Origin of the sequence: Streptomyces sp. NPDC046977 (assembly GCF_040644455.1) — a bacterium.
GTDB lineage: Bacteria > Actinomycetota > Actinomycetes > Streptomycetales > Streptomycetaceae > Actinacidiphila.
This window is the reverse complement of sequence record NZ_JBEYWO010000005.1, coordinates 124,455-238,213: the sequence shown is the minus strand read 5'-3', so window position 1 is coordinate 238,213 and position 113,759 is coordinate 124,455. Positions and strand designations below refer to the sequence as shown.

The window sequence follows — 113,759 nt, the reverse complement described above, 5'->3', positions numbered from 1 at the left end:
CGACCTGCGGTGGAACGAGGAGCGCGGCTGCCACGACTACGGAGCCATCGACTGGACCGAGTTCCAGGAAGTCCTGCGCGGCAACGGGCCGTGCAACGAACAGCGCCTGAGCCAGCGGCGCACCGCCCACGAGGAGGGCGCGTGGGTCCGCGAGGCGGCCGCCGCCCACGCGGCCAAGCAGCAAGCGGCCCGTCGCACGGCCGGGACCGAAGGGGGAGAGCGATGACGACCAGCGCCCAGGAGTGGCCGCTGTGGGAGGTCTTCGTCCGCAGCCGACGCGGACTGAGCCACACCCACGCCGGCAGCCTGCACGCCCCGGACGCCACCATGGCGCTGCGGCAGGCCCGCGACCTGTACACCCGGCGCAGCGAGGGCGTCTCCATCTGGGTGGTCCCGTCCACCCAGATCACCGCGTCCTCGCCCGACGAGAAGGACCCCTTCTTCGCCCCGTCCGCGGACAAGCCCTACCGCCACCCGACCTTCTACGAGATCCCCGAGGGAGTGGAGCACCTGTGAACGCCGCACTCGTACTGGGGGACGACGCGCTGGTGCTCGCGCAGCGCCTGGGGGAGTGGGCGGGGCACGCCCCGGTCCTGGAGGAGGAGGTCGCCCTCGCCAACATCGCCCTCGACCTGCTCGGCCAGGCCCGCGTGCTGCTCTCCCTCGCCGGTGACGAGGACGCACTCGCCTACCTGCGCGAGGAGCGGGAGTTCCGCAACCTCCAGCTCGTCGAGCAGCCCAACGGCGACTTCGCCCACACCATCGCCCGCCAGCTCTACTTCTCCCTCCACCAGGAGCTGATGTACGGCGAACTGGCCCGCGCCAAGGGCGGCCCCGAGGTGACCGGTCTCGCCGCCCTCGCCGGCAAGGCCGTCAAGGAGGTCGCCTACCACCGCGACCACGCCGTCCAGTGGACCCTGCGCCTCGGCGACGGCACGGAGGAGAGCCGGACCCGGATGCAGCGCGCCCTGGACACCCTGTGGCGCTACACCGGCGAGATGTTCCAGCCGGTCGAAGGCCTGCCGGTGGCCCTCCCGCAGCTGCGCGAGCCCTGGTTCGCCGCGCTCTCCGACGTCCTCGGGCGGGCCACGCTGGCCGTCCCCGAGGGTCCCAGCACAACGCCCTGGTCCGCAGGGGCCGGGCGGCAGGGCATCCACACCGAGCCCTTCGGGCGGATGCTCGCGGAGATGCAGCACCTCCACCGCGCACACCCGGGGGCGACATGGTGACCGCGGGCCTCAGCGCGCTCGAGGCGGAGCTCCGCGCGGCCGTCGGCGCCGTCCCCGACCCCGAGCTGCCCGTCCTCACCCTCCAGGACCTCGGCATCCTCCGGGACGTCCACCTCACCGGCCCGGGCAGCGTCGAGGTCGAGCTCACCCCGACCTACACCGCCTGTCCCGCCCTGGACACCATGGCCGCGGACGTGACGCAGGTGCTGCGTGAGCGCGGTATGACCGAGGTGTCGGTCCGCACCGTGCTCTCACCGCCCTGGTCCACCGACGCGATCACCGACGAGGGCCGCCGCAAGCTCAGCGCGTACGGCATCGCTCCCCCGCGGACCGCCGCGCCCGGCAGCGGGCCGATACCGCTGGAGCTCGCGGTGCGGTGCCCGCACTGCGGCTCCCTCGACACCGTCCTGCTCAACCGCTTCTCGTCCACCTCGTGCAAGGCGCTGCGCCGCTGCGAGAGCTGCCGCGAGCCGTTCGACCACTTCAAGGAGCTGTAGATGGCACCCGTCCCCGGGGCGCATGGCGCCTTCCACCCGCTGCGGGTGGCGGAGGTCGACCGGCTCACGGACGACGCGGTGGCCGTCACCCTCGAAGTGCCCGAGGAACTGGGCGAGATCTACCGCTACACCCCCGGCCAGCACATCGCCCTGCGCCGCACGGCCGACGGCCGCGAGATCCGGCGGACGTACTCCCTGTGCGACCCGGCGCCGCTCGGGACCGCGCCGCGCACCCTGCGGGTGGGCGTGCGGCTCGTGGAGGAGGGCGAGTTCTCGACCTTCGCCCACAAGGAACTCGCGGTGGGCGACGTCCTGGAGGCGATGAGCCCGGCCGGGCGCTTCGTCCTGCACCCGCGGCCGGGGCACTTCGCGGCGGTCGTCGGCGGCAGCGGGATCACCCCCGTGCTGTCGATCGCCTCGACCCTGCTGGCCCGTCAGCGCGACGCCCGGTTCTGCCTGATCCGCAGCGACCGCACCGCGGCGTCAACGATGTTCCTCGAAGAGGTCGCCGACCTGAAGGACCGCTACCCGGACCGCTTCCAGCTGGTCACCGTGCTCTCCCGGGAGGAGCAGCAGGCGGGGCTGCCGTCCGGCCGGCTCGACGAGGAGCGGCTGACCGGCCTGCTGCCGTCTTTGCTGCCGGTCGAGCGGATCGACGGCTGGTTCCTGTGCGGCCCCTACGGGCTCGTGCAGGGTGCCGAGCGGGCGCTGCGCGGCCTCGGGGTGACCCGCGGCCGCATCCATGAGGAGATCTTCCACGTGGACGCCGCACCGGTGACCGCCGCGGCCGCCGGTGCCCACGAGGGCGCCACCGTACGCGCGACCCTCGACGGGCGGGCCGGAAGCTGGCCCTCGCAGGGCGGCGAGTCGGTGCTGGAGACGGTCCTCCGCAACCGGGCGGACGCGCCCTATGCCTGCAAGGGCGGGGTGTGCGGGACCTGCCGCTCCCGGCTGGTCTCCGGCGAGGTGCGGATGGCCCGGAACTTCGCCCTGGAGCCCGAGGAGATCGAGGCGGGATACGTGCTGGCCTGCCAGTCGCACCCGGTCACCGCCTCCGTGGAGGTGGACTTCGACGCCTGACCGGCCCCCTCGGGACACCTGACCCCGCGGCCGGGGCAGCCCGGCCGCAGGGCTCAGAGCACGTACGCCTGGTCGCCGCCGTCCGCCACCAGCGGGCGGCCCGCGGCCTCCCAGCCGAGCATGCCGCCGTCGACGTTCACCGCGTCGATCCCCTGCGCGATCAGGTACTGCGCGACCTGCGCCGACCGGCCGCCGACCCGGCAGACCACGTGCACCCGGCGGTCCTCCGGCAGCTCCGCGAGACGGGCCACGACCTCGCCCATCGGGATGTGCACCGCGTGCTCGGCGTGCCCCGCGTTCCACTCGTCGTGCTCGCGGACGTCCAGCAGATAGCCGTCGGCCGGCACCTGCACGGGCTCCACCGCGGGCAGCTGGGCGTTGAACATGAAAAGGACTCCTTCGATAGGGCGTGCGGTCCGACGGTACCCCGGACGCTACTCGGGGCCCTTCTGGGAGCGGACGAGCTCCGCGAGCCGCGCCTCGCGGTTGGCGACCTGGTTGAGCAGGCTCTCGGCGATCTCGTTCAGCAGACCGTCCGGATCGTCCGGGGAGAGCTTCATCATCTGCGCGATCGCGCTCTCCTCCAGCTCCGCCGCCACGGCGGCGAGCTGCTCCTTGCGCTGCGCCAGCCACTCCAGCCGGGCGTAGAGGACCTCGCCCTCGCTGGGCTGCTGCTCCTCCGGCACCGGGCCGGCCTCCCACTCGGCCGCCAGTTCGCGCAGCCGCTCCTCGTCGGCGTAGGCGTACGCCTCGTTGACCCGGGCGATGAACTCGCTGCGGCGCTCCTGCTCCGCCTCGTCCTGCGCCAGGTCCGGGTGCGCCTTGCGGGCCAGCTCGCGGTAGAGGCGCTGCGCCTCCTTGCCGGGCCGGACGCGGCGCGGCGGGTGGGGGTCCTCGACGGGACGGACGCCGTCGGAGCCGAGCAGACCTCCGAACAGTTCTTCGACCCCCGGCATGGGCATCACAAGAGCCCGGGCCTCCCAGGCACGGCGGATGTCGTCCCGGTCTCCGCTGTTGGCGGCGACCGCCTCGGCGATCAGTGCGTCGAGCTCGTCGAGCCGGGCATACATGGGCCCGAGCTTCTGATGGTGCAGCCGGGAGAAGTTCTCGACCTCCACCCGGAAGGTCTCCACCGCGATCTCGAACTCGATCAGTGCGTGCTCGGCGGCCCGCACGGCCTGCGCCAGCCGGTCCTGCGGATCGGAGGAGGCGGCGGTCGTCTCAGTGCCGGAGGTTTTCTTCACCGGTCCAGCCTACGAGGCCGAACGGGTGCCGGTCACAAGGTCCGTGAGCCCGCTCACGCCCCACGCGCTCCGTCGGCGCGCTCCTGTGCGCTCCGGCGCGCGCCCCGCGCACATGAGCGCACCCGGACACCCCACCATCGTCCCGCGGAACACATGCCCCCGATGCGCTCCGGGACCGCCCCCGCAGGCCCCCCGCGCCCCGCTCGCCGACCCGGCCTCGGATCCCCGCCGGGAACCGCCTCAGACGCCCGTCTCCGCCGCGATCCGCCCCGCCCGCACCGCCGCCAGCAGCTCCGCGTGGTCCGCCTCCGTACGGTCCGCGTACGCGACCGCGAACGACGCCACCGCCTCGTCCAACTGCTCGCCCTTGCCGCAGTAGGCCGCGATCAGCCGCGGGTCCGCGTTGTGCGCGTGCGCCCGGGCCAGCAGCGCCCCGGTCATCCGCGCGTAGTCGTCGATCAGCCCGGCGCGCAGCGACGCGGGGTCGACGCTGCCCTTGCGGTTGCGGAACTGCCGCACCTGGTACGGGCGCCCCTCCACGTCCGCCCACCCCAGCAGGCTGTCGCTGACGACCTGCATCCGCTTCTGCCCCATCACCACGCGCCGCCCCTCGTGCCCGGCCGCGGGCGTGCCGAAGCCGGCCCGCGCCAGGTGCGGCAAGAGGGCCGACGGCCGTGCCTCCTTCACCTGGAGCACCAGCGGCTCCCCGTGGTGGTCCAGAAGCAGCACCACGTACGAGCGCGTGCCCACGCTGCCGGTCCCGACCACCCGGAACGCCACGTCGTGCACCGCGTACCGGGACAGCAGCGGCCACCGGTCCTCGCCGACCGTGGCCAGGTAGCCCTCCAGGGACAGCGCGCCCGCGACGGCCACCGCCTCCGCGTCGGGCACCCGGCGCAGCACGGGTGGCGCGTCGACGAAGCGCCGGCCGCCGCCCCCGTCCGGCTCGGTGGCACGGGCGGCGAACTTGGCGCTGGTGTTGCGCCGTGCCTTCTCGCCGACCCGGCGCAGCGTGCCGGCCAGGTCACGGGCGTCGGCGTGGGTGACCAGTGCCTCGTCGGCGATGGCGTGCCAGCCCTCCATCACCGGCAGCTTGGCCAGCAGCCGCATGGTGCGCCGGTACGCGCCGACCGCGTCGAAGGCGGCGCCGCGGCAGATGTCCTCGTCCGCGCCGGCCTCGCGTCCGGCGAGCACCAGGGAGACGGCGAGCCGCTTGACGTCCCATTCCCAGGGGCCGTGCACGGTCTCGTCGAAGTCGTTGATGTCGATGACCAGGCGGCCGCCGTGGTCGCCGTACAGGCCGAAGTTGGCGGCGTGGGCGTCGCCGCAGATCTGGGTGCCGACGCCGGTGACCGGGGTGCCGGCGAGGTCGCCCGCCATGAGTCCGGCCGAGCCGCGCAGGAACGCGAAGGGGCTCGCGGCCATCCGCCCCACCCGCAGCGGCACCAGCCCGGGGATGCGCCCCTCGCTGGAGGCGAGCACCGATTCCACGGCCCCCTGCCGGCCGTCCTCGGGCGCGAGTTCGGCGTGCGTCTCGCGCGGCACCCGCCGGCGCAGGGCCCGGCCCTGCTCCTTGGGGGCGCCGTCGTGCGGCCACCGCGCGAACCCGGGGATGTGCGGAATTCTGTGCTCCGCCTGCTGCACCTGCTCCACGCGCCTCTCCACCGATTCGGGCCATGCCCGGTTGGTCACTCCTGGGGGCAATCTAGCCATTTACCGGACCGCGTCCGTTGTTTCATGCTTGCCTGAACACGAACGAACCGACCCTGATTGCTCCTTCAGCCTTCCGCGCCGAACCGCAGCCGAACCGCAGGTACCCGACGTTGGATGAGATGACCAGGCTCCCTGCCACCGCCACCACCACCGCGCTCGCGGCCACGGGTGTGTCCGCCCTGCTGCGCCTCGCCGTCGTGTGCGTCGACCCCGACGGGGACATCTCGTACTGGAACCGCGGCGCCGAGGAGCTGTTCGGGCACCGCTGGGAAGGCGTGTTCGGCCGCCCGTCGACCGGTCTGCTGCCGCACGCCCCGGGCGCGGCCGGGCCGTCCGGAGCCCCGGGACCGGCAGTCCCGCCGGGGCCGCCCGGCCGGTCCACCGCCACCGGGCAGGACGTCCTGGAGCTGCTGGACGACCTCACGGAGCCCGCGTGGGCGGGCAGCCTGCCGGCCACCGACCGCGACGGCGCGGTCAAGGACGTGATGTGGTGGTCGTACCGGATCATGGAGCCGGCCGGCCGCAGCCTGCTGCTGATCGCCGCCAACGCCCGTCCACTGCGCGACACCGGGCCCCGGCTGGCGCTCGGCGACCGCCTCCTGCCGTACGCCGCCGACAGTTCGGTGCTGCGCGGGGGCGTCCGTGTCGCCGCACGCCTCGCGCCGGTCCCCGATCCCGGGCACGCCGGGCACCTGGCGGCCCGGCTCGGCTCGGTGCTGCCCCGGGTCAGCGCGGGCCGGCTGGAGCGGATCATGCAGCAGATCGTCCCGCTGGGGTACCCGGCCGTCGAGGTGGACGGCACGCTGCCGCTGCCGGTCCTGCCCGAGGAGTACGAGGCCGGCGCGGTGCGGGCCGCGCCCGCCAACCCCGGCACCGGCCGCACCGCCCGGGCGACCCGCCCCGCGTACCGCGAGCTGCTCCCGGGCCCGCGCACCGACGGCGCCCCGCCGGCGCTCGCCCCCGCCCTCGCTCCGGCGCTCGCCCCCGGGCATGTGCTGGACGAGCAGCTGGCGCTGCTCCGCGAGACGGGCGCCAAGGTCGGTTCCACCCTGGACCTGGAGACGACGGCGCGGGAGCTGTGCGCGGTCACGGTGCCGCGGTTCGCCGACTTCGCGGCGGTGCTCGTCGTGGACCAGCTGTTCTCCGACACCGAGCTGCCCAAGGACGACCGCGCGGGGGACACGATCATCGCCCGCCGGGTGGCGGTCGCGCACACCGCGGCGACCCCCGGTTCGTGGGCGGCCGCCCTGCCGGAGGGCGAGTTGATCCCGTTGCCCGCCGACAGCACCCCGCGCATCGGGGAGCCCCTGGTCGTGCCGGTGATAGACCCCGCGATCGCCCGCGACATCGCCGTGGACCTGGGAGTACCGGGACTCGGGCCGCTGCTGCCGGACCGCTCGATGATCGTGGTGCCGCTGACGGCACGCGGCACGGTGCTGGGCCGGATGTGCTTCCTGCGGCACCCGGGCCGTCGCCCCTTCGACGCCAAGGACGCCGCGACGGCCTCCGAGGTGGCCGCGCGCGGCGCCGTCCACCTGGACAACGCGCGGCTGCACCGGATGGAGTCGCGGGCCGCGGCCACCCTTCAGCGCAGCATGATGCCGACCCGGCCGCCGCGCCTGCCCGGGGTGCGGATCGCCCACCGCTACATGCCCGGTGACCGCCAGGCGCAAGTGGGCGGCGACTGGTTCGACGCCATCCAGCTGCCGGGCGGCCGGGTCGCGCTGATCGTCGGCGACGTGATGGGGCACGGTCTGCTGTCGGCCGCGGTGATGGGCCAGTTCCGGACCTCGGTGATCACCATGGCCGCGCTCGACCTGCCGCCCGCCCAGCTGCTGCGCCACCTGGACAACCTCGCCCACCGGCTCGGCGCCGAGCACCTGGCGACCTGCGTGTACGCGGTCTACGACCCGATCCACCGCACTCTGACCCTGGCCAACGCCGGTCACATCCCGCCGGTGCTGGCCCGGCACGACGGCCGCAGCGAGCTGCTGCAGATCCCCAAGGGCGCCCCGATCGGGGTGGGCGGTGTGCCCTTCGAGACGGTGGAGATCCCGGTCCCGGACGGCAGTTGGCTGGTGCTGTGCACCGACGGGCTGGTGGAGGTGCGCGGGCAGGGCATAGACGCCGGTCTGGCGGCCCTCTGCGCCAACGTCATCGAGCCGCAGCAGACCCCGGAGGACGTCTGCGAGCAGATCCTCAGCCGCGTCCACTCCGACGACCGGCGTGACGACGTGGCACTGCTCGTCGCCAACTTCCAAGGCATTCCGTCGCAGGACGTCGCCGAGTGGCAGCTGGCGCTGGACCCGTCCGACGTCGGCAGGGCGCGGGCGCTCACCCGCGCGCAGCTGGCGGAATGGGGGCTGGAAACGCTCGCCGATCTGACCGAGCTGCTGGTCAGCGAGTTGGTGACGAATGCGCTGCGGGCCGCCTCGCACGAGGTCTCGCTGCGGTTGATGCGGGTCGGCAAGCTGCTGGTCGAGGTGAGCGACGACGACCACAACCTGCCGCATCTGCGGCGTGCGGACGCCGACGACGAGGAGGGCCGCGGGCTGGCGCTGGTGAGCAACCTCTCACGGCGCTGGGGCACCAGCCGCAAGGCCGTCGGCAAGGTCGTCTGGTTCGAACTGCCACTGCCCTCCTGAGCACCGGCGCCCCGGGCGACGACGCCCGGCAGACGTCGGTCACCTGGAGGCCGACGTCCGTGCCGCCGGCGGCACGTATGGGGAGGCGGCCGGTCTCCGGCTCCCGCGAACCCGCCGAGGCGGGGCAGCTGGTGGGGATGCTCGCCGGGGAGCCCGCCGCCGCCATCGGGCCGGAGCTCGGTGCAGGGGTTCTCACCCGGCACGTGATTCTCCGCCCAGGGCCGGCCCGAGGGCCTCGCCCGCCTCGGTCAGCCGGTAGCCGACCCGCAACGACGGCCCCGCATCCACCTCGCGGACGACCACAGGCCGCCCAGTTCGAGCTGCCACTGCCCTCCTGAACGGCAGCACCCCGGGCGACAACGCCCGACACACGTCGGTCAGCAGGCATCGGGCGAAAGGGCCTCGCCCGCTTCCGTCAGCCGGTAGCCGACCCGCAACGACGGCCCCGCATCCACCTCGCAAACGGCCGCAGGCCGCCCGGTTCGAACTACCGCCGCTCTGCCCGGAACCCGGGCAACGACGACCGGCACGCGCAGCTCATCAGGCGTCGGGCCGGAGCTCGGTGCAGGGGTTCTCGCCGGGCAGATGGTTCTCGGCCCAGCGGCCGAGTTCGCCCAGGGCCGGGCCGAGGGCCTCGCCCGCCTCGGTCAGCCGGTAGCTGACCCGCAGCGGCGGCCCGGCATCCACCTCACGGACGACCAGTCCGGCCTCGGCCAGCTCCGTGAGCCGGTCGGAGAGCATGCGCTCGCTGATCCCGGGGATGGCCCGCCGCAGCTCGGCGAAGTAGGCCGGCCGCTGTGTGAGAACCGCCACGACCAGGCCGGTCCAGCGCTTGCCGAGAAGCCCGAACACGCGCGTCAGCCCGCTGTCCACGCGTGCGCACTGCTCGGGCGGATGGTCCGCCTGCTCGATCCCCTGTGCCATGCCCCCACGATACCGCCCTTGTCACTAGCGGCTGCAGAAAAGTAAGCTCCTGTGATAGCAATAGCTCCGCACGAAGACATAGCTGCGAAGTTTTCTTTCAGAGCAAAGCAAAAGGAAGTGAGCACCCCCATGCCCACGCTGCTGCACATCGACTCGTCCATCTGGCCCGCCGAGGGCTCCGCCTCACGGGACGTCGCCGCCACCTTCCGCAAGGAGTGGGAGGCCCAGCACCCGGGCGGCGAGGTGATCTACCGGGACCTCTCCGCCGAACCGGTGCCGCACATCGACGCCGCCGCCTACACCGCGGGCGCCGAGCACCCGGTCCGGAACGAGCTCGCCGACGAGCTGGAGCGCGCGGACGCCGTGCTGATCAGCGCGCCGATGTACAACTACACAATCCCGTCGACCCTGAAGGCCTGGCTGGACCAGGTGATCATCCTGGGCCGCACCGCGGGTGAGCACCCCTCGGCGGCCGACACCCCGGTGGTCGTCGTCGCCAGCCGCGGCGGCGGTTACGGCCCGGGGACACCGCGCGCCGACTTCGAGTTCGTCACCAACTACCTGGAGAAGGTGCTCACCGGGGGCCTCGGCATCAAGGAACTGCACTTCATCGTTCCGGAGCTGACCCTGGCCCGGGTCGTGCCCGCGATGGCCGACCTGGTCGAGCTCTCCGACGCCTCCAAGGCCTCCGCCCACGAGCAGGCCGGCGCCAAGGCCAAGGAGCTCGCCTCGCGCATCGCCGCCTGACCGCGGCGGCGGCCGAGCCGCTCCACCCAGAACGGCCGCGGCACCCCCGAGCCGCGGACCCCCGACACGCGAAGGGCCGCGTGGCAGTTGCCACGCGGCCCTTCGCCGTCGTCATCGCGGGCCCTGGACCCGCGTGCCGTACGTGCGCCCACCGGGGCGCGGGACGTCAGAGGTTGACGCCAAAGTCCTGTGCGATGCCGCGCAGGCCGGAGGCGTACCCCTGGCCGACGGCGCGGAACTTCCACTCGGCGCCGTTGCGGTAGAGCTCGCCGAAGACCATGGCGGTCTCGGTGGAGGCGTCCTCGGTGAGGTCGTAGCGGGCGAGCTCGTTGTTGTCGGCCTGGTTCACCACGCGGATGAACGCGTTGCGGACCTGACCGAAGGACTGCTGGCGGCTCTCGGCGTCGTAGATCGACACCGGGAAGACGATCTTGGAGACCTCGGCCGGGACCGTCACCAGGTTCACCTTGACCTGCTCGTCGTCGCCCTCGCCCTCACCCGTGAGGTTGTCGCCGGTGTGCTCCACCGAACCCTCGGGGCTCTTGAGGTTGTTGAAGAAGATGAAGTGCTTGTCCGAGACGACCTTGCTGTCGGCGTCGACCAGCAGCGCGCTCGCGTCGAGGTCGAAGTCCGTGCCGGTGGTCGTGCGCACGTCCCAGCCGAGACCGACGGTGACCGCGGTCAGTCCCGGGGCCTCCTTGGTCAGCGAGACATTGCCGCCCTTGGAAAGGCTGACACCCATGGGATCTCCCTGCTCAATCCGGCGCGGGCCGCGCCCCTTGACGATTCCTTTGCCCATCGCGTACAACGGGCCGCCCCACGCGCGGGTTCCCGCCGCCGCGCCGCTTCACCTGAGTGCCGCAGCGCCGCTCGTCACAGTGTCCGTACGCTCTCCAGCTCCGCCGCGAACAGCAGCGCGGGATCGAAGCCCATCCCGGTGAAGTGGCCGGCGAGCTCCAGCGAGAGCACGCCGTGCAGTCGCGTCCACACCGCCAGGGCCCGGCGCAGCCCCGCCTCCGGGGCGGGGTGGCCGCCGGTCCACTCCCGGTGCGCGGCGAGGTGTTCGTCCAGGGCCGGGCCGGCCGGGCCGGAGCAGGCCCCGGGCGCCGCGGCGGCGGGTTCCGCGCAGGCGTCGAGCAGCGTCGCCATGATCTCCCGGGCGATGCCGGTGATGTCGTCGGGCGCCCGGTAGCCCGGCACGGGCGTGCCGTACACGAGGAAGTAGCGCTGCGGGTCCTCCAGGGCCCAGTGGCGCAGGGCGTGCGCCAGGCCGGGGAGCCCCGGCTCCGCCCGGGCGGCCGCGGCGAAGGCGTCGGCGAGGCTGCGGTAGGCGTCGCGGACGAGTTCGGTGATCAGGTCGTCGCGGCCGGCGAAGTAGCGGTAGAGCGCGGGGCCGCTCATGCCCATCTGCTTGGCGATCCCGTTGAGGGAGAGCGCCGAGGCCCCCGCCGCGGCGATCTGCTCCCAGGCGCGTTCCTTGATCTCCGCGCGGACCTGGCTGCGGTACCGCTCCCGCGGGGTCGTCGTCCTCGGGTCCGCCATGCTCCGCCGCCTTCCGTCCGCCGCACTGCCCGGGCCATCTGAGCTATACCCGCACAGCGAAGTGAGAACCTATCACCCACTCGGGGCGGCTCAGGCGGCGTCCGTACGGAGCGCGTCCAGGGCCAGCGTCAGGTCCACCAGGTCCCGGGGGTGGGTGAGCCGCCGCCCCGTGAGCAGTTCGAGGCGGTGCAGCCGGTTGAGGACGGTGTTGCGGTGGCAGTCCATGCGCTCCGCGGCGGCGCGCGGCGATCCGCCGCAGTCCATCCAGGCGGCGAACGTGCCCAGCAGGCAGTCCCGTTCGTCCTCGGGCAGGTCCCGCAGCGGACCGAGCACCCGGCCGGCCAGCTCGCCGGCGAACGGCCGGTCCGAGGCGATCAGAGCGTCCGGGATGCGCTCCTCCCAGAGCACCACCTCCCCGTCGGCCGTGCAGGCGGGCAGGGCCAGTTCGGCCAGCGCCCGGGAGCGGTGCAGCTGCGACAGGCCCGTCACGACCGGCCCGACCCCCGCGCGCAGGCCCGGCACGGTCCGCAGGAACGCGGTGAACGCGGTGGACGCGGTGGACGCGGTCTGCGGCTCCCCCAGCAGCACGACGAGGTACTCGCCCGCCCCCTCCCGCGGCACCCGCAGCAGCCGCCCGCCGGTACCGGACGCGGCGGCGGGGACAGCCGTACGGACCGCGGTCCGTGCCGTGGTCGCGGCGACCGCGAAGCGCCCGTCCACGGGGACGCCCAGGGCCTGCGCCACGGCGCACACGCCCATCCCGTCCGAGCGGCCCTCCAGGAGCGCGGCCAGCAGGGTCGCGGCCGGCGGGCCGCCCGCAACCGTGCCGTCGTCGGACGTCTCGCGGTAGGCCTCGGCCAGGATCGCGGCGTTGCGTTCCCTGAACCCCCACATCCGCGGGGCGACGCGGACCATGAGGCACAGCCGGTCCGGGTCGTGGGCGGCGACGGTGTCCACGAGTTCCTGCCACAGGACCGCGCCGCCCACGGACAGCACGTGCAGCAGCAGTTCCGGCGGCATCCCCAGGGCGGCCTGCCTTCGCCCCACCGTGCCCATGTGCAGGGCGGCGGCGACGTCGCAGCCCGGGTCCACGAGCCGGTCCAGGTGCATCCTGATGATCGTCGCGAAGCCCTCGGGCGAGCAGTCGGGGTTGCCCGCGTGGTCCATGAAGCCGGGGACCTCGGTGCGCAGCCGCGCCGTGACCCGCGCCGCCAGCTCGTCCACCCGTCCCCGCATACGCAGCGCGGCCGCGCGCAGCAGCGCGCTGGCCTCGGCCTCGTCCCGCGCGGCGGCCGCCCCCTCGGTGCGGACGCTCACCGCGGGTGCCCCCCGGCGGCGGGGGCGATGCGCTCGGCGTCGAGGGCGAGCGCCAGGTGCACGACGTCGTGCGGCCGGGACGGCGAGCGGCCGGTGAGCTCCTCCAGCCGCCGCAACCGCCGCCGCAGGGTGTTGGCGTGGCAGAAGAGGGCGGCCGCGGCCCGCTCGACGGAGCCGTCGGAGTCCAGCCAGGTCCCCAGGGTCTCCAGCAGGACGGTCCGCTCGGCCGGGTCGACCGCGTGCAGTCCGCCCAGCACGCCGGAGGCGACCTCGGCCGCCACCTCGGGACGGCGGGCGAGCAGGGCGGCCGGCCAGCGCCGGTCGAGGAGCGCCACCTCCCCGTCGCGTGTGCAGGTGCGCAGGGCGAGTTCCGCGAGGTCCCGGGCGTGCCCGGCGTCGGCGAGCCGCGTCACTTGGGGGCTCAGCCCGGCCCGCGCCCCGTCGGGCACGCCGAGCGCCGACGCGAACGCGTCGACCGGCAGCTCGCCCAGTTCGGCCAGGAGCACCTCGCCGGCCGGCGGGAAGGCGCGGCGCACCCGCACCCCGGCGGGTGTGCCGCTGCGCGCCGGGCCCGGCCGCGGGCGGCGCGAGGTGTTGCGTACGACGGCGACCGCGAAACGGCCGGTCTCCGGGAGGTCCAGTGCCCGGGCGGTCTCCGCGACGTCCCGCGGGCCCACCTGCCCGGCCAGCAGCGCCTCCAGCGCGCGGCGCCCGCGCTGCCGGTGGTGGGTCGCCTCGGCGCGGGCCCGGCCGTGGGCGTCCGCCATCAGCCGGCTGTCCCGTTCGAACAGGTCCCAGACCTCCGCCGCAGCGCGGGCCATCAGCCGGGTGCCCCGCGGTGTGCGGTCCTCACCGGCGCGCACCAGGGACAGCCACAGCTCGTCGCCGCCGGTGCGGTAGGCGCCGATCATCGAGCGGAGCGGGAAGTCCTGCCAGGCCCTGCGCTCGCCCACCCAGGACTGGTACTCGGCGGACACCATGGTGTGCGCCGGGTCGGCGAGCGAGTCCAGCACGGCGGCGACAGCGCCTCCCGCCTCCTCCCGGAACCCGGGCGGCACGAGTCCCGGCTCCCGGTAGGCCGGGTGCCGTTCGCGTATCCGGTCGACGATCCGGTCCGCGAGCGGCACGACCCGCCTGCGGACCTCGCGCGCCGCCGACCGCAGCAGTTCGGCGTGCTCGAGATCGTCCGCGTCGGATGCGGGGCGTGTCGGCGCAGGGGCGGTCATCCGGTCTCCTCCCGGTGCCCGGGGAGCGGCGGTCCGGGGGCGTCACGCGTTTCTACCCGCCGTACGACCGGGGCCGGTAGGCAACCGACGCAACCCTTACCCATTCCGACGGGGATCTCCGCAGGTCACCAGGGATCTCCGCAGGTCACCGAACACGCGGTCGACCGCGCGGCACCCGCTGGCCGCCGGCCCCCGGCGATGGCGGCGCACAGCGCGGCACCGCCGTCGTTGGGAAGCGCCACCAGAAACGGTCCCGCCCCTCGCCCGGCGGCCACGGGATCTCTTCCCATGGAGGCTCCGGTCGAGCGGCTCGTCCCGAGCTCTCCCGGCGGCGTCGGCGCCGACGCCCGTCCCTCTCAAGGAGCACCCCCCGTGACCCGGAAACCCCTCGGTTCCGCCGTTGCCCTCGCGGCCGCCCTCGTCACCCTGCTGTCCGGCTGCGGCACCCTGGGGGCCGCGCCGGGACCCGACGACCGTCCGGTCGACAAGGCGGGGACGACCATCGGTCCCGGCATCACCCCGAGCACCATCCAGCTCGGCGTCCTCACCGACCTGTCCGGCCCGTACGCCCCGCTGGGCCGTTCGGTGCTGCAGGCCGAGCAGCTGTACGTGGACAGGGTGAACGCCTCGGGCGGCGTGTGCGGCCGCAAGCTGAAGCTGATCGTCCGCGACCACGGCTACGACGTGGAGAAGGCCGTCATCCAGTACAGGCAGCTGGAGCCGTCGATCGCGGCGATGCCCGGGCTGCTCGGCTCGTCCATCATCAACGCCCTGATGGCCGACGTCGGGACCGACCAGGTCATGACGATGGCGCTGGGCTACTCCTCGACGCTCCTGGGCCAGTCCACCCTGCAGACCATCAGCGCCACCTACGACATCGACATGATCAACGGCCTGGACTGGGCGGCCGGCGCGTACGGCCTGAAGCGCGGGGACAAGGTCGGCTACCTCTACCTGAAGGGCGACTACGGGCACAACGCCCTGCGCGGAGCGAAGTTCGTGGCCCACGAGAAGCGGCTGAACCTGGTCACCCGGGAGCTCTCGGAGGACCAGAAGGACCTGAGCGCGCAGGTGCACGACCTGGCCGGCGCCGGCGTCAAGGCGGTCCTGATCACCGCGAGTCCGCTGCAGACCGCGTCGGCGGTCGGGAGCGCGGCCGCGCAGGGCCTGCTGGTGCCGTTCCTGTCCAGCGCGGCCGGCTTCCACCCGCAGATGCTCCAGAGCCCCGCGGCCCCGGCGGTGCTGAGCATGCTGCGCCTGGTCGCCCCGACCCCCGCGCTGACCGACCACGCGCCCCAGATCAAGAAACTGGTGGCGGACTACCAGAGGGAGTACCCCGGCCAGCCGCTGGACCAGGGCGTGGAGAACGGCCACAACACCATGGCGGTCGCCGTCCAGGACCTGAAGGAGGCCTGCGCCGACAAGGACCTCAGCCGGGAGGGCATCATCGCCGCTCACCACAAGCTGACCGGCTTCGACCCCGGCATGGGCCCGGCCCTGGACTTCTCCGACCCGTGGCGGCCCAGCGCCACCGCGAGCTACATCCTGAAGCCGGAGAAGGGCGTTCCCGGCGGCCTCGTCGATGTGAAGGGGCCCTTCAAGGTGCCGTCGGTGGAGCAGTACCTCGCCAGGTTCTGACACACCGTCCGCCGGCCGGTCCGCGTCCCGCCCTTGTCCCGTCCCCCGTTCGCGGGGACGTGGGCAAGGGCGGCCGTCGTAGGGCGGCCGCCGGGGCCGGTGGTCAGGCGGGCTCCGCCGGCCGGACGCCGGCGTTGTGCCGGTTGACGTTGACGGTGATGCGGCGGACGAGCTCCTGCGTGGTGGCGATCTCCTCGGGGGTCAGCCCCATGGCCTCGCCGATGGCGGGCGGGACGCTCGCGATGTGCTGGTGCACCGTGACGCCCTGCGGGGTGAGCGCGACCTCGACCACCCGTTCGTCGTCGGCCCGGCGTTCCCTCTTGAGCAGGCCGTTCGCTTCGAGGCGCTTGATCAGCGGGGTGACGGTGCCGTAGTCCAGTTGCAGGGCGGCGACCAGTTCCTTGACGGTCGCGGTGCCGTGCTCGCCGAGGGCGACCAGGACGAGGTACTGGGGGTAGGTCAGTCCCAGCGGGTCGAGCAACGGCCGGTAGGCACCGGTGACGGCCCGCGAGGCCGCGTACAGGGTGAAGCAGAGGTGCTCGTCCAGCAGCGGCGCTGGCCGGCCGGGCCCGGGCACGTGGCGGTCGTCGCTCATGACGGCGTCCCCTTTCTCGAGTTTCCTCGGGCTTTCTTGAGCTTCCTGGAGTTCGTCGGTCCGCTTCCTTCCGTCCACCATCATACCGGGCACGACAAACTCGCACCCATTTAACTTGTGCACGATAGAAACGCCCGCTAGATTTCTCGTCGTCGCCCCGGACGGCAACGCCCGTGACGATCACCCCTGCCACCGAAGGAGATCCCCATGAACCCGAAGTCCGTCGTCCGCCGCACCCGTACGTCCGCCGCCGTGGTGGCCGCCGCCGCGGGAGTGGCGGCCGCCTCCCTCGCCGTCACGGCACAGGCGCACGCCGCGCCCGAGCACCACGCGGAGGGCAAGAAGCCGACGGTGGTGCTCGTGCACGGCGCGTTCGCGGACTCGTCGAGCTGGAACGACGTGATCACGCGGCTGAAGCGCGACGGCTATCCGGTGGTGGCACCCGCCAACCCGCTGCGCGGCCTGGACAGCGACGCGCAGTACCTGGCCGGCTTCCTCAAGAGCGTGAAGGGCCCGGTCGTGCTGGCCGGCCACTCGTACGGCGGCGCCGTGATCAGCGAGGCCGCCGCGGGCGACCCGAACGTCAAGGCGCTGGTCTACATCGCCGCCTTCGCCCCCGACAAGGGCGAGAGCGCGCTCGAACTGTCCAACAAGTTCCCGGGCAGCACCCTCGGCGACGCCCTGAACCCCGTGTCGTTCCCGCTCCCCGACGGCACCACCGGCACCGACCTCTACATCAAGGCCGACAGGTTCCACGACCAGTTCGCCGCCGACGTCCCCACCCGGGTCACCGACCTGATGGCCGCCACCCAGCGCCCCGTCGCCGCCTCGGCCCTGGAGGAGAAGGCCACCCAGGCCGCGTGGAAGAAGATCCCCTCCTGGAACCTGATCACCACCGAGGACAAGAACATCCCGCCGGCCGCCCAGCGCTTCATGGCCGAGCGCGCCCACTCGCACACCACCGAGATCAAGGCCTCCCACGCCGTCTCGGTCTCCCGGCCCGGCGCCGTCACCCGCGTCATCGAGCAGGCCGCACGGACCACCCAGCGCTGAACCGCCGCGGCGCGGCCCGCACCGGGAACCGACCCCCGGTGCGGGCCGCGCCGCGATCCCCCTGCGCCTCAGAGCGCGAGCGCCTCCGTCGGGGGCAGCCGGGAGGCCCGGACCGAGGGGTAGACGCCCGCCAGCACGCCCACGACCACGGCGCCCGCCACGCCGCTGGTGACGACGGTCAGCGGCACCACGGGCGGCCAGCCCTGATGGAGGCTGTAGCCGATCGCGGCCAGCGCGCCGAGCACGGTGCCGGCGACGCCGCCCAGGGCCGACAGCATCACCGCCTCCATGAGGAACTGGCCGCGGATCTGGCCCTTGCTGGCACCGAGCGCCCGGCGCAGGCCGATCTCCTTGCGGCGTTCCAGGACCGAGATGAACATCGTGTTGGCCACGCCGATGCCGCCGACCAGCAGGGCCACCCCCGCCAGCCCCAGGAAGAGCGAGGAGAAGGTGTTCTGGGTCGCCTTCTTGGCGGCCAGGACGTCCGAGGGCCGGCTGACCTGCACCAGTTCCGGCGTCTGCGGATCGAGGGTGGCGGGCAGCACGGCGCGTACGGCCTCCACCGCGTCGTCCCTCGCCTCCACGTAGACCACGGTCGGGTGGTTGTCGAAGCCCAGATAGGTGCGGGCCGCTCCCCAGCCGACCAGGACGGACTGGTCGAGCTCCGGGGTGAGCGGCATCGGGGCGAGGATGCCGGTCACCGCGAACGACTGCCCGCCGACGAAGACCAGCGGGACGGGCCCGCCGGGTTCCAGCCGGGTGATGCCGAGCCACGCCGCGGCCTGGTCGCCCAGGACGGCGGTGGGGAAGCGGTCGGAGTCCCGGCTGAGGAACCGCCCCGAGCGGACCGTGGCGTGGATCGTCCTCAACAGGTCCTCGTGGCTCGCCAGTACCGTGATGCCGATGCCCGCGTCCGAGGGGGCCCGGTCCGAACGCCGCACCTGCGCATGGGTGTTGGCCACCTCGCTGACCGACGTCACGGGGCCGACCCGGCGGGCCATCGCCACGGCCTCCTCGGGCAGCGGCGCCGACTCCTCCCCCGGCTGGGGAACGGCCTGCGCCTGAAGGAGGTTGGGACCGAGTGCGTTGAGCTCGTCGAGCAGGTGCCGCTGGCTCGACGCCGGGATGCCCGTCACGACGATCACGGTGGCGATGCCGATGGAGATGCCCAGCGCGGACAGCGCGGCCCGCATGACCCGGATGCGGATGCCCAGGAATCCCAGGCGCAGGAAGTCGCCGGGCGGCAGCCGCACCGCGCGGATGTACCGGTCCTCCGGTGGGCTGGTCATGGGGTTCCTTCCGCACGGGTGTCGCGGACGATGCGGCCGTCGCGGATCTCCACCCGCCGCGGCAGCCGGGCGGCGATGTCGCGGTCGTGGGTGATGACGGTGATGGTGGTGCCTTCGTCGTTGAGCCGGACCAGCAGGTCCAGGACCGCCTGCCCGTTGGCGGTGTCGAGCGCGCCGGTGGGTTCGTCGGCCAGCACCAGCGCCGGTGTGTTGACCAGGGCGCGGGCGATCGCCACCCGCTGCTTCTCGCCCCCGCTGAGCTGGTGCGGCAGATGGTCCACCCGGTGCGACAGCCCGACCCGGCCGAGGGCTTCGACGGCGAGCGGCCTGCGCCGGCGCCGGGTCACGCCGGCGTAGAGCAGACCGGTGGCGACGTTCTCGGCCGCCGAGAGCCCGTCGGTGAGGTGGAACTGCTGGAAGACGAAGCCCAGCCATCGCCCCCGCAGCACCGACAGCTGCCGGTCGCGGAGTTCGGCCGCGTTCCGGCCCGCGATCTCCACCGTGCCGCTGCTGGGCAGGTCGAGTGTGCCCATGAGATTGAGCAGGGTGGACTTCCCCGAGCCCGACGGGCCGACGATGGCGAGCAGTTCACCGCGGTCGATGGTCAACGAGACGTCGTCCAGGGCGCGGACCCCGCCGGCGTAGACCTTGCTCGCGCCGTCGACCCTCAGCACGGTGCGGTCCGAAGGAGGGCGCGCCGCGGCCGGCCGCGCGAGGTCGGTACCGGTGCCGGGGACCGTGTGCCCGGCCCGGCGGCGGCCCCGGCTCATGAGGCCGTCACCACCCGCAGCCCCTCGGTCAGGCCGGTCCCGCTGACCTCCACCATGCCGCTCGCGTACAGCCCCGTGGTCACCGCGAGGTAGCCGCCGTCGGTCCGCTGCACGGCGTAGCCGCCCCCGCTGAGGGCGACCAACGCGCCGACGGGCACGGCCAGGACGTGCTTGCGGGCCACGGAGGTGAACCGGACCTCCACGTTCGCGGTGTCGTACTTCGGCAGGACCGAGGGAGCGACGGTGACATCCAGGGTGGGCGGGGTGTTCTCGCCCACGGGCGAGTCGCCGCCTCCCTGCACGGACTGGCTGATCGCGGTGACGGTCCCCGGGATCTCGCGGGAGTCGGGGAGCGTGATGGTCACGTGCGCGCCCTTGGTGATGCCGTCGGTGTCGGTGGCCGGGACCGGCACGCTGACGGCCTTGGTGGTGCGGGTGACCGTCATCAGCGGGCCGGCGACGGGATCCCCGAGCTGGGCCGTCACCGCGCCCACCCGGACCGGCCCGGGCAGCACCACGATCTGCCCGACCTCCAGCCGCCCGGTCGGGGTCATCCCGACCCGCTTCTGCCACCGCTTGACCGCGGCCGCCAGCGTGCGCGTATAGACGTCCCCGGTGCGGTCCACGAGGCTGCCGCCCGTGTAGGGCCCCGACGCGCCGGAGTTGGTCCGGGGACCGATGTCGTAGCCGAGGGCCTCCATGTTGTCGGCGACGACGGTCACGTCCCGGCCCCGCAGCGTCGGCTTGTCCAGGGTGCGGAACAGCGGCGTGCTGCCGTAGAAGACCATCACCGGCCGGTCGTCGACCGCGTACAACTGACGGCCGCGCTTGACCGTGGACCCCGTGGACGGGAGCTCGGTGACCGTGCCGGTGCCGGCGCCCTTGACGGTGATGCCGGGTCCGAAGCCGAGGACACCGCGGTGCGTCCTGCTGTCGGACAGGTCGGTCCTGACCACCGTGGTGGTGGCGGCGGAGGCCGTCCGCGCCGGGGAGTCGCCGCGGGCGTGCGTCCCGGAGGTGACGGCGTATCCGGCGGCGGCCAGCCCGGCCGCGGCGACCAGGGCCGAGACCACGGCCACCGCCCTGCGGCGGCCGGGCCGCCTTCGCGCACCGCGCGCGACGTCACTTCTTGCCACTGAAGGCTTCCAGTTCACACGCGTGCTCGATCGCGGACTCGCCCACGGGGTCGTTCTCGACGTAGTCGTCGTCGTACGTGTAACCCAGGCCGTTCGGGTAGACGCTGGTGTCCTTCACGAGGTGCACCATGACCCCCTTGGCGCGCAGGCACTGCACGCGTGCCTGGGCGTTCTCCCGGTAGTGGGGGTTGAGCGCGGGGTTCTCCTCCTTGGGGCCGAGCGGCAGTTTGCCGGCGCAGGGTCTTTTCGCGCTGTCCGGAATCGGCTCGACGAGGTTCAGGGGCTGGCCTTCCCGTACGGGGCCGGCGGGTCCCGGGCCGCCGGTCTGGGCGCCGTGGGCGACGAGGCAGTCGTCCCAGGCCCGGATGAGACGGTTGCGGCGCTCGTCGGTGTCGTCCAGCCGCATCTGCGGAGGCCCGGCGTCGTCGGTGCCGGCCTGGGTCTCCTTACCGGTGCCGTCGGCGTCACCGGCGGGGGGCGCGGGGGCGTCGGACGCGGGCAGGGAGGCCACCTGGCGTTCTGCGGACGGATCCGCCGTGCCGCCGCAGGCGGTGAGGCCGGTCAGCGCGGCCAGGGTGACGGCGGCCAGTACGGCGACATGGCCGCAGGCCCTGCCGGCGGGGCGGGATCGGGTGAGGGGCATCGCGTTCCTCGGTCGTCGGTGCGGGAGGCTCTGCTGTCGCTCCCGACTTCCCAGACGTCCGGCCCTCGACGGGGTTGCCGCTCGCCCGCGCTTCCCGCGCCACCACCCGCGTGGCGTGCGTCACGTGACCGCCGCCCGGGCGGCCCGGATGCAACGGTCTGAAAACGATCTCCCGGCCGCAGGGAGCAACACGGGAGGAGGGAGCCCGGCACGGGCGGCCCCTGATGGCGGGACACCCGGCAGCCCCACGCGGGGAACGACCCGTCAGACGCGCGAACCGCCGTCGCACCACGGCCTCCTGTGGCAGGCATCACATCATGATCGCCCTCGCGGGGGAGCCCTCCGATGTGAGGGACGCAACGATGCCGGCCCGGCCCGCGGACCTCCGGCAACGCGAGAAGCGGGCCCCCTCGGTGACTTTCGCCACCGGGGAGACCCGCTTCATCTGTCTGTGCGCGAGGGGGGAGTTGAACCCCCACGCCCTTTCGGGCACTGGAACCTGAATCCAGCGCGTCTGCCTATTCCGCCACCCGCGCATGGGTGCTGCCGTTAGATTCTGTCACACTCTGCGGGGCTTCCCGTTCGGTGCGTCAGCGCCTTCCGACACCCAGAACACTAGCACGCTGTTCAGGGTGGATTCACATCCGTTTCCGGGCACCCCCACGGGGCGGGAACCGTCCTCTGTTGCGGGACACTGGCTTGAGGCGCCTCTACCATCCCTGTGGGGAAGCGGCGGCGGCGCCTGTGAGCGTTGACACCGGTCCCGCGGGACCGATCGGGGAACCACCGGTTTTCCCGGTGCGTGGATACGATCAGTAAGCAGTACCGGAAGGATCGAAGGGGAAGGATCGCGGCGTGAGCCCGCGACAACCGCAGGACCTTGAGGAAGGAGGTGCACCGTGGGAGTACTCAAGAAGTTCGAGCAGCGTCTCGAGGGCTTCGTGAACGGCACCTTCGCCAAGGTGTTCAAGTCCGAGGTCCAGCCCGTGGAGATCGCGGGCGCGCTGCAGCGCGAGTGCGACAACAACGCCACCATCTGGAACCGGGACCGCACGGTGGTCCCCAATGACTTCATCGTCGAGCTCAGCACCTCGGACTACGAGCGGCTGAGCCCGTACGCCGCCCAGCTCGGCGACGAGCTGGCCGGCATGGTGCGCGACTACGCCAAGCAGCAGCGCTACACGTTCATGGGCCTGATCAAGGTCCATCTGGAGAAGGCCGACGACCTCGACACCGGTCTGTACCGGGTGCGGAGTCGCACGCTGGCCTCCAGCGAGTCGCAGCAGCAGCTCCAGCAGTCCCCGCCACAGGACCGGAACGCGCCCCAGGGCCGCGGCGGCTACGGCTACCCGCCGCAGTCCGCCCAGCGCCCCGCCGGGCCGCCCCCGATGCCCGCCGCACCCCCGCCCGCCGCGGCCGCCCCCGTGACCCGGCTCCCGGGCACCGGTACGGGCCCCGGCGCGGGTGCCGGCATGAACGTACGCCGCTGGATCGAGATCAACGGCAGTCGCCACCAGATCTCCCGGCCCACCCTCGTCCTCGGGCGCAGCACCGAGGCCGACGTGCGGGTCGACGATCCCGGTGTGTCCCGCCGGCACTGCGAGATCAGGGTCGGCACGCCCTCGACGGTCGTGGACCTCGGGTCCACGAACGGCATCGTGGTGGACGGGCAGCACACCCAGCGCGCTACGCTCCGCGACGGTTCACGGATCGTCGTGGGCAGTACCACCATCGTGTACCGGCAAGCCGAAGGGTGAAGCGGGGGCAATGTCAGAGCTGACCCTGACGGTCATGCGGTTGGGTTTCCTCGCCGTACTGTGGCTGTTCGTCATCGTGGCCGTACAGGTCATCCGGAGCGACCTGTTCGGGACCCGGGTGACGCAGCGCGCCGCCGGTCGCCGCGGCGACCAGACGCGGCCGCCGCAGCAGCGGCAGCAGACACAGGCGGCGGCCCAGCGGCAGCAGCCGCAGAACAACCGGGCCCGTCGCGGGGCCCCGACCAAGCTCGTGGTGGCCGAGGGATCGCTGGCGGGGACCACCGTCGCGCTCCAGGGCCAGACCATCACGCTCGGCCGGGCCCACGACTCCACGATCGTGCTCGACGACGACTACGCGTCCAGCCGCCATGCCAGGATCTACCCGGACCGGGACGGCAACTGGATCGTCGAGGACCTGGGATCCACCAACGGGACCTTCATGGAACGGAACCGGCTGACCACGCCGACGCCGATCCCGCTCGGTGCCCCGATCCGCATCGGCAAGACCGTCATCGAGCTGCGGAAGTAGTCGCACCATGGGCGAGCACAGCCAGCGAGCGCGAGCGAGAGGGTGGGCAGCGTGCGGATGTACCCGGAGCCGACGGGCGAGGTGCGCATGACTCTGTCGCTGCGCTTCGCCGCCGGTTCGCACAAGGGAATGATCCGGGAGGGCAACGAGGACTCCGGCTACGCCGGCCCGCGGCTGCTCGCCATTGCCGACGGCATGGGCGGCCAGGCCGCCGGTGAGGTCGCCTCGTCGGAGGTGATCTCCACCCTCGTCACGCTCGACGACGACGTCCCCGGCTCGGACCTCCTCACCTCGCTCGCCACCGCCGTGCAGCGGGCCAACGACCAGCTGCGCGTCATGGTCGAGGAGGACCCCCAGCTGGAGGGCATGGGCACCACGCTCACCGCCCTGCTCTGGACCGGTCAGCGGCTCGGCCTCGTGCACGTCGGCGACTCGCGCGCGTATCTGCTGCGCGACGGCGTGCTCACCCAGATCACCCAGGACCACACCTGGGTGCAGCGGCTGGTCGACGAGGGCCGGATCACCGAGGAGGAGGCCGGCACGCACCCGCAGCGCTCGCTGCTGATGCGCGCGCTCGACGGCCGCGGCCAGGTCGAGCCCGACCTGTCCGTCCGCGAGGTCCGCGCCGGCGACCGGTACCTGATCTGCTCGGACGGCCTGTCCGGCGTCGTCAGCCACCAGACGCTGGAGGACACCCTCGCCGGGTACCAGGCGCCCGCCGAGACCGTGCAGGAGCTGATCCAGCTCGCCCTGCGCGGCGGCGGCCCCGACAACATCACCTGCATCGTCGCCGACGTCCTGGACATCGACGACGGGGACACCCTGGCCGTGCAGCTGCACGACACGCCCGTCGTCGTGGGCGCCGTCGCCGACAGCCGTCACCACCTGCCGATGTCCGACCCGCGGCACCTGCAGACCCCGGCCGGCCGCGCCTCCGAGCTCGGCCGCCCGCCGGCCCCCGAGGGCTCCTTCGGCCCGCCCGGCAGCGCCGACCCCGCGGGCGGCTCGCCCATGGGCAGCTTCGGCGACTTCGAGGACGAGGAACTCGACAAGCCGGTGAAGTCGCACCGGTGGCTCAAGCGGTCCCTCGTGCTGCTGGTCGCCCTCGGTGTCGTCGGCGGCGGTCTGTACGGCGCGTACCGTTGGACCCAGACGCAGTACTACGTCGGGGTCAAGGGCGATCACGCGGCGATCTACCAGGGCATCGAGCAGAAGCTGGCCTGGGTCAACCTGTCGAAGGTCCATGAGGACCGCCCCGGCATCGAACTCAAGTACCTACCGCAGAACCAGCGGAAGTACGTGACGGCCACCATCGCCGCGGGCAACCTGGCCGACGCCCGCAAGACCGCGGACGAGCTGGAGCACCAGGCCAAGGTCTGCCAGACCAAGGAATCCCTGGACAAGGCCCGGGCGGACGCCGCCGACAAGGCCAAGAAGGACCAGCAGAAGGGCGCGGGCACCGCCTCCGGCAAGGCCACGGGCAAGCCCTCGGGCTCCCCGACCGCCGGCGGCACCGCGAGCACGCCCCCCAGCAGCCCGTCCGCGGGCGCGACCACCAGTCCGTCGACCAGCCCCAGCCTCACCGCCGAGGACCAGGCGCTGGCCGAGCAGTGCCCCACGGGCAGCTAGCAGTCTGCAGGAGGGCCGTCAGTCCAGCATGAGCGTTGTCACGAACACCACGACCATCACATCCGTCGGCGCGCCGAGCCGTCGCAACACGGAGCTCGCGCTTCTCGCCTTCGCGGTGCTGATCCCGGTCTTCGCGTACGCGAACGTGGGCCTGGCGAAGAACGACGCGCTGCCCGCGGGCATGCTCGCGTACGGCCTCGGGCTGGGAGCGATCGCCGGTGTCGCGCACCTGGTGGTGCGCCGGTTCGCGCCGTACGCCGACCCCCTGATGCTGCCGATCGCCACGCTGCTCAACGGCCTCGGCCTGGTCTTCATCTGGCGCCTGGACCAGGAGCCGACGCTGCCGGGCGGGTCGTCCGCGCCGACGCAGCTGATGTGGTCGACGCTGGGCGTCGCGTTCTTCCTGGGCGTGCTGATCTTCCTCAAGGACCACCGCATCCTGCAGCGCTACACCTACATCTCGATGGTGGTCGCGCTGGTCCTGCTGATCCTCCCGGTGTTCTTCCCGGCCGTCTACGGCGCCCGGATCTGGATCACCATCGCCGGCATGTCCATTCAGCCCGGTGAGTTCGTCAAGATCATCATCGCGGTCTTCTTCGCCGGCTACCTGATGGTCAAGAGGGACGCCCTCGCGCTCGCCAGCCGCCGCTTCATGGGCATGTACCTGCCCCGCGGCCGCGACCTGGGCCCGATCCTGGTGATCTGGGGCCTCAGCATCCTAATCCTGGTCTTCGAGACCGACCTGGGCACCTCGCTGCTCTTCTTCGGCCTCTTCGTGATCATGCTCTACGTCGCCACGGAGCGGACCAGCTGGATCGTCTTCGGTCTGCTGCTGTCCGTGGGCGGCGCGGTGGTCGTCGGCAGCTTCGAGCCGCACGTCCACAGCCGCGTGGAGGACTGGCTCAACCCGTTCCGCACCATCGAGGCCGGCCAGGGCGCCAGCCAGCCCGCCCAGGCCATGTGGGCCTTCGGCTCCGGCGGCCTCTTCGGCTCCGGCCTCGGCCAGGGCTACTCCCGGCTCATCGGCTTCGCCGCCAAGAGCGACTACATCTTCGCCACCGTCGGCGAGGAGCTGGGCCTGGCGGGCCTGATGGCCATACTGCTGCTCTACGCACTCCTGGTGGAGCGCGGCGCCCGCACCGCCCTCGCCGCCCGCGACCCCTTCGGCAAGCTGCTGGCGATCGGTCTGTCCGGCGCGTTCGCGCTCCAGGTGTTCGTCGTGGCCGGCGGCGTCACCGGTCTGATCCCGCTGACCGGTATGACGATGCCCTTCCTCGCCCAGGGTGGTTCCTCCGTGATCGCCAACTGGGCGCTGGTGGCCATCCTGCTGAGAATCAGCGACACCGCGCGCCGACCGGCGCCGACCCCCGCCTCGTCCCCCGATGCCGAGCCGACCCAGGTGGTGCGCGTCCAGTGAACAAGCCCCTGCGACGAGTCGCTGTCTTCTGCGGGCTGCTCGTGCTCGCCCTGCTGATCAGGGTGAACTACATCCAGTTCGTGCAGGCCGACGCACTCAAGAACGACACCAACAACCGCCGGGTCGCGATCAACCAGTACGCCAGCCCGCGCGGCGACATACTCGTCGACGGCAAGGCCGTGACCGGCCACACCGAGACCAACGGCAGCGACTTCCGGTACAAGGCCACCTTCAAGGACGGCCCCCTGTGGGCACCGGTCACCGGCTACGCGTCCCAAGCCTTCGGTTCCACCCAGCTGGAGTCGATCTACGACTCGATCCTCACCGGCGACGACGACCGGCTGTTCTTCAAGCGCACCGTCGACATCCTGTCCGGCAAGCAGAAGCAGGGCGGCGACGTCGTCACGACGCTGAACGCCAAGGCACAGCGGGCCGCCTTCGAGGGCCTCGGCAAGAAGAAGGGCGCGGTCGCCGCCATCGACCCGACGACCGGCGCCATCCTCGCGCTGGCCAGCACGCCGTCGTACGACCCGTCCTCCATCGCCGGCAACTCGAAGAAGGACGAGAAGGCCTGGGTCTCGCTGCTGAAGGAGAACAACCCGGACGAGCCGACGCTCAACCGGGCGCTGCGTCAGACGTACCCGCCGGGTTCGACCTTCAAGGTGGTCACGGCGGCCGCCGCCCTGGAGAACGGGCTGTACAGCAACATCGACGACCCGACGGACTCCCCGGTGCCGTACATGCTGCCGACCACCCAGACGGAGCTGAAGAACGAGGGGCCCATCCCCTGCAAGAACGCCACGCTCCGGGTGGCCCTCCAGTACTCGTGCAACACGGTCTTCGGCAAGATCGGCGCCGACCTCGGCCGCGACAAGATGGTCGACGAGGCCCAGAAGTTCGGCTTCAACCAGCAGCTCTACATCCCGGTCCGCACCGCGGCGAGCAACATCTCAAAGACCATGGACAAGCCGCAGACCGCGCTGTCCTCCATCGGCCAGTTCGAGACCGCCGCCACCCCGCTGCAGATGGCGATGGTGGCCTCCGCGATCGCGAACAACGGCACGCTGATGCAGCCCTACATGGTGAGCGAGCTGCGGGCACCGAACAACACGGTGGTCGAGCAGACCAAGCCCAAGGAGTTCTCGCACCCGCTGAGCCCGGAGAACGCCCAGAAGCTCCAGCAGATGATGGAGACCGTCGTCACCGACGGTACGGGCAAGAACGCGCGGATCTCCGGCGTCACCGTGGGCGGCAAGACCGGTACCGCCCAGCACGGTATCGACAACAGCGAGTCTCCCTACGCGTGGTTCATCTCGTACGCCAAGACGGACTCCGGTTCCCCGGTGGCGGTCGCGGTGGTCGTCGAGGACGCGAGCGCCAACCGCGGGGACATCTCCGGCGGCGGCTTCGCGGCCCCGATCGCCAAGGCCGTCATGGAGGCCGTGCTGAACAAGTGATGCCGGTCACGCCGTATCTCTGTACGTGCGCCAAAACGCACGTTGCGATACCGGTCGTATATCGGCTACCGGCCAGGGCCGGGATCGGTACGCGGCGGCGGGTACGGTATGCCCGAGCAGCCACACGGACGGTTTAGGAAGGGCAAGCGCTATGGAAGAGCCGCGTCGCCTCGGCGGCCGGTACGAGCTGGGCTCGGTGCTCGGCCGCGGTGGTATGGCCGAGGTGTACATCGCCCATGACACCCGGCTCGGCCGCACCGTCGCCGTGAAGACGCTCCGGGTGGATCTCGCCCGCGACCCGTCCTTCCAAGCCCGGTTCCGCCGTGAGGCCCAATCGGCCGCCTCGCTGAACCACCCGTCGATCGTCGCGGTGTACGACACCGGCGAGGACTACGTCGACGGGGTCTCCATCCCGTACATCGTCATGGAGTACGTGGACGGTTCCACCCTGCGTGAGCTGCTGCACTCCGGCCGCAAGCTGCTGCCGGAGCGTTCGCTCGAGATGACGGTGGGCATCCTCCAGGCACTGGAGTACAGCCACCGCTCCGGCATCGTGCACCGCGACATCAAGCCCGCGAACGTCATGCTGACGCGCCAGGGCCAGGTCAAGGTCATGGACTTCGGCATCGCCCGCGCCATGGGCGACTCCGGCATGACGATGACGCAGACCGCGGCCGTCATCGGCACCGCGCAGTACCTCTCGCCTGAGCAGGCCAAGGGCGAGACCGTCGACGCCCGTTCCGACCTGTACTCCGCCGGCTGCCTCCTGTACGAGCTGCTGACCGTGCGGCCGCCCTTCGTGGGCGACTCCCCGGTCGCGGTGGCGTACCAGCACGTCCGGGAGGAGCCGCAGCCCCCGAGCGTGTACGACCCCGAGGTCACCCCCGAGATGGACGCCATCGTCCTCAAGGCGCTGACCAAGGACCCGGACTACCGCTACCAGTCCGCCGACGAGATGCGCGCCGACATCGAGGCCTGCCTCGACGGCCAGCCCGTCGGCGCCACGGTCGCCCTCGGCTCCGTCGGCTACGGCGGCGGGTACGGCGGCTACGGCAACGACTCCGCCACCACGGCCATGCCGCCGCAGCACGACGCCGGCACCTCGATGCTGCCGCCCATGCGCGACGACGACGGCGGCTTTGGCTACGACCAGCAGTCGCCCGGCGGCGGTGGCCGGCGCAAGCCCAAGAAGAGCAACACCTCGACCATCCTGCTCGTCGTCGCGGCCGTCCTGGTCCTCATCGGCGCGATCTTCATGGGCAAGGCGCTCTTCTCCGGCAACGACGATGCGGGCGGGACGGTCTCCGTTCCGGCGTTCGTCGGCGTGACCAAGACCGAGGCGGAGACCAAGGCCAAGAACGCCGATGTGACGATCTCCTTCGGCGAGGAGGTCTTCTGCGCCGACCAGCCCAAGGGCAAGGTCTGCAAGCAGTCGGCCGAGCCCAGCACGAACATCCCCAAGGACCAGTCGGTCACCCTGAACCTCTCCAAGGGCGCCGAGAAGATCGACGTGCCCGACGTCACCGGGGACAAGTTCGACGACGCCGAGCAGGAGCTCAAGCAGGCCGGCTTCGAGGTCGACAGGCAGTCCCAGACCTCCGACAAGGAGGAGGGCACGGTCCTCAAGCAGGACCCGGACGGCGGCGAGAAGCGCGCCAAGGGCGCGACGATCACGCTGACCGTGGCAGTGGCCCCCGAAGAGGTCACGATCAAGAACGTCGAGAACAGGTCGAAGGACGAGGCCACGCAGATCCTCAAGGCGGACGGTCTCCAGGTGAACCCCGTCGAGGAGGAGTCCGCCGACCACGCCGCGGGCACGGTCATCAGGACGGATCCAGGGGCCGGTAACACGGTCAAGGCGGGCGACACGGTCACCCTGGTGATCGCGAAGCCCCCGTCCACCTCGAACATGCCGCCCCTGAAGGGGATGACGGTCGCCGACGCGAGGGCCACGGCCGCGGAGCTGCAGATGCAGTTCGGCTTCCTGCCCAACAGCCCCTCACAGGCCGACACCGCCATCGTGCAGTTCCAGAACCCGCCGGAGGGCACACCGGTGAAGCCCGGTGACACCGTGAGCGTCTTCGCCACGGACAACCCGAACGGCGGCGGCGGGAACAACGGAGGCGGCGGCTTCTTCAACGGAGGCGGCAACGGGGGCTGACGCGCCGACGCCGCCTGCCAGGTGAGGACAAAGGGGAGGGGCCCCGGACACGATGTCCGGGGCCCCTCCCCTTTGCTGCCTGTGCGAGCCGCAGCGGCCGCCCCTCAGCCGCCCAGCTCCGCCGGAGGCGTCCGCTTCGCGTCGACCTTCTGGGTGCGGACGAGTTCGGCCCAGACGATGTAGCGGTAGCGCGACGTGTAGACCGGGGTGCAGGTCGTCAGGGTGATGTAGCGGCCGGCCTTGGTCCTGCCGCTCTCGGCGGGGGTCTGGGCGAGGACCTTGACGTTGTACTTCGAGGTCTGCGGCAGGACGGAGAAGACCTTGTAGACGAACCAGGTGTCGCGGTTCTCGAAGACGACCGCGTCGCCCTTCTTGATCTTGTCGATGTTGTGGAACTTGGCGCCGTGGCCGTCGCGGTGGGCCGCGAGCGAGAAGTTGCCCTGCTTGTCCCAGGGCAGAGCCGACTTCACGGGGTCGGTGTAGTAGCCGGCGACGCCCTCGTTGAGGACATCGGTGCCGGTGCCCTTGCGGACCAGGACCTCGAAGTTCTTGCCCATCGCGGGGACGTGGAGGAAGCCGATGCCGTTCTTGGTGTCGAGCTTGCCCGGCTGCTCGGCGGCCCACTGCCGGCGGACGTCGTCGCCGTCGCGCTGGGCCTGGCGGTCGGCCAGGACGTTGGTCCACCACAGGGAGTAGACGACGAAGAGCCCGAGCACCAGGCCCGCGGTGATGAGGAGTTCACCGATCAGGCTGACGACGGCGGCGACGCCGTCGCGGGTGCGCCGCGGGTACGGCGCCGTCTCCCACTGGTGGTCCTGCTGGGTGGTCGTCACCACTGCCCCGATCTGTGCGTACGTACCCGGCCTACTCGACCAGCGCGTCCGGCTTGCCCTTCGCACGCGGCCGTTCCTCGACCATCTTGCCCCAGACGATCAGCCGGAACTCGCTCGTGAACTCCGGTGTGCAGGTGGTCAGCGTGATGTAGCGGCCCGGCTTGGTGAATCCGGATCCGTTGGGGACCGGCTTGATCACGGAGGTGTTGGACGGAGGGGTCGAGGCCAGCATGCTCGTGACCTCGTACGTGTAGTACGTCGACTCCGTCTCGACGACGACCTTGTCGCCGTCGACCAGCTTGTTGATGTAGCGGAAGGGTTCGCCATGGGTGTTGCGGTGGGCGGCGAGCGCGAAGTTGCCCTGCTTGTCCCAGGGCATCGCCGTCTCCAACTGGCCGTCGTAGTGGCCGATCATGCCCTTGTCGAGCACCTTGTGCTTGTCGGTGCCCTCGGCGATGGGGGCCTTCACGTCCAGCTTGGGGATGTACATGATCGCGAAGCCCTGGCCGGGCGAGAACGCGCCGGGGTCGCGGGGTGTCGTCTTCTCGCCCTCCCACTGCTTCTGGAGGTTGTTGGCGGCACCGCCGGCCTGCTGGTGGGCCAGGACGTTGGTCCACCACAGCTGGTAGGTGACGAACAGCAGCATCAGCACACCGAAGGTGATGAACACCTCACCGACGACGCGGCTGGCGATCACACCGGGACTGTCCTTGGCCGCGCGTGCCGCGCGACGCGCCTCCAGCCGGGAGCGGGGGGCCGGGGCCATCGCCGGGGTGGACGCGTCCGGGGCCGTGAGCGCCCCTGTGGGCTCCTGGGCGCCGGGGACGGCACCGGAACGCCTGCGTCCTCTGCCACCGCGCCGTGCGGCCTCCTGAGCGGCCTTGCGGCGGGCGGCACGGCCGCCGACCGCGGGCGTGCCGTCGTCCTCGCGCTCCGGGCGCGGCGGCCCGGCACTCTCCTCCGGTCCGTCCCCGGGCCCGGTGTCCGTGCCCTTGTCGCGGCGGGGGGCGCTGGGGACGGGCGCGGGGGCGTCCACGACAGGCAGCGCCATCGTGTCGCCGGGGGCACCGGCCGCCCTGCGACGGGCGGTGGCCCGCTCCTCCTCGGTGGGCCGGCGGCGTACGACCCGGGCGGCCTCGGGCGGTTGCGGCGCCTGCTCCTCCCACGGCGGCACGGGGGCCTGGGCGGACGGGGCCTGGACCGACGGGGCCTGGGCGGACGGGGCCTGGGCCGCGGGCTCGTACGCGGCCGGCTGCGCGTGCCGCGGCGCCGCCGGCGGCGGGTACTGCTCCTGCGCGGTCGTCCGGCCCTCCTGCGGTGTCCGGCGCGGCTCCTGGACAGGCGGCTCCTGCTCCTGGGCCGGGGGCTCCCCGGACCCTTCCGCGCGCCGCGAGGTGCTCGGCAGCGGGTCGTTGAGCGGGTCGGCCAACTGCTCCACCGCGGCGGCGAATTCGGCGGTGTCACCGAAGTGCCGATGCGCGGTCACGCAGTCACGCCCTGGTTCCGACCACAGGCGCGAGGCCCGCGGAACGCTCGACGGCGCCCTGGTCGCCGCACTCGGCCAACCAGTTGGCGAGCATCCGGTGTCCCCATTCGGTGAGTACCGACTCCGGGTGGAACTGGACGCCCTCCACCCGGGCGGTGCGGTGCCGCAGGCCCATCACGATGCCGTTCTCCGTCCAGGAGGTGACGTCCAACTCCTCGGGCAGGGTGTCACGTTCGACCGCCAGGGAGTGGTACCGGGTGGCGGTGAAGGGCGTCGGCAGCCCGGCGAAGACCCCGCGCCCCTCGTGGAACACCGGGGAGGTCTTGCCGTGCAGCAGCTCGGGCGCCCGGTCCACGACAGCGCCGTAGGCGACCGCCATGGACTGCAGGCCGAGGCAGACACCGAAGACCGGGACGTCGGTGGCCGCGCAGTGCCGCACCATGTCGACGCAGATCCCGGCCTCTTCGGGCGTGCCGGGCCCCGGCGACAGCAGGACCCCGTCGAAGCCGTCCTGCGCGTGGGCGAGGGCGACCTGGTCGTTGCGGAGCACCTCGCACTCGGCGCCCAGCTGGTAGAGGTACTGGACCAGGTTGAAGACAAAGCTGTCGTAGTTGTCCACGACGAGGATGCGGGCGCTCACCGTACGGCCGCCATCCCCTGGTCCACGGTCACGTCGTTGAAGGGGAGCAGTGGCTCCGCCCACGGGAAGACGTACTGGAAGAGGACGTACACGACGGCGAGGACGAGGACGAGCGAGATCGCCGCCCTCACCCACGCGTTGCCCGGCAGGTGCCTCCAGATGAAGCCGTACATGCGCTGCCTTCCTGCTCCCTGCTCCCCGTGCCACGCCAAGATTAGCCCGACAGTCCCTCCGGCATGCCGTCCTCCACGGGCTGTGTGGATTCCAGGTGCCCCCAGGTGACGAGCCGGTGGCTGTGGCCCCACTCGGGATCGCACGTGGTCAGGGTCAGATAGCGCCCGGGAACGGTGTAGCCGGACTTCTCCGGCACGGGATCGACGACCGCGACGTCACTGGGCACCGTGCGGTAGGGTGCGCGGTCGATCTCGTACGTGTACCAGGTGCGGCCGTCGGTGAGGACGACCTCGTCGCCCTTGCGCAGCAGCGGGAAGTCCTTGAACGGGTCGCCGTAGGTGCGCCGGTGGCCGGCGACGGCGAAGTTGCCCAGCCCGCCGAGACGGGCGGTGTCCGCGTAGTGGCCCAGGCCCCGCTTGAGGGTGCCGGTCTCCGTGCCCTGCAGCACGGGCTTGTGCCAGTCCCGCCCGAGGCGGGGGACGTACATGACGGCGAACGCCTTGCCCTGCGGGTACGGCGTCACCTTGGGGGCGGGTTTCGCGGAATCCGGCACCTTGTGCGCGGTGGACGGCCGCGCCGTGCCCGCCGGTTGCGTCGCCCAGGTGTCCTGGAGCCGGTGGATCTCGCCGTCCATGGCACTGTCGGCCCGTAAGCCGGTCCAGAAGAGCACGTACACCACGAAGAGGACCATCAGCGCGCCCGCGGTGACGCACAACTCGCTCAGCGTCCGCACCACCAGGCGCACGGCGATCACCCCACAGGCTTGGCGTAGTGCAGATCCACTGTGCCGGAGTAGCCGGGCAGAGTCACCCGCTTGTCGTCCTCGACCTTCCATCCGAGTCCGTAGGCCTCGACGTACTGCAGGTAGTTCTGGATCGCCGGGCTGCGGTCGATCGCCTTGTGCAGCTTGCCGGGGTCGCCCACCGCCGTGATCTTGTAGGGCGGGGAGTAGACGCGTCCTTGCAGGATGAGGGTGTTGCCGACGCAGCGCACCGCGCTGGTGGAGATCAGCCGCTGGTCCATGACCTTGATGCCCGCGGCGCCGCCCGCCCACAGGGCGTTGACAACGGCCTGGAGGTCCTGCTGGTGGATCACGAGGTCGTTGGGCTGCGGGTCGGGCACGCCGGCGATGAGCGGCGCGGCGTCCGGCGGCGCGTCGTTGAGGGTGACGGAGACGGCGGGGCCGCTCAGCTTGCTCGTGCCCGCCTCGGCGGAGAGCCGGTCGAGCCGGTCACGGGTCGCGTCGCTGACCCCGCTGTCGGCGTGGGCGAGGGAGTCGACGTCCTTGCGCACGCCGGAGAGCTCGTTGTCGAGCTTCTCGTTCTGCCGGCTCTTCTCCTGGACCCGGTCCGACAGCCGCAGCAGGGGCTCGTCGGTACGGATGTCCACACCCTTGGCCGTGTCGAAACTCACCCAGAACAGCAGGCCGGCGAGGGCGAAAACAGCCGCGCTGAGCAGGCGAAGCACCACAGACCGGGCAGAACGGCGGGTGGGGGAGGCATGGACCGGATTGCTCACCGTAGCCTTATCTCCTTCCAACCCGTGGAAGCACTACGCTAACGGACGCCTGGCGGCCTGGTTCGCCTCGCCGCCCGCCAGTTCACACCACACGTCACACGCGCGGTCACGCAGCGCATCGACAGGAGAGTCCCTCGTGCCGAAGTCACGGATCCGCAAGAAGGCAGACTTCACCCCGCCGCCGGCGAAGACCGCCGCCATAAAGCTGAGCACCGGCAGGGGCTGGGTCGCGCCGCTGATGCTGGCGCTCTTCCTCGTCGGCCTGGCGTGGATCGTCATCTTCTATGTGACGCAGGGCAGCTGGCCGGTGGAGCAGCTGGGCAACTGGAACATCGCCGTGGGCTTCGGCTTCATCGCGGGCGGCTTCGTCGTCTCCACGCAGTGGAAGTAGTCGATCGCACAGTTATCCACAAGCGTCATCCACAGTGTTGAAAAGGTCGCATGATCTGTGGATAACCACTACCGGGTTGACGCCGGTGTGACCGGTGGTCCGATGTACGGGCCACCGGTCTTTCATTGATCTTGCAGGTCAGACACGGTGTGTGCGGGTCCGTGCACGACTTGCCCACAGGATGCACAGGGGAACGGTCCATCGCTGTGGATAACGTCAGATCAACAGAGCGGGTTACGGCCTAGCCGGTGATTCCTGCGACGCCCACCCAGGCGACGCCCACCACCGCGGCGAGCACGGCCGCGGCCGTCCCCCACTGCACGAGCGCGCGGCGCTCGCGCGGTGCGTAGGCCATCCCGACCGCCACGAGAGCACCCGCGACCAGGCCTCCGATGTGGGCCTGCCAGCTGATGCCCGCCCAGAAGAATGTGAAGACCAGGTTCAGCCCGAGCAGGATCAGGACCGGGCGCATGTCGTAGCGCAGGCGCCGCATGAAGACCGCCGTGGCGCCGAACAGTCCGAAGATCGCTCCCGATGCGCCGAGCGTCGCAGTGTTGGGCGCCGCCAGCAGCAGCACCAGCGCACCGCCGCCCAGCCCGGAGATCAGGTAGAGCGCGATGTAGCGGGCCCGGCCGAGCAGCCCCTCCAGCGGGGCGCCGATCCACCACAGCGAGAGCATGTTGAAGCCGATGTGCCACAGCTCCTGGTGCAGGAACATCGAGCTGATCAGCCGGTACCACTGGTCCGCACCGAGGGCCACGCCGAAGCAGCCAGACTGGTCGCAGGCCGCCCCGAGCAGCGCCAAGTCGGTCACCACCCGGTCGCCGACCGCCTGGACGAGCAGGAAGACCGCCAGGTTCAGCCCGATCAGGACCTTGGTCACCAGGCGCGGGTCGCCCGCCACGCTGCCGCCCGCCACCGTGCGCGGACCGGTGGTCTGCGCCTCCCGGCGCGCGTCGCGCACGCACTCGGGGCAGTGGAAGCCGACCGAGGCGTTGACCATGCACTCGGGGCAGATGGGCCGCTCGCAGCGCGAGCACCGGATGCCGGTCTCCCGGTCCGGGTGCCGGTAGCAGCGGACCGCCTGGTCGGTCATCTCTCAGCCCTTCACCGCGAAATCGCCCCGCACGTCAGACGGACGGGCGGGGCGGTTGAGTTCCCGGGGCGCCCTACAGGCGCTCGACGACCACGCTCTCGATGACGACGTCCTCCACCGGACGGTCGGTGCGCGGGTTGGTCGGGGTGGTGGCGATGGCGTCCACGACCTTCTGGCTGGCCGGGTCCACGACCTCGCCGAAGATCGTGTGCTTGTGGGTCAGCCAGGTCGTGGGGGAGACGGTGATGAAGAACTGCGAGCCGTTGGTCGCGGGCCCGGCGTTCGCCATGGCCAGCAGGTACGGCCGGGTGAAGGCCAGCTCGGGGTGGAACTCGTCGCCGAACTGGTAGCCCGGGTCGCCGGTGCCGTTGCCCAGCGGGTCGCCGCCCTGGATCATGAAACCGGAGATGACGCGGTGGAAGACGGTGCCGTTGTAGAGCGGCTCCGTGGAGGCAAGACCGGTCCGCGGGTCGGTCCACTCGCGGGTGCCCTCGGCGAGCTCGACGAAGTTCTGGACGGTCTTCGGCGCGTGGTCCGGCAGGAGCCGGATGGTGATGTCCCCCTGGGTGGTCCTCAGGGTGGCGTGGAGCTGCTCGGCCACGGTCTACCTTCCATCAGTCCTCGACGACAGGGACAAATCCTCGCACGTCGGGGCTTCTCCCGCGCCCTGTCGCGAACCGGTCCCGCGGCGACGGCCCGGGCGGACGCCCGCTTGACCCGGATGCCCGTACGCACATGCCGTTCCCCGTCGCCACGGGCATGATTTCAAACCGGGTGGAAAGGCGAAAACGTAACGCCACCGAGGAGGAGGTTCTCGTGACCCGCATCGACAGCGTGCGCGACGCAGCCGGAAGGACGAAGGACAGCGTGCGGCACGCCGCGGACGCGGTGGCGCCGTACGCCGGCACAGCGAAGGGCAGCGCCGCGCACTACGCGGACGAGGCGCGGCTGTACCTGGCACCCAGGGTGTCGTCGGCCGCCCTGCAGGCCCGCGACGCGGCCCGCATGCAGTACGACGCCTACCTGGCGTCGCGCGTCGACCAGGCCCTGGCAGCGGTGCCACCGGGAGTGCAGCAGGCCGTCGGCACCGCCGCCCAGCGGACCCGGCGGACGGCAAGGCAGGCGGCGGACTACACGGCCCCGCGTGTGGAGCAGGCCGTCAGCACCGTCCGCTCGGTCGCCCAGCCGGCCGCGGAGGAGGCGGCGGTCCGGGCGGCCGCCGCGGTCGCCGTCCTGCGCAGCCATGTCACGGCCGCCGACATCCGCAAACTGGAGCGCCGCCGCGTGCGGCGTGCCCGCACCGGGCGCTTCGCCAGGAGCTTCCTGCTGGTGGGCCTGGTCGCGGGCGGTGGATTCGCGGCCTGGAAGTGGTGGAGCAGGCAGACCAACCCGGACTGGCTGGTGGAGCCCGCGCCGGCCACCGAGGTCGCCGACCGCGCCTCGCTCAACGGCGGGGTCGGCTCCGACGCCGCCTTCGGGAAGGTCGACGGCTCCCCCGTCGACGCCCTCGACCCCGAGGTGCAGGCCAAGCAGGCCGAGGCCGATTCGAAGGACCGCCCCGGCAACGGCGAGACGTACCCCTGAGACGGGGCCCCGAGCAGCGGCGGTGGTGCGGTGCCGGCACCACCGCCGCGTGACGTCGTCATGACGCGGGAGGGCGGCGGACCCGGTGGTCCGCCGCCCTCCCGCTGTGCGTACGGGGCTCACCTCACCGCTGCGCGGGCACGGGCAGGTCCTCCCCCTTCTCCGGCTCGGCCTCGGGGTCGGCGATCTCCGCGGGCACCCCGCGCAGGGCCCAGCGGGCCGCGACCGCGCCGCAGGCGATGAGCACCGCGCCGGCCAGCGTCGTGACCTGGATGCTGTGGCAGAACGCGTCCCGGGCGGTCTCCGTCAGCGCGGTTCCCGCCGCGCCGGGGATCCGGGCACCCGCCTCGACCGCCCCGCCCACCGATTCGCGGGCGGCCCGTGCCACGCCGTCGGGCAGCCCGGCGGGCAGGACCAGGGCGTCGCGGTAGACCGAGCCGAGGACGGAGCCGAGGACGGCGATGCCCAGCGAGCCGCCCATCTCCATCGCCGTCTCCGAGACGGCCGCGGCCGCGCCGGTGCGGTCCTTGGGGGCGCTCGCCAGGATCGTGTCGTTGGTGACCGAGACGATCAGGATGATCCCCATGCCGTTGACAACCAGCGGCGCCAGCAGCGCACCGTAGGACGTGCCCGGGTCGGACAGCTGCCCGAGGACCGCGGTGCTCACGGCCACCAGGCCGAGGCCCAGCGCGACGACCGTGGCCCGGCCGAGACGCGGGATCAGGGCGGTGGCGAGCGGTGCGGCGAACGCCGCGGCGAGCGGGCCGGGCAGCAGGGCGAGGCCCGCGGTGAACGGCGACCAGCCGCGGACGGTCTGGAAGTACATCGCGAAGGCCAGCGACAGCGTGGACGAGGCGAAGATCATCACCAGGTTGGCACCGACCGCGCCGCTGAAGGCGGGGTTGCGGAACAGCCGCAGGTCGATCAGCGGCTCCTCCACGCGGACCTGGCGGCGGACGAAGAGCAGCAGGGCCGCGACCCCCACCGCCGCCGCGACCCACACCGGCGCGTGGCCGGCGCCGTCCCGGAAGCCGGTCTTGATCGCGTAGATGGCACCCAGCACACCGACGACCGACAGGGGGACACCCGGCCAGTCCAGCCGCCCGGGACGCGGGTTGCGCGACTCGGGCAGCACCAGCACCCCGGCGACCAGGACGACAGCCATCAGCGGTACGTTGACCAGGAACACCGAGCCCCACCAGAAGTGGTCCAGCAGGAGCCCGCCGACGACCGGGCCGAGGGCGAAGCTCGCCGCGCCGATGCCGCTGCTGATGCCGATCGCGGTGGTGCGCTCCTTGGGGTCGGTGAAGGCGTGGCGCAGCAGGGACAGGGTGGACGGCACCATCATCGCGCCGGCCACGCCCAGCAGGGCCCGCCCGGCGATGAGCAGCTGCGGGTCGGGGGCGTACGCGGTGAGCAGTGAGGCACCGCCGAAGGCGACGGCGCCCAGCAGCATCATGCGCTTGCGGCCGAGGCGGTCACCGAGGTTGCCCATGACGACCAGGAGGCTGCCCATGGCGAAGCCGTAGACGTCGGAGATCCACAGGATCTGCGTGCCGCTCGGGTGCATGTCCCTGAGCAGGGACGGGATCGCGTAGTTGAGGACGCTGTTGTCGATGCCGAGGAGCATGGCGGCCAGGCAGCAGACGGCCAGTGCGGCCCACCGGTGGCGGGCGGGGCCCGGGGCCCGCGGGGTCGGGGTGGTGTGTGTCGTCGTCATGGGGGCAACGGTGGCCGGGCGCGCTGACCGGCCGCGTACCGCGCGCTGACCGGCGGTCAGACGCCGGCGGCCGGTCCGGTCAGCGCCATCAGGGCCCGGTCCACGGGGAGCCGCGCACCGCGTGCGTAGGCGGCCTCGTACGCGGGGGAGTCCAGGGCGGCCCGCACGGCGGCGTCGGTGCGGTCGGCCTCGGGGAGCGCGGGCACCGACGGGCCGCGCAGGGCGCGGGCGATGCCGAGGCGTTCGGCGGCCGCGGCGGGGTCGCCCTCGGCGAGCGAGAGCTCGGCCTGGGCCGCGGCGAGGGCCGCCGCCAGAGGCAGGTTCCGGGCGCCGTGCGCGGGGTCGGCGGCCTCCAGGAAACGGGTGCGGGCCTGCTCGGGACGGCCTTCCGCAAGGGCGATCCGGCCCAGTGCGATGAGCGCCTCGGTGCGGGCCCCCTCACCGGTGTACCAGCCGGTCAGGCACTCGGCCAGGGCCAGCTCGCACAGCCGGCGCGCCTCGGCGAGGTCGCCCTCCAGCCGTGCGCACTCGCCCAGGCCGAGGTGGGCGCCGGCCAGCAACTCCCGGGCACCGGACCTGCGGGCGAGCTCCAGGCACGCGGTGAAGTCGGCCCGTGCCCGGTCGGTACGGCCCGCGATGACGGCGCTCTTGCCGCGCTCGCCGAGCAGTTCGGCGACGTTCTCCGTGGCGCCGAGCTCCCGCGCGACGGCCAGTGCCTCGTCCACGAGCCGCAGGGCGCGCGGCTGGTCACCGCGGGCCCCGGAGAGCCAGGCCAGCTGGGTCAGGGCCATGGTGCTGCCCCACCGGTCGCCGAGCGTGCGGAAGGCCGCGAGCGCGGCGGTGAACTCCGCCTCTCCCGCGTCGATGTCGCCCTCCACCATCCACAGCTGGAATCCCGAGCCGATGTGCATCAGCGCGGTCTGCCAGGGGTCCTCGGCCTGTCCCGCCAGCTCCTGCCGGTACACCGCGTACGTCTCGGTGTCGGGGACGCCGGAGAAGGGCGCCCACAGCAGGTTGAGCACGGGGAACCGGCGCGGCAGGCCGCCGAGCCGGCGGACGACCTCGGCCACGGAGGCGAAGTGCGCGGCCAGTTCGCCCTGGTCCGCGGTGCCGGCCGCGGCCGTCATGACGCACAGGGCGTACTCCTCGTCCAGCCCCTCCGGCGGGCCCGTCCCGGCCGCCCGGAGCAGTTCGGCCGCGGGCTGGGCACCTTCGTACCGCATGCCGCGGAGCATCCAGTAGGTGCACAGGGAGGCGAGCAGCCGCAGGGCGGCGGCGGTGTCGCCCGCGGCGACCGCGCCGCGCAGGGCGGAGTGCAGGTTGTCGTGGTCGGCGGCGAGGCGGCCCAGCCAGTCCAGCTGTTCCGCGCGCCGCAGATGGGGGTCGGCGGTCAGTGCCAGGCGGAGGAAGTACGCGGCGTGCGCGCGGCGCAGCGGCTCGCTCTCCCCGGCCTCCGCGGCGCGGTCGGCTGCGTAGGCGCGAATGGTCTGGAGCAGCCGGTAGCGCGTCCCGTGGGCGCCGCCGCCCTCGGGCCGGTGGACGACGACCAGTGACTTGTCGGCGAGCGAGGCCAGCAGATCGAGTACGTCGTCGGCGTCGATCACGGGGGTGCCCGGCGCCGGGTCCGCCGGTCCGGCGCAGACCGCCTCGGCGGCGGCGAGGGTCCAACCGCCGGCGAAGGCGGACGTCCGGCGCAGGACGGTCCGTTCCTCCTCGGACAGCAGCTCCCAGCTCCAGTCGACGACGCCGCGCAGGGTGCGCTGGCGCGGGGTCGCGGTACGGCTGCCGCGGGACAGCAGCCGGAAGCGGTCCCCCGCGCCGGTGGCACCGGGGAGGGTGTCGAGCCGGTCGGCGATCTCGGCGGCCGACAACGAGCGCAGCCGGGCGGCGGCCAGCTCGATGGCGAGCGGAATGCCGTCCAGGGCCCGGCAGATGCGCGCGGCGGCCCCGGGGTCCGGCAGGCTCTCGGCGGAGCCGGCGGCCGCGGCCCGGTCGGCGAGCAGCCGGACCGCGGGGGAGGCGAGCACGGCGGCGTCGTCCGCCCCCTCCTCCGGCAGCGGGAGCGGCGCGAGCGGCGACAGCGCCTCGCCGGTGATCCCCAGCGCCTCGCGGCTGGTCGCCAGGACCCGCAGGCCGGCGCAGCCGGACAGCAGACCGTGGGTGAGGCGCGCCACGTCCTCGACGAGGTGCTCGCAGTTGTCCAGCACCAGCAGCAGCTCGCGATCGGTGAGCGCCGCCGTGAGCCGTGCGAGGGGACCGGGGGCCGCCGCCTCCCGGCCGGCGGAGGACAACGGGCCCGCCTCGCGCAGCCCCAGCGCACCGGCGACCGCCTGCGGCACGGCCGAGCCGTGGGTCAGTCCGGACAGGTCGACGAAGCACGCCTCCCCGGCGTACCGGCCCGCCGCCTCGACGGCGAGCCGGGTCTTGCCCGCGCCGCCCGGCCCGACCAGGGTGACCAGCCGCGCATCGGCCAGCAGCGACCCGATCCGCCGCAGCTCCTCCTCGCGTCCGACAAAGCTGGTGAGCTGGGCCGGCAGCGTGTGCCGCGGGGGCGGGGCGGACGGCGCAGACGATGTTTCACGTGAAACACCCGAAGCGCGGGAAACGGGCATCGCGACAACGGCCGGTCCCGCGTCGCCGCGCAGTACGGCCAGATGCGCCTCGGCGAGTTCCGGCCCGGGGTCGGCACCCAGGGAGTCGGCGAGCTCACGCCGGGCGTCCTCGTACACCGCCAGTGCCTCCGACTGGCGTCCGCAGCTGTACAGCGCCCGCATCAGCTGGGCCTGAAGTCGCTCGCGGAGCGGATACGCCGCCACCAGCTCCCGCAGTTCGGCCGCCAGCTCGCCGTGCCGGTGCGGGTCGTGCAGGAGGTCCGCTGCGATCCGGTCCTCCAGGGCCGCGACACGCAGCTCTTCCAGACGCGTGATCTGCGGCCCGGCGAAGGGTGCGTCGCCCACGTCCGACAGCGCGGACCCCCGCCACAGCCCGAGCGCCTCACGGAGCAGCCCGGCTGCCCGGGCGGCCTCGCCGTCGGCCAGCGCCCCGCGGCCCTCGGCGGCCAGCAGCTCAAAACGGTGGACGTCGACCTCGTCCCGGGACACGGCGAGCCGGTATCCACCGGGGTGGCTCTCGACGGGCGCCCCGATCGCGGAACGCAGCCGCGAGACCTGCGACTGGAGGGCGTTGCCCACGCCGGCCGGCGGCTCCTCGCCGTACAGGCCGTCGATCAGGCGCTCGGTGCTGACGATCCGCCCGGCGTCCAGCAGCAGCATCGCGAGCAGCGCACGACGCCCGGGCCCGCCCGCCGCAGCGGTCACCCCGTCGGGCCGCAGCGCCCGCGTCTCCCCCAGAATCCCGAACCGCACGCCGCCGATTCTGCCGCACCGTGCCCCCGAACGGGCTAGTCCTCCTGGAGCACGGCGAGGACATTGCCCGCCGGATCGGTGAACCAGGCGATCGGCGGACCGCCGGTGCCGCGGGCGATGCCCTTCTCGTCGTGCTCGATGCCGGGGTAGCGCTGAAAGGCGACGCCGCGCCGGACCAGCCCGTCCACCGCCCGGTCGATGTCGTCGACGGGGAAGTTCAGGACGGTGAACGACGCCGGGGTGTGGTCCGGCTTCGGGTAGACCAGCACCCGGGTGCCGCCCTCGATCCGCAGGGTCAGCAGTCCGTGCTCCTCGCAGACGTCCAGCCCCAGCGTCCTCCCGTAGAACTCCGCGGCCCTGTCGATGTCGTCCACGGCGAAGCCGCTGAACGCCCTCGTTTTTCCGAACATGGCTCCAGCATGCCGAAGCGCCGGACGGCCCGCCCTCCGAACGGCGGCGGAAACACGACGGGCCGGGACCTCGATGAGGTTCCGGCCCGGTCGGGAAGTGTGGAGCCTAGGGGAGTCGAACCCCTGACATCCGCCATGCAAAGACGGCGCTCTACCAACTGAGCTAAGGCCCCGTGCCGCAGACCAGCGTACCGGCTGCCGCGACGATCACCGACCGAGTATCCGTGTCCGTAGGATGACGGGCAAGTTCGCGGCCGCAAAGGTCACCCGTCAGGAGCCCGCATGGACATCTCGCAGCAGGATGCCACCGCACGCGCGCGGGAGATGCAACGCACCTGGTACGGCGAACCGCTCGGGGCGCTCTTCCGTGAGCTGATGGCCGATCTGGGGCTCAACCAGGCCCGGCTGGCCGGGGTCCTGGGCCTGTCGGCGCCGATGCTGTCGCAGCTGATGAGCGGGCAGCGGGCCAGGATCGGCAATCCGTCGGTCGTCCAGCGGCTCCAGGCGCTGCGCGAACTCGGCGCGGAGGCCGCCGACGGGACCCTCACCGCCGACGAGGCGGCCGGCCGGATGGAGGAGATCCGGCGGTTGGAGGGCTCCCCGGTCCTGGGCACGACGCAGAGTTCGACCGGCGGGCAGCACCGGCCGCCCGCGCGCCGTGTGGTCCACGAGTTGCGCACGCTGCTGCGCACCGTGGCGATGCCCGCCGAGATCGCCGAGGCCGCCGACACCCTCGCCCCGGCCCACCCCCAACTGGCAGAGTTCCTCCGTGTGTACGGCGCCGGGGCCGCCGAGGACGCGGTCCTGCACTACGAGGCGCACCAGCAGCGCGACCGGGGGGCGGACGCCGGGCATGGGTGAGGTCTTCGCGGGCCGGTACGAACTGGTCGACCCGGTCGGACGCGGCGGTTCGGGTGCGGTGTGGCGGGCCTGGGACCGGCGGCGCGGCCGCTATGTCGCGGCCAAGGTCCTCCAGCAGAGCGACGCCCACGCCCTGCTGCGCTTCGTCCGCGAGCAGGCCCTGCGCATCGACCACCCGCACGTCCTCGCCCCCACGAGCTGGGCGGCCGACGACGACAAAGTGCTGTTCACCATGGACCTGGTGCGCGGCGGTTCGCTGGCGCACCTCATCGGCGACTACGGCCCGCTGCCCCCGCGCTATGTGTGCGCCCTGCTCGACCAGTTGCTGTCCGGACTGACCGCGGTGCACGCCGAGGGCGTGGTGCACCGTGACATCAAACCGGCGAACCTCCTCATGGAAGCGACCGGCACCGGCCGCCCGCATCTGCGGCTGTCGGACTTCGGCATCGCGATGCGCAAGGGCGAACCCCGCCTGACCGCCGCCGACTACGTGGTCGGCACGCCCGGCTACTTCGCGCCCGAGCAGATGATGGGCGCCGACCCGGACTTTCCCGCCGACCTGTACGCCGCCGGGCTGGTCGGGTTGTACCTGCTGTGCGGCGCCAAGCCCGACGCCGAGGCGATCGTCACCCAGTACACGCACGGGATGCCGCGGGCGCCGCTCGGAGTCCCGGGCCCGTTGTGGGACGTCGTCGGGACGCTGCTGCAACCCGACCCCGAGGCCCGTTTCCGCACCGCGTCCGGCGCCCGCAAGGCACTGGCCGCCGCCGTGGACCTGCTGCCCGAGGCGGACCCCGGCGAGGAGCCGGTGGAGGTCTTCGACCAGATCGGCCCGCTGCCCGGGGGCTTCACCCCGGACGGCCCGGAGCACCCGGCGCCGGCCGCCGAGGACACCGGCAGTTTCCGGCTGCCGCCGCCGCTGCCGCCTGCCGCGGCGGTGCCGGCCGTCCCCACCCCGCCAACCCCGTCGACCCGGCCCCCGGTCACCCCGGCGCCCACCCGCCCGTACACGACGTCCCCCGCCGTACCGGCCGTCGCAGGCGGCCGTCCCGGCCCCACCGCCCGGGTGGTCGTGCCCGTACTGCTGGTGGCGGCGCTGTGCTTCGCCTTCGGCATCTGGGCGGTGGCGGCCTCCTCCTGAGGGCGCGCCAGGTCACGCGGTGGCGCGCCGCCGCGCGGAGGCCGCCCACACCGCCAGGAACAGCAGCAGTACGGTCCCGGTCCCCAGGGAGGCGAACCCGGCCAGCCGCAGGGCGGATTCGCCCCCGGAACCGTCCTCCCCCGGCAGGCCGAGGTCGGCGGTGGGGTCGCCGTCGTACCGCGGAGCGGCCAGCGTCTCGCCCTCCAGGCCGATCCGCAGCGTGACGGGAAGGGCGCCCCGCACCAACCCCGCGACGTCCCGGTGGACGGTGACCGCCACGTAGTACGGACCGGCGAAGCGCGCCGCGGAGACCTTGTCCAGGGACTCCCAGCGGTTGGCGTAGGCGACTTTCCCGGTGGTCGCCGTGACGGAGGTCTGCCGCCCGGAGTACGAGCCGGTGGCGCCCGTGACGAATCCCCAGCGCGGGTTGTAGACCTCCACGCGCACCCCCGAGGCCGCGAAACCGCCGGTACCGGTGACCGGCGCGTTGGCGAACTCGGCGTCGATCCAGGCCTGCCGCCCCCACTCCACGGGCACCTCGTAGAAGCGGGTCTGCCCCGGCGGCACCCGGTCCTTCCACACGCCCGCGCCGAGCCGCGCCGCCCCCGCGAAGTCGGTGCCGCCCGCGGTCGCGCGAGCGGTGCCGGCCGCGGGCACGGGGGTCTGCGTACCCGCGCTCGCGGCGGGCCCGGGCGTGGCGCCGGGGAGGAGCCCCGGCTCGGTCGTGAGGCGGATCTGCAGCGGCCACGGCGCCGGGTCCGAGGTGCCCGCAGCCCTGCGGGTCACGGTCAGGATGTAGGCGTGCGCCTGCTGGCACGGCTCGTCCGCGCCGATCGTGCGCTTGACCCAGGTGCCCAGCGGCCGGGCGGCGCCGTCGCCGGAGAAGGTGCGGTAGGCGCTGTCGCAGCGGGTGCCGTCGGTGCTCTCCAGGCTCAGGTCGACTCCGTCCCCGAACGCCACCGCGCTGCCCGGCCGGGGGAGCGCGAAGACGGCGAGGTAGGCCGAGGTCGCGGCGTCGAGCTGGACGGCGTAGCGCCGCGCGTCCTCGCCCGGGGGCAGCGTGTCCCGGTAGAGCACGCCGGCCGTGAGCCCGGGGGCGTCGGCCGTGCTCGGCTCGCCCTGTACGGCCTCGCCCCGCGGCTGCCAGGACGGCGCGGCGGTGTCGGCGAGGGCCGCCGCCGCGGGTCCGGCCGGCAGCAGGAGCGCGGCCACCAGGACCGCCACCGCCTTGCGGATCACGCCGGGTCCCTCCGCCGGGTGCCCGGTGCGGCCGGCGTCGCACCGGTGCCGGTGCGCTGACCGGGTGTCAGGCCGGGTGCCATTCGCGTCAACTGCCGTACGGGCGCTGCCGCGTCGTGTGCGCCCCCGCCGGAGCGGGGGCGCGCGGTGGTGTCACGCCGGGCCCGTGCGCCCCCCACAGCGGCTCCCAGGGCCGTCCTGCACCGGGCACAGCGGCCGCCCGGCCGCGGCCGTTCTCGTCGCATGTGCCGTTCCCCCTCGCACCTCGTCGGCTGCGGCGACGCTATTGATTTGCGGGAGCAAATACAAGGGGATCCCGTCACGGTCGCACAACGGCGAAGCCCCGGCCATACCGTGGCCGGGGCTTCGGGAATCCTTGTGTGATGCGGGCCTTGCCCGCCTCAGACGCTCGCGCCGGAACCGGCGGGAACGGAGTCGGTCGCCTCCGTCCACAGGTCCTGCTCGGCGCGGTCCGCCTGGATCTGGCGGTACACGAGAAGACCGCCGATGGCGGCCAGTGCGACCAGGAGCAACTTCTTCACCGCGCGACCTCGTCCTTCTTGCGTGGGGGTCCTCCGACCAGCCCGACTATACACACCGGTCGATATCGAACGGTGATCTGTCTATCCACCCCAACGGTAGTACGCGAGATGAGGAAACGGTCCGTCCGAATGAAAACCGGACCCCTCCCAGCTCATCGGGGGCGGCCTTCCCGCAGGTGGAACTTCGTCCTTGCCGGGGCGGTTCCACGGGAAACAGGCGCGGTCAGTGGGGACCGCGGCGCGGCGGACGCAACAGGGCCCACATGTCGAGCAGTTGGACGACGTCATGGAGTCGTCCTGCGAGCCGCCCCACCGTGGAGCGCCGCAGGGTGCACAGCCAGACGTAACCGGCCAGGGAGACGCACAGGCATCCCCAGCTCTGCCACCACAGGGCCCGCATGTCCGGGTCGCGCCCCGTGCACGCGTACAGCGCCAAGGTGAGCGTCGTCGCCAGGCCCAGCGCGACCAGCCCGGCTCTGACCACCTGACCGCGGGCCGCCCACCGGGAGGCAAGAAGGCCGGCGGGAATCCGGAGAACGACATGGAACATCAGCAGCCAGATCATCAGCGCGAGAGTCTGGCCGTAGGTCGCCGTGGACACAGCGGGAATGCGGGAGAAACCCACGGCCAGCACCACGCCGCTGACATGCATGGCAACCAGGTTCAGCGGGACATGCCACGGCCCGGCCCATTGGCGCCCGTTGTCATCCGCCCGCACGACGCCCTCCCCTGCCCGCTGCCGCCGAGCAGCGTATCCACGGGATCGCCGGTCAGAGGGCGGCCCGGGCGCGCGTGAGACACGTCACGATCCGCCACGGTCCCTCACCCGGACGGCATGCCGCGCCGCGTCATCCGGAAATGCCGAAGGGCCCCGGGAGATTTCCCGGGGCCCTTCACGCTGGTGGGGCTAACAGGACTTGAACCTGTGGCCTCTTCCTTATCAGGGAAGCGCTCTAACCGTCTGAGCTATAGCCCCGCGCTGCGTCGCGTTGAAAGATTAGCGCACACGGGGCCATGTCCCAAAATCGGTTACTCGTCCTCCGCCAGGGTCAGCTCGACGCCGCCGACCAGACCCGCCGACATGTTGTAGATGAAGGCGCCGAGCGTGGCCAGGGCGGTGGCCAGCACGACGTCGATGACGGCGATGATCGAGGTGAAGGTCAGCACCCGCGACATCGACAGGAACGACACCAGGTCGAAGCCGCCGTCCGAGCCGGACGAGGTGGCCTCGCTGAGGGTCCCGCCGACCGTGCTGAAGACGCCGATGGTGTCGAGCACCATCCACAGCACGGCGACCGCCACGATCGTGCAGACGCCCAAGGCGATGGAGAGCAGGAAGCTGACCTTCATCACCGACCACGGGTCGGCCTTGGCCACCCGCAGCCGGGCCTTGCGGGTCCGCGGGACCTGCCGGGCCGCCGGACGCGGCTGGCGGACGCCGGCGGTGGCCGGAGGGCCTGCCGGGGGCGCGTACGCCTGTGGCGGCTGGTGCGGGCCCTGGGGGGCCTGCTCGACGGCGCCGGGCACGGCCCCATAGGTCTGCGTCTGCTGTCGCACCGCGTGCTGGTGGTGCGGCGGACGGGTGTCAGTCACGGTGGTTCCCCCCTGATGCGGGCCGCTGTCCGTACGTGAGCCAGGGGCACCACCGATCGCGTCCGGAGCCGCAGCCGGCATCGGCTGCGCCCCTTCCGCTCCCGTCCCACCCGCGGCGCCCTCGGCTCCACTCACGGCTACTTACTCCTCCGACTCGGCAGCCGCGGGCTGCTCGCCCTCGGCCTCTTCGGCGGCGACGACCTCTTCGGCCTCCGCCCCCGCCTCGGCATTGCGCGCGATGCCCACAACGGCATCCTTCTTGCCGAGATTGATCAGCTGGACGCCCATGGTGTCACGCCCGGTCTCGCGGATCTCGTTGACGCGGGTGCGGATCACTCCGCCGCCGAGTGTGATGGCAAGGATCTCATCCGTTTCCTCGACCACCAGCGCCCCGACCAGTGAACCCCGGTCCTCGACGATCTTCGCCGCCTTGATGCCGAGTCCGCCGCGGCCCTGGACCCGGTACTCGTCCACACTGGTCCGCTTGGCGTACCCGCCATCAGTGGCGGTGAAGACGAACGTACCCGGTCGGACGACATTCATCGAGAGCAGTTCGTCCCCTTCGCGGAAGCTCATGCCCTTCACGCCCGATGTGGCCCGGCCCATCGGCCGCAGTGATTCGTCCGTCGCCGTGAAGCGGATGGACTGCGCCTTGCGGCTCACCAGGAGCAGATCGTCGTCCGGTCCGACCAGTTCCGCGCCGATCAGCAGGTCCTCGCCGCCGTCCTCGGTCTCCCGGAGGTTGATCGCGATGACACCGCCGGAACGGGGCGAGTCGTAGTCCTTCAGCGGGGTCTTCTTCACCAGGCCCGAACGGGTGGCCAGCACCAGGTAGGGCGCCGCGTTGTAGTCGCGGATGGCCAGCACCTGGGCGATCTGCTCGTCCGGCTGGAAGGCCAGCAGGTTGGCCACGTGCTGGCCGCGGGCGTCGCGGCCGGCGTCCGGCAGCTCGTAGGCCTTGGCGCGGTAGACCCGGCCCTTGTTGGTGAAGAACAGCAGCCAGTGGTGCGTGGTGGTGACGAAGAAGTGGTCGACGATGTCGTCCTCCTTCAGCTTCGTGCCGCGCACCCCCTTCCCGCCGCGCTTCTGGGAGCGGTAGTCGTCCGTCTTGGTGCGCTTGACGTAGCCGCCGCGGGAGATCGTGACGACGATGTCCTCCTCGGCGATCAGGTCCTCGATGGACATGTCGCCGTCGAAGGGCACCAGCGCCGAGCGCCGGTCGTCGCCGAACTTCTCGACGATCGCCGTCAGCTCCGTGCTGATGATGCCGCGCTGCATCTCGGGCGAGGCCAGGATGCGGTTGTACTCGTTGATCTTCGCCTGGAGCTCGTCGTGCTCCTGGACGATCTTCTGCCGCTCCAGGGCCGCCAGCCGGCGGAGCTGCATCTCCAGGATCGCGTTGGCCTGGATCTCGTCGATCTCCAGCAGGCCCATCAGGCCTTCACGCGCCACGTCGACCGTCGCGCTGCGCCGGATCAGGGCGATGACCTCGTCGATCGCGTCCAGGGCCTTCAGCAGACCGCGCAGGATGTGGGCGCGCTCCTCGGCCTTGCGCAGCCGGAAGCGGGTCCGGCGGACGATGACCTCGATCTGGTGGGTCACCCACTGCTTGATGAACTGGTCGAGCGAGAGCGTGCGCGGCACGCCGTCGACCAGCGCCAGCATGTTGGCGCCGAAGTTCGTCTGCAGGTCCGTGTGCTTGTAGAGGTTGTTCAGCACGACCTTGGCGACGGCGTCGCGCTTGAGCACGATCACCAGGCGCTGACCGGTACGGGACGAGGTCTCGTCGCGGACGTCCGCGATGCCGCCGACCCGGCCGTCCTTCACCAGGTCGGCGATCTTCTGGGCCAGGTTGTCCGGGTTCACCTGGTACGGCAGCTCGGTGACGACCAGGCACTGCCGGCCCTGGATCTCCTCGACCTCGACGACCGCGCGCATCGTGATGGAGCCGCGGCCGGTGCGGTACGCCTCCTCGATGCCCCGGCGGCCCACCACGAGGGCACCGGTCGGGAAGTCGGGGCCCTTGATGCGCTCGATGAGGGCGTCCAGCAGCTCCTCGTTCGTCGCCTCGGGGTTGGCCAGGCACCACTGGGCGCCCTCGGCGACCTCGCGCAGGTTGTGCGGCGGGATGTTGGTCGCCATGCCGACCGCGATACCGGCGGAGCCGTTGATCAGCAGGTTGGGGAAGCGCGACGGCAGGACCGTCGGCTCCTGGTTGCGGCCGTCGTAGTTGTCCTGGAAGTCGACGGTCTCCTCGTCGATGTCCCGGACCATCTCCATCGACAGCGGCGCCATCTTGCACTCGGTGTACCGCATGGCGGCGGCCGGGTCGTTGCCCGGGGAACCGAAGTTGCCGTTGCTGTCGACCAGCGGCATGCGCATCGACCACGGCTGCGCGAGGCGGACCAGCGCGTCGTAGATCGAGGAGTCGCCGTGCGGGTGGTACGTGCCCATGACGTCGCCGACGACGCGGGCGCACTTGTAGAAGCCGCGCTCGGGGCGGTAGCCGCCGTCGTACATCGCGTACAGCACGCGGCGGTGGACGGGCTTGAGTCCGTCGCGGACGTCGGGCAGCGCGCGGGAGACGATGACGGACATCGCGTAGTCGAGGTAACTGCGCTGCATCTCCGTCTCGAGGCCCACGGGCTCGATCCGCATGGTGTCCGTCACCGCGGCGCCCTCGGGCGTGACGGGCGTGGGGGAATCCCCGCCGGAGGCAGGGGAGGTGTCGTCGGCCATTGCTGGTCAAAGTCCTTTCGAGCTGCGGCTGATGGGGGCCGACTCAGATGTCGAGGAAGCGGACATCCTTGGCGTTGCGCTGGATGAAGGAGCGCCGGGCCTCGACGTCCTCGCCCATCAGCACCGAGAAGAGGTCGTCGGCGAGGGCCGCGTCGTCCAGGGTGACCTGGCCCAGCACACGGTGGTCGACGTCCATCGTGGTGACCCGCAGCTCCTCGGCGTTCATCTCGCCGAGGCCCTTGAAGCGCTGGATCGAGTCCTCGCGCACCCGCTTGCCGTTCTGCCGCCCCAGCTCGATCAGGGCGTCGCGCTCGGAGTCGGAGTACGCGTACTCGAAGTCGTCCCGGCCCCACTTGATCTTGTACAGCGGGGGGCGCGAGAGATAGACGTGACCGGCCTCGACCAGCGGCCGCATGAAGCGGAACAGGAAGGTCAGCAGCAGGGTGTTGATGTGCTGGCCGTCGACGTCGGCGTCGGCCATCAGGATGATCTTGTGATACCTCAGCCGCGAGATGTCGAAGTCCTCGTGCACACCGGTGCCGAAGGCCGAGATCAGCGCCTGGATCTCCGTGTTCTGCAGGATCTTGTCGATCCGCGCCTTCTCCACGTTCAGGATCTTGCCGCGGATCGGGAGGATCGCCTGGTACTGCGGGTTGCGGCCGGACTTGGCCGAACCGCCGGCGGAGTCACCCTCGACGATGAAGATCTCGCACTTGCTCGGGTCGTTGGACTGGCAGTCGCTCAGCTTGCCCGGCAGCGACGCCGTCTCCAGCAGGCCCTTGCGGCGCGTCAGATCGCGTGCCTTGCGCGCCGCGACGCGGGCGGTGGCGGCCTGGATCGACTTGCGGATGATGTCCGCGGCCTCGTTGGGGTTGCGGTCCAGCCAGTCCGTCAGGTGCTCGAAGACGACCTTCTGGACGAAGGTCTTGGCTTCGGTGTTGCCCAGCTTGGTCTTCGTCTGGCCCTCGAACTGCGGCTCGCCGAGCTTGACCGAGATGATCGCCGTCAGACCCTCGCGGATGTCCTCGCCCGTGAGGTTGTCGTCCTTCTCGCGGAGCAGCTTCTTCTCGCGCGCGTACTTGTTGACCAGCGTGGTCAGCGCGGCGCGGAAGCCCTCCTCGTGCGTACCGCCCTCATGGGTGTGGATGGTGTTCGCGAAGCTGTAGACACCCTCGCTGTACTGAGTGTTCCACTGCATCGCCACCTCGACCGAGAGGAGGCGCTCCTTGTCCTCGGCCTCGATGTCGATCACCGAGGGGTGGACCGTCTCGCCCTTGCGCGAGTTGAGGTACTTCACGAAGTCGACGATGCCGCCCTCGTAGTGGTACGTCACCGTGCGCGGCTGGCCCTCGTTCTCCAGGTCCGCGTGCTCGGGGCGCTCGTCGGTCAGCGAGATCGTCAGGCCCTTGTTGAGGAAGGCCATCTCCTGGAAGCGCCGCGACAGCGTCTCGAAGGAGTACTCGGTGGTCTCGAAGATGTCGCCGTCGGCCCAGAACGTCACGCTGGTACCGGTCTCGGAGACCGGCTCGTTCTTCTGCAGGGGGGCGGTGGGGACACCGAGCTTGTAGTCCTGGGTCCAGCGGAAGCCCTCACGCCTGACCTCGACCGCGACCTTGTTGGACAGGGCGTTCACCACGGAGACGCCGACGCCGTGCAGACCGCCGGAGACGGCGTAGCCGCCGCCGCCGAACTTGCCGCCGGCGTGCAGCACGGTGAGCACGACCTCGACCGCGGGCTTGCCCTCGGACGGCACGATGTCCACCGGGATGCCGCGGCCGTTGTCGATCACGCGCACGCCGCCGTCGGCGAGGATCGTGACCTCGATGGTGTCCGCGTGACCGGCCAGCGCCTCGTCGACGGAGTTGTCGACGACCTCGTACACCAGGTGGTGCAGGCCGCGCTCGCCCGTCGAGCCGATGTACATGCCCGGGCGCTTGCGAACCGCGTCCAGGCCCTCCAGGACGGTGATCGCGCTGGCGTCGTACGCGCCCCCGTGCGGGGGCGCGGCGGAGCCTTCGGCTGCGGACGTATTGATCTCGTTGGGGTTGCCGGAATCGGCCACGAAGCGCCCTTTCTGGCACAGCACGAGCCGGGACCCGCGGAGCGGGAGCGGCTGCATCACTTCGACATCGATCGACGGGTCCCGCTGGGATCCCCCGGTGCCGGAGGCCAGGGGCGGGCGTCTTGCTACCAGTCTACCGGTAGCGCCGACATAGATGGGGCTTTGGCGGTACCTGAGTTCCCGCCTACCCGTCGGAAGTGCCTCCTGCCGACTCCCTACACGCGCACCGGGTCTCAAAACCGCTCACGCGGGCGCACAGGGCTTCGACCTGATTACGCACAGCAGGTTTCCGGCCTATCCGTACGTATCGCCCGGCCCACGGCTCCCGGGAGCCCTCAGACGCCCGTACGACCGCACCGGTCCCCCCGGTCCCAGCACCTTGATCAATTTGACCGTGCCGTGACCGAGATCGGCATTCAGCCTGGCCACCAGGGTCGGCGCGAGCAGCCGCAGCTGGGTCGCCCAGGCCGTGGAGTCGCACTGGACGGTGAGGACCCGCTCCTCCTCGTCGTACCGCTGCGGCTCGCAGTGCAGCGCCACGTCGGTACCGACCAATTGCGGCCAGCGGCCCATCACTCCGCCCACCGCCGCGGGCGCCTCCCAGCCGCGCTCGGTGATCAGCCGGTTGATCGCCGCACCGAGCGGCAGCGGGTCGCGGCCGTCGGCCCGGGCGCCGCTGCGCAGCCCGCCGCGGCGGGCCTGCTTCTTCTGCTGGACCGCGGCGCCCTTGGCCCGCGCCTGCTCCTTGGCCGCCCGCAGCGCCACCCGCGCCAGGTCGACGCCGGACAGCGGCCTGTCCTGCGCGGGAGGTTGTGCCTGCTGCTCGCTCATACCCGCTCCACGCCGCCGCTCTCCACCGCGTAGCGGGCGCCGATCAGCACGCCCGGCACGTCGTCGTCCACAGCCGCCGTCACGAGCACCTGCTCGCCGGGGGCCACCAGTTCCGCCAGACGGTCGCGGCGCCGGGCGTCCAGTTCCGCGAAGACGTCGTCGAGCACCAGCACGGGTTCGCCGCCGTCCGCGCACAGCAGCTCGTACGAGGCCAGCCGCAGTGCCAGGGCGTACGACCAGGACTCCCCGTGGCTGGCGTACCCCTTCGCGGGCAGCCGGCCCAGATTGAGGGACAGGTCGTCACGGTGCGGCCCGACCAGGGTGACCCCGCGCTCGATCTCCTGCTTGCGGACCTCTCCCAGGGCCTCCAGCAGCAGTCCGTACAGCTCCTCGCGGCCGGACGCCCCCGCGATGCGCTCGCCGACCGAGCTGCGGTACTCCAGCGCGACCGGGCCGCCGCCCGGTGCCAGTTGCTCGTACGCCTTGTCGGCCAGCGGCTGCAGCGCGTGCGTGAGGTCCAGGCGCTGCGCCAGCAGCTCGGCGCCGGCCCGGGCCAGATGCTGGTCCCACACGTCGAGCGTGGACAGATCGGCACCGCGGCCGCCGTGGCGGCGGGCCATGGCCGCCGACTTCAGCAGGGTGTTGCGCTGCTTGAGCACGCGCTCGTAGTCGCTGCGCACACCCGCCATCCGGGGCGCGCGGGCGGTCAGCAGCTCGTCGAGGAAACGCCGGCGCTCCCCGGGATCGCCCTTGACCAGGGCCAGGTCCTCGGGGGCGAACAGCACGGTCCTGACGATGCCCAGCAGATCGCGTGGGCGGACCTGGGAGGAGCGGTTGAGCCGGGCGCGATTGGCGCGGCCGGGATTGATCTCCAGCTCCACCAGCTGCTGGCGGTCGCCCTGGACCACGGCCGCCCGGACGATCGCCCGGTCCGCGCCCATGCGCACCAGCGGGGCGTCACTGGCGACCCGGTGACTGGCGAGGGTGGCCAGATAGCCGACCGCCTCGACCAGATTGGTCTTGCCCTGGCCGTTGGGCCCGACGAAAGCGGTGACGCCCGGGTCGAGCGGGACCTCGACCCGGGCGTAGGAGCGGAAGTCGGCGAGCGACAGATGCGCGACGTGCATGGCTGTGCGACGCCTCCTTCCCTCGTGGGCGCGCTGGGCACCCGGTGGACATGACCGCCGGGGCGGCTACTTCTTGGACTCGACGGCGTGGCCGCCGAACTGGTTGCGCAGCGCGGCGATCATCTTCATCTGCGGGGAGTCGTCCTGGCGCGAGGCGAAGCGCGCGAAGAGCGACGCGGTGATCGCGGGCAGCGGCACGGCGTGGTCGATGGCCGCCTCGACGGTCCAGCGGCCCTCGCCGGAGTCCTCGGCGAAGCCCTTGAGCTTGCCCAGGTGCTCGTCGTCGTCCAGGGCGTTGACGGCCAGGTCCAGCAGCCAGGAGCGGATGACCGTGCCCTCCTGCCAGGAGCGGAAGACCTCGCGCACGTCGGTGACGGAGTCGACCTTCTCCAGCAGCTCCCAGCCCTCGGCGTAGGCCTGCATCATGGCGTACTCGATGCCGTTGTGGACCATCTTCGCGAAGTGGCCGGCGCCGACCTTGCCCGCGTGCACCGACCCGAAGTTGCCCACCGGCTTGAGGGCGTTGAAGACCGGCTGGACCTTCTCGACGTGCTCGGCGTCGCCGCCGTACATCAGCGCGTAGCCGTTCTGCAGGCCCCAGACGCCACCGGAGACACCGCAGTCGACAAAGCCGATGCCCTTGGCCGCCAGCTCCTCGGCGTGCTTCTCGTCGTCCGTCCAGCGGGAGTTGCCGCCGTCGACCACCACGTCCCCGGGGGACAGCAGCTCGCCCAGCTCGTCGATGGTGGACTGCGTCGCGGCACCGGCCGGCACCATCACCCACACCACACGCGGCGCCGCCAGCTTGTCCACAAGTTCCTGCAGGCTGTGGACGTCGGCGAGGTCCGGGTTGCGGTCGTAGCCGACGACAGTGTGTCCGGCCTGGCGGATGCGGGTGCGCATGTTCCCGCCCATCTTGCCGAGACCGATGAGACCGAGCTCCATCGTTGATCCTTCGTTCGAAGCCTGCCTGACCTAGGTCGAGCCTACGTCGGCCCCTGAGGGCCGACGTGACCGGACAGGCCTCGCATCAGCCGGACAGCCGGACCGGCATGATGAGGTACTTGTACGCATCGTCCGCCTCGGCGTCGGCCGCCGGACGGCCGCTCAGCAGCGCGGGCTTGGTCGACGTGGTGAACGACAACTGCGCCACGGGGGAGTCGATCGCGCTCAGACCGTCCAGCAGGAACGTCGGGTTGAAGGCGATCGAGATGTCGTCGCCGTCCAGCTTGGCGTCCACCCGCTCCACAGCCTGTGCGTCGTCGCTGGACCCGGCCTCCAGGGTCAGCACGCCCTGCTCGAAGCTCAGCCGCACCGGCGTGTTGCGCTCGGCCACCAGGGCGACGCGCTTGACGGCCTCGACGAACGGGGCGGTCTCGATGACGGCGACGGAGTTGAACTCGGTCGGGAAGAGCGTGCGGTACTTCGGCAGGTCGCCCTCGAGCAGCCGGGTCGTCGTACGGCGGCCCGCGCCCTCGAAGCCGATCAGGCCCTCGCCCGCGCCGGAGCCGGCCAGGGCGATGGAGACGGAGTCGCCGTTGGTGAGCGACTTGGCGGTGTCCAGGAGCGTCTTGGCGGGCACCAGGGCGACCGCGGAGATGTCCGGGGTCTCCGGCTTCCACAGGAACTCGCGGACCGCGAAGCGGTAGCGGTCGGTGGCGGCCAGGGTGACGGTGTCGCCCTCGATCTCGATCCGCACACCCGTGAGCACCGGGAGGGTGTCGTCACGGCCGGCGGCGATCGCGACCTGGGCGGCGGCCGCGGCGAAGACCTCGCCGGGGACCGTGCCGGAGGCGGTCGGCATCGCGGGCAGTGCCGGGTACTCGTCCACAGGCAGGGTGTGGAGTGTGAATCGCGAGCTGCCGCAGACGACGCTCACGCGCACACCGTCGGTGGAGATCTCCACAGGCCTGTTGGGAAGTGCCCGCGAGATGTCGGCGAGCAGCCGGCCGGAGACCAGGACGGTGCCGTCCTCCTCGACGTCGGCCTCGACGGAGACCCGGGCCGAGACCTCGTAGTCGAAGCCGGACAGGCTCAGCTGGCCCTCCTCGGCCTTCAGCAGCAGCCCCGCAAGGACCGGCACCGGGGGACGGGCCGGGAGACTGCGGGCCGCCCAGGCCACTGCCTCCGCGAGTACATCGCGCTCCACCCGGATCTTCACCGGAACCGCCTCCTGCTGTTGCTGGCTGTCTGTGGCCGACTGTCTCTTGGCCCTGCTGGCCCTCTTGCCGGGGAACAGTCTGACAGCCGCCACCGACATGCGGTGCGCGTTGGGGTCAAGCCGGAGCGGGAGGGGTCGGGCGGTCGACGGCTCGTTTGTGCACAGGCCCCGCTTCGAAGCAGGTCTCCCGGTATCTATCCCTGGTCGTAGTAATAGGGGGTGTGGATACCGTGGATAAGTGGTTCCTGCGCAGGTCAGGCCGCGTTTTTTGTCCACCGCGCCTGTGGGTGGAGCCCGTGGACAAACAGCCCCGTCTGTGGACAGCCCGACGTTGTGCACACCCGATGCACAGGTCGGTGCCGGTTCTCCCCAGCCCTGTCCCCAGGAATACCCAGGTTCTCCCCAGCCCAACCCACCACGTTGGTGTGACGCGGTTCACTCCGACCGGTGATGGGCCGTGTCGGGTTGCCGAACAGTGGACAGAACTGTGGAGAAGCCACCCGGATGTGGGGACAACCGCCCCGATCCTGTGGGCGACCGGTGGACAACTTCGTGGACGTCCCCGGAGGCCGTCCGCACGTCCACAGTCTGTGGATCCGGGTTGCCCACAAATCCACACGCCTCCCAGCAGGCGCGATGAGTCTCCCACAGCCCCGGCTGTGGACGAGTTCTGGACAACTCGGGCATCCCCAGGCTGTGGACGGGGAAAACCCGGCCGTCGCTGTGGAGAGACGTTCCTGTGCCCGGCTCACGGCCGGCGCGTTCGAACAAAGCGAAGCGCCCCGGGAGTTGGCCCCGGGGCGCTGAGGAGATGCTGAGGACGTACGGAAGCCGTGGAGGCCGCTGAAACGGCCGGCAGGAGACGGCCGGCAAAGGACCGCGGTCAGCTCTTGATGCGGTTGGTGAGCTCGGTGACCTGGTTGTAGATGGACCGCCGCTCGGCCATGAGGGAACGGATCTTCCGGTCGGCGTGCATCACCGTCGTGTGGTCACGGCCGCCGAACAGCGCGCCGATCTTCGGCAGCGACAGATCCGTGAGCTCACGGCACAGGTACATGGCGATCTGGCGCGCCGTGACCAGCACCCGGCTGCGGGAGGAGCCGGAGAGGTCCTCCACGTCCAGCCCGAAGTACGAGGCCGTCTCCGCCATGATCGCCTGGCCGCTGATCTCCGGAACGGAGTCCTCGCCGCCCGGGATCAGGTCCTTGAGCACGATCTCGGTCAGCTGGAGGTCCACCGGCTGCCGGTTGAGGCTCGCGAACGCGGTCACCCGGATCAGCGCGCCCTCCAGCTCGCGGATGTTGCGCGAGATCCGGGAGGCGATGAACTCCAGCACCTCCGGCGGGGCGTTGAGCTGCTCCTGCACGGCCTTCTTGCGCAGGATCGCGATCCGCGTCTCCAGCTCCGGCGGCTGGACGTCGGTGATCAGGCCCCACTCGAAGCGGTTGCGCAGCCGGTCCTCCAGGGTGACCAGCTGCTTGGGCGGCCGGTCCGAGGAGAGCACGATCTGCTTGTTCGCGTTGTGCAGGGTGTTGAAGGTGTGGAAGAACTCCTCCTGCGTCGACTCCTTGCTCGCCAGGAACTGGATGTCGTCGACGAGCAGGATGTCCATGTCGCGGTACCGCTTGCGGAACGCGTCCGCCTTGCCGTCGCGGATGGAGTTGATGAACTCGTTGGTGAACTCCTCCGAGCTCACGTACCGGACCCGGGTCCCCGGGTACAGGCTCCGCGCGTAGTGCCCGATGGCGTGCAGCAGGTGGGTCTTGCCGAGGCCGGACTCGCCGTAGATGAACAGCGGGTTGTACGCCTTGGCCGGCGCCTCGGCGACCGCCACCGCCGCGGCGTGCGCGAAGCGGTTGGAGGCGCCGATGACGAAGGTGTCGAAGAGGTACTTGGGGTTCAGCCGGGCGGTCGGTTCGGCAGGTCCGCCGGAGCCGCCCGAACCCGTGCCCATGCCCCCCGGGCCCGCGCCCGGGCCGCCGCTGTGGCCGGAATGAGCGCTGTGGCCGCCGTGGTTGCTGTGGCTGTTGTGGTTGCCGTGCCCTCCGGGGCCGACGGGACCGCCACCGTTGTGGCCGCCCGGTGTGCGGGGGGCCGGCATCGGGGGCAACGGGGTCGCGGGGGGCTCGCGGCGGGGCGGGACCTGGTGCGCCGGCGGCATCTCGTAGCGCGACGGGGGCGACGGATAGGGCTCGCGCTCCTGGAAGTCGGCGAGCCGCTGCTGCTGCCAGTGGTCCTCGGGACCGCGGGGCGGCCAGCCGCCGGGGGCGCCGGCCTGGTGCTCGGGGTAGGCGCGGCGCATGCGCGGGCCTTCCCCGTAGCCGTGCTGCGGCTCGTCGTAGGGGGACGGCTCGGGGTCGTACGGCCCCTGCGGCATCTCGTGGGCGGGCGGCGGCGGAGGAGCCGCCTCCTGCTCGCTGCCCGAGGCGACGGCGATGGCGATGCCCACCGGGTGACCGAACTCACGGCTGAGCACTTCGGTGATCAGCGGGAGGAGTCGTCCCTCCAGCACGCTCTTGGCGAACTCGTTGGGAGCCGAGAGCACGGCGGTACCCGCGACCAGGGCGAGCGGCTGCGTGCGCTGGAGCCAGTCCGCGTCCTTCGGCTTCAGATCGTCGCCGTCGACTAGGAGTTTCTGCAGGACCCTTGGCCAGACTGAGGCAAGATCGGCAGTTACGTCAGCCACAGGGCACGCTCTCTCGGTCGCTGGTCGGTGCCGATGGGTCCCACGAAGGTGTGGTTCTTGGGACGGACGGGAATGTTTTGGGGTTCCGCCACGGTAGTCAGCCGGGCCTGCCTGGTTCAAGTCGTTGTCCACAGGGTGTGCAAAACCACGTCCGTATGGCGGCGCCCACGGGCCGCCGGGCCCGCTGGTTTGACCTGATGCCTCAGCCGCGCGTACCGTAACCAGGTCGAGTTGTCGATGGCTGCTGCCGCCTGCCTACCGATGGGCGAGGATCACCGTGGTGATCGTTGAGCGGTGCACACCTGGGATGTTCCGCGAGTTTCTCGTGGGCGCACGGTGACAGCCAGGCGACGCCCCGCCAACACACGATTCATCCTGGAGCCCCCGAGTGAGCAAGCGCACCTTCCAGCCGAACAACCGTCGTCGCGCCAAGACCCACGGCTTCCGGCTGCGCATGCGTACGCGTGCCGGCCGCGCCATCCTCGCGACCCGCCGTAGCAAGGGCCGCGCCCGTCTGTCCGCCTGATCGCACCGAAGCGCGAGGTGTGATGTCGTGCTGCCCACCGAGAATCGGCTGAGGCGGCGACAGGACTTCGCGAGCGCGGTACGTCGAGGACGGCGGGCCGGACGACCCCTGCTGGTCGTCCACCTGCGCACCGACAGTGAGACAAAGGACCCGCACGCGGCGGGGGGAAGTGCTCCCCCGGCGCGTGCGGGTTTCGTTGTCAGCAAGGCCGTCGGAGGCGCTGTGACCCGGAACCTGGTCAAGCGTCGACTTCGTCACCTTGTTCGCGAACGTCTGTCCGTGCTGCCCCCCGGTAGCCTGGTAGTCGTACGAGCGCTGCCCGGTGCGGGTGACGCAGACCATTCACAGCTGGCCCGAGACCTGGATGCCGCCCTCGGGAGGCTCCTGGGGGTGGCGAGATGAAGTACCCGCTGTTGGTGTTGATCAAGATTTATCAGTGGACCATCAGCCCGTTGCTCGGTCCGGTCTGCAAGTACTACCCCTCGTGTTCTCACTACGGGTATACGGCGATCGATCGGCATGGCGCGATCAAGGGCACCGCCTTGACCGCGTGGCGGATCCTGCGTTGCAACCCGTGGTCGCTGGGCGGCGTGGACCATGTCCCGCCCCGTAAGCGACCGCCGTGGCACGCTCGCCTGCGTGAAGCCCTCCGGGGCGGCACGGCAGGCGGGTCCGCTACTCCCGAGCCCGTCGAGACCCCTAATGCCCAAGGAGCCTGACCGTGGGGATCTTGAACCCCCTCTACGACGCAGTTTCGTGGATCATTGTCCAGTTCCACTCGCTGTACGGCCTTGTCTTTGACAAGGACAGCGGATTGGCCTGGGGTCTGTCGATCGTCTCACTGGTGGTCCTGATCCGGATCTGCCTGATCCCGCTCTTCGTGAAGCAGATCAAGGCGACCCGGAACATGCAGGCGCTCCAGCCGAAGATGAAGGCGATCCAGGAGCGCTACAAGAACGACAAACAGCGCCAGTCCGAAGAGATGATGAAGCTGTACAAGGAGACGGGCACCAACCCGCTCTCCTCGTGCCTTCCGATCCTGGCGCAGTCGCCCTTCTTCTTCTCGCTGTACCACGTCCTCAGCAACATCGCGCAGGGCCACCAGGTCGGTGTGCTCAGCGCGCAGCAGGTCGCCAGCGCCCAGAAGGCCCACATCTTCGGCGCCCCGCTCGCCGCGAAGTTCACCGACGGCGCCGACAAGCTCGCCTCGCTCGGTGCCTCCGTGACCGACGTGCGCATCGTCACGATCGTCATGATCGTTCTGATGTCGGCCTCGCAGTTCTACACGCAGCGCCAGCTGATGACCAAGAACGTCGACATGACGGTGAAGACCCCGTTCATGCAGCAGCAGAAGATGCTGATGTACGTCTTCCCGATCATGTTCGCCGTCTTCGGTATCAACTTCCCGGTCGGTGTCCTCATTTACTGGCTGACCACCAACGTGTGGACCATGGGCCAGCAGATGTTCGTCATCCGCCGCAACCCGACGCCGGGCAGCCTGGCCTACAACCAGCGCCAGGAGCGCCTGAAGGCCAAGGGCATGCTCAAGGAGGAGCCTGTCGCCGCCAAGGAGGCGCAGGACGTCGCCCCGGTGAAGCGCGCGCAGCCCAAGCGGCAGACCAAGTCCCAGCGCCAGACGGGCGGGTCCGCCCAGCCGGCCGCGGGCAGCAGCAAGCCCAAGCAGGGCGGTGGTGGCGCCGCGGGCAACAAGCCGCCGAGGCCCAGCAGTGGTGCGGACAAGCCGAACCTGTCGAAGAAGAAGTAGTAGAGGAGCCCCGTCGTGACGGACGGCAACACCACCGACGCGCTGACCCGCCTCGAGCAGGAGGGTGAGATCGCGGCCGATTACCTCGAGGGGCTGCTGGACATCGCAGACCTCGACGGTGACATCGACATGGACGTCGAGGGCGACCGCGCGTCGGTCTCCATCGTCGGCGAGTCGTCGAGCCGTGATCTGAACAAGCTGGTCGGTCGGGACGGCGAGGTTCTGGAGGCACTCCAGGAGCTCACCCGCCTTGCGGTGCACCGGGAGACCGGTGACCGGAGCCGGCTGATGCTGGACATCGCCGGCTTCCGGGCGCGCAAGCGCACCGAGCTGACGGACCTGGGCGTCAAGGCCGTCGAGGAGGTCAAGGAGAGCGGTCAGCCGGTGAAGCTCAAGGCGATGACGCCGTTCGAGCGGAAGGTCGTGCACGACGCCGTCGCCGCGGCGGGGCTGCGCAGCGAGTCCGAGGGCGAGGAGCCCGAGCGTCGCGTGGTCGTTCTTCCCGCCTGATCGCCTTCCCGCTCCGGTTCGCCGGCGTACCTACCTGGCCCCGTCTGCTCGCAGGCGGGGCCGAATCTTGTCAGCCTGATGACGGCCCCTCGTGGTTCTGAGGACCCCGCACTACGGAAGGACAGTTCTCGTGACGGAAGCAGCGGCGGAGCTCCCCCCGGCGCCGGAAGTGGCGCGGGAGGTCTTCGGGGAGCGTTTCGCGGACGCGGTGCGCTACGCGGAGCTGCTGGCCGACGCGGGGGTGGGACGCGGGCTCATCGGGCCGCGGGAGGTTCCCCGGCTGTGGGAGCGGCATCTGCTGAACTGTGCGGTCCTCTCGGAGGTGATCCCGTACGGCGCCTCGGTCTGCGACGTCGGCTCCGGAGCGGGCCTGCCGGGCATTCCCCTGGCGCTGAGCCGCCCCGATCTCACGATCACGCTCCTGGAACCGCTGCTGCGCCGGACCACCTTCCTGGAGGAGGCCGTCCGGCTGCTCGGCCTGGACAATGTCGGGGTGGTGCGTGGGCGGGCCGAGGAGATGATCGGCAAGCTGCCCCCGGTGGATGTCGTGACCGCCCGCGCGGTGGCCCCGCTGGACCGGCTGGCCGGCTGGGGGATGCCGCTGCTGCGTCCGCACGGCGAGATGGCCGTGCTGAAGGGGGACACCGCTGCGGAGGAGCTGAAGGCCGCCCGGGCCGCGCTCAGCCGGCTCGGTGCTGCCGAGACCTCCGTGGTCCAGGTCGGCGAAGGGGTGGTGGACCCCCAGTCCACCGTGGTCCGAGTGCTGGCGGGGGAGAGCCCCGGCGGTGTTCGTGCCGCGACCCGGCGCGCCAAGGCCGCCCGGGCCAACCGCCGTCGCCAGCGCTGAATGTGACGTTGGCGACATCCCCCGACTGTGCTCCATACAACCGGTCAAACCAGGACAACCCGGAGTGTCGGATAGGAAACAGATGCGCGCCTGCGCATCGTGTTTCACGTGAAACGGCGCTCTCTGCTTCCAGGAATCCTCGGTCGCGCCCGTGCGGCGGCCGAATCGCTGACCCAACGGGCCTCGGAATCGATCGCTCCGGCGAGCCGACCGGAGGATTCATCCACAGGAGAACGGGCCTCACTGGTTCGCGACCCCGAAAGCATGGCAGGCTCTGTTCATTGCGAGCTTGTAGTCGAGGAGAGTGAATCCTTGCGGTCCGACGCCAACATCGCGGGACCGATGGCCGATCCGGTCCCCGGTCCCCGTACCGAGCTGTTCGGGGAGGATGTTTCACGTGAAACACCGCCCCCGATGGACGACACCCCCATCGGCCGAGCCGCCCAACTGGCCGTCGAGGCTCTGGGGCGGGCCGGTGAAGGACTCCCCCGCCCAGCCGAGACCAGAGTGATCGTCGTCGCCAACCAGAAGGGCGGCGTCGGCAAGACGACCACGACCGTCAACATGGCGGCCTCCCTGGCCCTCCACGGGGCCCGGGTACTCGTCGTGGACCTCGACCCCCAGGGCAATGCCTCCACGGCGCTGGGGATCGACCACCACGCCGAGGTGCCATCCATCTATGACGTCCTGGTCGAGAGCAAGCCGCTCTCCGATGTCGTGCAGCCGGTCCCGGACGTGGAGGGGCTGTTCTGTGCCCCCGCCACGATCGACCTCGCCGGTGCGGAGATCGAGCTGGTGTCCCTGGTGGCACGAGAGAGCCGGCTGCAGCGGGCCATCGAGTCCTATGAGCAGCCCCTCGACTACATCCTCATCGACTGTCCGCCCTCGCTCGGTCTGCTGACCGTCAACGCCCTGGTGGCCGGCGCCGAGGTGCTCATCCCGATCCAGTGCGAGTACTACGCGCTGGAAGGTCTGGGGCAGTTGCTGCGGAACGTGGAGCTGGTGCGCGGCCACCTCAATCCCAAGCTGCACGTCTCCACCATCCTGCTCACCATGTACGACGGCCGGACCCGGCTCGCCTCACAGGTCGCGGAGGAGGTGCGCACCCACTTCGGCAAGGAAGTGCTGAGCACGAGCATTCCGCGCTCCGTCCGCATCTCGGAGGCGCCCAGCTACGGTCAGACCGTGCTGACCTACGACCCGGGGTCCAGCGGGGCGCTGTCCTATCTCGAGGCGGCGCGGGAGATGGCGATGCGGGGTCTCGGGGGCGGTAGTGAGTTCAACGAACAGAGCAGCACGGAGGGGATCCAGTGAGTGAGCGACGCAGAGGGCTCGGCCGTGGTCTTGGCGCGCTGATTCCTGCCGCACCCAACGGTGCGGACCAGGCAGCCGCGACCGCGGTGGCCACGGCGGCGGCCGCGGCCGCTCCCGCTGTGGCGGTCCTGGCGCCGGAGCGGGGGATCGCGGTGGCGAAGGTTGCCGCTCTGCCTGAGCACAGTGGGACCGTGGAGATCCCTGTTTCACGTGAAACGCAGGAAGGGACCGTCGACCAGGGGCCGGCTCCGGTGGCGGGGGCGTACTTCGCGGAGGTTCCGCTCGACGCGATCACCCCCAACCCCCGGCAGCCGCGTGAAGTCTTCGACGAGGACGCCCTGGCCGAACTCGTCGCCTCCATCAAGGAAGTCGGTCTGCTGCAGCCGGTGGTGGTCCGGCAGACCGGCACCGACCGCTACGAGCTCATCATGGGTGAGCGTCGCTGGCGGGCCAGCCGCGAGGCCGGGCTGGATCGCATTCCGGCGATCGTCCGTGCCACCGAAGACGAGAAGCTCCTCCTCGACGCGCTGCTGGAGAACCTGCACCGGGCGCAGCTGAACCCGCTGGAAGAGGCGGCCGCCTACGACCAGCTGCTGAAGGACTTCGCCTGTACGCATGAGCAGCTGGCCGACCGGATCGGCCGGTCCCGTTCCCAGGTCTCCAACACCCTGCGGCTGCTGAAGCTCTCGGCGCCCGTCCAGCGCCGTGTGGCGGCCGGTGTGCTCTCTGCCGGGCACGCCCGCTCCCTGCTCGCCCTGGAGGACGTGGAGGACCAGGACAAGCTCGCCAGCCGGATCGTGGCCGAGGGGCTGTCGGTGCGTGCGGTCGAGGAGATCGTGCATGTGATGAACTCCGAGACCGCACCCGTCCGGAAGTCCGCGACACCACGGGCCGGCAGGCGGGTCTCCCCCGCTCTCACCGATCTGGCGCTCCGTCTGTCGGACCGTTTCGACACCCGGGTGAAGGTGGACCTCGGCCAGAAGCGCGGGAAGATCGTCGTCGAGTTCGCCTCGATAGAAGATCTGGAGCGCATTCTCGGTTCGATGGCTCCCGGCGAGAGCAACACCCTTCAGCGGTCGCTCACCGAGGAGACCGACGAAGACGAGGAGTGAGGCCGGCCTCACCGCCCGGCCCTCAGGGCCGACTCAGCACAGGACAGCGGGCCACGTTCCCTTCCGGGAATGTGGCCCGCTTTTTGCTGGGCCGTTGGCGTTGTCCGGTGTCGGACATGTCCTCCCGCGGATACGATGCCTACCAGATGGAGCACGACCCCCCGAGGCGGAGGTCCCCATGCGATCGGTGCGGCGCGCTGGTGTGGAGCACGATTGGCAGACGGCCGCTCTCCTGGCCGCGGGACTGGGGCTGGGGGCGGTGGGTGGCTTCGTCGGCAGTTGGGTCCACGACAGAAACGAGGGTCTGACCTCATGGGGCGTCGGCTCGTTCCGCTCACTCTGGACAACCTCCCGGATCTCCCCAACCGCTGCCGCTCGTGCGTCTTCTGGGAACTCGACCCGGTAAGCGGTGAGGCCGCCGTCCAGGCCGGGAAACCGGAGCTGGAGAAGGAGTCCTGGATATCGGCCGCCCTGCTGGAATGGGGATCGTGCGGCCGGGTCGTCTATGTGGACGAGGTTCCCGCCGGCTTTGTGCTCTACGCGCCGCCCGCATACGTGCCGCGTTCCACGGCCTTCCCCACGAGTCCCGTCTCCGCCGACGCGGTGCAGCTGATGACGGCACGGATCATGCCGGGCTTCCAGGGCCAGGGACTGGGCCGGGTGCTGGTGCAGACTGTCGCCAAGGACCTGGTGCGGCGTGGCTTCCGTGCGATCGAGGCGTTCGGCGACGCGCGGTGGGAGGAGCCCGCGTGCGTGCTGCCGGCGGAGCATCTGCTGGCGGTCGGCTTCAAGACGGTCCGCCCCCATCCGCGTTTCCCCCGGCTGAGGCTGGAGCTGCGGACGACGATCTCCTGGCGTGAGGACGTGGAGTTGGCGATCGACCGCCTGCTGGGAGCCGTCCAGAAGGAACCCGCACTGCGCCCGCTGTGAGAGCGTGAAAAGGCCCGCCCCCGGAGAAAGGGGCGGGCCTTTTCGCTGTCCGTCGTCAGGACCGGTGCGTCAGCCGATGAAGTCGGAGAGGTCGCGCTCGATGGCGGCCTTCGGCTTGGCGCCGACGATGGTCTTCACGACCTCGCCGCCCTTGTAGACGTTGAGGGTCGGGATCGACATGACGCCGTACTTGGCGGCGGTGACCGGGTTCTCGTCGATGTTCAGCTTGACGATGGTGATCTGCTCGGCGTGCTCGGCCGCGATCGCCTCCAGGGACGGGGCGATCTGGCGGCAGGGACCGCACCACTCGGCCCAGAAGTCGACGAGGACAGGCTTGTCGCTGGCGAGGACCTCCTCGTCGAAGGTCGCATCGGTCACGATCTTGGTATTGCCGGCCACGGGTGTCTCCTCGGGGTGTTGTGCGGGTACTTCGGTGGGGGGCAGGTCAGACTGCCGCGGTGGTCTGCTCGGGCTCGCGGGTGTGCTCGGCCTCCGCGTCGCTCAGGGCGGCGAGGAAACGCTCCGCGTCCAGTGCGGCGGAACAGCCCGTGCCGGCCGCCGTGATGGCCTGACGGTAGGTGTGGTCCACCACGTCACCCGCGGCGAAGACACCGGGGATCCGTGTGCGGGTGCTGGGGGACTCGACCTTGAGGTAACCCTCGCCGTCCAGGTCGAGAATGCCCTTGAAGAGGTCGGTGCGCGGGTCGTGGCCGATCGCGATGAACAGGCCGGTGACCGGAAGCTCCGAGGTCTCGCCGGTCTTGGTGTTGCGCAGCGTCAGACCGGCGAGCTTGCCCTCGCCGTGGATCGTGTCGACCTCGCTGTCCCAGATGAACTTGATCTTGGGGTCGGCGAAGGCACGCTCCTGCATGGCCTTGGAGGCACGCAGGGTGTCACGGCGGTGGACCACCGTCACGGTCTTGGCGAACCGGGAGAGGAAGGTCGCCTCCTCCAGCGCGGTGTCGCCGCCACCGATCACGGCGATGTCGTTGTCCTTGAAGAAGAAGCCGTCACAGGTGGCGCACCAGGAGACGCCGCGGCCGGACAGGACGTCCTCGTTGGGCAGGCCGAGCTTGCGGTGCTGCGAGCCGGTGGCGATGATCACGGCCTTGGCCCGGTGCACGGTGCCCGCGGAGTCGGTGACGGTCTTGATGTCACCGTCGAGGTTCACCTCGATGATGTCGTCCGGGATCAGCTCGGCACCAAAGCGCTCGGCCTGGGCGCGCATGTTGTCCATCAGGTCCGGGCCCATGATGCCGTCGCGGAAGCCGGGGAAGTTCTCCACCTCGGTCGTCGTCATCAGTGCACCGCCGGCGGTCACCGCTCCCTCGAAGACCAGAGGCTTCAGCGAGGCGCGTGCGGTGTACAGCGCGGCTGTGTAGCCCGCCGGCCCGGAACCGATGATGATCACGTTTCGGACGTCGCTCACGGGTTCATTCCTCGTCTCTGTCTGCCAGCTGCGCCGGTGTCCCGGCGGGACTGTTGTATCCGCCTAACGGATCCTACGGGTCCCGCATTCCCAGCGCTCCGGCCCTAACGAGGGTATGTCTCCTCACGCAGCAGAGTGCCCGTTGCGGACGGCGTGGCGGCCGTGCAGGAGGCATCCACCACGAAGGCGTCGACCAGTGACCGGTCGCCGGGATGGGGGAGGACGACGAGGTAGGAGTCCGATCCCTCGTAGGCCCCCCGACGGGAGGCGAGCAGGGTGTCGTCGTCCGGACGGCCGATCGCCCGCAGGACGCATGAGGGCGGCATGCCGTTGACGTCCATGAGGGGGGACTCCGCGTTGGGGTTGCTTTGAGCGCGGTTGGCCGTAGCGCCCGACAGGAGCTGCTGCACCTGCGTGCGGAGTGGGTCGGCCGCTTCGGCCCGCTCGTCCGGTTGGCCGGCGACGGCCGCCGAGTCCTTGGTGTCCGCGTTGGCGGACATGTCGGTCTGCCCGGACGAGGACTCCACGAGGGCGGCGGCCAGCCCGCCGAGACCGAGCACCGCCATCGCCGAGACGGTCAGCAGCAGCCCCTTGTGCCAGCTACGGCGCGAGCGGACCGGAGAGCGACCCGGACCGGTCGTGGCGGGGGCACGGCCGACGGGTCCCCGTCCGGCGCCCTGCGATGTTTCACGTGAAACATGCGTCGCCGCCGCCACGGGTGATGTTTCACGTGAAACATCGGGGGCGGTGGAGTCCAGCAGGACCTCTGCGGCGAGCGCGGCATCGATCCGGCCGGCGATGTCCGCGGGCATCCGGGGCGGCCCGGGGAGCGTGCCGAGCAGTCCGCGGATCTCCTCCAGGGAGTCGCGTACGTCGGCGCAGAGAGGACAGTCGTCGAGGTGGCCTCGGATGGAGGCGGACCGCTGGGGCGGCAGGATGCCCTCGGTGAAGTCCGAGATCTCGGCGACCTCGGGATGTTCGTTCGTTCCCGCCGGTGACGTCATCGATGTCCACCTCCGCCCTTCGTGATCCCGTGGCCCGGCCCGGACTCCGTCTCTGGGACGGATGCGTTCTCCGTCCGGTTCCTTCCCCCACCCCGATCGGGGCTACTCCAGGGCCCTTCGCGCAGATGCGTGAGGAGCGGCAGCAGCCGTGCCCGCCCTCGGGCGCACCTGCTCTTGACCGTCCCCGGCGGCACGTCCAGGACGGCCGCGGCCTCCGCCACGGGGTAGCCCTGCATGTCGACCAGGACGAGGGCGGCACGCTGTTCGGCCGGCAGCGTCGCCAGGGCCTGGAGCAGCTCCCGATGGAGCTCCCCCCGCTCCGCCGGTGCCGCCGCCGACTCGTGCGGTTCGAGAAGCTCCTCGAACTGCTTCTCGTCGAGGACCGACGAGGTCCGGCGGGAGGCCGCCTTGCGGGCGCGGTCCAGGCACGCGTTCACGGTGATGCGGTGCAGCCACGTCGTGACGGCGGACTGTCCGCGGAAGGTATGGGCGGACCGGAAGGCGGAGATCAGCGCGTCCTGGACGGCGTCAGCGGCCTCCTCGCGGTCCCCCAGCGTCCGCAGTGCCACGGCCCACAGCCGGTCGCGGTGCCGGCGGACCAGCTCCGCGAAGGCGTCCGGATCCCCCGCTACATGACGGGCGAGGAGGTCGCTGTCCGCGACCTCCCCGCCCGTGTTCTGCTTCGGCACACTCCCCCCGTTCTTCCGCTAGCCGCTGACCTTGATCTCGGAGATCCGGCCGCGGTAGTTGCCCTCGTCGGTGTGGGGGAGCCGGGTCAGCCAGACCAGGAGGTAGCGGGTCTTGACCGCCTTGCCCGGCTGGAAGGTGACCTTGCCGCCGGAGGCGTCGGCCACCTTGGTGAAGTCGTCGAGAGCGGTCGGCATGGAGTCGGCGCCCGCGTCCGCGGCCATCAGCTCGGCGGTGGTGTCGTCCCCTATGAAGTCGACCTTCACCTTGCCGACCTGCTGGGCGCTGCCCAGGTCGACGATGACGCCGACACCGGACTTCAGGCCGCCGAGGTCGGCCTGGGTGTACCAACTGGTCTCCCAGAAGGTGGACGCCTTGCCGTCGTAGACGTTGCCCACGTCCCGGGGGTTCTCCGAACCGTCGGTACCCAGCGGGTCGAAGTCCTGGGCCCCGGTGATGGCGACGGGCTTGCCGGACGTCAGCTGTGCGGTGCCGCTGGGGCTGTCACTGCCGCCCGTGGTGTGGGAGGTGGTCGTACCGCCGTCCTTGGACTGGTTCTCGCGGTCCATGAGCGTCTCGGCGACCTGCCAGCTGCCGAGACCGAGGGCGGCGATCAGGAGGGCCGACACGGACCACTTGAGGGCCTTCCCGGTCCGCCCGGTGAGGGTCGGGGGCGGGGTGGCCTGGAGCACCGTGGTGACATGCGTGGAGGGGTGGGAGACGGGCTGGCGGTAGGCGCCCTGCTGGTAGGTCGTCCGCGAGTACGGGGCCGTGGACGGCTCCGGGGGCCGGATCTTGGGGGTCGCGGCGACCGCCTTCGCCAGCTCCTCCGGGGTGGCGCACGGGCCCGGCTCGCGGGACGCCGTGGCGCCGTCGTTGACCAGGGCCCGCATGGCGAGCTCGGACAGCCCCCGGTGGATCCCCGCCCGCACCTTGTCCGGGGCGACGAGACCCACGTCCTTGGGCAGGCCGCTGAGCCCGTACGCGTCCTCGGGGTACGGCCAGCGCTGCGTCAGGGACGCGTACAGCAGGGCGCCGATCGCCTCGGTGTCCTCGCGCTGCGGGCGCTCGGAGGTGATGCCCCGCAGCGCGGCCGCGACGGCCAGACCGCGGATGCGGTACTGGCCGGCCTCGGTGCGGAGCACGGCGTCGGGGTTGAGCCGGAGGTGGGCCAGGCCTTCGCGGTGGGCGGCGGCCATGCCCTGGGTGACCTGGCTGACCATCTGGTAGGCCTCGTGGGGCTCCAGCGGGTCGACGGCGATGAGCTCGCTCAGCTCACGGGCGTCGGGCAGCCACTCATGGATGACGTAGACCAGGTCGTTCTCCTCGACGGCGTCGAGGACTTGGACGAAGCGGGGGTCGCCGAGCAGTGCCGCCGAACGGGCCGCGGCCAGCACCAGGCGGGCGCGGCCGTGGTCGGCGGGCAGGATGTGGATACCCACGGCGCGGCGGAGCTTCTCGTCGAAGGCCTTCCAGCTGCTGAAGCCGTCGACACGGGTGAGGCAGTCCTCCAGGCGGTACCGCCTGGCGAGCTTGTGGCCGCTGTGGAGCTCCGGCGGCGCGTTCCTGGTCGGTGCTGTCTCCTCGGGGAGGGTTTTTTGCGGTGCGTCCTGCTCTTCGCTCAGGTCGGTCGCCTCGTCGGCCGTGGCACTGTCCGCGTGAGCGGTGAGCGGCTTGTCGCCGCTCTCGTTGGCCACTCCGACGGCAGCCGTGCTCCGTTCCGCCACCGTCGTTCCTGCCTCCCCATCCGTTGCAAGATCTGACAACACAGCCAAGGACAATTGTGCCAACAGTCCACCGCTATGCACGACACGCGAGAGCGGGCGATAGTTGCACCGCGGCGTGAATTCAGCGGCCCAGCCGGCCACGGACCATGCCGACCATGGCTGTCATCTCCTCGATCCGCATGCGCTTGGCCGCGACGAAGAAGATTCCGCCCAGCACCAGGCCGCCGAGGACCAGTGACAGCAGTGAGGCGGCGGCACCGTGGCCCAGCGACTGCGACACAAAGTAGACGACGGCCCCGGCGCCGGCCGCGGCGGGGATGCTCGCGCCGAACAGCCGGGCGTAGGTGCGCACCACGCGCTTGCCGTCGATGTCCCCGCCGAGGCGGTGGCGCAGCCGCTTCACCGCGACGCCCACGCCGATCGTGTAGGCCAGTCCGTAGCCGGCGGCCATGCCCACGACCGCCCAGCGGGCGGGCAGCAGGAAGAAGCACAGCGCCGCGGCCACCGCGTTGCAGGCCGCCACGATCACCGTGTTGTAGAAGGGCGTGCGGGTGTCCTCGTAGGCGTAGAAGCCGCGCAGGACGATGTACTGCACCGAGAAGGGGATCAGCCCGAGGCCGAAGGCCATCAGGATGAAGCCGATGTTCAGTGCGCCGCTGCCGGAGCCGCTGTACAGCAGGGTGGCCATCGGGACGCCGAGGGCCAGGAACGCGAAGGCGCACGGCACGATGGCCACCCCCGAGGTCCGCAGGCCGTAGGAGAGGTCGTCACGCACCGCCGCGGCGTCGCCGTCGGCGGCGGCGCGGGAGATCCGCGGCAGCACGGCGGTCATGACGGAGACGGTGATGATCGCCTGCGGCATCTGCCAGAGCAGCAGCGCGTAGTTGAAGCCGGTGATGCCGGTGCCCTCCTGGCCCGCCTTCTCCGCCGTCGCGCCGGCCGCCGTCGCGAACTGGGTCAGCACGATCATGCCGATCTGGTTGGCCAGGACGAAGAAGAAGGTCCACTTGGCCAGCCGGGCCGCGTGCCCGAGGCCGTGGCCGCGCCAGTCGAAGCGGGGGCGGATGCGGAAGCCGGCGTCGCGCAGGTACGGGAGCATGGACAGCGCCTGCACGGCCAGTCCGAGCAGCGTGCCGATGCCGAGCAGCCGGACGCCGTCGGGGGTGATGGTCGCCGAGCTGACCCCGGTCGTGGTGAAGGAGCCGAAGGCCCAGATGAAGGCGCCGAAGGTGGCGATGGTGACGATGTTGTTGAGGACCGGGGTCCACATCATCGCGCCGAACCGGCCGCGGGCGTTGAGGATCTGGCCGAGCACGACGTGCACACCCATGAAGAACATCGTGGGGATGCAGTAGCGGGCGAAGGTGACGGCGACCTCGAAGCGGACCGGGTCGGAGGCGATGTCGTGGGACATCGCCTGGATGAAGACCGGGGCCGCGACCACGCAGATCACGGTGACGAGCGCCAGGCCGGTGACGACCAGCGTGAGCAGGCGGTTGGCGTAGGCCTCGCCGCCGTCCTCGTCGTTCTTCATGGCGCGCACCAGCTGCGGGATGAAGACCGCGTTGAGCGCGCCGCCGCCGACCAGGATGTAGATCATCGTGGGCAGCGTGTTGGCGACCTGGTAGCCGTCGTTCAGGGTGCCGACGCCGATCGCGGCGGCCATCACCAGGGTCCGCAGGAAGCCGGTGAGCCGGGAGACCAGGGTGCCGGCCGCCATGACGGCGCTGGACTTCAGCAGGCTGCTGCCGCGGCTGCCCGCCGAGGCCTGGACGGGCTCCACCACGGGCTCCGGCTCGGGAGCGGGCGGCTCCGGGTCGTCCCGGAAGAGGTGCGCGTAGGCGTCCGGCTGGGGCGCCTGGGCGCCCTGCTCGTCGGGGGCGTACGAGACGAGCTCGTCGACGCCCACGTAGCGGGTGGCCGCGTCGTCGGCGTAGGGCATCCGGTACGGCTGGTGGCCGTAGGGCTGCTGGCCGTAGCCCGGGGCCGGCAGCGCGGTGCGGTCGTACAGCGCCTCGTCCACCGGGTCCTGCGCGGTGGGGTCCTGGCGCTGGTACGGATCGCGGGCATACGTGTCCTGCAGATACGGGTCGGGCACGGCGGGGGGCTGTCCGGGCTGGGCGGGGAACCGCTCCCCCGCTTCCCGTTCGCGTTCACCGTCGTACGGCGCGTTCATCACTGCCCCACCTCATCGGCCCCTGACTCGCTGACTATCGGTCCACCTTCTCACCCGTCCCGGACGGGTCCTTACTTTGCGCGGCGGTGTCCGCCGCCGGGTCACCCGGCTGCCCGGGCGCGGCGCCGTCCTGGGCACCCGCGGTGCCCTTGACCGTGCCGTCGGCGGTGTTCTCCTCCGCGTCTTCCCCGTCCTGGGCCGCTTTCGCGTCCTCGTCGTCACCCTCGTCGTCCCCGCCGTCCCCGGGGACGGCACGGCGCTTGCGCTGGTGGTACATCCGCACGCCGGCAAGGACGAGCAGCAGCAGACCGGCGGCGATCACCACCATGACGGTGGAGGTGATCGACGTGACGTCCACCGTGAAGGTGATCGGCTTGCCGTAGGCGACGTGGTCCTTGGTGTAGAGCTGCGCGGTGATGGTGTTGAGACCGTTGCGCGCCGCCGTCGCCGCGAACTTCAGGGACCGGGTGTGTCCGCCCTCCACCGTGACCGGCTGCGGGGCGCCCGGGTCCATGCTGTTGCCCTGGCTGGAGCTGAGTTCCAGCGTCAGCCCCTCGATGGTCTGGCCGAGCTCGTTCTTCACCGTCACCGGGATGGTGCCACTGCGGCCGGAGAGGGTGAGGGTACCGGTCTTGGGCAGGATCTGGACGAGCCCCATGAGATCGGAGAGGTATGTCCCGATGGCCGACCGGAAGGAGGCGGCGCCCCCGGGGTTGCCGCGCCACTCGGTGGACATCGACCGCAGCAGCGCGGTGGTGAAGGGCGTCGTCACCCGGTCCTTGCGGCTGAGGATGACCAGGAAGCCGTTGAGCCTGGCCTGGGTGGCCTGGATCTGCCGGAACGCCTCGGTGCTCAGTTCCCGCTTGCGCAGACTCGACGGGTAGGCGCTGCCGCGCGGCACCTTGCGGTTGGCGCGGGGGTCCGGGGTGGCCTTGGCGGCGGCGGAGAAGTCGGCCGCCTCGGCCCAGGCGCTCGACTCGACGGAGGCGATGGCCTGCGCCATCGCCTGGGCCTGCGAGGCGCTGGGCATGCGCTGCGGCGCGACGACGATGCTGCGCTGCCGGTCGGGCGCCTGCATCGTGACCATCAGCGTCTGGGAGAGGAACTTCTGGATCGCCAGCGTGGCGTTCTCGGCCCGCATCATGTCGCCCTCGAAGCCCTCGGAGAGCCCCGCGTCGGCCACCACGGCGGTGGTGCCGCCCCCGATGGGGCGGGCGGAGGTCGGCGTGTAGCTGGGCTTACTGGGCTCACCGAGGCTGTCGCTGCGGGCGATGACCTTGTCCGCGCCCGCCGACGTGGCGACGTCGACGATGGACGGGTCGACGGCGCCCTGCACCGGCCAGGCCACGTCCGTGGCGGGTGTGATGTGCAGGACGGTCTCGAACGTGGTGGCCGCGAGCTCGGTGGCGGTGTTGAGGTGGGCCAGTGTCCCGGCGACGTTCTTGCCGTGGTGGGCGATCGAGGCGATGTCCGGGTCGGAGAACGGCAGGGCGATCACCTCGTCGCCCGTCAGAGCGGTCTTGAGGTCGGTCAGCCAGCGCTTGGCGTCGTCGGTCCCGGTGCCGGACGTGGTGTGATCGAGATCACCGCCCGGACCGGCCACCTGGTAGCGCCGCGTCATCGCGTCGACGGTGGCGATCAGGTCCGGGTCGACCACCCAGGTGACCGGGAGATTCCGGCCGAGGGTCACCAACTGCTGGAGCCGCCCGCCGGGGGCCAGGTCCTGGGCGAGATGGTCGTCCAGGAAGATCGGGCTCTGCTGGTCGTCCCCCTCACTGCGGACGGCCAGGTGGGGGCGGTCGATCAGCGGCCACAGGAAGGTGTACCGGGTGCTCTTGGCGCTCGCGGTGGTGTACCAGGGGAGGAAGGTCCGCTCGACCCCCAGGATCTGGCGGTAGCCGGTGGAGCGGGTCTGCCCGGCCAGGGAGACGCCGAGCTGGTAGACGCCGTCGGCGCCCAGGTGCAGGTCCTTGACGGGGATCTTGAGGGTGAAGGAGCGGCTCATGCCGGCCGACAGGTCCTGGAGGGCGGCCGTGCGGCCGGAGATCTCGTAGCCGTCGATGCCGGGACTGTACGTGCCGCGGCCCGCGGCGGTGCCGATGGCGCTGCGGCTGGTCAGGGGGCCGCCGGGGGCGACCTCGACGCCCATCTCGGCGTCGGTGATGGTCTGCTTGCCCTTGTTGGTGACCGTGCCGGTCACGGTGAGGGTGTCGCCCTTGGTGGGGACGGCGGGGGACAGCGAGTCCACCGATACGTCGACGGCCTGGCCGGAGGAGTCCGCGTGGGCTGCGGGAGCCGTCTGGGCCTGGAGCAGCCCGGCGAACATCGCGGCTCCGGCGAGCAGCGCCGCCGCTCGACGCGGCCTCGTACGGGCCGGAGCTGTCCCAGGGTGCTGTGCCGCCTCGCCCACGCGCTGGCCGTCCCTCGTCGTCATCGGATGTGCGTCCTGGAATGGTAACGATGCTCGATGAGTCCAAGTGCTGCGGCTGGGCCACAAGATCGGCACAATGAGGGCCGCGGAAGGTCCTTGGCGATCATGGGACGACACTAAACCGGTCCGCCGTAGGGCGCAGGGGCACGTACCCTGTTCTGTTGTGCCGAATGCCAACAACGCCCCCCAGACCCTGAAGCCGGCGCCCGTCATCGCGCCGGTGGCCGAGGACCTCGGCCGCCGCTTCCAGGACGCCGGATTCCGCCTTGCCCTCGTCGGCGGTTCGGTCCGCGACACCCTGCTCGGCAGGCTCGGCAACGATCTGGACTTCACCACGGATGCCCGGCCCGACCATGTGCTCAGGATCATCCGCGGCTGGGCCGAGGCGGTCTGGGAGGTCGGCATCGCCTTCGGCACGGTCGGCTGCCGCAAGGACGGCTTCCAGATCGAGATCACCACCTACCGCTCCGAGGCGTACGACCGCACGTCCCGGAAACCGGAGGTCTCCTACGGCGACACCATTGAGGAAGATCTTGTACGCCGGGACTTCACCGTCAACGCGATGGCGGTCGCACTGCCCGACCCCGAGTTCGTCGACCCGCACGACGGACTGAGTGATCTGGCCCAGCGGGTGCTGCGGACGCCGGGCACTCCGGAGGAGTCCTTCTCCGACGACCCGCTGCGGATGCTGCGGGCGGCACGCTTCGCGGCCCAGCTGGACTTCGAGGTGGCCCCCGAGGTGGTCACCGCGATGACGGAGATGGCCGACCGGATCGAGATCGTCTCCGCGGAGCGGATCCGGGACGAGCTGAACAAGCTGGTCCTCTCCGACCACCCGCGCAAGGGCCTTCGTCTGCTGGTCGAGACCGGCCTGGCCGCCCGGGTGCTGCCGGAGCTGCCGGCGCTGATGCTGGAGCGGGACGAGCACCACCGGCACAAGGACGTCTACGAGCACACCCTGACGGTGCTCGACCAGGCGATGGCCCTGGAGACCGACGGGCCGGACCTCGTGCTGCGCCTGGCGGCCCTGCTGCACGACATCGGCAAGCCGCGCACCCGGCGCTTCGAGTCCGACGGACGGGTCTCCTTCCACCACCACGAGATGGTGGGCGCGAAGATGACCAAGACCCGGCTGGCGAAACTCAAGTACCCGAACGAGACGATCAAGGATGTCGCTCGGCTGGTCGAGCTGCATCTGCGCTTCCACGGCTACGGCACCGGCGAGTGGACCGACTCCGCGGTGCGCCGTTACGTCCGCGACGCCGGCTCGCAGCTGGAGCGGCTGCACAAGCTGACCCGTTCGGACTGTACCACGCGCAACAAGCGCAAGGCCGCCGCCCTGGCGCGTACGTACGACGGGCTGGAGGAGCGCATCGAGCGGCTGCGGGAGCAGGAGGAGCTGGACGCGATCCGGCCCGACCTCGACGGCAACCAGATCATGGGGATCCTGGGGATCTCCCCGGGGCCGGAGGTCGGCAAGGCCTACGCGCATCTGCTGGAGCTGCGGATGGAGCACGGCCCGCTCGGTGAGGAGGCCGCGGTGACGGCGCTCAAGGAGTGGTGGGCCGCGCAGAGCGGCTGAGCCGCACGCGCCGGGCGTCGCCGGGAGTCGTCCCGGGCCGCGAGGAGGCCGGAGGGGGTCATGTTTCACGTGAAACATGACCCCCTCCGGCATGACGGGGTGGATGTTTCACGTGAAACATGACGATGGCGCCGCGTCTCACGCCGAACGGAGCGGAGTGCGTGCGGTGCTCACCGCCACCGCGGCATAGATCACGGCCAGCCCGATCACCAGGGCGGCGGAGCGGCCGTCGGCGGGCAGGATCAGGGCGCAGACGGCTGCCGCGCCGACGAAGGCCACATTGAAGAGGACGTCGTAGAGGGAGAAGACCCGGCCGCGGTAGGCGTCGTCGATCGAGGACTGGACGACCGTGTCGGTGGCGATCTTGGCTCCCTGCGTGGCGACGCCGAGAACGAAGGCCGCCACGAGTATCGGGACCGGACGGAAGGGCAGCCCCAATCCCGGCAGCAGGACGGCTGCCGAAGCCGCGCAGACGGTGATCCAGCCGAAGGCCCCGAAGCGTCCCGCCGACCACGGAGTGATCACCGCCGCGACGAAGAACCCCGCCCCCGACGCGGCCACCGCCAGGCCCAGGAGCGCCAGCCCGTCCCCACCGGAGCCGTCGCCCGCGCCGCCGCCGGCCCAGGCGTACCGGCACAGCATGAGCACCGTCACCGTCAGCCCGCCGTAGCAGAAGCGCATCGCCGTCATGGCGGCCATCGCACGCGCCGCCCGCGGGCGCTCCCGCAGGTGCCGCAGTCCGTGGAGCAGGCCGCCGACCGTGCTGCGCAGTGCCTCGCCGAACCGCGGCTGGACCCGGGTGGGATCGGGGCCCAGCAGGTCGCGGCCCAGGGTCAGGGAGGTCAGCCCGGCCGACAGATAGATCAGGGCCGCCAGGAGAACGACCAGCGCGTCGGACGCCCGGCCCTCGGCGACCCCGAGGTGGATCAGGAACGCCATCCCGCCGCCCGCGGTCGCCGCGAGGGTCCCCGCGGTCGGTGAGAGCGAGTTGGCCATCACCAGGCGCTCCCCGTCCACCACACGCGGCAGCGAGGCGGACAGGCCGGCCAGGACGAAGCGGTTGATGCCGGTGACCGAGAGGGCCGACAGATAGAACAGCCAGTCCGGCACCCGCAGCAGCATCAGGGCGGCGGTACCGGCCGAGAGCAGGGCGCGCAGCAGATTGCAGTAGAGCAGCACCTGCCGCCGCCGCCAGCGGTCAAGCAGGACGCCCGTGAACGGCCCCAGCAGCGAGTACGGCAGCAACAGCACGGCCATGGCGGACGCGATGGCCGCCGGGGAGGTCTGCTTCTCCGGGGAGAAGACCACATAGGCCGCCAGGGCCACCTGGAACACCCCGTCGGAGAGCTGCGACAGCAGCCGCACCGCCAGCAGGCACCGGAAGTCGCGGAAGCGCAGCAGCAGACGGAGATCGCGTACGACGGGCATGCGCACAGCCTCACACGACGCACAGGCCCCCGGGTGTCATACCCGGGGGCCTGATGGGTCGCGTCGTGCGACGGGCGGTGAACGGTGGCTGAACCGCCGATCAGCGCTCGACCTCGCCGCGGATGAACTTCTCCACGTTCTCGCGCGCCTCGTCGTCGAAGTACTGCACCGGCGGGGACTTCATGAAGTACGAGGAGGCCGAGAGGATCGGGCCGCCGATGCCGCGGTCCTTGGCGATCTTCGCGGCGCGCAGGGCGTCGATGATGACACCGGCGGAGTTCGGGGAGTCCCAGACCTCGAGCTTGTACTCCAGGTTCAGCGGGACGTCACCGAACGCGCGGCCCTCCAGGCGGACGTAGGCCCACTTGCGGTCGTCCAGCCAGGCCACGTAGTCCGAGGGGCCGATGTGGACGTTCTTCTCACCCAGGTCGCGGTCCGGGATCTGGGAGGTGACGGCCTGCGTCTTGGAGATCTTCTTGGACTCCAGGCGCTCGCGCTCGAGCATGTTCTTGAAGTCCATGTTGCCGCCGACGTTCAGTTGCATGGTGCGCTCGACGATCACACCGCGGTCCTCGAAGAGCTTCGTCAGCACGCGGTGCGTGATGGTGGCGCCGACCTGGGACTTGATGTCGTCACCGACGATCGGCACGCCGGCCTCGGTGAACTTGTCCGCCCACTCCTTGGTGCCCGCGATGAACACCGGCAGCGCATTGACGAACGCGACCTTGGCGTCGATGGCGCACTGCGCGTAGAACTTGGCGGCGGCCTCGGAGCCGACCGGCAGGTAGCAGACGAGCACGTCGACCTGGCGGTCCTTGAGGATCTGGACGACGTCCACCGGCTCCTCGGCGGACTCCTCGATGGTCTGGCGGTAGTACTTGCCCAGACCGTCCAGGGTGTGGCCGCGCTGGACGGTCACGCCCTTCTGCGGCACGTCGCAGATCTTGATGGTGTTGTTCTCGCTGGCACCGATGGCGTCGGCCAGGTCGAGGCCGACCTTCTTGGCGTCCACGTCGAAGGCCGCCACGAACTCGACGTCACGCACGTGGTACTCGCCGAACTGCACGTGCATGAGGCCGGGCACGCGGCCGGCCGGGTCGGCGTCCTTGTAGTACTCGACACCCTGCACCAGCGACGCGGCGCAGTTGCCCACGCCCACGATGGCTACGCGAACCGAACCCATTCCGGTTGCTCCCTGTGTGATCGTCACGCGGATCCCCGGTCGCTGCCGGGTTCCGCGTCGTTTTCCTGTTGGTTGTCCTGCTCGGCGTCGGAGGACGCAGCGGACAGGGGCGGCCTGCCGCGCCCCGCCCGTTCCGTCTCGATCAGCTCGTTCAGCCAGCGGACCTCGCGCTCCACCGACTCCATGCCGTGCCGCTGCAACTCGAGCGTGTAGTCGTCGAGCCGCTCACGGGTGCGCGCGAGGGACGCGCGCATCTTCTCCAGGCGTTCCTCGAGGCGGCTGCGCCGGCCTTCGAGGACACGCATCCGTACGTCCCTGGACGTCTGGCCGAAGAAGGCGAAACGAGCAGCGAAGTGCTCGTCCTCCCATGCGTCCGGTCCGGAGTGGGCGAGCAGTTCTTCGAAGTGCTCCTTGCCGGCCGCCGTCAACCGGTACACGATCTTCGCTCTCCGGCCGGCCAGCGGCGTGGTGAGCGGATCGGACTCGGGGCCGGTCTCCTCGACCAGATAGCCCTGAGCGACCAGTGTCTTGAGGCAGGGGTAGAGGCTCCCGTAGCTGAACGCGCGGAACACACCGAGCGAGGTGTTGAGCCGTTTCCGCAGCTCATAACCGTGCATCGGGGATTCGCGCAGCAAGCCCAGGACGGCGAACTCGAGGATGCCCGAGCGTTTGCTCATGCCCTCTTCCCGCCTCCGTCCTTGCAGTCGTCGCCTCTTATCTCGCCGCGATGTATCGGCTCGATACATCGTGACGATAGAACGCCCGACCGGGGCCCGCAAGGTGCCGCACGGTGACCGACGTCACATCGGGAAATCTGCACAGCGTCAACCGCCCCTTATGTGATGAACATCGGGCTAGCAGGTCTTTTGACCCTGCGTACTCTGTTCGCCATGCAGAGCACCGGGAACCGTGGGGCGCGAGTGAGCGTCCTTGTCCGTGGTGCAGTGCGGCCAACGCACGCCGGGGGGACCGGAAAACCACTGCCGCTTTCAGGCGATTCCGCCTGTCCTAGGAGTAGCTGTTCATGAGCGAGCACCGTCGCAAGCCGCCGCAGACGCCGCCCGGCGGCGGCCGCGCAGCCGCCCGGCGCGGCGCGCAGCAGCAACCCCCGCCGCCAGGAGGCCGGCGGGAAGCGCCGCCATCGCAGTCGTACGGCACGCGCGGACCCGGTCCGGCCCAGGGCACGGGCGGCGCTCCGCGTCAGCAGCCCCCCCGGGGCGGCGCCGCCGCGGGTCAGGGCGGACGGCCGTCCGGCCCGGGCCAGGGGGCACGTCAGAGCGCCGGCCACGGCGCGGTCCCGGGCCCGGGAGCGGGTCAGGGCGGCCGCCGGGGCGGGGGCGAGCCCGCGTACCAGGGGCGCGCCGCCGCACGCCGCGCGGCCCAGGCCAACCAGAAGGGCGGCCGTCGCCGCACCGCGGAGGCGGGCGCCGGGGGCGGGCGCGGGGGCGGCGGCCAGCCGCCGAAGAAGCGCATCCTCGACTACCCCCGCTGGGGCAGGGACGGCTGGCAGCGCTGGGTGCCGTCCTGGAAGCTCGTGTCGGGTCTGTGCGTCTTCTTCTTCGGCAGCCTGGTGGCGGCCGCGGGCATCGGTTACGCGATGGTCGGCATCCCCGACGAGAACGACGCCGCCAAGTCGCAGAACAACGTGTTCTTCTGGGCCAACGGCGACCGCATGGTGGCGACCGGCACCGGCGCCAACCGGCAGAACGTCACGCTCGCCGAGATCCCGAAGTCGATGCAGTACGCGGTCATCTCCGCGGAGAACAAGAGCTTCGAGAAGGACTCCGGCGTCGACCCCATGGGTATCGGCCGCGCGCTGTTCAACATGGCCAAGGGCGGTGACGCGCAGGGTGGTTCCACGATCACCCAGCAGTACGTCAAGAACACCTACCTGAGCCAGGAGCAGACGGTCAGCCGTAAGTTCAAGGAGCTCTTCATCTCCATAAAGGTGGGGACGAAGCTCAGCAAGGACCAGATCCTCCAGGGCTACCTGAACACCGCGTACTACGGGCGCGGTGCCTACGGCATCCAGGCGGCGGCCCAGACCTACTACGGCAAGGACGCCGAGAAGCTCACGGACAGCCAGTGCGCCTTCCTCGCCGCGCTGCTCAAGGGCCCCACGTACTACGACCCGGCCGGCGCCACGAGCCTCGACCCGATCGCGACGCCCGAGACGAACCGGAAGAACTCCGAGGAGCGCTGGCGCTGGATCCTCGGTGAGATGTACAAGGACGGCCACCTGACCAAGGACCTGTACGACAAGGCCGTCGCCAAGTACCCCGACCCGCAGGGCCTGAAGGCCACGCCGGGCATGGTCGGCCAGACCAGCTACCTGGTGGACACCGCCAAGAACTACGTGCTCAGCCACTCCAAGATCAGCCGGGCCGAGCTCGACCAGGGCGGCTACCAGATCTACACGACCTTCGAGAAGCCGAAGGTGGACGCGCTGACCCGGGCGGTCGCCCAGGTCGAGAAGGACAACCTCGACCCGAAGCACCGGGAGAAGGACAAGTACGTCCAGTTCGGCGCGGCCTCGGTGAAGCCGAACGACGGCGCGATCGTCGCGATCTACGGCGGCGCCGGCTTCGAGAACAACCACTTCACCAACAACGCCAACACCTCGGGTGTCCCCGTCGGTTCGACGTGGAAGCCGTTCGTGCTCGCCGCCGCCATGGAGTACGGCACGTACCGCAGCGGGGGCGAAGGCATCTCGCCGATGAGCAAGTACAACGGCAACGACCATTTGAGGATCAAGAACAACGACGGCAGCTGGGTCCTGAAGAAGGACAACACGCCCTTCTACCAGGAGAACGAGGACCCGACTCGCTGGGGCTACATCACACTGCGCAAGGCGATGGAGAAGTCCATCAACACGCCCTTCGTGCAGCTCGGCATGGACGTCGGCATGGACAAGGTGGCCTCGGTCGCCGAGAAGGCCGGCATCCTCAAGGAGTCGCTGGCCGGCCGGAACGCCTCGTTCGCCCTGGGTACCTCGACCCCGAGCGCCGTCCGCATGGCCGACGCCTACGCGACCTTCGCCGCCTCGGGCCAGCACGTCGAGCCGTACTCGGTGACGGCGGTCAAGCAGGGCGGCGTGGAGGTGCCCGGCTTCGACAAGCCGAAGCCCACCGAGGCCATGCCGTCGGAGGTGGCGGACAACGTCACCGACACGCTGGAGAACGTGATCCAGAAGGGTACGGGTACGAACGCCCTGGCGCTGGGCCGTACGGCGGCGGGCAAGACCGGTACGACCGACAGCAACAAGTCGGCCTGGTTCGTCGGCTACACCAAGCAGCTGTCGACCTCGGTCGCGATGTTCCGCGAGAACCCGAAGACCCACAGCCTGCTCTCCATGAACGGCACGGCGGGTGTGGCGTCCATCCACGGTGGTGACATCCCGACCAAGGTCTGGACCGAGTACATGAAGGCGGCGCTCAAGGGCACGCAGGACGTCCCCTTCCCGAAGCCGGTCAAGATCGGCGACATCCACGACGAGCTGGGCGCGCCGCCGTCGTCGAGCCCGTCCGCGTCGTCCACGCCGACCGAGAGCGCGAGCACGCCGCCGACTCCGACGTTCACGCCGCCCACCGAGTCGCCCACCGCGACGGCGACCGAGACCTGCCGAGGGTTCTTCGGCTGCCAGAACGGCGGTGGCGGCAACGGCGGTGGCGGCAACGGCGGTAACGGCGGCGGTAACGGCGGCGGTGGCAACGGCGGCGGGGCCAATGGCGGCGCCGACGGCGGAGGCACGGACGGCGGGGCCTCCGGCACACCGAGCACGACACCGACCTCCACCAGTACCAAGGGCACCGGCCTCTTCCAGGGTGCCACCGGCTGAGGCCCCGTCCGGGGACCACACCCGCACCGATCCGCGGCCGCGGAGGGCGTCACGCCCTCCGCGGCCGCGGCCGTTCGCGATCGCGTCGGGATCGGGACAGCCCCCGCTCAGCCGCGTAGGGCAGGATGTCCGCATGACGAGCGTGCGCGAAGACCACCACCGGGAGGCCGGGGCGGCCGACGAGGCCCGGGAGGCCGAGGAGGTCGTGCCTCCGACGGAGGAGGACCCGGTCGCCCGGGCCGGTAGCGAGGTCATCGGGGGGCCGCTGGGGCGGTTCGCCGCCGTGGGGCAGCGCGGGTGGTGGAACCCGCTGCGGGTGATCGTGCTGGTGGCGATCGGGATGTTCGCGCTCGGCATGGTGCAGAAGCTGCCCTGCTACGACAGCGGCTGGTTCTTCGGCGCGAACGCGCAGTACAGCCACGCCTGCTACTCGGACATCCCGCACCTGTACTACGGGCGCGGCTTCGCCGACGACCTGGTGCCGTACTTCGACCGCATCCCGGACACGGTCTCCGGCGGCATGGGGTACCTGGAGTACCCGGTCCTGACCGGTGTCTTCATGGAGGTCGCCTCCTGGCTGACCCCGCACGGCGGCACGATCCAGCACCGCGAGCAGATCTACTGGCTGGTCAACGCGGGGATGCTGATGGCGTGCACCGCGGTCATCGCGGTCTGCGTGGCCCGCACCAACCGCCGCCGCCCCTGGGACGCGCTGCTGGTCGCCCTGGCACCCGCGTTCGCGCTGAACGCGACGATCAACTGGGACCTGTTCGCGGTGGCCCTGGCCGCGGCCGGGATGATGCTGTGGTCCCGCAGCCGCCCGCTGGCCGCCGGCATCCTGATCGGCCTGGCGACGGCCGCCAAGCTGTACCCGGTGCTCCTGCTGTGGCCGCTGTTCGTGCTGGCCCTGCGGGCCGGGAGACTCAGGGCGTGGAGCGTCACCCTGGCCGGGGCCGCGGGCGCCTGGGTCGTGGTGAACCTTCCGGTGATGCTGCTCGCCTGGGACGGCTGGGTGAAGTTCTACACCTTCAGCCAGGAGCGGGGTGTCGACTACGGCTCGTTCTGGCTGGCGCTCACGCAGACGACCGGCCTCTCGATCGACCAGTCCGTGGTGAACACCTCGGTCGCGGTGCTGATGGTGGTGCTGACGCTCGGCATCGGACTGCTGGCGCTGTGGGCGCCGCGGCGGCCGCGCTTCGCCCAGCTGGCCTTCCTGATCGTGGCGGCCTTCGTCCTGACCAACAAGGTCTACTCACCGCAGTACGTGCTGTGGCTGGTGCCGCTCGCCGCGCTCGCCAGGCCGCGCTGGCGCGACTTCCTGATCTGGCAGGCCGCCGAGGTCATGTACTTCCTCGGCATCTGGTTCTACCTGGCGTACACCACGGGCGGCGGCAACAAGGGGCTGCCGATGGAGGGCTACGACCTCGCCATCGCGGTGCACCTGGTGGGGACGCTCTACCTGTGCGCGGTCGTCGTCCGCGACGTGCTCCTCCCCGAGCGCGACCCGGTCCGCCGGGACGGCTCGGACGACCCTTCCGGCGGTGTACTGGACGGGGCGAGGGACAAGTTCTCCCTGGGCGGCTCGGGCCACCGTGCGCGCCACGCCGCCCCGTTCGCCGGCCCGGAGGCCGCGTACGGGCCCGGGACGCCGGTCCAGCAGCCCGTGCGCTGGGGAGTGGACCCGAACCCGCCCGCCTGATCCCCCGGCGCTCCTGAGGCCCTCGCAGCCCTTCGCGGCGCGGGGGCCTCCTTGTGCCCGGAGCCCGGCGTCAGCGGTCGACGACGCGGTCGAACTGGGTCGTCGTGTGCCGCAGATGGGCCACCAGCTCGTCCCCGACGGCGGGCGGGGCCACGTCGCCCGGCAGGAAGAGGATCGACACCTGCATGTGCGGCGGCTCGGCGAACCAGCGCTGCTTGCCCGCCCACACGAACGGCGACAGGTTGCGGTTGATGGTGGCGAGGCCCGCCCGGGCGACGCCCTTGGCCCGCGGCATGACGCCGTGCATGGCCTTGGGTGCCTCCAGGCCCACCCCGTGGGAGGTGCCGCCCGCCACGACCACCAGGTGGCCGTCCTCGCCCGCCTTCTGCTGGCGGTAGCCGAAGCGCTCGCCCTTGGCGACACGGGTGACGTCCAGGACCGCGCCGCGGTACTCGGTGGCCTCGTGGTCGCCGAGCCAGAGCCGGGTGCCGATGCGGGCGCGGAAGCGCGTCTGCGGGAACTGGGTGCGCAGCCGCTCCAGCTCGCCCGCCTTGAGGTGGCTGACGAACAGCGTGTGCAGCGGCAGCCGGGCCGCGCGCAGCCGCTCCATCCAGGTGAAGACCTCCTCCACCGCGTCGGAGCCGTCCGTGCGGTCCAGCGGCAGGTGGATGGCGAAGCCCTCCAGGCGGACGTCGTCGATGGCCGAGTGCAGCTTGACGAGGTCGTCCTCGCTCACGCCGTGGCGCTTCATGCTGCTCATGACCTCGATGACGACCCGCGCGCCGACCAGGCCGCGCACGCCCTCCACCGACGAGACGGACCTGATGGCGCGGTCCGGCAGCGGTACCGGCTCCTCGCCCAGCCGGTACGGGGTGAGAACGAGCAGGTCGCCGCCGAACAGGTCCTTGATCTGCGCGGCCTCGTACGTCGTGCCGACCGCCAGGATGTCCGCGCCCAGGCGGATGGCCTCCTCCGCCAGGCGCTCGTGGCCGAAGCCGTATCCGTTGCCCTTGCAGACCGGGATCAGCCCCGGGAACTGCTCCGCCACGGACTGCTGGTGCGCGCGCCAGCGCACGGTGTCGACGTACAGGGAGAGCGCCATCGCGAGTGGGGTGGCCTTTCGGGTCGGCGGACGGACGGGCGGGTCAGCGACGCGACATGTAGATGTCGAGCGCCTTGTGGAGCAGCTTGTTGAGCGGGAAGTCCCACTCGCCCAAGTATTCGGCAGCCTGCCCGCCGGTGCCCACCTTGAACTGGATGAGCCCGAAGAGGTGGTCGCTCTCGTCCAGGGAGTCGCTGATGCCGCGCAGGTCGTACACGCTCGCGCCGAGCGCGTAGGCGTCCCGCAGCATGCGCCACTGCATGGCGTTGCTGGGCCGCACCTCGCGCTTGTGGTTGGCGGAGGCCCCGTAGGAGTACCAGACGTGCCGGCCGACGACGAGCATCGTGGCGGCGGCGACCGCCTCGCCCTCGTGCGTGGCGAAGTACAGGCGCATGCGGTTGGGGTCCTCGGCGTTGAGCACCTGCCACATGCGCTGGAAGTACGACAGCGGGCGGGGCCGGAAGTGGTCGCGCTCGGCCGTCACCTCGTACAGCTGCTGCCAGACCGCGAGGTCGTCGTAGCCGCCCTGGACGACCTCGACGCCGAGCTTCTCGGCTTTCTTGATGTTGCGGCGCCAGAGCTGGTTGAAGCCCTTCTGGACGTCGTCCAGGCTGCGGTCCTCGAGCGGGACCTGGAAGACGTAGCGCGGCTGCACGTCGCCGAAGCCGGCGCCGCCGTCCTCGCCCTGCTGCCAGCCCATGCGGCGCAGGCGGTCGGCCACCTCGAAGGCGCGGGGCTCGATGAAGGTCGCCTCGACGTCGCGCAGGCGCTTGACGTCCGGATCGGCGATGCCCGCCTTGATGGCGTTCGCGTCCCAGCGGCGGATCACCACGGGCGGGCCCATCTTCACGGAGAACGCGCCCTGCTGCTTCAGATGCGCGAGCATCGGGCGCAGCCAGTCCTCCAGGTTGGGCGCGTACCAGTTGATCACCGGGCCCTCGGGCAGGTACGCCAGGTACCGCTTCACCTTGGGCAGCTGCCGGTACAGGACCAGGCCCGCGCCGACCAGTTCACCGGTCCTGTCGTCGAACCAGCCCAGGTTCTCCGAGCGCCATTCGGTCTTGACGTCCGCCCAGGCGGGGACCTGGCAGTGGCTCGCCGAGGGCAGGCTCTGGATGTACGCCAGGTGCTGTTCCCGACTGATGGTCCTCAGGGTCAAGCTCATGCGGGGCGCTCCCCATCGCTGCTGCGGCTAAGGCGTCTCTGTCTGCACTACTACTGCGCCGAAGCCTACTGCGAACGGCGAACGCCCCTGCGAGGGCTGTGGACAACCGGAGGCCGCGGCTCGGGCTCGGACGGCCCGGAGCCGGGCCTGGGGCGGTCCCGCGGCCGATGTCGCGGGACGGCGCTGCGTGCTCGCTATCCGCCCACCACTCCGCCGAAGAGTCCGCCGTGGGCCATTCCGATGTAGAAGCCGATGCCGGCCAGGCCCATCCCGATGATGAAGACGAAGCGCTCCGCGGTGGTGACCGAGCGGTACTGCCCGTAGGCGCCGACCAGGAGCCCGATGAGGCCGGCCCAGGAGCTCAGCAGGTGCAGTCCGCTCCAGAAGGCGGCGATGGAGGCCAGCAGGCCCAGTACGAGCGTCGCTACGGCGAGGCCGTTCTCCACCGGGTGCGGCCGGCCGTCGCTGTTGAACGTGAACCGGGAGAGCCGGAAACGGTGGTGGTGGGCGTCGGTGGTGGGTCGTACTGCCTGTGCCATGGGGCACCTCCGTGATGGAGAAGTGGCGCATCGTAGCGCCGGACACACCCGATGTGTACAGATTGCGGGCTTCCACCGGCGGATTTCAACCGGAAGCACAGGGCCGGGTAGTGTGTACCGTCTGCACCGGTGTCTGTGCAGGCCCCTGCAACGGTCCGCAAGGCCTCCGGGATGCGATCCACGGAAGGCCCAGGGCGTTGTCGGTGGCCCGCGATACCGTTGCGACGCGATGCAAACCCTCCTGCCATGGAAACGCCATGGCCGCTGAGTCCGAAGGAGGTGGGTTCCACATGCGTCACTACGAGGTGATGGTGATCCTCGACCCCGATCTCGAGGAGCGTGCTGTCTCCCCGCTGATCGAGAACTTCCTTGGTGTCGTCCGTACGGGCGGCGGCAAGGTCGAGAAGATCGACACCTGGGGCCGTCGTCGTCTCTCTTACGAGATCAAGAAGAAGCCCGAGGGCATCTACTCGGTCATCGACCTCAACGCCACACCTGAGGTCGTCAAGGAGCTCGACCGTCAGATGAACCTGAACGAGTCGGTTCTCCGGACCAAGGTCCTCCGCCCCGAAACCCACTGAGCCTGACGGCTCACGGCATTCGGGATACCGAGCAGCCAAGAAAAGCCGAGAGGTCACCCACCATGGCAGGCGAGACCGTCATCACGGTCGTCGGCAATCTCGTCGACGACCCCGAGCTGCGCTTCACCCCCTCCGGTGCGGCGGTCGCGAAGTTCCGTGTCGCGTCCACCCCCCGCACCTTCGACCGGCAGACCAACGAGTGGAAGGACGGCGAGAGCCTCTTCCTCACGTGCTCGGTCTGGCGGCAGGCGGCGGAGAACGTGGCGGAGTCCCTTCAGAAGGGCATGCGCGTGATCGTGCAGGGCCGGCTGAAGCAGCGGACGTACGACGACCGCGAGGGCGTCAAGCGGACGGTCTACGAGCTGGACGTCGACGAGGTCGGCGCCAGCCTGCGCAGCGCGACCGCCAAGATCACCCGGGCGAGCGGCGGCGGAGCCGGCGGCTCCCGCGGCGGCCAGGGCGGTTACGGCGGCGGCGGTCAGGGTGGAGGTGGCGGCAACTGGGGCGGTGGCTCCGGTGGCGGCCAGGGCGGCGCGCCCGCCGACGACCCCTGGGCGACCAGTGCTCCGGCCGGTGGCGGCCAGGGTGGTGGCGGCAACTGGGGCGGTGGCTCCGGTTCCGGCGGCGGCTACTCGGACGAGCCTCCCTTCTGAGGGCGGCGCACCACACTTCTTGATCACACTGGAGAGAGACAATGGCGAAGCCGCCTGCTCGCAAGCCGAAGAAGAAGGTTTGCGTGTTCTGCAAGGACAAGATCACGTACGTCGACTACAAGGACACGAACCTGCTGCGGAAGTTCATCTCCGACCGCGGCAAGATCCGTGCCCGCCGGGTCACCGGCAACTGCACCCAGCACCAGCGCGACGTCGCCACGGCCGTGAAGAACAGCCGTGAGATGGCGCTGCTGCCCTACACCTCGACCGCTCGCTAAGGAAGGGTGACTGAGCAATGGCGAAGATCATCCTCACCAATGAGGTCAGCGGCCTCGGCGCCGCAGGCGACGTCGTCGAGGTCAAGAGCGGCTACGCCCGCAACTACCTGATCCCCCGCGGTTTCGCGATCGCGTGGACCAAGGGTGGCGAGAAGGACGTCGAGCAGATCCGCCGCGCGCGCCGGATCCGCGAGATCGCGACCATCGAGCAGGCCAACGCCGTCAAGGCGCAGCTCGCCGGTGTCAAGGTCAAGCTGACGACCCGCGCGGGTGACGCCGGCCGTCTGTTCGGTTCGGTGACCCCGGCCGACATCGCCGCCGCCATCAAGGCCGCGGGCGGTCCGGACGTGGACAAGCGCCGTGTCGAGATCGGTTCGCCGATCAAGACGCTGGGCTCGCACAAGGTGTCGGTGCGTCTGCACCCCGAGGTCGAGGCCGGTCTCGACGTCGAGGTCGTCGCGAGCTGACGCCCACCGCGTGAGCGAAGGGCCCGGAACCACGCGGTTCCGGGCCCTTCGCCGTCCGTACCGGCGGTCGGGCTCGGGTCAGGCGCGGACCGCGCCGGTGACGGCCCACTTCCCGGAACGGGCGCGCAGCTGCAGGGTGACGAGCCGGGTCAGCATCATCAGGTCCATCGCCCACCACAGTGCGGTCAGGCCGCCGCCCAGCGTGGGCACGGCCAGCGCGACCGGGGCGAAGACCACCAGGGTGACGATCGTGGAAGCGGCGAGGTAGGCGCCGTCGCCCGCGCCGATCAGCACCCCGTCCAGGACGAAGACAGCGCCGCTGACCGGTTGTGCCAGCGCCGCGACGAGCAGCACCGGGACGAGCGCGGAGTGCACCGAGGGGTCGGAGGTGAACAGTGGCGCGATCAGCGGCCGGCCGACCGCCGTCGCCAGCCCGATCAGGACGCCGGCCACGACGCCCCACTGGACCATGCGGCGGCAGGCGGCCCGGGCGGCCTCCGCGTCGCCGGCCCCCAGATGCCGGCCGATGATCGCCTGCCCCGCGATGGCGAGGGCGTCCAGCGCGTAGGCGGCGAGGGTCCACAGGGCGAAGGTGATCTGGTGGGCGGCTATCGAGACGTCCCCGAGCCGCGCGGCGACGGCCGTGGCGATCATGAGGACGGCGCGCAGGCTCAGTGTGCGGATCAGCAGCGGTGTCCCGGCCTGGGCGCAGGCCCGGATCCCGGCGAGGTCGGGCCGCAGGGAGGCGCCGTGCCGCCGGGCGCCGCGGACGACGACGGCGAGGTAGACGGCCGCCATGGCGTTCTGTGCGATCACGGTGCCCCAGGCGGAGCCGGCGATGCCGAAGCCGGCGCCGTAGACCAGCAGCACATTGAGCGCGGCGTTCGCGGCGAAGCCGCCGACGGCCACCTGGAGCGGGGTCCTGGTGTTCTGCAGGCCCCGCAGGACGCCGGTCGCGGCGAGGACGACGAGCATCGCGGGGATGCCGAGTGCGCTGATCCGCAGATAGGTGACGGCGTACGGGGCGGCGGTGCCGGACGCGCCGAACAGGCCCGTGAGGGCGGGTGCGGCCGGGACGGTCACGGCGACGGCCGCGACGCTGATCAGCAGGGCGAGCCAGATGCCGTCCATGCCCTGCCGGATCGCGGCGGGCAGGTCGCCCGCGCCGACCCGGCGGGCCACGGCGGCGGTGGTGGCGTAGGCGAGGAAGACGAAGACACCGACGACGGTGGTGAGGAGCGCGCCGGCCACACCGAGGCCGGCCAGTTGGGCGGTGCCGAGGTGACCGACGATCGAGCTGTCGACGAGGAGGAAGAGCGGTTCTGCGACCAGGGCGCCGAAGGCGGGGAGGGCGAGGCCGAAGATCTCGCGGTCGTGGCGGCGGGCGGACTGCTGACGGGAGAACTCGGCGGTCTGAGGCACGCGGCCAGGGTAATCATCCACATGTAATAGCCGCAAGGTGACTTCGTCCATTACCTGTCGCTGCGCAGGGTGATCTGCTCCGCGTCGTTTGTCGCGATCTTGAGCCGAAGGGGGAAGTTTTTCTTGTCCACAGCGGGTGGATGAAGAAAGCCCAGGTCAGAGCCGTGATCATTGGGTGATTGTGTGCTTGTCCACGTCACTGTCCCCCGGCCTGTACACAGCTTGGGCGGGCTTCTCCACAGGCGGAGCCGTTTCTTCAACAGGTCGTCCCCAGCCCCTGTGGATAACCGTCTTGGCTCCGGGCCCCGCAGACCCCTACCGTGGGGCGTCGCCCGACGTGCCACAGGCGTGCGCGGGCGTCTCGACTGCATAGAACTGTCAGAGCGATGGCGTAGGAAAGAAGCGCCGCGCAGCGCGAGCGGTGCGCGTCCACGGGAGGAGGTGGCAGGGGGGTGAGCCAGCCCGAACCCGCGGAGGACCACTGGGGAGGCGAGCCGCCCTTCCCGCCGGACGGCCCCGGCGACCGGCAGCCCGTCGCCCGTTTCCGCCGCAAGGACGACCGCGATCACGATCGCGACGAGGACCGCGGGGGCGGCGGCTTCGAGCGCGTCCCCCCGCAGGACCTGGACGCCGAGATGTCGGTGCTGGGCGGCATGCTGCTGTCCAAGGACGCCATCGCCGACGTCGTGGAGGTCCTCAAGGGCGCCGACTTCTACCGTCCCGCGCACGAGACGGTCTACGCGGCGATCCTCGACCTGTACGCGCGCGGCGAACCCGCCGACCCCATCACCGTGGCCGCCGAGCTCACCAAGCGCGGCGAACTCACCCGCGTCGGCGGCTCCCCCTATCTGCACAGCCTCGTCAACGCGGTGCCCACCGCCGCCAACGCCGAGTACTACGCCGAGATCGTGCACGAACGCGCGGTCCTGCGGCGCCTGGTCGAGGCCGGCACCCGCATCACGCAGATGGGATACGCGGCCGACGGCGACGTCGACGAGATCGTCAACTCCGCGCAGGCCGAGATCTACGCCGTCACCGAGCAGCGCACCAGCGAGGACTACCTGCCGCTCTCCGAGATCATGGAGGGCGCCCTCGACGAGATCGAGGCCATCGGCTCCCGCAGCGGCCAGATGTCCGGCGTGCCCACCGGCTTCGCCGACCTGGACTCCCTCACCAACGGCCTGCACCCGGGCCAGATGATCGTCATCGCCGCCCGTCCCGCGATGGGCAAGTCCACGCTCGCGCTGGACTTCGCCCGCGCGTGCTCGGTCAGCAGCGGCATGCCGAGCGTCTTCTTCTCCCTCGAAATGGGCCGCAACGAGATCGCGATGCGCCTGCTGTCCGCCGAGGCCCGCGTGGCGCTGCACCACATGCGCTCCGGCAACATGACCGACGACGACTGGACCCGGCTCGCCCGCCGGATGCCGGACGTCTCCGCGGCCCCCCTCTACATCGACGACTCCCCGAACCTGTCGATGATGGAGATCCGCGCCAAGTGCCGCCGCCTGAAGCAGCGCAACGACCTGCGCCTGGTCGTCATCGACTACCTCCAGCTGATGCAGGCGGGCGGCTCGCGCCGTCCCGAGAGCCGCCAGCAGGAGGTCTCCGACATGTCCCGGAACCTCAAGCTCCTCGCCAAGGAGCTGGAAGTGCCGGTCATCGCCCTCTCCCAGCTGAACCGCGGTCCCGAACAGCGCACGGACAAGCGGCCGATGGTCAGCGACCTGCGCGAGTCGGGCTCCATCGAGCAGGACGCCGACATGGTGATCCTGCTGCACCGCGAGGACGCCTACGAGAAGGAGTCGCCGCGCGCCGGCGAGGCCGACCTGATCGTCGCCAAGCACCGCAACGGCCCCACGGCGACGATCACCGTCGCCTTCCAGGGCCACTACTCGCGTTTCGTGGACATGGCCCAGACCTGACGCGAAAGGCGCTCCTGGAGCCCGCGGGGCAGCGGGGCCCCGGCACGTGCCCGGCCCACCGGAAGGCGGCCGAGGGCTCGCCTGCCCGGTGGGCCGGGGTCACGGAGGAGAGGTCGTCAGGACACGTCGACGAAGTCGGCGGTGCCGTGGGAAGTGCGCATCGTGGTGGTGCCGTTGAAGACGGGCATCCAGCTGCCGTCCTGGGCGGCGGTGAGCTTCTTGGTGAAGCGGCCGGCCGCGTCAGTGGTGGCGTAACCGCTGTACGACCACTTGGTGCTGCCCTTGGGCTGGAAGAACAGCGAGACGCGCTGTCCGGGGACGGGCTTGGTGGTGGTGCCGGACTTGCGGTCCAGCACGCCCGTGGCGGTGATGGCCGCGCCCTTGCGGACCGGCTCGGGAGAGGCGTTGAAGCCGTAGATGGCGGTGCTGTCGTACAGGAGGCAGGCGGGCTTCGCGCCGGTGGGGCGGGTGGCCGTGAACTTGGCGCCGGGGAAGAAGGTGTTGGGGCCGGCCCCCGGGTACTGACCCGCGAACAGCTCGTGCTTGCCGGCGGCGAAATTGCCGCCCAGGAGCAGCCGGGCGGTGACCACGCGGTGGTCGACGGGCCCGCTGGCCCAGCGGTTGAGGGCGGTCATCTGCCCCGGGAGGAACATGTTGGTGCCGACCCGGTTCCAGGTTCCGAAGAGCGGGTCGCGGATCTCGATGCGGGCGTCGCAGGCGGGCGGGTTCTTGTCCGACCAGCCGGAGTCGATGCCGAAGCCGGCCTCCTTCAGGCGCCAGTCCGCCTTGTACTGCGTGCGGATGTCGAGGGTGAAGCCGACCGCCCGCAGGTCCACCGGCACGGTGGTCGGCAGGCCGAGCACCTTGGGCACCATGCCGCGCACCGCGAGCTCGGCGACCCCGTTGCCGACCAGCGTGCGCGGGCCGCCCTGGTTGTCGGTGCCGCCGCCGAGGCGCGCCCCCACGTTCAGCGTGTGGATCGGCTCCGTCATGCTCGACTGCGGCATGGACACGCGGATCCGGTAGGTGTGGCTGGTGTGCGGCTTCAGGGTCAAGCCGCTCGCCGGTCCCATTTGCCAGTTCAGGTTGACGGGGTACGGCCAATCCGAGGGCTTGGAGCCGAACGGGTAGAGGACCTTGAGCGGCGCCCGGTGCCAGGTGTCGCCGCTGCCGTCCGCCCAGTCCATCAGGACCGAGCCGGCCGGCATCGGGTCCATCCGGTCCATGGTGCTGATGTCCCAGAAGACATGCTGGCCGGTGAGGGTCTTGGAGCTGGGGTTGGCCACGGTGAGCGTGCCCTGCGCCCAGCCCCCCTTGACGGTGACGGCGTTCGGCATCGAGACCTTGACCGAGCCGTCGAGCCACGAGTCCGCCGCTGCCGACGAGGTCATGACGGCACAGGCCGGCAGTCCCACGGCAGCGGCGACCAGCAGGTGCGTGAGTTTCACGTAGGTACTCCGATTGGTGATACGGCGGCAGACCACTGCCGCGCCCCCCGCTCGCACCGGATGAGTGTGCGAGCCAGCACACCTTAACGGTGAAGGCCGACAGCGCACGCAGGGGTTTCCGCACTGCGGGGCGAGCGGAGCGGCGCGGTGGGCGGACGACTGACGGCGCATCGCCTGCCGGCTACAACCTTGGCGTCCGGCCGATGGTCCTACGGGAGTCGCGATCACTTTTTGCTACAGGGGTGGGTTCATGTCGATTCAGCGTGGGCGGATCGGACGGAGCAGTGCGGGGAGATGCGCCGTCGTCGTGGCGGCGGTCCTGGCGGTCGGGATGCCCGGGGTCGCATCCGCCGAGCCCTCGGGAGGCGCCGGGACGGCGGTGCCGGCGTCCGCTTCCGCACTGGCCGGGCAGGGCGCGTACGCCTTCCAGGACCTCGGGCGGAGTGCTCCCGCAGTCGACTGGCAGCACCGCCTGCTGGCGTTCTCGGGCCGGCTCGTGGGGCAGGATCCGGCCGGTGGGCCGGACGTGCCGGTGGCGGGCGGGACCGTCGACATCGTCCAGCGGATCACGCAGTCGGCCGACGGCACGGTCAAGACCGTCGATCTTCCCTTCGCCACCGTCGTCACCGACAAAGAGGGCCGGTTCTCCTCCGCCCCGAAGCGTGTCGCCGCGCGCGACACCCAGGACCAGGTGTACCCGGCCGGCGACTTCACCGTCCGCATGTTCGCGGCCCACCGGATCGACCCCGCCGGCGGAGCGAAGGCGGACAACTGGGACACCGTGGTCGGTTACGAAGACACCCTCGGAAAGGTGTCGAAGGTCCGGCTGGGGACGAAGTTCACCAAGGGCCCGACGGTCGGCGGCAAGCGCGTGGTGACGGCCCAGGGCGTCACGGAACGCCAGGACGGCATCGTGTGGCGGCCCGTCGGCGGCGTTCGCGTGATTGTCACGTACCTCGACAGGGGGAACGTGATGCTCGGGGCGGAACGCCCCTCCGGAGCGGACGGTACGTGGGCGACGTCGATGAACGTCACCATGGACGGGGACCTCGTCGTCGAACCGGACAGGCGCAATCCCGGTGACCCGTTCCTGGACACCGCCAGTGTCCCGGGGAAGGGCATACAGGTCGGGATTCCCGACTACATGACGCTCAGCTCCGGGCCGTACTCGATCACCGCCGACCGGGTGCTCACCGCTTCGTTCACGGTCAAGGGGGCCGGCGACTGCGTGGTCGAGGGCCAGGTGATGGCGCTGCAGCGGTCCGCCGACGGGCGCACCGGATGGCAGCAGGTGGGGACCGGCAGGTCGAACCGCGCCGGCCGGGGTTCGGTGCGGCTCACCGGCGCAGTCGACGGCTACTACCGGTGGTACCACGCGGCGAACGACTTCTGCGTCGCGACGACCGGCTACACCAAGAGGCTCCAGCGCACGGCGACGCGCGTCCAGTCCTTCAACGCCGCTCCCGAACCGGTCAGGAAGGGCGGCAAGCTGGTGATCTCCGGCGTCCTGCAGCACCGGCCCGGCGGCAGGACGTGGACGGTGTACCGCGGCGGCACGGTCGAGGTCTGGCTGCGCGACACGAAGGGGCACTGGACCAAGGCGGGTGTGGTCAAGGCCGACGCGAACGGCCGCTTCCAGAAGACCGTCACCGCGTCCCAGGACGGTTCCTGGCGCGCCGTGCACATCGGTGACGGCACCCACTACAGCACCTGGGGAGCCCTGGACCACGTGGACGTCCGCTGACCTCCTTCTCGCAGCGGACGGCTCTTCCCGAGTCGTCGTGGGGCGCACGGGACTTGTTCTCCGTGCGCCCCGCTCAGCCGAGCGCCACCATCAGCGGTGTGTGACGGCGGGCGTCGTCGCCGGGCAGGGCGCGGTCGCCCAGCACCATCAGGGTGTTGGGGAAGGCGGGCAGGACGCCGTGCCCGGCGGCCCAGCCGGGCAGGGTGTGGCGCAGGGGGTCCTCGGTGCGCAGATCGAGCCGGACGGGGCCCCCGGCGTCGCGGGCGAGCGCCGTGACGAGCCGCCGGGCGCCGGCCGTGGTGTCCGCGACGACCGGGCCCACGACGAGGGTGCCGTCGTTGCGCCAGGCGGAGGCCCAGCCGGTCAGCCTGCCGTCCTCCTCGGTCACCAGGGTGCGTTCGGCGAACCGGGGGAGATCCCGCAGCAGGGGCGAGCGGTCGGCGCCGAACACCTCGGCGTCCAGGGCGAGAAGCGCCGGCAGATCGGCCTCCGTGACGGGGCGCGGGGCGGCCGGGGACCCCGGTGCGGCGGCCGGCGGGCGGAAGGTGCCGCGGTGGGTGACGACGATGCCGACGGCACGGAAGCCGAGCTTCTCGTACAGGGGGCGGCCGCGGTCCGTGGCGTGCAGGGTGACGGTGTCGTCGCCCGCTTCGCCCAGGACGTGCGTCATGATGCGCCGGCCGAGGCCGCGGCCCTCGTAGCGGGCGGCGACGAGCACCATGCTGACGGCGGCCAGGCCGCCCGCGTAGCGGGTGAGGACGGTGGTGGCGGCCAGGCCCCGGCCGTCGGGGGCGTCGATGCCCCAGCCGGTGCCGTGGGTGAGCAGGAAGCGCCACTTGTGCTCCTCGCGGCCCCAGCCGCGGCCGACGGCGAGTTCCGAGCAGGCGGCGAGGTCGGCGGGGCCGAGGCGGCGGACCGGCAGGGCGGCAGGCAGGTGCGGCAAGGGCGGCCGGGGCGGCAGGGGTGCTGTCATACGGGCAGCGTGGCCGGGCGCGGGCGCGCGGCGGGCATAGTTTTCCCCTATGGACATCGGCCGGGGCTGGCTATCCTCCGCCTGTGACGCTGACCTTGCCCGGGTTGCGGGCGTTCGTCGCGGTGGCGCGCACGGGATCGTTCTCGGCGGCCGCGCGGATGCTCCAGGTACGCCAGCCGACCGTCAGCGAGTCGGTGCGCCGGCTGGAGGCGGCGGCGGGGCAGCCGCTGCTGCTGCGCACCCGTGAGCAGGTCCGGCCCACCGACTTCGGCCGCCGGATACTCGCCCACGCGATGGCGGCCGTCGACGCGGCCGACGAGCTGGAGGGGCTGCTGGGCGGGGTCCCGCGGCCGTTCACGGTCGGCTTCCTCGGGGAGGCGGCGGCCGGCAGGACCCGCGACCTGCTGCGGGCGGTGGAGTCCCGGGTCGCCGGTGACGTACGGCTGCGCCGCTACGACGTCGACGAACCGTCGTGCGGACTGCTCACCGGGCAGTCCGATCTGGCCATCGTGTGGCCGCCGTTGGACGCGCCCGGGCTGGAGATGGTGACGATCGCGACCGACCGGCGCTGCGTGGCGCTGCCCGCGAGCGATCCGCTCGCCCGCCGCGCCGAGGTCACCCCGGAGGAGCTGGGCGGCCGCGTGTGGGTGCTGCCGAGGACCGCCGACGCGGCGTACTCCGGCTTCCGGCACCCTGCCGCGGTGGGGGTTGCGGACGTGGCCGGGACGGTCCTGTCCGGGTCGCTGGAGGAGACACTGGAGCTCGTGGCGGCGGGCCGGGGCTGCGCCCTGGCCAGTACGTCCACCGACGAGCACTACGCGCGCTCCCATGTGGTGATCGTGCCGCTCGCCGGGGACGTGCGCTGCACGGTGGCGCTGGCCTGGCGGGCGGCGGACCGCAGGCCCGCGGTGCGCGGGGCGGCGGGGGAGGCGGTACGGCTGTTCGGCGCGGGCTGAGCCGTCGCGTACCGTGCCGGGGTCGGGTGAGGGGAGAGAGGGCACGTGGGACGGCTGCACATCTTCGACATGGACGGGACGCTGATCCATGGTTCCTCCGCCAGCATGGAACTCGCCCGCGAGCTGGGCCTGGTGGCCGAGTTCCGCGAGCTGGAGACGGCGCTGGCGGGTGGTGCCATCGACCCGCCCGGCTACGCCGAGCGCGCCTGGGGGATGTACGGGCGGCTGACCGGCGCCCACCTCACGGCGGCCTTCGAGGGCGCTCCGTGGCTCGCGGGGATACGCGAGGTGTGGGCGGACATCGCGGCCCGCGGCGAGCACTGCGCCGTGATCTCGCTCTCGCCGGACTTCTTCGTGCGGCGGCTGCTGGCCTGGGGCGCGCACGCGGTGCGGGCGTCGGCGTTCCCCGCGGTGCCGTTCGCGCCGGACGCGCTGCTGGACCGGTCGGGGATCCTGGTCCCGCAGTCCAAGGTGGCGGCGGCGGACGAGCTGTGCGCCCGGTACGGGGTGAGCCGCGCGGAGTGCGTGGCGTACGGGGACTCGATGTCGGACACCGCGCTCTTCGCCGCGGTTCCGGTCTCGGTGGCCGTCAACGGCGACCACCATGTGAGCGGTCTGGCGACCCACACGTACGCCGGACGTGATTTGCGGGAAGCATATGCACGCGTCACGGGGTGACCGGCCGAATTCCCCTCGGGCGCGCATGCCGCGGCAATAGGGAACGCACGGCTCCGGGCAGGGTTCCGTAGGCGAACGAGCCTAACGGGATTTCTCTTTGCGTTTCCCGTACTTCCGGCTATTTGTCCGTTCGGGCCCATGCGCCTGGCAGGCTCTCCGCGCAGAACGTGTGTCACCGACGGACACCGACCCGGAGAAGCTCGAGGCGAAGCTGATCATGGACGCTCTGACCACGAACGCGGGCGGGCCCGGCATGGGGGCCGACGCCGACACCGACGGATGGTTCAGCCCCCGAAGGCCCCCCGACGGGCCGCGGCCGCAGCACGACGGCACGGCGGGCGGCGCGAGGGCCCCCGGGAGCGGGATTCCCAGCAGACCGGTGCGGCCCATACGCCCGGTGGGCACGGGTGCCGAGCGGATGTCCGCGCGACCGGCGACCGCCGCCGGCCCCGCGGGTCACCGACCGCCCCCGCCCGCCGCGGACCCGCAGCCCCCGCCCCCGCCCCCGCAGGTCCCGGACGTGCCGCCGCGGGCGGAACCGCGGCCCGCGGAACCGGGGGTGAGCGCGGACGCGGCACTGATCCGCAGGACGATGGAAACGGTCGCCCCGGTGGCTGACAAAACAACGTCGTATTTCTATGCGCTTTTGTTCATACGCCACCCGGAATTGCGCGAACTCTTCCCGGCGGCGATGGACACCCAGCGGGACCGATTGCTGAAAGCGCTTCTCACCGCGGCCGAACACATTGACGACGCGGAGACGCTCACCGAATACCTGGCCCATCTGGGGCGCGGGCACCGCAAGTACGGCACCCGCCCCGAGCACTACCCGGCGGTCGGCGAATGCCTGATCGGCGCCCTGACGCGCTACGCCGCCGACATCTGGGACGAGGAGGTCGAGGCGGCCTGGGTCCGCGCCTACACCGCGATCTCCCAGATCATGATCGACGCCGCGGCCGCCGACGAGAAGCACGCCCCGGCCTGGTGGCACGCCGAGATCGTCGCGCACGACCTGCGCACCCCGGACATAGCCGTGGTCACCGTCCGGCCCGACCAGCCCTACCCCTTCCTCGCCGGGCAGTACACGACGCTGGAGACCCCCTGGTGGCCCCGCGTGTGGCGGCACTACTCCTTCGCGTCCGCCCCCGGGGCCGACGGCCTGCTGGAGTTCCACGTCAAGGCCGTCCCGGCCGGCTGGGTCAGCAGGGCGCTGGTGCACCGCGCGCAGCCGGGCGACATCCTCCGGCTGGGCCCCCCGTCCGGCTCCATGGTCGTGGACCACAGTGCGGACAACGGCCTGCTCTGCCTCGGCGGCGGCACCGGCATCGCGCCCATCAAGGCGCTGGTGGAGGACGTCGCCGAGCACGGCCGGCGGCGTGCCATGGAGGTCTTCTACGGCGCCCGCAGCGACCACGACCTGTACGACCTGGACACCCTGCTGCGGCTGGACCGCACGCACCCGTGGCTGTCCGTCCGCCCGGTGGTCTCCGAGGGCGGGCCCGGCAGCCTGCACGGGCAGCTGCCGGAGATCGTCCACCAGTACGGCCCCTGGCCGGAGTTCGACGCCTATCTCAGCGGGCCGCCCGGCATGATCCGCAGGGGCGTGGACAGCCTGCTGCGCAGCGGGATCCCCTCGCAGCGCATCCGCCACGACCTGATCGAGGAACTGGTCGCGGCCGGCGACTGACGCACCCGGGCACCCCCTCGCCCCCGCCCTCACGAGGAAAAACGTTGCCGCACCACCGGCCGCCCGGATCAGCCCAGGTCGGACGAGAGCAGTCCCAGTACGCCCTCGATGTTGCCGTCCAGGTAGTGCCGCAGGGTGAGCGGGACGACCTCCACCGAGGCGAGCCCGACGCGGCTGAAGGGCACGCGCACGATCTCGTACGTCCCCGAGGGTTCGTCCACCTCGGGGCCGTGCCGCCGGGCCGGATCCATGGACGCGAGCCGGCAGACGAAGAAGTGCTGCACCTTCACGCCGTGCGAGCCGTCGCCGGCGATGTGCTCGACGGTGTCGACGAAGGCGGGGACCACATCGGTGACCTTGGCGCCGAGCTCCTCGTCGAGTTCGCGGTGCAGGGCCTCCACCACGGTGGAGTCCTCGGCCTCCACGCCCCCGCCGGGGGTGACCCAGTACGGGTGGAGACCGGGCTTGGTGCGCTTGATGAGCACGAGGGAGTCGCCGTCCAGCAGGATGGCGCGGGCGGTGCGCTTGACCACGGGCCGGGTGGCCGGCGCGGTCGGCGGAGCGGGTGGGGCGGGTGTTCCGGTGTCCGGGGGCATGCCTGAGATCTGCCGCGGCGCGGGAGGGCGCAAACGCCTCCGGGACGGCGAATCGGAACGCGCAGTTCCCTCGGGCGTCACCCGCCGGCCGCCCGGCGCGCGCTCACCAGCCGGCGGCCGCGCGCACGAGCTGCTCGTGCACCCGCGCGATGTGCGGCAGGGCGATCGTCCCGGCGCGCACGGAGACGAAGTAGGTGCGCAGCGGGGGCACCGGCGGCTCCAGCAGCGCGGCGACGGACCCCTCGGCCAGCGCCTCGCCGCACAGGTAGCGCGGCAGCACGGCCATGCCGACGCCGGCCGTCACGCACTCCAGCACCGCCCGCAGGTCCGGCACCACGACCGCGGGCACGATGGCGGGGCTGCTGTCGAAGACCGCCGACCAGTAGTGGTCCAGCAGCGGCATGCCCTCGTCGTAGGAGATCACCGGGACGTCGTCCAGGACGCGCGGCCCGTGGGTGTGCACCGCCTGCGGGCCGCCGATGCGCTCCTGCCAGACGGGCGCGGCGACCAGGATCTGCTCCTCGTCCCACAGCGGGGTGGCGGCCAGCAGCCGGTCGCGCGGGCGGAGGGTGCCCAGCGACACGTCGTGGTGGCCGGCGGCGAGACCGGCCAGCCCCTCGTCCTCACCGGCGAGGGCTATGCGCAGTTGCAGGCCCTCGGCGACCAGCGGGGCCAGGGCGGGCAGGACGCGCAGCGAGGTGAAGGTGGGCGGGCCGGCGAGGTGGACGGTGCGGTTGCCGGACTCCTCGGCGAGGTCCCCCTGGGTGATCTCCATGAGGGCGTCGAGATGCGGGGCGACCTTGTGGGCCAGGTCGTTGCCGACGGGTGTGGGGCTGACGCCGCGCGGCAGCCGTAGGAACAGGGGCCTGCCGACCTGCCGTTCGAGGCTGCGGATCTGGCTGGTGACGGCGGGCTGGGACAGCCCCAGCAGCTGGGCGGCCCTGGTGAAGGATCCGGCTCGGTGCACCGTGACGAACGTGCGCAGCAGAGCCAGATCCATGGAACCGCTCCCTTGAAGGGTTTGTCGTGTCCGCAACTATAAATATATCGATAGGTCTGCATCGGAACTGTGATTGGACACTGACGCAGAGTCAACTAGCCTTGTTCGAGCGGATCTCCGCGCGTAAAGCCAGGGTGGTCCGAGCCACGAGGGGGGAGGCTCGGGCCACCCATTCTGCGTAGCGCCGCCTACGTAGATATATCTGTTCCTGATGAACAGTGGGCGCTACTTGGCGGCGTCGAGCGCGTGCAGCACGTCCCGCACGATGTCGGCCGCGTCCTCCACCCCCACCGAGAAGCGGACGAAGCCCTCGGGCACCGCGTCCCCGCCCCAGCGCGCCCGCCGTTCGGCCGTGCTCGTCACGCTGCCGAAACTGGTCGCCTCCGTCGTCAGCAGCAGCGCGGACAGGAAGCGTTCGGCGTGCGCCTTGTCCGGGAGCGTGAAGGAGACGACGCTGCCGAAGCGGTTCATCTGCGCGGCGGCAACGGTGTGCGCCGGGTCCTCCGGGTGACCGGGGTGGCGCACACCGGTGACCTCCGGCCGCTCCAGCAACGCGCCGGTCAGCGCGAGGGCGTTGGCCGCCTGCCGGTCCACGCGCAGCGCGAGGGTGGACAGCGAGCGGTGCGCGAGCCAGGACTCCATCGGGCCCGGGATGGCGCCGACCGTCTTGCGCCACAGCCGCACCTGGGCGGCGAGTTCGGGACGGCGCGTGGTCACGTAGCCCAGCAGCAGGTCGCCGTGGCCGGACAGGGCCTTGGTGCCGCTGGCCACGGAGAAGTCCGCGCCGAGGTCGAGCGGGCGCTGACCCAGCGGCGTGGCCAGGGTGTTGTCCACCGCGACCAGCGCGCCCGCGGCGTGCGCCGCGTCGGCCAGCCGCCGGATGTCGCACACGTCGAGGCCCGGGTTGGACGGGGTCTCGATCCACAGCAGCTTCGCGCCCTGGAGCACCTCCGCCTGCGCGTCGCCGGCGGTGGGGGCGAGCCGTACCGCCACCCCGTAGTCCTCCAGGCGGGACTGGAGGCTCCGGGTGGCCTGGTAGCAGTCCGAGGGGAGCACCACGGTGTCCCCGGTGCGCACCTGGGAGAGCAGCACGGAGGAGATCGCGCCCATGCCGGAGGAGAACACCAGCGTCTCGGCGTCGGCGTCAGGGGACTCCAGGGCGGAGATCGCCTCTTCCAGCCGGGTCCACGTGGGGTTCTCGTCGCGGCCGTAGGTGTACGGGCCCGTGACGTCGCCCGGCAGGTGGAAGTGCGCGGCGAAGACCGGGCCGGGCAGCGCGGGTTCGTGCGGGCGGGCCTCCGGGCGTCCGGCGTGCACGCTGCGCGTGCTGTCCCCCGGTACGTTCTCGTACTCCGTCATCGCGCTCTCCTCGCTCTCCCCGCCGCGTCGGACCTGCCGGCGGGCCATGTCGGTGTACCGCCCATCCAACCTGATCAGGGGCTATGCCCGCGACAGGGCCTCCCGGGCGGCGGTGCCGGCGGCGGCGCCGTAGTGGCCGCCGAAGAGAGCCGCGTGCACCAGCAGGGGGTGCAACTGGTGCAGTGCCACCCGCTCCCGCCGGCCCGGCACCGGGCGCACCTCCTCGTACGCGGCGAGGATCCGCGGCAACTGCGGGCAGCCGAACAGCTCCAGCATCGCCAGGTCCGCCTCGGGCCGGCCGCCCTGCGCGGCCGGGTCGACCAGCCGGGCGCGGCCGTCGGCGGCGAACAGGACGTTGCCGGACCACAGGTCGCCGTGGATCAGCGCGGGCGGTTCCGGGGCGCCCGCGATCCGCGGCAGCAGTGCGCAGACCCGCTCCACCGCCCGCACATCGGCCGGGGCCATCGCCCCGCCGTCGGCGGCCCGGCGCAGAAAGGGCAGCAGGCGGTACTCGGCGTGGAAGTCCGCCCACTGCTCCGGGGCGGCGGGGGGCGTTCCGGCGGGTGAGGGCAGGGGGAGCCGGCCGATGAAGCCGGGGCCCGCGGTGCCCCAGGAAGCGGCCCGCACGCCGTGCAGCGCGGCCAGTTCGCGGCCCAGCCGCTCGGCCTGGGACGGTGTGGCGGGCCCGGGCTCGATCCACTCCAGGACCAGGGTGTACCGGTCGGCCGCCCATACCTCGGGCACCGCGACCGTCCCGGTGGCGGCCAGCAGCCGCAGTCCCGCCGCCTCCGCGGTGAAGAAGCCGTCCGGGGCGCCGTCGAGCGTCTTGGCGAAGACCGCGTCGTGGCCGGCGGGGCCGCCGAGGCGGGCCGCCGTGCAGACGGAGCCGCCACCCAGCGGGACCGGGTCGCCCACGTCGCGGCCCAGCAGGGCTGATACGTCGGCAGCGAGGCCGCCGAGGCCGCCGGGCCGGTTCATGGTGCCGGGGCGGGCTCGCCGAGGGCGTCGCGCACGTCGGCCAGCAGCCCGTCGGCCGCGGCCTCGCACATCTCCAGGCAGAGCTCGAAGCCGTCCATGTCCCCGTAGTAGGGGTCCGGCACGTCGAGTCCCGTGCCGTCCGCCGAGTCCGCGACCGCCGGGTCCCAGCTGCGCAGCAGCCGTACCTTGGCGGCGTCCTCGGGGGTCGGCGCGAGGCGCCGCAGGGCCCGCAGGTGGCCGGTGTCCAGGGCGACGACCAGGTCCAGGCCGGCGAACCACTCGGGCTGGAACTGCCGGGCGACGTGGTCGTGCCCGTACCCGGCGGAACGGAGCACGGAGACCGTGCGGTGGTCGGCGCCGTCCCCCTCGTGCCAGGACCCGGTGCCCGCGCTGTCGACCACGACCAGGCCGCCCAGCCCGGCCTCCTCGACACGGGCGCGGAAGACGTGCTCGGCCATGGGCGACCGGCAGATGTTGCCGGTGCAGACGAAGCACACGCGGAACGGGTCGCGGGAGGGGTGAGCGCTCATGGCCTCCATGATGCAGCCCCCGCGCTCAGTCCTCGTCGGGAAGGACCATGTTCAGCGCCCAGGACACGATGCTGATGATCAGACCGCCCAGCACGGCAGCCCAGAAGCCGTCGACGTGAAAGTCGAGTCCCAGCTTGCCGGACAGCCAGGAGGTCAGCCACAGCATCAGGGCGTTCACCACCAGGGTGAACAATCCCAGGGTGAGGATCAGCAAGGGGAACGAGAGCAGCTTCACCAACGGCTTCACCAGCCAGTTGACCAGGCCGAAGACCAGCGCGACCAGGACCAGGGTGAGTGCCTTGTGCGCGGTGTCGTCACCGGTGAGCGTGATGCTGCCCACGAGCCAGATGGCCACCAGCAGGGCCCCGGCGTTCGCGAGCGTCTTGACGACGAAGTTCATCATGGCTGAGATCGTCGCAGAAGAGATCGCGCAGGCACAGGGGTGCAAGGGAGCGGGCAATTGAAGGTGTTCCGGCTGGACGACCTGGAGGCCGAACGCGCCGCCAACAACGGCGCGTACCTGAGCTTCCTGCGGGAGCGGAACATGTCCGCCGGGCTCTACGCGCTGGGCGCCGGCGAGCTCGACCCGCAGAAACCGCACGGCCAGGACGAGATCTACCTCGTGGTGAGCGGCCGCGCCCTGATCACCGTGGGGGAGGAGACGACGCAGGTCGCGAGGGGCAGCGTGGTCTATGTGCCGGCCCGGGTGCCGCACCGCTTCCACCACGTCAGCGAGGACCTGCGGGTCCTGGTGGTCTTCTCGCCGCCCGAGGGATGAGGGACGTCCCCCCGGGTCCCTAGGGGGACGGTCAGGGACGGATGGGGACCGCCGGGCCTCCGCGCGGGGCCCCCGCGGCCCTAGCCTTGAGCCAAGGACGAAGACGATACGGAGGAGGAAACGGTGAAGCTCTTCGAGGGCCTTCCCTGGTGGGTCAAGTGGATCGCGGTGCCGGTCATCGCGATCGTGGTCTTCGGCGGCATGATCGCCAGCGCCGTCGGCTTCCTGTTCTGGCTGCTGTTCAAGGTGCTGATCTTCGTGGCGCTCGTCGGCGGACTGGTGTTCGTCGTCAAGAAGGTCACCTCGTCGTCGTCCTCGGACTCCCACGACCGGTGGTGACCCCGCGGGGCCCGGAGACGACCGGACCCCGCGGGAGCGCGCCGCTCAGTCCTTGACAGGGACGTGCTCGGGGCGCTGCGGCGCCGAGCCATTGGACGACGGCTCGGCGGCCCCACCGTTCATCTGGGCGAGCAGCTGACGGGCCAGCCCCAGGCCCGTGCCGCCCATGGTGAGCGCCTTGGCGAACATCTCGGACATGCCGTCCGCGCCGTTGAGCAGCACCATGTGGTCGACGTTGCCGAAGGCGGACGCGCCGGCCCGGACGATCTCCGGCCAGTTCTCGGCCAGTTGCTGGGCGACGACCGCCTCCTGGTTCTCCGCCAGCGCGGCGGCCCTGGCCTTGATCGCCTCGGCCTCCGCCAGACCCCTCGCCTTCGCCGACTCGGCTTCCGCCAGACCGCGCGCCTGGGTGGCCGCGGCCTCGGCCTCACCCGTGGCCCGGGTGGCCGCCGCGCTCGCCAGACCGCTGAGCTTCGTCTGCTCCGCCTGCGCGGCGGCGGCCGACTTCACCCGGTTCGCCTCGGCGACCGCGGCCAGCTCCGTCTCCTTGGCCTTCGCCTCGGCCGCCGAGATCCGCGCGTCGCGCTCGGCCTCGGCCAGCGTCCGCTTCTCGTACGCGGAGGCGTCCGCCGGCTTGCGGACGTCCGCCTGCAGCTGCTGCTCGCGCCGCTGCGCCTCCAGTTCGGCGACCCGGGTCTCCTGCACCACGACCTCCTGCCGGGCCGCGGCCTCGGCGAGCGGGCCCGCCTGCTGCGCGGCCGCGGTGGCCTTGTCCCGTTCGGCCATGTAACCGGCCTGCAGGATCTGGCTGTCCCGGGTGGCCTCCGCCATACGCGCCGCGGCCTGCTGCTCGGCCTCGGTGGCCATCCGGTCCGCCTCCGCCTGCGCGATCCGCGCGTCGCGGTGGACGGCGGCGGCGTGCGGGGCGGAGAGGTTCTTGATGTACCCGGTCGGGTCGACGATCTCGTGGATCTGCAACGAGTCGATGATCAGGCCGAGCTTCTCCATCTCCGAACCCGACGCCGCCCGGGTCTCGGCCGTCAGCCGCTCCCGGTCGCGGATCATCTGCTCCACCGTCAACCCGCCCACAATGGACCGCAGATGACCGGCGAAGACGTTGTGCACCCGCTCGGCCATGAACTTCTGCTGGTCCAGGAAACGCCGTGCGGCGTTGGCGATCGACACGAAGTCGTCGCCGACCTTGAAGATGACCACGCCGTGCACCTTGAGCGGGATGCCCTGCTGGGTGACGCAGTCCACGTTCAGCTCGGCCTCGTTGAGGTCGAGCGACAGCTTCCGCACCACCTGGACACCGGGCATCACCAGCGTTCCGCGACCGGTGACGACGCGGAACCCCATGCCCTCCCCGACCCCGTCCGCACGGTGCTTGGAACCCGAGATGACCAGGGCCTCGTTCGGCTCGGCAACCCGCCACATGAGCCGGAACAGCACGATCACCACAATGAGAGCGACGAGCACCGCGCCCGCCGCGACGCCGATCACCATCGGCACACGCCCCCTTACGATTGGCCCCGATCGGGGCCGCGTACGGGAGTGTGCGCCTGCGCAAGTCGCGCCGAAAGATCCTGGCGGATCCTTGTCGCATTCTTGATACGAAGCCGCCCTGACCCGTCCCCGTCTCGTCCCCGGGCCCGTCAGCCGTAGGCGGGCGCGACATACACGGTCCGTGGCGGCAGATACTCCACGACCACCACGACCGTGCCCTTCCCGATGCTCTCCCCCTCGGTCGCCGGGTACGCGAGGAAGGCCTCCGCACCCCCGCGGACCTGCACGATCACCTCGCCGACCAGCCCCGGGCCCACGGCCCCGGTCACCCTCCCCTGGAGCCCGACCACCCCGTCCACCCCCGTACTTCAGGAACTCACCGTGCCCGGCGCCGGCGGCGCCCGCCGCCCGTGGGGACAGTGTCCCTCCCGGAGCGGTCCGCCGACACCACCAGCGCGGCCAGCGCGGTCGTCAGCGGCACGGCCACCACCAGCCCGATGCTGCCGACCAGGGTCCGGACGATCTCCTCCGCCACCAACTCGCTGCCCGCCACCGCCAGCACGCCGCGCTGCGCGATCGAGAACAGCAGCAGCAGGGGCAGCGCGGCGCCCGCGTACGCCAGCACCAGGGTGTTGACCACCGAGGCGATGTGGTCGCGCCCGATGCGCATCGCCGCCCGGTACAACTTGTGCCAGCTCGCGCCCGGATCGGCGTCCCGGAGCTCCCACACGGCCGAGGTCTGGGTGACCGTCACGTCGTCCAGCACACCGAGCGAGCCGATCACGATCCCCGCCAGCAGCAGACCGTGGATCTCGATGCCCGGATAGAGGTCGTGGATCAGCCCGGTCTCGTCCGAGGTGTTGCCGCTGAGCACCGCCCAGTCGATGAACACCGAGCCCAGCAGCGCGATCAGCAGCAGCGAGCAGAGCGTGCCGAGGACGGCCACCGAGGTACGGGCATTGAGGCCGTGGCACATGTAGAGCGCGATCAGCATGATCGCGCTGCCGCCGATGACCGCCACCAGCAGCGGATCGCTGCCGTGCAGGATCGCCGGGAGGATGAACAGCGTCAGCACCGCGAAGCTGACGATCAGCGCCGCCAGCGCCAGGAACCCGCGCAGCCGCCCGACCACGACCACCGCCGCCGCGAAGAGCCCGGCCAGCAGCCACAGCGGCAGCGCCCGGTCCACATCGGTGACCGAGTACTGCAACTCCTTCGGCGCGCCGGGCGCGTAGGACAGCAGGACCTTCTGCCCCTCGGTGTAGTGCCGGGTCTGGGTCGGCTGCACGATCTCGGTGAAGGTACGGCCGGTGTCCTTGCCCGAGGTGACGCGGATGGTCGCCCGCTCGCAGATCGACGGGGTCTTCGGCGGGGTCGCGCCGGGCTCGCCGGTGTTCGGCTCCGCGTTCACGTCCGCGCACTTGACGTTCTCCACCCGCACCACCCGGCCCGACTGCGTCTGCTGGTCGAAACCGACGCCCGAGCGCTTGTGGGCCGGCACCCCGTTCGGCCAGAGCACCACCAGCCCGACCACCACCGCGGCGACGAACGGGATCAGCACCGCGGCGATGACCTTCCGCAGATGCCGGGAGACCGGCGGCACCGGACCGTGGCCATGGCCGTGACTGTGGCCGTGACTGTGCCCGTGACCGGGGCCGTGGGCGTGGCCGTTGCCGGGGCCGGGGGGCTGCGCATGAGGGGAGTCCACGCGCCGATCATCCCAAGGCGCACTGGTGCGCGCCGGAGAAGACCCGCTAGCGTGGTTCCACCTTTGCACACCGCGGGAGCTCGGAGCACCGGGCTGAGAGGGCGCTGACCGGCCGAGGGCCACCAGCTGCGCCGACCGCTGAACCTGTTACCGGGTAATGCCGGCGTAGGGAGTGGGTCTCATGACCATGCAGGATGCACGCGCGCGCGAAATCGGCTGGCACAAGGGCTACGTGACCGGGTCCCGCCCGGACATCGAGGTCCCTGTCCGCCGGGTGCACCTGACCAACGGCCAGGACGTGACGCTGTACGACACGTCCGGCCCGTACACCGACCCGAACGTGACCACCGACGTCCGCCGCGGCCTCCCGCCGCTGCGGGAGAACTGGATCGTCGCCCGCGGCGACACCGAGGAGTACCCCGGCCGCCCTGTCCGCCCCGAGGACGACGGCCTCAAGCACACCTCACCGCGCGGCGGGCTGCGCAACCTGGACGCCGTCTTCCCCGGCCGCCCGCGCCTGCCGCGGCGCGGACGCGGCGGGCAGGCGGTCACCCAGCTCGCGTACGCCCGGCGCGGCGAGATCACCCCGGAGATGGAGTTCGCCGCGATCCGCGAGAACGTCGCCCCCGAGGTCGTCCGCGAGGAGATCGCGGCGGGCCGGGCGGTGCTGCCGGCGAACGTCAACCACCCGGAGATCGAGCCGATGGTCATCGGCAAGCGGTTCCTGGTGAAGGTCAACGCCAACATCGGCAACTCCGCCGTCACCTCCTCCATCGAGGAGGAAGTGGAGAAGATGACCTGGGCGACCCGCTGGGGCGCCGACACGGTCATGGACCTGTCCACCGGCCGCAACATCCACACCACCCGCGAATGGGTGCTCCGCAACTCCCCCGTCCCCATCGGCACCGTCCCCCTCTACCAGGCTCTGGAGAAGGTCGACGGCAAGGCCGAGGAGCTGACCTGGGAGATCTACAAGGACACGGTCGTCGAGCAGGCCGAGCAGGGCGTCGACTACATGACCGTCCATGCGGGCGTCCTGCTGCGCTACGTCCCGCTCACCGCCCGCCGCAAGACCGGCATCGTCTCCCGCGGCGGCTCGATCATGGCGGCCTGGTGCCTCGCCCACCACAAGGAGAGCTTCCTCTACGAGCACTTCGAGGAGCTCTGCGAGATCCTCGCCGCCTACGACGTCACGTACTCCCTCGGCGACGGCCTGCGCCCCGGCTCCATCGCGGATGCCAACGACGAGGCCCAGTTCGCGGAGCTGCGCACGCTCGGCGAGCTCAATTCCGTGGCCAAGCGGCACGGCGTGCAGACGATGATCGAGGGGCCCGGGCACGTCCCGATGCACAAGATCAAGGAGAACATCGACCTGCAGCAGGAGATCTGCGAGGAGGCGCCGTTCTACACCCTCGGCCCGCTGACCACCGACATCGCACCCGCCTACGACCACATCACCTCCGGCATCGGCGCCGCGATGATCGCCTGGTGGGGCACGGCGATGCTCTGCTACGTCACGCCGAAGGAGCACCTGGGCCTGCCCGACCGTGACGACGTCAAGACCGGCGTGATCACCTACAAGATCGCCGCCCACGCGGCCGACCTCGCCAAGGGCCACCCCGGCGCCCAGGAGTGGGACGACGCCCTGTCCGACGCGCGCTTCGAGTTCCGCTGGGAGGACCAGTTCAACCTGGCCCTCGACCCGGACACGGCACGGGCCTTCCACGACGAGACCCTGCCGGCGGAGCCGGCGAAGACGGCGCACTTCTGCTCGATGTGCGGCCCGAAATTCTGTTCGATGAAGATCTCCCAGGACATCCGGCGGCAGCACGGCGGCACGGCCGAGGAGATCGAGGCCGGCATGGCGGAGAAGTCCGCGGAGTTCGCGGCTTCCGGCAACCGGGTCTACCTGCCGCTGGCGGAGACGGGCGGCAGTTCGGCCGGCTGACCCGGCCGCCTCAGCGGAGGGGGGTCGACCAGGCCACCAGTCCTGGCCGGCCCGCCTCCTTGAAACCCACCGCGAACGGCTTGTCGCCGTCGTCCGTCACCAGGTGGACGCTGCACTCCGTCACGCTGCCGCCCGGCGGGATCGTCCGGGCGACCCAGTCGGACGGACAGCCCGGGATCTTCGTGTCACGGACGAAGGGGGTCTTCCCCGGGATCTGCCGACCGCTCTCGGTGAGCAGGCGGACCTGGCCGGCCTGGTCGGTGTAGAGGTCTTTCGACCCGGTGTTGGTGTAGGTGACCGACGCGTAGTAGGGGATGCCGCGCCGCTCGTTCTCGTTGAGATCGAGATCCAGGCGCGCGAGATCGGCCGGGCTGCCCCGGCGTACGGACACCAGCGTGGCGGGCAGTTCGAGCACGCCGTCCTCGCGGGCGTCCCATTGGACGGGGATGATGTCGCCCGGCTCCGCCAGCCCGGCGGACGCCGCCTCGAGGCCGCCCTCGACGGGCCAGGCGGCGACCGCGCCACCTTCGTCGAGGTAGCCGTCGGCGTTGTGCGTCAGCGACAGCACACCGACGCCCTCGGGCAGCGCGTAGGTCACGCAGGTGGTGTACGAGTCGCCGGGCGCCAGTGTCTTCGGCGCGGTGTCCGCGCAGGGCAGGTCGATCCCGCCCGGCCTGCCGCCGCTGATCCAGACCTTCTCCCCACGCGCCCAGTCGGTGCCGTTCAGTGCGAAATGGCTGTCCACCATGGAGGCGGCGGGGATCGTCTTCCGGCCGA

Annotated in this window: 103 protein-coding genes, 3 tRNA genes, 2 pseudogenes and 1 riboswitch (2 of these 109 cut by a window edge); of the genes and pseudogenes, 43 read left to right on the top strand and 65 right to left on the bottom strand. The window is 71.4% G+C overall.

What is annotated here, in order from left to right; all coding sequences use genetic code 11:
• The 5 genes in view from paaA to ABZ883_RS10320 are tightly spaced (each overlapping or abutting the next) and all read left to right on the top strand, a layout consistent with a single transcriptional unit that may run on beyond the window.
• On the top strand, positions 1-226 hold the 3' portion of the coding sequence (paaA, locus tag ABZ883_RS10340) for a 1,2-phenylacetyl-CoA epoxidase subunit PaaA (RefSeq protein ID WP_360904661.1). Its footprint begins 779 nt before the window's first position; 226 of the gene's 1,005 nt are visible here — the last part of the coding sequence; the start codon falls outside the window, past its left edge; its stop codon occupies positions 224-226.
• Positions 223-516 (top strand): 1,2-phenylacetyl-CoA epoxidase subunit PaaB, encoded by a 294-nt coding sequence (gene paaB, locus ABZ883_RS10335; protein ID WP_360904658.1) that lies wholly within the window; start codon positions 223-225, stop codon positions 514-516. The genes paaA and paaB overlap by 4 nt, the downstream gene beginning before the upstream one ends.
• Positions 513-1,229: a 1,2-phenylacetyl-CoA epoxidase subunit PaaC gene (paaC, locus tag ABZ883_RS10330; protein ID WP_360904655.1), complete on the top strand. Its 717-nt coding sequence runs from the start codon at positions 513-515 to the stop codon at positions 1,227-1,229. Before paaB ends, paaC begins: the two co-directional genes overlap by 4 nt.
• Positions 1,223-1,726 (top strand): 1,2-phenylacetyl-CoA epoxidase subunit PaaD, encoded by a 504-nt coding sequence (paaD, locus tag ABZ883_RS10325; protein ID WP_360904652.1) that lies wholly within the window; start codon positions 1,223-1,225, stop codon positions 1,724-1,726. The genes paaC and paaD overlap by 7 nt, the downstream gene beginning before the upstream one ends.
• Positions 1,727-2,806, top strand: coding sequence for a 2Fe-2S iron-sulfur cluster-binding protein (locus ABZ883_RS10320; RefSeq protein WP_360904649.1), 1,080 nt, complete (start codon positions 1,727-1,729; stop codon positions 2,804-2,806).
• Positions 2,807-2,859: 53 nt separating this feature from the next.
• Here ABZ883_RS10320 and ABZ883_RS10315 read toward each other — a convergent pair whose 3' ends face one another.
• The 3 genes from ABZ883_RS10315 to ABZ883_RS10305 form a co-directional block, all read right to left on the bottom strand.
• Positions 2,860-3,192 carry a rhodanese-like domain-containing protein gene (locus ABZ883_RS10315; RefSeq protein WP_360904646.1) on the bottom strand — a complete coding sequence of 111 codons (333 nt, stop codon included), beginning with the start codon at positions 3,190-3,192 and terminating at the stop codon, positions 2,860-2,862.
• Between the two features lie 48 nt (positions 3,193-3,240).
• Complete coding sequence (locus ABZ883_RS10310; protein ID WP_360904643.1) at positions 3,241-4,050, bottom strand: hypothetical protein; 810 nt, start codon at positions 4,048-4,050, stop codon at positions 3,241-3,243.
• A 240-nt stretch (positions 4,051-4,290) separates the two neighbouring features.
• Positions 4,291-5,703 (bottom strand): DUF2252 domain-containing protein, encoded by a 1,413-nt coding sequence (locus tag ABZ883_RS10305; protein ID WP_360904640.1) that lies wholly within the window; start codon positions 5,701-5,703, stop codon positions 4,291-4,293.
• 179 nt (positions 5,704-5,882) lie between these two features.
• On the opposite strand from ABZ883_RS10305, the gene ABZ883_RS10300 reads away from it, so the two are divergent.
• The gene (locus ABZ883_RS10300) at positions 5,883-8,408 is read left to right on the top strand and encodes a SpoIIE family protein phosphatase (protein ID WP_360904637.1); all 2,526 of its coding nucleotides are present in this window, start codon (positions 5,883-5,885) and stop codon (positions 8,406-8,408) included.
• A 192-nt stretch (positions 8,409-8,600) separates the two neighbouring features.
• Here ABZ883_RS10300 and ABZ883_RS10295 read toward each other — a convergent pair.
• Positions 8,601-8,711, bottom strand: a pseudogene (locus tag ABZ883_RS10295) (transcriptional regulator); the annotation flags it as partial.
• A gap of 237 nt (positions 8,712-8,948) precedes the next feature.
• Positions 8,949-9,332 (bottom strand): helix-turn-helix domain-containing protein, encoded by a 384-nt coding sequence (locus ABZ883_RS10290; RefSeq protein WP_360904634.1) that lies wholly within the window; start codon positions 9,330-9,332, stop codon positions 8,949-8,951.
• A 129-nt stretch (positions 9,333-9,461) separates the two neighbouring features.
• On the opposite strand from ABZ883_RS10290, the gene ABZ883_RS10285 reads away from it, so the two are divergent.
• On the top strand, positions 9,462-10,079 hold the full coding sequence (locus tag ABZ883_RS10285) for an NAD(P)H-dependent oxidoreductase (protein ID WP_360904631.1): 618 nt from the start codon (positions 9,462-9,464) through the stop codon (positions 10,077-10,079).
• Positions 10,080-10,245: 166 nt separating this feature from the next.
• Here ABZ883_RS10285 and ABZ883_RS10280 read toward each other — a convergent pair whose 3' ends face one another.
• The 4 genes from ABZ883_RS10280 to ABZ883_RS10265 all read right to left on the bottom strand — a co-directional run bounded on the left by ABZ883_RS10280 (position 10,246) and on the right by ABZ883_RS10265 (position 14,164).
• Entirely contained in the window at positions 10,246-10,821 is a 576-nt protein-coding gene (locus ABZ883_RS10280) for a TerD family protein (protein ID WP_360904628.1), read from the bottom strand.
• A 131-nt stretch (positions 10,822-10,952) separates the two neighbouring features.
• Complete coding sequence (locus tag ABZ883_RS10275; protein WP_360904625.1) at positions 10,953-11,621, bottom strand: TetR/AcrR family transcriptional regulator; 669 nt, start codon at positions 11,619-11,621, stop codon at positions 10,953-10,955.
• A 90-nt stretch (positions 11,622-11,711) separates the two neighbouring features.
• Positions 11,712-12,938: a helix-turn-helix domain-containing protein gene (locus ABZ883_RS10270; protein WP_360904622.1), complete on the bottom strand. Its 1,227-nt coding sequence runs from the start codon at positions 12,936-12,938 to the stop codon at positions 11,712-11,714.
• Complete coding sequence (locus ABZ883_RS10265) at positions 12,935-14,164, bottom strand: helix-turn-helix domain-containing protein (RefSeq protein ID WP_360904619.1); 1,230 nt, start codon at positions 14,162-14,164, stop codon at positions 12,935-12,937. Before ABZ883_RS10265 ends, ABZ883_RS10270 begins: the two co-directional genes overlap by 4 nt.
• Positions 14,165-14,536: 372 nt before the next feature.
• Between ABZ883_RS10265 and ABZ883_RS10260 the strand changes: the two genes are divergently transcribed.
• On the top strand, positions 14,537-15,802 hold the full coding sequence (locus ABZ883_RS10260; protein WP_360904616.1) for an ABC transporter substrate-binding protein: 1,266 nt from the start codon (positions 14,537-14,539) through the stop codon (positions 15,800-15,802).
• Positions 15,803-15,905: 103 nt separating this feature from the next.
• Here ABZ883_RS10260 and ABZ883_RS10255 read toward each other — a convergent pair whose 3' ends face one another.
• Positions 15,906-16,397 (bottom strand): MarR family transcriptional regulator, encoded by a 492-nt coding sequence (locus ABZ883_RS10255; RefSeq protein WP_360904613.1) that lies wholly within the window; start codon positions 16,395-16,397, stop codon positions 15,906-15,908.
• 207 nt (positions 16,398-16,604) lie between these two features.
• Here ABZ883_RS10255 and ABZ883_RS10250 point away from each other — a divergent pair, with 207 nt between their 5' ends.
• Positions 16,605-17,450, top strand: a complete 846-nt coding sequence (locus tag ABZ883_RS10250) for an alpha/beta hydrolase (RefSeq protein WP_360904610.1) — start codon at positions 16,605-16,607, stop codon at positions 17,448-17,450.
• Positions 17,451-17,518: 68 nt separating this feature from the next.
• Here ABZ883_RS10250 and ABZ883_RS10245 read toward each other — a convergent pair whose 3' ends face one another.
• The 5 genes from ABZ883_RS10245 to ABZ883_RS10225 form a co-directional block, all read right to left on the bottom strand.
• The gene (locus tag ABZ883_RS10245; protein ID WP_360904607.1) at positions 17,519-18,739 is read right to left on the bottom strand and encodes an ABC transporter permease; all 1,221 of its coding nucleotides are present in this window, start codon (positions 18,737-18,739) and stop codon (positions 17,519-17,521) included.
• A complete protein-coding gene (locus tag ABZ883_RS10240; RefSeq protein ID WP_360904604.1) occupies positions 18,736-19,509 on the bottom strand; it encodes an ABC transporter ATP-binding protein in 774 nt (257 codons plus the stop codon). Before ABZ883_RS10240 ends, ABZ883_RS10245 begins: the two co-directional genes overlap by 4 nt.
• The gene (locus ABZ883_RS10235; protein ID WP_360904601.1) at positions 19,506-20,645 is read right to left on the bottom strand and encodes a hypothetical protein; all 1,140 of its coding nucleotides are present in this window, start codon (positions 20,643-20,645) and stop codon (positions 19,506-19,508) included. The genes ABZ883_RS10240 and ABZ883_RS10235 overlap by 4 nt, the downstream gene beginning before the upstream one ends.
• Complete coding sequence (locus ABZ883_RS10230; RefSeq protein ID WP_360904598.1) at positions 20,632-21,288, bottom strand: hypothetical protein; 657 nt, start codon at positions 21,286-21,288, stop codon at positions 20,632-20,634. The genes ABZ883_RS10235 and ABZ883_RS10230 overlap by 14 nt, the downstream gene beginning before the upstream one ends.
• A 452-nt stretch (positions 21,289-21,740) precedes the next feature.
• Positions 21,741-21,824 (bottom strand) — tRNA-Leu (locus tag ABZ883_RS10225).
• 363 nt (positions 21,825-22,187) lie between these two features.
• Between ABZ883_RS10225 and ABZ883_RS10220 the strand changes: the two genes are divergently transcribed.
• The 6 genes from ABZ883_RS10220 (at position 22,188) to pknB (ending at position 30,238) form a co-directional block, all read left to right on the top strand.
• Complete coding sequence (locus ABZ883_RS10220) at positions 22,188-23,045, top strand: DUF3662 and FHA domain-containing protein (RefSeq protein WP_360904595.1); 858 nt, start codon at positions 22,188-22,190, stop codon at positions 23,043-23,045.
• A 10-nt stretch (positions 23,046-23,055) separates the two neighbouring features.
• On the top strand, positions 23,056-23,574 hold the full coding sequence (locus tag ABZ883_RS10215) for an FHA domain-containing protein (RefSeq protein WP_360904592.1): 519 nt from the start codon (positions 23,056-23,058) through the stop codon (positions 23,572-23,574).
• 57 nt (positions 23,575-23,631) lie between these two features.
• On the top strand, positions 23,632-25,203 hold the full coding sequence (locus ABZ883_RS10210) for a PP2C family serine/threonine-protein phosphatase (protein WP_360905126.1): 1,572 nt from the start codon (positions 23,632-23,634) through the stop codon (positions 25,201-25,203).
• Positions 25,204-25,231: 28 nt separating this feature from the next.
• Entirely contained in the window at positions 25,232-26,620 is a 1,389-nt protein-coding gene (locus tag ABZ883_RS10205) for an FtsW/RodA/SpoVE family cell cycle protein (protein WP_360904589.1), read from the top strand.
• Entirely contained in the window at positions 26,617-28,077 is a 1,461-nt protein-coding gene (locus ABZ883_RS10200) for a penicillin-binding protein 2 (RefSeq protein WP_360904586.1), read from the top strand. The genes ABZ883_RS10205 and ABZ883_RS10200 overlap by 4 nt, the downstream gene beginning before the upstream one ends.
• Before the next feature lie 151 nt (positions 28,078-28,228).
• The gene (gene pknB, locus ABZ883_RS10195; RefSeq protein ID WP_360904583.1) at positions 28,229-30,238 is read left to right on the top strand and encodes a Stk1 family PASTA domain-containing Ser/Thr kinase; all 2,010 of its coding nucleotides are present in this window, start codon (positions 28,229-28,231) and stop codon (positions 30,236-30,238) included.
• A gap of 104 nt (positions 30,239-30,342) precedes the next feature.
• Here pknB and ABZ883_RS10190 read toward each other — a convergent pair whose 3' ends face one another.
• From ABZ883_RS10190 to ABZ883_RS10165, 6 genes are read right to left on the bottom strand one after another with little or no spacing between them, the layout of a single operon-like run.
• The gene (locus ABZ883_RS10190) at positions 30,343-31,071 is read right to left on the bottom strand and encodes a class E sortase (RefSeq protein WP_360905124.1); all 729 of its coding nucleotides are present in this window, start codon (positions 31,069-31,071) and stop codon (positions 30,343-30,345) included.
• 31 nt (positions 31,072-31,102) lie between these two features.
• Positions 31,103-32,557, bottom strand: a complete 1,455-nt coding sequence (locus ABZ883_RS10185; RefSeq protein WP_360904580.1) for a class E sortase — start codon at positions 32,555-32,557, stop codon at positions 31,103-31,105.
• A 4-nt stretch (positions 32,558-32,561) separates the two neighbouring features.
• Positions 32,562-33,197, bottom strand: a complete 636-nt coding sequence (locus ABZ883_RS10180) for an aminodeoxychorismate/anthranilate synthase component II (protein WP_360904577.1) — start codon at positions 33,195-33,197, stop codon at positions 32,562-32,564.
• A complete protein-coding gene (locus tag ABZ883_RS10175; RefSeq protein WP_360904574.1) occupies positions 33,194-33,370 on the bottom strand; it encodes a hypothetical protein in 177 nt (58 codons plus the stop codon). The genes ABZ883_RS10180 and ABZ883_RS10175 overlap by 4 nt, the downstream gene beginning before the upstream one ends.
• Before the next feature lie 41 nt (positions 33,371-33,411).
• Positions 33,412-34,116: a class E sortase gene (locus tag ABZ883_RS10170; protein WP_360905122.1), complete on the bottom strand. Its 705-nt coding sequence runs from the start codon at positions 34,114-34,116 to the stop codon at positions 33,412-33,414.
• A gap of 5 nt (positions 34,117-34,121) precedes the next feature.
• A complete protein-coding gene (locus ABZ883_RS10165; RefSeq protein ID WP_360904571.1) occupies positions 34,122-34,889 on the bottom strand; it encodes a DUF881 domain-containing protein in 768 nt (255 codons plus the stop codon).
• A gap of 136 nt (positions 34,890-35,025) precedes the next feature.
• Between ABZ883_RS10165 and crgA the strand changes: the two genes are divergently transcribed.
• The gene (crgA, locus tag ABZ883_RS10160) at positions 35,026-35,280 is read left to right on the top strand and encodes a cell division protein CrgA (protein WP_319663327.1); all 255 of its coding nucleotides are present in this window, start codon (positions 35,026-35,028) and stop codon (positions 35,278-35,280) included.
• Between the two features lie 241 nt (positions 35,281-35,521).
• Here crgA and ABZ883_RS10155 read toward each other — a convergent pair whose 3' ends face one another.
• Both ABZ883_RS10155 and ABZ883_RS10150 read right to left on the bottom strand, forming a co-directional pair.
• Complete coding sequence (locus ABZ883_RS10155) at positions 35,522-36,376, bottom strand: rhomboid family intramembrane serine protease (protein WP_360904567.1); 855 nt, start codon at positions 36,374-36,376, stop codon at positions 35,522-35,524.
• A gap of 73 nt (positions 36,377-36,449) precedes the next feature.
• Positions 36,450-36,977 carry a peptidylprolyl isomerase gene (locus ABZ883_RS10150; RefSeq protein ID WP_360904564.1) on the bottom strand — a complete coding sequence of 176 codons (528 nt, stop codon included), beginning with the start codon at positions 36,975-36,977 and terminating at the stop codon, positions 36,450-36,452.
• Positions 36,978-37,192: 215 nt separating this feature from the next.
• Here ABZ883_RS10150 and ABZ883_RS10145 point away from each other — a divergent pair, with 215 nt between their 5' ends.
• Complete coding sequence (locus ABZ883_RS10145) at positions 37,193-37,960, top strand: DUF5324 family protein (protein WP_360904561.1); 768 nt, start codon at positions 37,193-37,195, stop codon at positions 37,958-37,960.
• A gap of 124 nt (positions 37,961-38,084) precedes the next feature.
• Here ABZ883_RS10145 and ABZ883_RS10140 read toward each other — a convergent pair whose 3' ends face one another.
• The 4 genes from ABZ883_RS10140 to ABZ883_RS10125 form a co-directional block, all read right to left on the bottom strand.
• Positions 38,085-39,680 (bottom strand): MFS transporter, encoded by a 1,596-nt coding sequence (locus tag ABZ883_RS10140; protein ID WP_360904558.1) that lies wholly within the window; start codon positions 39,678-39,680, stop codon positions 38,085-38,087.
• A gap of 56 nt (positions 39,681-39,736) precedes the next feature.
• Positions 39,737-43,045, bottom strand: coding sequence for a BTAD domain-containing putative transcriptional regulator (locus ABZ883_RS10135; RefSeq protein ID WP_360904555.1), 3,309 nt, complete (start codon positions 43,043-43,045; stop codon positions 39,737-39,739).
• A gap of 35 nt (positions 43,046-43,080) precedes the next feature.
• Positions 43,081-43,455 (bottom strand): VOC family protein, encoded by a 375-nt coding sequence (locus tag ABZ883_RS10130; protein WP_360904552.1) that lies wholly within the window; start codon positions 43,453-43,455, stop codon positions 43,081-43,083.
• 100 nt (positions 43,456-43,555) lie between these two features.
• Positions 43,556-43,628: transfer RNA gene (locus tag ABZ883_RS10125), tRNA-Ala, on the bottom strand.
• 109 nt (positions 43,629-43,737) lie between these two features.
• On the opposite strand from ABZ883_RS10125, the gene ABZ883_RS10120 reads away from it, so the two are divergent.
• Both ABZ883_RS10120 and ABZ883_RS10115 read left to right on the top strand, forming a co-directional pair.
• Positions 43,738-44,316 (top strand): DNA-binding protein, encoded by a 579-nt coding sequence (locus ABZ883_RS10120; RefSeq protein WP_360904549.1) that lies wholly within the window; start codon positions 43,738-43,740, stop codon positions 44,314-44,316.
• Positions 44,309-45,457, top strand: coding sequence for a serine/threonine-protein kinase (locus ABZ883_RS10115; RefSeq protein WP_360904546.1), 1,149 nt, complete (start codon positions 44,309-44,311; stop codon positions 45,455-45,457). Before ABZ883_RS10120 ends, ABZ883_RS10115 begins: the two co-directional genes overlap by 8 nt.
• A 12-nt stretch (positions 45,458-45,469) precedes the next feature.
• On the opposite strand, the gene ABZ883_RS10110 is transcribed toward ABZ883_RS10115, so the two are convergent.
• The 12 genes and pseudogenes from ABZ883_RS10110 to dnaA all read right to left on the bottom strand — a co-directional run bounded on the left by ABZ883_RS10110 (position 45,470) and on the right by dnaA (position 60,437).
• Positions 45,470-46,696 (bottom strand): hypothetical protein, encoded by a 1,227-nt coding sequence (locus ABZ883_RS10110; RefSeq protein WP_360904543.1) that lies wholly within the window; start codon positions 46,694-46,696, stop codon positions 45,470-45,472.
• A gap of 401 nt (positions 46,697-47,097) precedes the next feature.
• Positions 47,098-47,238 (bottom strand): DLW-39 family protein, encoded by a 141-nt coding sequence (locus ABZ883_RS10105; protein WP_319132034.1) that lies wholly within the window; start codon positions 47,236-47,238, stop codon positions 47,098-47,100.
• A gap of 223 nt (positions 47,239-47,461) precedes the next feature.
• The gene (locus ABZ883_RS10100; protein WP_360904540.1) at positions 47,462-47,890 is read right to left on the bottom strand and encodes a hypothetical protein; all 429 of its coding nucleotides are present in this window, start codon (positions 47,888-47,890) and stop codon (positions 47,462-47,464) included.
• A 247-nt stretch (positions 47,891-48,137) separates the two neighbouring features.
• Positions 48,138-48,214, bottom strand: a tRNA-Ile gene (locus tag ABZ883_RS10095).
• A gap of 53 nt (positions 48,215-48,267) precedes the next feature.
• Positions 48,268-48,912, bottom strand: coding sequence for a DUF3566 domain-containing protein (locus ABZ883_RS10090; RefSeq protein WP_360904537.1), 645 nt, complete (start codon positions 48,910-48,912; stop codon positions 48,268-48,270).
• 60 nt (positions 48,913-48,972) lie between these two features.
• Positions 48,973-51,570 carry a DNA gyrase subunit A gene (gyrA, locus tag ABZ883_RS10085; RefSeq protein WP_360904534.1) on the bottom strand — a complete coding sequence of 866 codons (2,598 nt, stop codon included), beginning with the start codon at positions 51,568-51,570 and terminating at the stop codon, positions 48,973-48,975.
• Positions 51,571-51,613: 43 nt separating this feature from the next.
• Entirely contained in the window at positions 51,614-53,656 is a 2,043-nt protein-coding gene (gene gyrB / locus ABZ883_RS10080) for a DNA topoisomerase (ATP-hydrolyzing) subunit B (RefSeq protein WP_360905120.1), read from the bottom strand.
• Positions 53,657-53,926: 270 nt separating this feature from the next.
• Positions 53,927-54,463, bottom strand: a complete 537-nt coding sequence (locus ABZ883_RS10075; protein ID WP_360904531.1) for a DciA family protein — start codon at positions 54,461-54,463, stop codon at positions 53,927-53,929.
• Positions 54,460-55,590: a DNA replication/repair protein RecF gene (gene recF / locus ABZ883_RS10070; protein ID WP_360904528.1), complete on the bottom strand. Its 1,131-nt coding sequence runs from the start codon at positions 55,588-55,590 to the stop codon at positions 54,460-54,462. Before recF ends, ABZ883_RS10075 begins: the two co-directional genes overlap by 4 nt.
• Before the next feature lie 66 nt (positions 55,591-55,656).
• A pseudogene (gnd, locus tag ABZ883_RS10065) lies at positions 55,657-56,538 on the bottom strand (phosphogluconate dehydrogenase (NAD(+)-dependent, decarboxylating)); the annotation flags it as partial.
• A gap of 82 nt (positions 56,539-56,620) precedes the next feature.
• Complete coding sequence (gene dnaN / locus ABZ883_RS10060) at positions 56,621-57,751, bottom strand: DNA polymerase III subunit beta (RefSeq protein ID WP_360904525.1); 1,131 nt, start codon at positions 57,749-57,751, stop codon at positions 56,621-56,623.
• 883 nt (positions 57,752-58,634) lie between these two features.
• The gene (gene dnaA / locus ABZ883_RS10055; RefSeq protein ID WP_360904522.1) at positions 58,635-60,437 is read right to left on the bottom strand and encodes a chromosomal replication initiator protein DnaA; all 1,803 of its coding nucleotides are present in this window, start codon (positions 60,435-60,437) and stop codon (positions 58,635-58,637) included.
• Between the two features lie 388 nt (positions 60,438-60,825).
• On the opposite strand from dnaA, the gene rpmH reads away from it, so the two are divergent.
• The 9 genes from rpmH to ABZ883_RS10010 all read left to right on the top strand — a co-directional run bounded on the left by rpmH (position 60,826) and on the right by ABZ883_RS10010 (position 67,441).
• Complete coding sequence (gene rpmH / locus ABZ883_RS10050; protein ID WP_003975051.1) at positions 60,826-60,963, top strand: 50S ribosomal protein L34; 138 nt, start codon at positions 60,826-60,828, stop codon at positions 60,961-60,963.
• Between the two features lie 27 nt (positions 60,964-60,990).
• Complete coding sequence (gene rnpA / locus ABZ883_RS10045) at positions 60,991-61,365, top strand: ribonuclease P protein component (protein ID WP_360904518.1); 375 nt, start codon at positions 60,991-60,993, stop codon at positions 61,363-61,365.
• Complete coding sequence (gene yidD, locus ABZ883_RS10040; RefSeq protein WP_360904515.1) at positions 61,362-61,682, top strand: membrane protein insertion efficiency factor YidD; 321 nt, start codon at positions 61,362-61,364, stop codon at positions 61,680-61,682. Before rnpA ends, yidD begins: the two co-directional genes overlap by 4 nt.
• Before the next feature lie 2 nt (positions 61,683-61,684).
• Complete coding sequence (gene yidC, locus ABZ883_RS10035) at positions 61,685-62,728, top strand: membrane protein insertase YidC (RefSeq protein ID WP_360904512.1); 1,044 nt, start codon at positions 61,685-61,687, stop codon at positions 62,726-62,728.
• A gap of 15 nt (positions 62,729-62,743) precedes the next feature.
• The gene (locus ABZ883_RS10030) at positions 62,744-63,238 is read left to right on the top strand and encodes a R3H domain-containing nucleic acid-binding protein (RefSeq protein ID WP_360904509.1); all 495 of its coding nucleotides are present in this window, start codon (positions 62,744-62,746) and stop codon (positions 63,236-63,238) included.
• Positions 63,239-63,368: 130 nt separating this feature from the next.
• Entirely contained in the window at positions 63,369-64,085 is a 717-nt protein-coding gene (rsmG, locus tag ABZ883_RS10025) for a 16S rRNA (guanine(527)-N(7))-methyltransferase RsmG (RefSeq protein ID WP_360904506.1), read from the top strand.
• A 264-nt stretch (positions 64,086-64,349) separates the two neighbouring features.
• Positions 64,350-65,399, top strand: coding sequence for a ParA family protein (locus ABZ883_RS10020; protein ID WP_360904503.1), 1,050 nt, complete (start codon positions 64,350-64,352; stop codon positions 65,397-65,399).
• On the top strand, positions 65,396-66,511 hold the full coding sequence (locus ABZ883_RS10015; protein WP_360904500.1) for a ParB/RepB/Spo0J family partition protein: 1,116 nt from the start codon (positions 65,396-65,398) through the stop codon (positions 66,509-66,511). Before ABZ883_RS10020 ends, ABZ883_RS10015 begins: the two co-directional genes overlap by 4 nt.
• Positions 66,512-66,823: 312 nt before the next feature.
• Positions 66,824-67,441: a GNAT family N-acetyltransferase gene (locus ABZ883_RS10010; RefSeq protein ID WP_360904497.1), complete on the top strand. Its 618-nt coding sequence runs from the start codon at positions 66,824-66,826 to the stop codon at positions 67,439-67,441.
• 69 nt (positions 67,442-67,510) lie between these two features.
• Here ABZ883_RS10010 and trxA read toward each other — a convergent pair whose 3' ends face one another.
• The 7 genes from trxA to ABZ883_RS09975 all read right to left on the bottom strand — a co-directional run bounded on the left by trxA (position 67,511) and on the right by ABZ883_RS09975 (position 76,898).
• Positions 67,511-67,840 (bottom strand): thioredoxin, encoded by a 330-nt coding sequence (trxA, locus tag ABZ883_RS10005; RefSeq protein WP_319663357.1) that lies wholly within the window; start codon positions 67,838-67,840, stop codon positions 67,511-67,513.
• A gap of 46 nt (positions 67,841-67,886) precedes the next feature.
• Positions 67,887-68,870 carry a thioredoxin-disulfide reductase gene (trxB, locus tag ABZ883_RS10000; protein WP_360904493.1) on the bottom strand — a complete coding sequence of 328 codons (984 nt, stop codon included), beginning with the start codon at positions 68,868-68,870 and terminating at the stop codon, positions 67,887-67,889.
• Positions 68,871-68,974: 104 nt separating this feature from the next.
• A complete protein-coding gene (locus ABZ883_RS09995; RefSeq protein WP_360904490.1) occupies positions 68,975-69,874 on the bottom strand; it encodes a hypothetical protein in 900 nt (299 codons plus the stop codon).
• Positions 69,871-70,563 carry an RNA polymerase sigma factor SigM gene (sigM, locus tag ABZ883_RS09990; protein WP_360904487.1) on the bottom strand — a complete coding sequence of 231 codons (693 nt, stop codon included), beginning with the start codon at positions 70,561-70,563 and terminating at the stop codon, positions 69,871-69,873. The genes ABZ883_RS09995 and sigM overlap by 4 nt, the downstream gene beginning before the upstream one ends.
• An 18-nt stretch (positions 70,564-70,581) precedes the next feature.
• Positions 70,582-72,288: a protein kinase family protein gene (locus ABZ883_RS09985; RefSeq protein ID WP_360904484.1), complete on the bottom strand. Its 1,707-nt coding sequence runs from the start codon at positions 72,286-72,288 to the stop codon at positions 70,582-70,584.
• 121 nt (positions 72,289-72,409) lie between these two features.
• Positions 72,410-74,464, bottom strand: coding sequence for a murein biosynthesis integral membrane protein MurJ (gene murJ / locus ABZ883_RS09980; RefSeq protein ID WP_360904481.1), 2,055 nt, complete (start codon positions 74,462-74,464; stop codon positions 72,410-72,412).
• Between the two features lie 34 nt (positions 74,465-74,498).
• Positions 74,499-76,898: a DUF6049 family protein gene (locus ABZ883_RS09975; protein ID WP_360904478.1), complete on the bottom strand. Its 2,400-nt coding sequence runs from the start codon at positions 76,896-76,898 to the stop codon at positions 74,499-74,501.
• Positions 76,899-77,058: 160 nt separating this feature from the next.
• On the opposite strand from ABZ883_RS09975, the gene ABZ883_RS09970 reads away from it, so the two are divergent.
• The gene (locus ABZ883_RS09970; RefSeq protein WP_360904475.1) at positions 77,059-78,477 is read left to right on the top strand and encodes a CCA tRNA nucleotidyltransferase; all 1,419 of its coding nucleotides are present in this window, start codon (positions 77,059-77,061) and stop codon (positions 78,475-78,477) included.
• 138 nt (positions 78,478-78,615) lie between these two features.
• On the opposite strand, the gene ABZ883_RS09965 is transcribed toward ABZ883_RS09970, so the two are convergent.
• The 3 genes from ABZ883_RS09965 to ABZ883_RS09955 form a co-directional block, all read right to left on the bottom strand.
• Positions 78,616-79,905, bottom strand: a complete 1,290-nt coding sequence (locus tag ABZ883_RS09965) for an MFS transporter (protein WP_360904472.1) — start codon at positions 79,903-79,905, stop codon at positions 78,616-78,618.
• Positions 79,906-80,005: 100 nt separating this feature from the next.
• Positions 80,006-81,088 (bottom strand): inositol-3-phosphate synthase, encoded by a 1,083-nt coding sequence (locus ABZ883_RS09960; protein ID WP_360904469.1) that lies wholly within the window; start codon positions 81,086-81,088, stop codon positions 80,006-80,008.
• 23 nt (positions 81,089-81,111) lie between these two features.
• The gene (locus ABZ883_RS09955) at positions 81,112-81,765 is read right to left on the bottom strand and encodes a helix-turn-helix transcriptional regulator (RefSeq protein WP_360904466.1); all 654 of its coding nucleotides are present in this window, start codon (positions 81,763-81,765) and stop codon (positions 81,112-81,114) included.
• A 347-nt stretch (positions 81,766-82,112) separates the two neighbouring features.
• Here ABZ883_RS09955 and ABZ883_RS09950 point away from each other — a divergent pair, with 347 nt between their 5' ends.
• Together ABZ883_RS09950 and ABZ883_RS09945 are read left to right on the top strand one after the other, a co-directional pair.
• Complete coding sequence (locus ABZ883_RS09950; RefSeq protein ID WP_360904463.1) at positions 82,113-84,926, top strand: transglycosylase domain-containing protein; 2,814 nt, start codon at positions 82,113-82,115, stop codon at positions 84,924-84,926.
• A 133-nt stretch (positions 84,927-85,059) separates the two neighbouring features.
• A complete protein-coding gene (locus ABZ883_RS09945) occupies positions 85,060-86,625 on the top strand; it encodes a glycosyltransferase 87 family protein (RefSeq protein WP_360904460.1) in 1,566 nt (521 codons plus the stop codon).
• A 70-nt stretch (positions 86,626-86,695) separates the two neighbouring features.
• On the opposite strand, the gene ABZ883_RS09940 is transcribed toward ABZ883_RS09945, so the two are convergent.
• From ABZ883_RS09940 to ABZ883_RS09930, 3 genes are all read right to left on the bottom strand, one after another.
• Positions 86,696-87,727, bottom strand: coding sequence for an alanine racemase (locus ABZ883_RS09940; protein ID WP_360904457.1), 1,032 nt, complete (start codon positions 87,725-87,727; stop codon positions 86,696-86,698).
• A 43-nt stretch (positions 87,728-87,770) separates the two neighbouring features.
• Complete coding sequence (locus tag ABZ883_RS09935) at positions 87,771-88,892, bottom strand: peptidoglycan bridge formation glycyltransferase FemA/FemB family protein (RefSeq protein WP_360904454.1); 1,122 nt, start codon at positions 88,890-88,892, stop codon at positions 87,771-87,773.
• A 194-nt stretch (positions 88,893-89,086) separates the two neighbouring features.
• Complete coding sequence (locus tag ABZ883_RS09930) at positions 89,087-89,431, bottom strand: hypothetical protein (RefSeq protein WP_360904451.1); 345 nt, start codon at positions 89,429-89,431, stop codon at positions 89,087-89,089.
• Between the two features lie 290 nt (positions 89,432-89,721).
• On the opposite strand from ABZ883_RS09930, the gene rpsF reads away from it, so the two are divergent.
• From rpsF to rplI, 4 genes are all read left to right on the top strand, one after another.
• Positions 89,722-90,012 (top strand): 30S ribosomal protein S6, encoded by a 291-nt coding sequence (gene rpsF / locus ABZ883_RS09925; RefSeq protein WP_319663375.1) that lies wholly within the window; start codon positions 89,722-89,724, stop codon positions 90,010-90,012.
• Between the two features lie 62 nt (positions 90,013-90,074).
• Positions 90,075-90,665: a single-stranded DNA-binding protein gene (locus ABZ883_RS09920; protein ID WP_360904448.1), complete on the top strand. Its 591-nt coding sequence runs from the start codon at positions 90,075-90,077 to the stop codon at positions 90,663-90,665.
• A 41-nt stretch (positions 90,666-90,706) separates the two neighbouring features.
• Positions 90,707-90,943, top strand: a complete 237-nt coding sequence (rpsR, locus tag ABZ883_RS09915; protein WP_026250812.1) for a 30S ribosomal protein S18 — start codon at positions 90,707-90,709, stop codon at positions 90,941-90,943.
• A gap of 17 nt (positions 90,944-90,960) precedes the next feature.
• Complete coding sequence (gene rplI, locus ABZ883_RS09910) at positions 90,961-91,410, top strand: 50S ribosomal protein L9 (RefSeq protein ID WP_360904444.1); 450 nt, start codon at positions 90,961-90,963, stop codon at positions 91,408-91,410.
• Positions 91,411-91,488: 78 nt separating this feature from the next.
• Here rplI and ABZ883_RS09905 read toward each other — a convergent pair whose 3' ends face one another.
• Positions 91,489-92,832: an MATE family efflux transporter gene (locus ABZ883_RS09905; protein ID WP_360904441.1), complete on the bottom strand. Its 1,344-nt coding sequence runs from the start codon at positions 92,830-92,832 to the stop codon at positions 91,489-91,491.
• A 452-nt stretch (positions 92,833-93,284) separates the two neighbouring features.
• On the opposite strand from ABZ883_RS09905, the gene dnaB reads away from it, so the two are divergent.
• Positions 93,285-94,754 carry a replicative DNA helicase gene (gene dnaB, locus ABZ883_RS09900; RefSeq protein ID WP_360904438.1) on the top strand — a complete coding sequence of 490 codons (1,470 nt, stop codon included), beginning with the start codon at positions 93,285-93,287 and terminating at the stop codon, positions 94,752-94,754.
• A 116-nt stretch (positions 94,755-94,870) separates the two neighbouring features.
• Here dnaB and ABZ883_RS09895 read toward each other — a convergent pair whose 3' ends face one another.
• Entirely contained in the window at positions 94,871-96,202 is a 1,332-nt protein-coding gene (locus tag ABZ883_RS09895; protein ID WP_360904435.1) for a hypothetical protein, read from the bottom strand.
• 250 nt (positions 96,203-96,452) lie between these two features.
• Between ABZ883_RS09895 and ABZ883_RS09890 the strand changes: the two genes are divergently transcribed.
• Complete coding sequence (locus ABZ883_RS09890; RefSeq protein WP_360904432.1) at positions 96,453-97,946, top strand: hypothetical protein; 1,494 nt, start codon at positions 96,453-96,455, stop codon at positions 97,944-97,946.
• 73 nt (positions 97,947-98,019) lie between these two features.
• Here ABZ883_RS09890 and ABZ883_RS09885 read toward each other — a convergent pair whose 3' ends face one another.
• Positions 98,020-98,919: a GNAT family N-acetyltransferase gene (locus tag ABZ883_RS09885; RefSeq protein WP_360904429.1), complete on the bottom strand. Its 900-nt coding sequence runs from the start codon at positions 98,917-98,919 to the stop codon at positions 98,020-98,022.
• A gap of 83 nt (positions 98,920-99,002) precedes the next feature.
• Here ABZ883_RS09885 and ABZ883_RS09880 point away from each other — a divergent pair, with 83 nt between their 5' ends.
• The 3 genes from ABZ883_RS09880 (at position 99,003) to ABZ883_RS09870 (ending at position 102,240) form a co-directional block, all read left to right on the top strand.
• Positions 99,003-99,875 carry a LysR family transcriptional regulator gene (locus ABZ883_RS09880; RefSeq protein WP_360904426.1) on the top strand — a complete coding sequence of 291 codons (873 nt, stop codon included), beginning with the start codon at positions 99,003-99,005 and terminating at the stop codon, positions 99,873-99,875.
• A 45-nt stretch (positions 99,876-99,920) separates the two neighbouring features.
• Positions 99,921-100,553, top strand: coding sequence for an HAD-IB family phosphatase (locus tag ABZ883_RS09875; RefSeq protein ID WP_360904423.1), 633 nt, complete (start codon positions 99,921-99,923; stop codon positions 100,551-100,553).
• A 217-nt stretch (positions 100,554-100,770) separates the two neighbouring features.
• The gene (locus ABZ883_RS09870) at positions 100,771-102,240 is read left to right on the top strand and encodes a globin domain-containing protein (protein WP_360905118.1); all 1,470 of its coding nucleotides are present in this window, start codon (positions 100,771-100,773) and stop codon (positions 102,238-102,240) included.
• Between the two features lie 68 nt (positions 102,241-102,308).
• On the opposite strand, the gene ABZ883_RS09865 is transcribed toward ABZ883_RS09870, so the two are convergent.
• From ABZ883_RS09865 to ABZ883_RS09840, 6 genes are all read right to left on the bottom strand, one after another.
• Positions 102,309-102,836: an NUDIX hydrolase gene (locus ABZ883_RS09865; RefSeq protein ID WP_360904420.1), complete on the bottom strand. Its 528-nt coding sequence runs from the start codon at positions 102,834-102,836 to the stop codon at positions 102,309-102,311.
• 103 nt (positions 102,837-102,939) lie between these two features.
• Positions 102,940-103,836: a LysR family transcriptional regulator gene (locus ABZ883_RS09860; RefSeq protein ID WP_360904417.1), complete on the bottom strand. Its 897-nt coding sequence runs from the start codon at positions 103,834-103,836 to the stop codon at positions 102,940-102,942.
• Between the two features lie 225 nt (positions 103,837-104,061).
• Complete coding sequence (locus tag ABZ883_RS09855) at positions 104,062-105,195, bottom strand: cystathionine gamma-lyase (RefSeq protein ID WP_360904414.1); 1,134 nt, start codon at positions 105,193-105,195, stop codon at positions 104,062-104,064.
• An 81-nt stretch (positions 105,196-105,276) separates the two neighbouring features.
• Positions 105,277-106,173 carry a fructosamine kinase family protein gene (locus ABZ883_RS09850; RefSeq protein ID WP_360904411.1) on the bottom strand — a complete coding sequence of 299 codons (897 nt, stop codon included), beginning with the start codon at positions 106,171-106,173 and terminating at the stop codon, positions 105,277-105,279.
• A complete protein-coding gene (locus ABZ883_RS09845) occupies positions 106,170-106,703 on the bottom strand; it encodes a low molecular weight protein-tyrosine-phosphatase (RefSeq protein WP_360904408.1) in 534 nt (177 codons plus the stop codon). Before ABZ883_RS09845 ends, ABZ883_RS09850 begins: the two co-directional genes overlap by 4 nt.
• A 25-nt stretch (positions 106,704-106,728) precedes the next feature.
• Positions 106,729-107,106, bottom strand: a complete 378-nt coding sequence (locus ABZ883_RS09840) for a phage holin family protein (RefSeq protein WP_360904405.1) — start codon at positions 107,104-107,106, stop codon at positions 106,729-106,731.
• A 57-nt stretch (positions 107,107-107,163) separates the two neighbouring features.
• Here ABZ883_RS09840 and ABZ883_RS09835 point away from each other — a divergent pair, with 57 nt between their 5' ends.
• Positions 107,164-107,481 (top strand): cupin domain-containing protein, encoded by a 318-nt coding sequence (locus ABZ883_RS09835; RefSeq protein ID WP_360904402.1) that lies wholly within the window; start codon positions 107,164-107,166, stop codon positions 107,479-107,481.
• Between the two features lie 123 nt (positions 107,482-107,604).
• Positions 107,605-107,820 (top strand): DUF5326 family protein, encoded by a 216-nt coding sequence (locus ABZ883_RS09830; RefSeq protein WP_360904399.1) that lies wholly within the window; start codon positions 107,605-107,607, stop codon positions 107,818-107,820.
• 45 nt (positions 107,821-107,865) lie between these two features.
• Here the strand turns inward: ABZ883_RS09830 and ABZ883_RS09825 are convergent, their stop codons facing one another.
• The 3 genes from ABZ883_RS09825 to ABZ883_RS09815 form a co-directional block, all read right to left on the bottom strand.
• Positions 107,866-109,326 (bottom strand): SPFH domain-containing protein, encoded by a 1,461-nt coding sequence (locus ABZ883_RS09825; RefSeq protein ID WP_360904396.1) that lies wholly within the window; start codon positions 109,324-109,326, stop codon positions 107,866-107,868.
• 149 nt (positions 109,327-109,475) lie between these two features.
• Complete coding sequence (locus ABZ883_RS09820) at positions 109,476-109,676, bottom strand: hypothetical protein (protein ID WP_360905116.1); 201 nt, start codon at positions 109,674-109,676, stop codon at positions 109,476-109,478.
• 26 nt (positions 109,677-109,702) lie between these two features.
• On the bottom strand, positions 109,703-111,034 hold the full coding sequence (locus ABZ883_RS09815; protein ID WP_360904393.1) for a YibE/F family protein: 1,332 nt from the start codon (positions 111,032-111,034) through the stop codon (positions 109,703-109,705).
• 62 nt (positions 111,035-111,096) lie between these two features.
• Positions 111,097-111,224: riboswitch (TPP riboswitch) on the top strand.
• On the opposite strand from ABZ883_RS09815, the gene thiC reads away from it, so the two are divergent.
• Positions 111,216-112,982 carry a phosphomethylpyrimidine synthase ThiC gene (gene thiC / locus ABZ883_RS09810; protein ID WP_360904390.1) on the top strand — a complete coding sequence of 589 codons (1,767 nt, stop codon included), beginning with the start codon at positions 111,216-111,218 and terminating at the stop codon, positions 112,980-112,982. It overlaps the preceding riboswitch by 9 nt.
• Before the next feature lie 10 nt (positions 112,983-112,992).
• Here thiC and ABZ883_RS09805 read toward each other — a convergent pair whose 3' ends face one another.
• Positions 112,993-113,759, bottom strand: partial view of a hypothetical protein gene (locus ABZ883_RS09805; protein WP_360904387.1) — the 3' portion only. Its footprint extends 304 nt past the window's final position; only the last 767 of its 1,071 coding nucleotides appear in the window; the start codon falls outside the window, past its right edge; it ends in the stop codon at positions 112,993-112,995.

What these genes read in the sequence shown, in the direction of transcription:
- paaB (WP_360904658.1), top strand. Translation starts at nt 223, where the DNA reads ATGACGACCAGCGCCCAGGAGTGGCCGCTGTGGGAGGTCTTCGTCCGC.
- paaD (WP_360904652.1), top strand. Translation starts at nt 1,223, where the DNA reads ATGGTGACCGCGGGCCTCAGCGCGCTCGAGGCGGAGCTCCGCGCGGCC.
- ABZ883_RS10320 (WP_360904649.1), top strand. Translation starts at nt 1,727, where the DNA reads ATGGCACCCGTCCCCGGGGCGCATGGCGCCTTCCACCCGCTGCGGGTG.
- ABZ883_RS10315 (WP_360904646.1), bottom strand. Translation starts at nt 3,192, where the DNA reads ATGTTCAACGCCCAGCTGCCCGCGGTGGAGCCCGTGCAGGTGCCGGCC.
- ABZ883_RS10300 (WP_360904637.1), top strand. Translation starts at nt 5,883, where the DNA reads ATGACCAGGCTCCCTGCCACCGCCACCACCACCGCGCTCGCGGCCACG.
- ABZ883_RS10290 (WP_360904634.1), bottom strand. Translation starts at nt 9,332, where the DNA reads ATGGCACAGGGGATCGAGCAGGCGGACCATCCGCCCGAGCAGTGCGCA.
- ABZ883_RS10285 (WP_360904631.1), top strand. Translation starts at nt 9,462, where the DNA reads ATGCCCACGCTGCTGCACATCGACTCGTCCATCTGGCCCGCCGAGGGC.
- ABZ883_RS10280 (WP_360904628.1), bottom strand. Translation starts at nt 10,821, where the DNA reads ATGGGTGTCAGCCTTTCCAAGGGCGGCAATGTCTCGCTGACCAAGGAG.
- ABZ883_RS10275 (WP_360904625.1), bottom strand. Translation starts at nt 11,621, where the DNA reads ATGGCGGACCCGAGGACGACGACCCCGCGGGAGCGGTACCGCAGCCAG.
- ABZ883_RS10265 (WP_360904619.1), bottom strand. Translation starts at nt 14,164, where the DNA reads ATGACCGCCCCTGCGCCGACACGCCCCGCATCCGACGCGGACGATCTC.
- ABZ883_RS10255 (WP_360904613.1), bottom strand. Translation starts at nt 16,397, where the DNA reads ATGAGCGACGACCGCCACGTGCCCGGGCCCGGCCGGCCAGCGCCGCTG.
- ABZ883_RS10250 (WP_360904610.1), top strand. Translation starts at nt 16,605, where the DNA reads ATGAACCCGAAGTCCGTCGTCCGCCGCACCCGTACGTCCGCCGCCGTG.
- ABZ883_RS10245 (WP_360904607.1), bottom strand. Translation starts at nt 18,739, where the DNA reads ATGACCAGCCCACCGGAGGACCGGTACATCCGCGCGGTGCGGCTGCCG.
- ABZ883_RS10240 (WP_360904604.1), bottom strand. Translation starts at nt 19,509, where the DNA reads ATGAGCCGGGGCCGCCGCCGGGCCGGGCACACGGTCCCCGGCACCGGT.
- ABZ883_RS10230 (WP_360904598.1), bottom strand. Translation starts at nt 21,288, where the DNA reads ATGCCCCTCACCCGATCCCGCCCCGCCGGCAGGGCCTGCGGCCATGTC.
- ABZ883_RS10215 (WP_360904592.1), top strand. Translation starts at nt 23,056, where the DNA reads ATGTCAGAGCTGACCCTGACGGTCATGCGGTTGGGTTTCCTCGCCGTA.
- ABZ883_RS10210 (WP_360905126.1), top strand. Translation starts at nt 23,632, where the DNA reads ATGTACCCGGAGCCGACGGGCGAGGTGCGCATGACTCTGTCGCTGCGC.
- ABZ883_RS10205 (WP_360904589.1), top strand. Translation starts at nt 25,232, where the DNA reads ATGAGCGTTGTCACGAACACCACGACCATCACATCCGTCGGCGCGCCG.
- pknB (WP_360904583.1), top strand. Translation starts at nt 28,229, where the DNA reads ATGGAAGAGCCGCGTCGCCTCGGCGGCCGGTACGAGCTGGGCTCGGTG.
- ABZ883_RS10175 (WP_360904574.1), bottom strand. Translation starts at nt 33,370, where the DNA reads ATGTACGGCTTCATCTGGAGGCACCTGCCGGGCAACGCGTGGGTGAGG.
- ABZ883_RS10155 (WP_360904567.1), bottom strand. Translation starts at nt 36,376, where the DNA reads ATGACCGACCAGGCGGTCCGCTGCTACCGGCACCCGGACCGGGAGACC.
- ABZ883_RS10140 (WP_360904558.1), bottom strand. Translation starts at nt 39,680, where the DNA reads ATGACGACGACACACACCACCCCGACCCCGCGGGCCCCGGGCCCCGCC.
- ABZ883_RS10130 (WP_360904552.1), bottom strand. Translation starts at nt 43,455, where the DNA reads ATGTTCGGAAAAACGAGGGCGTTCAGCGGCTTCGCCGTGGACGACATC.
- ABZ883_RS10120 (WP_360904549.1), top strand. Translation starts at nt 43,738, where the DNA reads ATGGACATCTCGCAGCAGGATGCCACCGCACGCGCGCGGGAGATGCAA.
- ABZ883_RS10115 (WP_360904546.1), top strand. Translation starts at nt 44,309, where the DNA reads ATGGGTGAGGTCTTCGCGGGCCGGTACGAACTGGTCGACCCGGTCGGA.
- ABZ883_RS10100 (WP_360904540.1), bottom strand. Translation starts at nt 47,890, where the DNA reads ATGCATGTCAGCGGCGTGGTGCTGGCCGTGGGTTTCTCCCGCATTCCC.
- ABZ883_RS10090 (WP_360904537.1), bottom strand. Translation starts at nt 48,912, where the DNA reads ATGCCGGCTGCGGCTCCGGACGCGATCGGTGGTGCCCCTGGCTCACGT.
- gyrA (WP_360904534.1), bottom strand. Translation starts at nt 51,570, where the DNA reads ATGGCCGACGACACCTCCCCTGCCTCCGGCGGGGATTCCCCCACGCCC.
- ABZ883_RS10075 (WP_360904531.1), bottom strand. Translation starts at nt 54,463, where the DNA reads ATGAGCGAGCAGCAGGCACAACCTCCCGCGCAGGACAGGCCGCTGTCC.
- recF (WP_360904528.1), bottom strand. Translation starts at nt 55,590, where the DNA reads ATGCACGTCGCGCATCTGTCGCTCGCCGACTTCCGCTCCTACGCCCGG.
- yidD (WP_360904515.1), top strand. Translation starts at nt 61,362, where the DNA reads ATGAAGTACCCGCTGTTGGTGTTGATCAAGATTTATCAGTGGACCATC.
- ABZ883_RS10020 (WP_360904503.1), top strand. Translation starts at nt 64,350, where the DNA reads ATGGCAGGCTCTGTTCATTGCGAGCTTGTAGTCGAGGAGAGTGAATCC.
- ABZ883_RS10010 (WP_360904497.1), top strand. Translation starts at nt 66,824, where the DNA reads ATGGGGCGTCGGCTCGTTCCGCTCACTCTGGACAACCTCCCGGATCTC.
- ABZ883_RS09995 (WP_360904490.1), bottom strand. Translation starts at nt 69,874, where the DNA reads ATGACGTCACCGGCGGGAACGAACGAACATCCCGAGGTCGCCGAGATC.
- murJ (WP_360904481.1), bottom strand. Translation starts at nt 74,464, where the DNA reads ATGAACGCGCCGTACGACGGTGAACGCGAACGGGAAGCGGGGGAGCGG.
- ABZ883_RS09975 (WP_360904478.1), bottom strand. Translation starts at nt 76,898, where the DNA reads ATGACGACGAGGGACGGCCAGCGCGTGGGCGAGGCGGCACAGCACCCT.
- ABZ883_RS09965 (WP_360904472.1), bottom strand. Translation starts at nt 79,905, where the DNA reads ATGCCCGTCGTACGCGATCTCCGTCTGCTGCTGCGCTTCCGCGACTTC.
- ABZ883_RS09960 (WP_360904469.1), bottom strand. Translation starts at nt 81,088, where the DNA reads ATGGGTTCGGTTCGCGTAGCCATCGTGGGCGTGGGCAACTGCGCCGCG.
- ABZ883_RS09955 (WP_360904466.1), bottom strand. Translation starts at nt 81,765, where the DNA reads ATGAGCAAACGCTCGGGCATCCTCGAGTTCGCCGTCCTGGGCTTGCTG.
- ABZ883_RS09950 (WP_360904463.1), top strand. Translation starts at nt 82,113, where the DNA reads ATGAGCGAGCACCGTCGCAAGCCGCCGCAGACGCCGCCCGGCGGCGGC.
- ABZ883_RS09945 (WP_360904460.1), top strand. Translation starts at nt 85,060, where the DNA reads ATGACGAGCGTGCGCGAAGACCACCACCGGGAGGCCGGGGCGGCCGAC.
- ABZ883_RS09940 (WP_360904457.1), bottom strand. Translation starts at nt 87,727, where the DNA reads ATGGCGCTCTCCCTGTACGTCGACACCGTGCGCTGGCGCGCGCACCAG.
- ABZ883_RS09935 (WP_360904454.1), bottom strand. Translation starts at nt 88,892, where the DNA reads ATGAGCTTGACCCTGAGGACCATCAGTCGGGAACAGCACCTGGCGTAC.
- ABZ883_RS09930 (WP_360904451.1), bottom strand. Translation starts at nt 89,431, where the DNA reads ATGGCACAGGCAGTACGACCCACCACCGACGCCCACCACCACCGTTTC.
- rpsF (WP_319663375.1), top strand. Translation starts at nt 89,722, where the DNA reads ATGCGTCACTACGAGGTGATGGTGATCCTCGACCCCGATCTCGAGGAG.
- ABZ883_RS09920 (WP_360904448.1), top strand. Translation starts at nt 90,075, where the DNA reads ATGGCAGGCGAGACCGTCATCACGGTCGTCGGCAATCTCGTCGACGAC.
- rpsR (WP_026250812.1), top strand. Translation starts at nt 90,707, where the DNA reads ATGGCGAAGCCGCCTGCTCGCAAGCCGAAGAAGAAGGTTTGCGTGTTC.
- rplI (WP_360904444.1), top strand. Translation starts at nt 90,961, where the DNA reads ATGGCGAAGATCATCCTCACCAATGAGGTCAGCGGCCTCGGCGCCGCA.
- ABZ883_RS09890 (WP_360904432.1), top strand. Translation starts at nt 96,453, where the DNA reads ATGTCGATTCAGCGTGGGCGGATCGGACGGAGCAGTGCGGGGAGATGC.
- ABZ883_RS09885 (WP_360904429.1), bottom strand. Translation starts at nt 98,919, where the DNA reads ATGACAGCACCCCTGCCGCCCCGGCCGCCCTTGCCGCACCTGCCTGCC.
- ABZ883_RS09870 (WP_360905118.1), top strand. Translation starts at nt 100,771, where the DNA reads ATGGACGCTCTGACCACGAACGCGGGCGGGCCCGGCATGGGGGCCGAC.
- ABZ883_RS09865 (WP_360904420.1), bottom strand. Translation starts at nt 102,836, where the DNA reads ATGCCCCCGGACACCGGAACACCCGCCCCACCCGCTCCGCCGACCGCG.
- ABZ883_RS09860 (WP_360904417.1), bottom strand. Translation starts at nt 103,836, where the DNA reads ATGGATCTGGCTCTGCTGCGCACGTTCGTCACGGTGCACCGAGCCGGA.
- ABZ883_RS09855 (WP_360904414.1), bottom strand. Translation starts at nt 105,195, where the DNA reads ATGACGGAGTACGAGAACGTACCGGGGGACAGCACGCGCAGCGTGCAC.
- ABZ883_RS09850 (WP_360904411.1), bottom strand. Translation starts at nt 106,173, where the DNA reads ATGAACCGGCCCGGCGGCCTCGGCGGCCTCGCTGCCGACGTATCAGCC.
- ABZ883_RS09845 (WP_360904408.1), bottom strand. Translation starts at nt 106,703, where the DNA reads ATGAGCGCTCACCCCTCCCGCGACCCGTTCCGCGTGTGCTTCGTCTGC.
- ABZ883_RS09840 (WP_360904405.1), bottom strand. Translation starts at nt 107,106, where the DNA reads ATGATGAACTTCGTCGTCAAGACGCTCGCGAACGCCGGGGCCCTGCTG.
- ABZ883_RS09825 (WP_360904396.1), bottom strand. Translation starts at nt 109,326, where the DNA reads ATGGTGATCGGCGTCGCGGCGGGCGCGGTGCTCGTCGCTCTCATTGTG.
- thiC (WP_360904390.1), top strand. Translation starts at nt 111,216, where the DNA reads ATGACCATGCAGGATGCACGCGCGCGCGAAATCGGCTGGCACAAGGGC.